Source organism: Rhodococcus koreensis, assembly GCF_900105905.1.
GTDB classification, from domain to species: domain Bacteria; phylum Actinomycetota; class Actinomycetes; order Mycobacteriales; family Mycobacteriaceae; genus Rhodococcus_F; species Rhodococcus_F koreensis.
Genome location: NZ_FNSV01000001.1, coordinates 114,646 through 227,761 on the forward strand (window position 1 = coordinate 114,646; position 113,116 = coordinate 227,761).

Below are 113,116 nucleotides of genomic sequence, written 5' to 3' on the forward strand. Positions count from 1 at the left end.
TCACGTATTCGACGCCGTCGAGTCCGTAGCTGATGCTCTCGCCGTCCTCCCCGAAGTCGGTGCCGTCGATGTCGTCGACCAGCTCCACCACGACCTTGCGTGCCACAGATTCCACTCCTTGAGGTTCTTGGTACGGACCAGCTGACAGTACTGGCAGTTATTTCGCTCTTCGTGCGGTGTCTTTGGCGGTCACGCTTGCGCTACGCGCCTCGGCGAGTTCGGTGCGCAGCTCCTCCGCACGTTCGCGGGCGGCCTCTGCGTGGGCCTGGGCAGTGGCGAGATCCGCTTTGGTGGTGGCGAGTTCGTCGCGGGCCGTGTCCGCTCGCGTGCGTTCTGTCTGGGTCGCACTCCGCGCCTCCGCCAGATCGGCCTCGAGTCGTTCGATGGTGGCCGCCGCCGCCGCGGCCGCGCGGTCGGCGCCGGCCTGGGTCTGCAGCATCTCCCGATCCAGCTCCGCGATGCGGGTGCGCTGGGATTCGATGATTCGATGTTGTTCCGCGGCCTTGTCGCGGTACTCCGCCTCCGCCGCCTGCATCCGCTCCTGCCCGCGGTCGAGGACCGCGGCGTGTTCCTCGGTGAGGGTGGACAGCTCCTCCTGGTGAGCCGCTTGCAGCGTCTGCACCTGCTCGGCGTGCTCGCGCTTGGCTTCGACCAGTGCGGCCGCCGACTCCGCGGCCGCCGACTCCGCCGCGTCGGCTGCCGCGTCGGCGTTGGCCCGGTCGTCGAGCGCGGCGTCGAGCCGGGCCTGTGACTGTTCGAGTTCGGCGGCCGCGTCGGCTCGCACCTTGTCCGCGGCCACCTGGGCGCGGCGCAGGTGAGCATCTATCACGGCGGGGTCGCCGAGTAGGTCCACCGCGCCGGTGATCCGGTCGGTGACCGCGGTCAGCTTCTCGAACGCGTTGTCGGCTTCTTGCCGCAGCAACGGCAGGAGCTGCGTCAGCGTCGCCGCAGCTTCCCCTGGGTCGGTGGGCAATTCGGCCTCCGCCGCGGCCGAGGCGGTCTCCTGCTTCTTCCGGTCCCGCCAGGCGCGGACGCGGTCGGCGTTCGACTCGTACACCCGGGGCCTACCTGGCTTGTTCTCGCCCATTGGGCGCCTCCCGTCATCGGCAACTCAGAAATCGTAACATATTTCATTTCATTACGTTTCATTACTGTGGCGAACGTAATGAAAGATATATTTGTGTAACGCGCTTGACAATGGAGGCGGTATTGGACCGGGAGGAAGGGACTGCAATGGACGCGACTTACGCCCGCTCACGTCGTCACCAGCGACGCCGTCGGCCTCGGCGGGCGCCGAGATTCATCGTGATGGCCTCGAATGATGACGAGAGCTCTGGCGGTGACCCCATTGCCAGCTACGCCCTACCCGACGGCGACTCCCCGGCCGGCGTCCTGGCCGCGAACGGGGTGCGGGCTGTAACGGCTCTTGGTTAGAGCCATAGCAAGCGGTTCCGAGCGTTAGCGAGGGAGCTTGCGTAGTTGGCGTACTAGGGAAACGGGTTAGATTTTCCATTCTTGCGACCGGTCGCAGGGACCTAAGTTCCGCGCAAAACGGGGGTCGCAAGGATGGCCTCGATTTTCTGCGCCCCATGAGCTATGTCACTGACGCAGATGACGCAAGGACGCCGGAGGCGGTTTTGCGTCGTATCGGTGGGCCCGCCGAGCGCAGCGAACGGGGTCATCGCATCGGTGTTGGCGTCAGGGTCTGTCGACCGTCACGTAATTCCCCAGGGGTGTCCGTCACGTAATTCCCCATGCTCGGGCGTGCTGAGTCGAGGGTAACCCGAGCGGACGGGGTGCGGATCAAGTTGCGCTGGCGGTGCGGTGTCCGGGTCGTTTGCGGGGTCGGTAGGACGGTCCGTCCATCAGGGTTTGATGGCTGGTGTTGATCAGCCGGTCGAGGAGGGACTCGGCGACGACCGGGTTCGGGAACAGCGGATACCAGTCCTTCGGGGCGCGGTTACTCGTCAGAATCAGGGGTTTGCCGGCGATCGCACGATCGGAAACCAGATCGTAGAGGTCATCGGACTGGGTAGTGGTGTGCTCACGCATCGCGAAATCATCGATAATCAACACCAGCGGCCGGGTGTATTCCCGCATCCGCTGACCGATGGTGCGGTCGGCATGGCCGCCGGCCAGATCGGCGAGCATGCGGGAGCACTTGACGAACCGCACGTCCCCACCACGGCGGGCGACATGATGCCCAAGAGCTTGTGCCACATGGGTTTTGCCTACTCCAACGGGTCCGTAGAGAATGACCGACTCGCCGGCGTCGAGCCAGCGCAGCGCGGCCAGATCCCGCAGCATCGCCGCCGGGAGTTTCGGATTCGCGGTGAAATCGAAGTCCTCGAACGTGGCCCGTTGCTCGAACCTCGCCCGCCGCAGCCGGCGGGCCAGCGCCGCGGTTTCCCGGCGGGCGATCTCGTCCTCACACAGCACTTGCAGGAATTCGAGGTGCCCAAGCTGCCCGTCCCGGGTCTGGGCGAGCCGGGCATCGAGCGTGTCGAGCATCCCGGTCAGCTTCAACGTTTTCAGCGCAGCCCGCAGGCTGGGGTCGTGAATGGTCATGACGATTCCTAAGGTGAAAGTAATTGGTGTGCAGCATGTGTCAGTGGCAGCGTTCAACACTTCAGGCGGTGCGTTCGGTGTCGAAGGCATCGGGTCCGCGCAGGAATGCCGGCGCCGGTGCGGGGGCTGGTGCCGGCCGTCCGTCGTGTTCGGTGCCGGCGGCGAGGATGCCCTTGACGGTGCGGTAGCTGGGGTCACCGACCTCGAGGGCGCGGGCGCAGGCCGCGTCCAGGCGGGCGTCGTCGTAGCGGTCCCGCAGCCGGATGATGCCCTGGATCGCCCGCAGCCGGTGCAGCGCGTTGACCTGCGATAACTCGGCGACGATCGCGACGGCGCCGAGACCGATCTGCTCGGCCTGCGCCCGGCACCAGGACACCGTCTGCAGCGTGTAGGCGATCTTGTGCGGAGGGTAGTGCTCGGGGTTCGTCGACCGCCCCGACAGGTGCAGCACGTGGGTGGCGACCACCTGCTCGGTGTGGAAGATCTGCACCACGTCGCCGCTGGTGCGGACCAGCACTTGCTGACCGATCAACCGCCAGGGCACCGAGTACAGGGCCTTGCCGGCCTTGACGTGACAGTCCGGGGCGACCTTGCCGACCTGGTAGCGGACCGGGTCGAATGGTCGCGGTGGAAGTGGTGTGAGACGGTGCTTTTCGACAGCATCGAACACCGCTGTCGGCTGCGCTCCGTCGAGACCACGATGGTTATGGCGACCGTAGACGTCGGTGCACCAGGCCAGAGCGGCGTCCTGCATCTGCGCCAGCGAGGTGAACTCGCGGCCCTTGAAGTACGAATCGCGGATATAAGGCATCGGGCGCTCGATCCTGGGTTTATCCTTTGGTTTTCCGGCGCGAGCGGGGTCGATCAGCAGCCCGTAGTAGGCGGCGAGTTCGGCATAGGCGCGGTTGATCTTCGGGTCGTACAGATCCGGCCGGTCCACTCCGGTTTTGAGGTTGTCGCACACGATCCGGGCCGGCGTGCCGCCGAAGAACTCGAACGCGGCCACGTGCGAGGCGCACCACGAGGACTGGTCCATCCGCAGCACCGGCTGCACGAACAGCATCCGCGAACAGGTCAGGATTATCGCGAACGCCCACACCGCCACCCGGCGGTCGGTGGCCGGATCCCGCCACATCCCGAGCTTGCCGTAGTCCACCTGAGCCTCGTTGCCGGGAGGGACCGCACCCCGGAGCACCGTCACCTTCGGCTCCGCCACCTGATCGGCGAATTGCGCTGCCACATAACGTCGTACCGTCGACTCAGACACCGCGACCTCGTGGTCGTCACGTAGGCGTTGCGCGATCGTCGCGACCGTCACCGACGCCTTCAGCTGCGCGTCGATCCAGTCGTGGTGCGCGGCGATCGCCGGCCACGTCACCGCCCGCGCCGCTGGGTCGCCGACCTCCGGAAACCACCCGGCGATCAGCTCCCGCCAGAGCGCCTCGTCGAACTTGCCGCCCTCGCCCGGCGTCAGCCCGGCCGCCAACGCGGGTGCCAGGTATTTCCGGATGGTCTTGCGGTCGATTCCCAGGGCCGTCGAGATCTGCACCTGAGACCTTCCGGCATCCCAATGCCGGAACAACTCCATCAGATCGATCATCGTCCACGTTCTCCTTGCCACCGTCAGGCCCCTTCCCGGGCCCGTGTCGGTGGCCCAGTCAGGAGCGAACCTGCAGCAGCACCCCAGCCCCGGCCGACACGCCCCAGGGTGGGGAATTACGTGACGGCCGGGTGGGGAATTACGTGACGGACAAACCCCTCAACCTGGGGAATTACATGACCGCTGACAGAGTCACACGGGCCGCAGCGGGTCGTTCCTGCAGGCCCTGCCGATGGACAGTTGTACGGCGGTAGTGCCGTTGCCGTCCGGTGACGAAAGAGAAGAACCCGCACCGGGAGGCAGAGCGCGGGTTCTTCGTGGAGCTGTGCTGCAGTTGGCCGGCGTCAGCGCAGTGCGATGCGATCGCGTTGTCGGCCCGGGCCGCGGGGAGCTCCTCGCTACGTCAGAGGTACGAAGCGCAGCGTCCACGGACCCCTCGTGTTCTCGATTTTGAGGGTCACTGGTCCGGTGGAGGGGTAGGTGGTGACACCGGACGTCTCATTGGCGTTGATGAATGCGGAACCCGTCGATCCGTCGCGATTGACCGGCTTGACGATCAGATGACCCGAGGTGTTCGTGTACTGGACGGTGTAACCACCTGGTTCAAGATTGGCTGTCAGAACAGACTCTCCTGAGCCACTGAGCTCCACCGGCACCGTGGGAGCGGGCACAGCAGTGCTTGTGGAAGCCGTTGGCGCAGTCAGCGCATTGATCGGGGCCGGCTCGTTGGCCTTGGTTGAGGCCTGGCACGCGGTTCCCGCCATGCAAACACCTACTGCCACCACGGCAGCGGTCACAACTTTTCTCACTCAATCCTCCTTGTTGCCGCAGACGCTACAGCTAAGCGAGATCGTCACTCACCGACACCTATGACCTGGGTCCACTGGTGCGACGCACTGCCGAGCTCCTCGGGCTGGGGCGCGATCAGGGTTGCGGGCTGTAACGGCCGAGGAATGGGCGGATTACCAGCTCACGACGTACGGAAGCCCAGCCGACGAAGACTCACCCCACACCGGTTTGACCTGCATATATGCCCATTTTTCCGCCTTTACTACGGGAACCTCGAACGGGTGGCGAGCGATCGGCAATGGCGAGTCCGAGGTCGAACCGGGCTACACAATTGTGTGGCGTGCCGCTCTCCCGGGCGCGATGCTCGCCGGTGGCTCTGCGACACGACTCGCGGCGGCGGCAGGAATCAGCTGAGAGAGGGTGTACCAGATCCGAGACGGTCGCCGCTGAACGAACGGTTCGCCGATGTTTCAGCAGCTCTCATAGGCATGGCAAAGGGCGGTGGAGCGACGAGCGCCGACAACCTGGCGCGTCACAAACATGTGTCGAAAATGCTCGCAAGATGGTTTTTCGACACATGTTCTCGACGCAAGTTTCCGCCAGTGGTGAGCTCGTCGCAACTGTGACTCCCGGCGCTATCTGGCACGTTTTTGCCGACGCTATTTGGCACGGTGCTGTCTGTGAGGCATCTTCAGTCGCGGCACGCTGGCGCCACGATTCATGGCGAGACGGGATCCGAGGTCGAACTGCCGGTGAAGCTTGCCTGGAACCTCCTGTCCTGTGGGTGTTGCGTAAGCGGATCGCTGACGGGGCATCCCGCATCATCGGGAGATGACTTCACGGCGAGCATCGACTTATTCAAGCCATTTCTTGCAGAATGCCAGAGTTTCAGAAACCTCTTTGCAACCAGCAGCTTCATTTGCAGGAAGCTTGTTTCGTGGCCTTCCCCATCGCGTGTGAGGCGGACCGTCTGCCGTAGGGGGTAGCTGGGAAACCGAATTGTCGAGATGTCCTGTCTCGTTGCATATGACCTGAGTTGCACCAGGTGAGCCGGGGATTACTACCGTAGAACCCGCGTCAGTCAAAGACGGGACGTACGTAGAACATGACGAAGGGCCCCGATGCGCCCGGGAAAGTTCCATCCAGGTCATACGCACCTAAGAGCGCACCGTCTTTGCCGACCATCTGCGGCATTTCGCCAAATGGAGAAAATTTGCCTCCGGAACATACGTCACTGCTAAAGCAAATCGAGGCTTGCCGAGTGTTATCGAGGATTAGCTTGAACGGTCTCTGTGCAAAGAAATGGACGGTGCTCCAAACCGAATGAGGCACTGCGTTCGCTCCGGACACTGCGCCAACGAGGCGCACATCAGTTGACGAGCACATCGGCAAGGTCACGAACGCTCGCGCGCCTGTAATGGTCATGCCAGGCCGTTCCTCGGCGCTGTTAAACGGCAAGAATCGGACGCGGTAGCTGCTTCCCTCCTGCACCGGGATTTGCAAGGCGTAGCCCCCATTAGGCGGAGGACTATCCGTATACGCGGCGTCCCGCGCAGAGACTAGTTGCGTGCGGAAGTCCACGCCTTCATTGAAAATCGAGTTATTAAAAGCTGGCACATCGCCTTGCCCATAAGGAACCAGTGGGCGATCCGGCCCCCAATCGGCGGCGAGGGCTGGCACGGGCTCTTGGCACGGCTCATCGTCCGGTTCTGGGCTGGCGACGGTACTTTCTTCGCGAAGCGATGTCACCCATCGCATGACCGGCGGTACGGCTACGACTGCTATAAGTAAGAGTACGAGCATTGTTATGACGGTTGAAGCCGTTCTGCCCTCGAAGCGAAACTCGAGAATGTGTTTTTCTAGCAATTTGAACCAGGGCACTGGGCCAATAGCGAGGAATAGCGGAAAAACGATCGCTACCCGAGGTATCAGTGGGAACTCTAAGAACGTGAGGAAATACCATACGAGCACACAAATAATTAGCGCAGCGGCGAACCATGCGATCAGCTTCCGAACTATGTCCCTGTGCGTCCCGGGACTCTCAGATCCTTCGGACGATTCACTATCCTTCACCGCGCGGCCCCCTTGCCAGGACGCCCGCTAGGTCCCGCCTGCCAAGCCGCTACCTGCTTTTTCCGATCTTTGCTGTGCGGGTCCTTCTCGTTGGATCTTCGTCCTTCCAAGTGTGGATCAACCTTATGCTTCTGAACTTTCTTCGACTCTTCTTCGGGGTCAGCAAACGGATCAAACTCGATTTCCCACGCCCTCGCCATTGCGTCCCGGAACACGATGCGATACCTGTACACGAATAGCGGGGGGCGTTCATAGTCGATCATTAAACTGTCATTTGGCTTGACCTGACCAGTCTCAAGACCTGGCACGTCCTTCATCCACGTGCTCGCGTTGTCCCATTTTTCTGCGAGCACAGGAAAGTCCTTCATCTCTACCGAGCGAAACACGCCGTCTTCCCTAATCATAGGAACCCGCGGTATTGCGTCTTCGAGTTTGATGCGGTCGGCGATCGTTTTAATGTTGTAAATCGTCTTATCAGAATAGTTGAACACCGTCACTTTCAGGCGTTCCCTATCAGTGATGACGATGCGCACGTGCTGCGCCTGCGCCCTGTCTTCCCTCCACTTGTCATAAAAGTAGTACGTCGCAGCAGCTGCGAATGACAAACCGGTCAGCAGTGCACCCGCCCACGCAGCGAATGTGCCCCATACTTCGGCGCGCATCGGCCAATGTGGCAGGTCTCCAAGTACCGGCTCCCAGTCCACTAGCGAATTATGGCAGGTCGAGCTGTTCGAACCCTGCATTTACACCGGAAGCCGAACGCCGATCGGACACGTCCCGAAGCCGGCCCATGACCGGAACGCGCTGAGCTGCACGGTCTCGATAGCCCCGTCCGGTGAAGAATCCCGAATCGGGGCGACGAACGGGACTCCGCCAACTGCTCTGGATAGTTATGCACTGTTTCGGCTTGTCTCTCATTCGATCCTTTCTCGGACACTCCCGGACTCACACGGGCAGTGTTCGGCGACCTTTCGTTATCGAATCGTTGAGTGTCGCGAAAACCCGTCCGAAAACTGTTTGTAGCTCAATACTTCCTGTCGTCGGGTTCTGCAACACTGTGCCGCTGTGAGCACACTTTTGGGGTACGCGAGGGTCTCGACCACCGACCAGGATCCGACACTGCAGACGGACGCTCTGAAGGCCGCCGGGTGTTTCAAGATCTGGACCGATGTCGCATCGGGAGCCAAGACGGACAGTGTCAGATTCAGAAGGCGGCTGCACCGTCATCTGGGGTTTTGCGACCTCGCGCAGCCGACTTCTGGCGATTCCGGTTCAGGAGTGGAGTGCACGGCTGCAGCGAGCAAGTGCGGCGGAAGGAGCAGGGCCGCCGGGAAAGGTGTGTTCCGCCGCCGAGGGGACATATGGACGGCTTACCGTGAGCGTGAGGGCTTGGACAGAACTTTCACTATTCCGCGATCGAGGTGGGACCCTCGGCCTTCTTGCTGGTCAACAATGCGCGAGCACTTTCCTTGCCGCATGATGTCGTCGCCCACCGACCCAAGGATTGCATGCGTTGATCAGCGTCGGCGATATCCTTGAGGGCACGCCATCGAAAGGTGAGTTCAAGGTTGATATTGGACTGGTCGTGCCGCCGGGACCAGTCTGCGGGGATCGGTGCCGACGGAGTGAGTAGACCGTCCGATGGGTGAAGGTGATCCGCTCGACACTCAGCGGTATCCGCCGTCCCCGGCCGCCGAACTGGGTAGATCTGGTTTCGCTGACGTTCAGGAGATCGGCCGCGGCGGTTTCGGCGTGGTCTACCGTTGCACCCAGGCGGACCTGGATCGCACTGTGGCGGTGAAGGTGCTCACCGTCGAACTCGACGAGGAGAACCGGGCCCGATTCTTCCGGGAACAGCGGGCGATGGGCCGGCTGACCGGACACCCGAACATCGTCCACATCCTGCAGGTCGGTGCCACCGACAGCGGCGGTCCGTACATCGTCATGCCGTACCACTCGCAGGATTCCCTCGACGTGCGGATCCGCCGCCACGGTCCGCTGCCGGTGGCGGAGGCGTTAAGGCTCGGGGTGAAGATCGCAGGTGCTCTGGAGTCGGCGCACCGGCTCGGCATCCTACATCGGGACGTCAAGCCCGCGAACATTCTGCTCACCGATTACGGCGAGCCGGAGTTGGCCGATTTCGGCATCGCGCACATCACCGGGGGTTTCGAGACGGCCACCGGTGCCATCACCGGGTCGCCGGCGTATACCGCGCCGGAGGTGCTCGGGGGTGAACCGCCGAGCCCGGCGGCCGACGTCTACGGCCTGGGCGCCACCCTGTTCAGTGCCCTCACCGGGCATGCCGCGTTCGAACGCCGCAGCGGTGAGCAGGTGGTCGCGCAGTTCTTGCGGATCACCACGCAAGAGGTGCCCGATCTGCGGGAGCACGGAATATCGGACGATGTGTCCGCGGTGATCGCCCGGGCAATGTCCCGCGAGCCCGGTCAGCGCCCGGCCACCGCTGCCGACCTCGGCGAGGAACTGCAGGGTCTGCAACGCGCCCACGGCTTCCTGGTCGACGAGATGCCCCTACGATCCGAACCCGACACACAGGGCAACGACCCGCGACCGGGCCCCGAAGTACGACCGAGCCGCGCAGGTGCCTCCGCTCCCATCACGACGAGGAACCTTCCCCTGGAACTGACGAGTTTCGTCGGCCGCCGACACGAGCTCACCGAGGCGAAGAATCTACTGACCAGATCCCGGCTGGTGACGTTGACCGGAATCGGCGGTGTCGGCAAGACCCGGCTGGCGATGCGGATCGCGGCCGCTGTGCAACGCGACTACGCCAACGGTGTGCGCCTCGTCGAGTTGGGTGAACTGCGTGACCAGTGGTCCCTGGACGACGCCATCGCAGGCGCACTGGGATTGCGAGACCACTCGGCGAGGCCACTGCGGGAGGTCCTGATCGAGTTCCTCACACCGCGAGAGGTGCTGTTGGTCCTCGACAACTGCGAACACATGTTGGACGCCGTTGCCGAACTAGGCGAGGCACTATTGCGAGTGTGCCCGGACCTGCAAATTCTGGCCACCAGCCGCGAACCCCTGGTCATCGGTGGGGAGGCGGTGTTGCGGGTCCCCCCGTTGGCTGTCCCGGATCCGGGGCGGCGGACCTCATTGCGGGGGTTGCCCAAATACGATGCGGTGACGTTGTTCGTCGAGCGCGCCGCTGACGCGGTTCCGGGGTTCGCGCTCACCGAGGACAACGCGGGGACGGTGGCGGGGATCTGTCACCGGCTCGATGGGTTGCCGTTGCCGATCGAGTTGGCGGCGGCTCGGTTGCGGGCGATGTCGCCCGAGCAGATCCTGGGGCGCCTGACCGACCGCTATGCCCTGCTGACCCGCGGCAGCCGGGGTGCGCCGACGCGGCAGCAGACGCTGCGGTTGTGCATCGGCTGGAGTTTCGAGTTGTGCACCGCCGGTGAACAACTGGTGTGGGGACGGGTGGCGGTGTTCGCGGGAAGCTTCGAGCTCGATGCGGCGGAGCAGGTGTGCGGCGCCGACCTCGACCCGGGCGAACTGCTGGATATGCTGACCTCGTTGGTGGAGAAGTCGATCCTGATCCGGGAGGAATCCGGGTCGGTGGTGCGGTTCCGGATGCTCGAGACCCTCCGCGAGTACGGCCACGAGAAACTCCAGCAGACCGGTGAGGCTGTGGCTTTGCGTCGCCGGCACCGGGATTGGTACGAGGCGTTAGCGCTCGACGCGGAGGCTGAGTGGATCAGCGCCCGGCAACTCGATTGGATCACCCGCCTGCAACGGGAATACCCGAATCTGCGAGAGGCCCTTGAATTCTCCACCGCTGACGACCCCGCCGCCGGCCTGCGTACCGCCGCCGCACTGTACTGGTTCTGGCTCTCCCAGGGTCTCTACAACGAGGGGCGGCGCTGGCTCGACCAGCTGCTCGCCCACCACAGCGGTCAACCCACCCTCGAACGGGTCAAGGCCTTGCATCGGGCCAGCGTGATGGCGTCTGTGCAGGGTGATCTCGAGGCCGGGACGGCACTCGTGGAGGAGGGGCGCGCGCTCACCGCACGGGCAGGCGACCCTAGAATGTGCGCCCTCATTGCCTATGCAGACGGCGTACTGGCACTCTGCGGCGGTGATCTCGCGTGCGCATGCACTCACCTCGAAACCGCGCGCGCGGAGTCCCGCGAGCGTGAGGGACGCGCATTCGAAGCCAGCGTCCTGTATTTGCTGGGGTTGGCGTATGGGTTGACGGGACTGACGGACCGGGCGATTGAATGCCACGAACGTGTTCTCGCGATTACAGAAACCCTCGACGAGAAGGTGTATCGATCGCATTCGCTGTGGGCCCTGAGCCTTGCCGTGTGGCGACAGGGCGACACCGATCGTGCGGTCCAGCTCCTCGATCAATCGTTGGAGTTGACCCGGAAAGTGCACAGCCCCCGCATCGCCGCAGCCTGCCTCGAGACACTGGCTTGGATCAGTGTCGGACAACGCGACGCGCCACGGGCTGTGGTCCTGATGGGCGCGGCAGAAGGGCTGGCGCGGTCCATAGGCAGCACAGTGGTCATTCATTCCAACTTGGCTGTCTTCCATGAGGAATGCGAACGGAGTACCCGGCACAAACTCGGCGACACGGCATTCGCGGCGGCATTCCGCAAGGGCGAGGGACTTGGCTTCGATGCCGCCATCGCCTATGCCCTTCACGAGCAACCGCCGAGCACCTCTGGACAAGCCATCGGCGAGTCGACGCGACTGACCAAGCGGGAACGCCAAGTTGCTGCCCTGATCGCCGATGGCCTGACCAATCAGGCCATCGCTGCCCGTCTGGTGATCTCCCCGCGCACCGCGCAAGGGCATGTGGAGCACATCCTGGCCAAACTGGGCTTCAACTCCCGGACGCAGGTCGCGGCCTGGGTCGTGGACCGAACGCACGACTAGAACCGACGCAACTCATACGGGCATTACTAGCTGTTGTTGCGAAACCTGTCGTTCGAGCCTTTGCTTGTGCTACTTGTTCCTACGGCTGCACGCTGTGGCGCGCATCTCCACTCTCGGTAGCCCACGAGATGAGAAAGCGCAGAGCCTGCTGGGAAGGTGATCCGGGTGGTGCCGTCATGACCATGATCGACTGATCGGGGTCGTGTGGGCAGGTGAGTATCTGCCAATCCAACGTCAGATCACCGGCCACAGCGTGGTGAAATTGTTTGGTGCCGAACGTTTTATAAGCGACGTCATGTAACGCCCACCACTGACGGAAGTCCTCGTCGAGGACGGATAGTTCGCCGACCAACGCCTGGAGTTCCGGATCTGCGGGTGAATGAGCAACGTCCATCCGGGCGAAAGCCACACAGTTTCGGGCGGCGGATTCCCAGTCGGTGTAGAGGTCACGGATTTGCGGATCGAGAAAAGTCAGCCGCAACAGGTTGCGGTCCCTGAGCGGGAGCGTCCCGAAGTCGGTGTAAAGAGCCGCGGCGAGGCAATTCCAAGCCAGGACACTCATATGGCGGCCGAGAACAAGAGCGGGCGTGTCAGTCAAGTTGTCCAGCAGACGTTGGGTCTGGGGGTGCACCTGCTGCTGCACGCGTTTGCGACGGCGGGGCGCCTCGGATTTGTGTGCGAGCTGGTGAAGGTAGCGGGTCTCGTCAAGGCTCAGGCGCAGGGCGCGAGCAATGGCGGCCAACGCGGAGGCTGACGCACCGGCCAGCCGCCCCTGCTCGATGCGGGTGTAGTAGTCCACGCTGATGGATGCAAGTTGAGCGACTTCTTCCCGGCGCAGCCCGGTGACCCTGCGCGGGTGTCCGCTGGTTGGTAGGCCAACCTCCTCGGGGGTGACTTCGGCCCGACGAGCCCTCAGGAAGTCTCCCAACTCCGTGTGTTCCCCGCGGTTGCTCATGACTGCAATTGTCCCCTGTCGGCGCGGATGTTGGGTGGGCAAGTTTGTTCCCTGGAACCGGTATTGCCAGGAAGGGATCTGCTCTGCCTCGCGTGGGAATTGCGTGTGAATGTGGATGAGGCGTTACGAGGGCCTTCACTTCACGGCTCGGTCCTGATGCCCAGATTGATCCCCCTGAACCAGGAGAGTTAGAACTATGACAACCACGTCAGAGCAGTTTGTGTCGACGCTTGCACGGACACTCGCGTATTCGATGCGGACCCCTGTGCTACGCCGCCCAGACGAGGTGGGTCTCGCCTATGAGGACGTGACTTTCCCTTCGATGGACGGGACTCCGCTGGAAGGCTGGTTCATTCCGGCCGACTCCGACAAGCTTGTTATCGCCAACCACCCCATGCCCTGTAACCGGTACGGCTATCCGGGACACATCGAAGAGTTCAGCTTCTTCGCCGACTTCGAGGTCAACTTTCTCCCCGACTACAAGAACCTCCACGACGCCGGTTACAACGTCCTGGCGTACGACCTGCGCAACCACGGGCTCAGCGGAGCAGGGAACGGCGGCGTCGTCGGCATCGGACTGCTCGAGTATCGAGACGTGATCGGATCCCTTCGCTACGGTCGGTCCCGGATGAACATCGACAACTCCCGTATCGGACTGCTCAGCCGTTGCCTTGGCGCGGACTCCACTATCGTTGCGATGTCCAAGCACCCCGAGGAGTTCGAGAACGTCCGAGCCATGGTCGCGGTCCAACCGGTGTCTCTTCGGCCCTTTGTAGAGGTTGCCTGTGAAACGAATGGCATCCCGGGTGGCGTGGAGATGTTCGCCAAGGAAATCAAGAATCTGACGAGCTTCGACCTGGACGAGCTCTCCCCTCTGTCTTACGCCCCGGATGTGCAGGCTCCGACCTTTGTGATTCAGGTGCGTGAAGACTCCAGTACCCGACCGTCCGATGTGCAGGGAATCTACGACGCCCTCGGTACGCAGGACAAGAAGCTCTTCTGGATCGAGGGCACCACGCGCCGGTTCGACGGGTACAACTTTTTCGCTCAGCAGCCCGCGCAGATGCTCGACTGGTTCGATACCCACTTCGCCTGACGGGCGACCGGTGGCGCACCTGCCGCTGTAGATGCGGTGCCGGAAGACGTTCAGGCGTCGTTCCAGCGAAGTTGGACATCCCGGTCGTGGCGCGCGCCGGACACCTGGGGCACTGGGTGGCCGGCGCGCGCACGAGGCTGTGGTGTGGAGATGAGGCGTGAGTGGGGTCGTCAGCACTGGTTCGTGCCGATCTCCTCCGAGAAGGAAGACTTCGACATCGCTGACTATTGCCGTGTTGAACTAATCGATGTGCGAATCGAACCACTCGAGCATAAGTTCGGGATGCTCACCGAAGTAGTTGTAACCCCGGAACCGTTCAGTAGTTCCCTCGATCCAGAACAGCTTCTTGTCGTTCGCAGCGATGTTGTCGTAGATGGTTTGCACGTCGGATGGCTTCGTGAGGGAGTCCTCGTGTACTTGCACCACGAGCGTGGGCAGCTGCACCGATTTGGCATGCTCGATCGGTGACAACTCGTCGATATGGAAGCCGGTCCGTTTGTGGATCGCCACATCGAACAGGTCGGGCCCATTGTCGATGCCGGCGTCCTCGGATGCGCGTTCGATGAACGGACGCGCAGAAACCGGCTGCAATGCGATCAATGACTTGACGTGACTGAACTCCTCGGGATGTTTGTCGATGGCGACGATCGTCGAGTCGCAACCGAGGCATACGCTCAGGAGGGAGGTTTTCATATTCGACGTGTCCTTGCGTGATTTCGCGTATCGCAGAGATCCGATCACGTCTCGATACTCGAGCAGGCCGATGCCGACGACGCCGCCGTTCCCTGCTCCGCTGAGCCCGTGGTTGCGCAGGTCGTACGCCAGGACGTTGTAACCGGCGTCGTGGAGGGCCTTGTACTGCGGCAGGAAACTGACCTCGAAGCCGCCGAAGTTCGTCCACGGTTCCAGGTGACCCGGATAGCCGTATCTGTTCCCCGGCATGAAGTGGTTGCAGATGACGAGGCGGTCGGAGTCGGCTGGCATGAACCAGCCCTCGAGGGGCACGCCGTCAAGGGATGGGAAAGAGACATCCTCGTAGTCCAGCCCGACCTCGTCGGGGCGCCGAAAGACCGGCGTTCGGTACGACGTAGCGAAGAAGTCGGCCAGGCCGTCGATCACTTCGTTCGATTTGTTGTCGGTCATGGGAATTCACTCCTATATCGCCGGGATCGGGTGTCGTCGCGGTAGCAACCATCCCGGCATCGCTGATTCAGATGTTCTCTATGTCTCGCGGAGCGCGAGACGCCAGGCATCGGTTGAAGGCCTGACCAGCTCCTCATTTCTCCATGGAGCCGGCATCGACCGGCAGCGCCACCCCGGTGATGTACCGCGACTCGTCCGAGGCGAGGAAAAGCAGTGCGTTCGAGACGTCGTCGAGTTCCACCCACGGCACCGGGATCAAGTTCTGCTGGGCGAACCCGGCCCGCGCATCCTCGACTGTCGGCCGTGGGAGGTCGGGTCGGAACAGTTCCAGGACGGCATCGCTCAATCCCATTCCCGTCGGGACGACGGTGGTGTGGATGGTGTTTACCCGGATGAATTCGGGAGCAAGCTCGATGGCGAGCGTGCGCATCAATCCCACGACGCCGTGCTTGGCCGCCGAATAGTGGGCCAAATTTGGGGTGCCACGGAGGCCGGAGCATGAACTGGTGAGCACGATGGATCCACCCTTGCCTGCGATGAGATGAGGGATCGCGGCGGCGCAGGTGTTGTAGACACCGACCAGATTGACGTCGAGCAGGTCCTGCCACATCTCTGAGGTCAACTCGAGCGTTTTGGCCGGTGACATCACCCCCGCGTTAGCGCTCACGATGTCGAGTGCGCCGAACAGTGCCACACCCTCGTCCACGACCGCGGTCAATCCTTCCCGATCGCGGACATCAGCGTGACGAGCCAAGATCCGCCCGCCACTTTCCTCTACCAACGCGACGGTCTCGGCGAGGTCGGCCTCGGTGCCGAGTGCATACGGGACCGTATCGATGTTCCGGCAGACGTCGAGTGCGATGATGTCCGCCCCTTCCTGCGCCAGCCGCAGGCAATGGCTTCGGCCCTGTCCCCGCGCCGCTCCGGTCACGAGCGCCACTTTGCCGGACACTCGACCCTGTGTGTGAGCCACTCGTTTCCCTTCCCTCGAAGCTCTTGTCAACGCGCGCCGTACGGGAGGGTTCGTTCCTCATTCAGGTCCCACACCACGGCCTTCGATCGCGTGTAGAGGTCGATTGCGTCGAACCCGTTCTCGCGGCCGTATCCGCTTTCCTTCATCCCACCGAATGGAATGGTCGGATGGATGGCTCGGTAGGTGTTCACCCACACGGTGCCAGCTTCCAGATTCCGGGCAAGATACTGGATGGCGCGCGCGTCATTGCCCCAGATCTGGGCCGTCAGACCCATCCTTGCTCCGTTCGCCCGGGCGAGAACCTCGTCGATGTCGGAGTACCGCAACACACTGGCGACCGGACCGAAAACCTCTGTGCTGGCGACGATGTTGTCATCGGTGACGTCTATGAGGACGGTGGGGCGATAGAAGTAGCCCTCACCCAGTGCCCCCTCGTCCGCTCGGTAACCGCCCGCCAGCCGGGTCGCGCCCTGGCCGACAGCGGACGTCACTATCGAGTCCACCCGCTCGAGTTGCCGATGGCTGATCAGGGCGCCCATCTGCGACGCCGGATCGCGCGGCGGGCCTACCCGGATCGACCGGGCGAGCAATTCGATCCGACCCACCGCCTCGTCATACAACGCGTCGGGCACGAAAATGCGCGATCCCGCAGCGCAACTCTGCCCGCTCTTGACGAAGTTCGAATGCAGGATCGACGGAATCGCCGTGTCGAGATCGGCATCCTCGAGCAGAATTACCGCACTCTTACCGCCGAGTTCGAGGCTCAGCGGCGTGATGGTCGCCGCGGACTGTGCGATCACCGCCCGGGATGCCTCCGGACTACCCGTGAATACAAGCATTCCGATCTCCGGATGCTCGGTCAATGCGCGACCGGTCACCTCCCCCCGCCCGGTGACCACATTGACCACGCCCGGCGGAATCCCTGCCTCGAGCGCGAGTTCCGCCATCCGAAATGACGACAGCGGCGCAACTTCCGGCGCTTTGAGTACGAAGCAGTTTCCTGCAATCAGCGCCGGCCCGGCCTTCCAGCCGAACATCATCGGGTTGCCGTTGAACGGGTTGACCCCGGCCACGACGCCGTACGGTTCCCGCGCCTGGTAGGCGACGCGGTCCGGATACTGCGCGAACGATCGGCCCTCGATCTTGTCGGCCATTCCCGCGTAGTACGTCAGCCAGCGGGCTCCGCCGTCGACGTCGCCGAGTGCCTCTCGTCGCAGGTGACCGACGTCGTCGGTCTCGAGGTCGGCGAGTTCGTCACGCCGTTCGGCGATCAGCTCGGCCCAGCGGCGGACGAGCCGACCTCGTTCGTCGGGGGCCATGTCTCGCCACGTCTCGCGAAAGACTTGCCCGGCGGTCGTGACGACCTCGTCGACGTGGCCGGCCGATGACTCGAACGCCTCCGCCCACACCTGACCTGTGGCCGGGTTCTCGATCGGGATGTATTCGCCCGAGTCCGGAACGACGGAGCCTCGGGCCCCGACGATTCCCACTCGCGGCATGTGCGCCACCGTGGCCATCTCTACCTTCTCTCTGTGGATGTCAATACGTATCGGCCGCGCGTTCCCGGTCTCGCGGCGGCGCGGTGTGCCTCTGCCGCGTCCTCGAACGGAATCGTGCCCGCGACGCGCAGAGCGATCTCGCCGCGCTCGGCCATCCGGACCAGCTCCACTGTCTGATCGGTGTTCGGGTGGGCGTTCAAGAACCGCCAGTCGAGCCCGCTGTTCGCCGGACGCTCCCCGACCGCGCTCACAGCCGCACCTCCTGGCTCGATACCAGCGAGAACCGACCGGTCGACCGGTGCGGTCGCGATGAGCGCGTCGGCCGGGCCGCGCAGTGCCCGCCGCAGGCAGCCGGCAACATCACGCGAGGTGCGTGAGATGAAATGCCCGCCCCGCCCCTCGATGAAATTTCTGTCGCTGTCATCGGCGATACCCGCAACGGCGATGCCGCGGTGCACCGCCAGATCCATGGCGAATCCGCCGATCCCTCCTGCGGCACCCAGGATTGCAAGTGTGTCGCCTCGCTGTAGCCCCAGCAGTTCCAGGGCTTGAAATGCGGTGTTCCCGTTGAGCGGCAGAGTCGTCAACGCGGCCGGTGATAGCGATGACGGGCAGGGCGTTGCCGATTCGATTGGAACGACGATGTAGTCCGCCTGCGTTCCCTCGCGGGTGTCGAACCAGTACCGCCAGCCGGTTACGGTAATACCGACGAGACTCGCATCGACGTGGGGTCCTACTGCATCAATGCGACCGGCATAGTCCCAGCCCAGCACCAATCGCCCACTTGGTTCGGGAAGCTCGCCGTAGCGTCCGGCCCTGGTCTCGAGATCGACCGGGTGCACACTGGCCGCCTCCACCTTGACTCGGGCCTCGCCGGGTCCTGGGTGGGGCATCGAAATCTTTACTACCTCGATGACTTCCGGCCCACCGAAACGGCTGACCGTCACCGCTCGGTTCATGACGTACCTCGCTGCGCGGCTCCGTGGTCCATGATTCCGCATAGTCCACCGGGTGTGGAGACCCAGATACTGATTCCACCACTCAATTCGGTGCAATCGCCGAGCGGACTGGTTCGTGGGCGTCGCGCTTCCCGTCGTTCTGTGACGTTCGTGTCGACACCAGCAGGATCGCCCCCATCCCGATGACCGCGAAGACGGAGAACGCGTAGAAGTTCCATTGGTAGCCAAGCGTGGACGCCGCTATCCACCCGCCAATGATCGGACCGACGACTGCGCCCGCGCGTCCGATTCCGATAGTGAGTCCGATTGCGGGAGCCCTCAGGGTTCCCCTGAATACCGTGCCCACGTATCCCATGATCAGGATCTGGGTGCCGATCGTCCCCAGGCCGGCGATTGCCACGAAGACGTACAGCATCGGCAGCGGCATCCGGAAGCTGAGCATCAAGATCGATACCGCAGCGAGCAGCAGCACCGTTGCAGTGACCTTTCGCGACCCCACCCGATCGGCGAGGGTCGAGGCGATGAGGACTCCGACCATTGCGCCTGCGTTGAGCGCGAGGAGGAACATCAGTGAGCTTCCGAGCGAGTAGCCGGCCTGCTTCATGATTTGCGGCAGCCATGTGCTGATGCCGTAGGTGATGAGCAGACCGCAGAAGGCTGCGACCGTGAACAGGGTGGCTGCACGCCGGTGCGCCGGCTTCAGGATCGCGCGCATCGACGCGGAGTCGGACCCGGATGACTCGCTCGACGCCGTGCCGGTCCGCTCCACACCGAAGTCGTGGGCGATCGCATCGGCGTCCTCGACCCGGCCACGGCTCATGAGGTACGCCGGCGACTCCGGGAGGTACCGCAGTGCCAGGGGGAACACCGTGACCAGCGGGAGGAGGCACAGTGCGTACATCCACCGGAACCCGAGGTCGGGCAGTAGGAGGATCCCCGCGACCGCGGCAGCTATCCCGCCGAGGCAGTACCCGCAGCAGGACAGCGCGTTGTTGAGTTGGCGCCGGCTAGGGGGTGAGAACTCGATGATCAGCGCGACGGACACCGGGACGAATCCTCCCAGACCGATGCCCCCGATGAATCGGAGGATCCCGAACACCTCGGGGCTGGGCGCGAGGGCGCACAATCCCATCGCAGTCGCGAACCACACCATCGATCCAAGAAAGAGCCGTCGCGGTCCGAACCGTCCTGAGGCCGCCCCCGACGCGAGCGCGCCGATGAGCATTCCCACGAGGGTGAGGCTGCCGATGGCACCAGCCTCCATTGCAGTGAGGCCCCACCGTTCGTACCCCAGCAACGATGGCACCGTGGCGCCGTAGACGACCAAGTCGTACCCGTCGCAGATCAATGCGGCGAAGCAGAGGGCCACGATGACGTTCGGACTTCGGCGGGTACTTGTAGAGCTGATTCCGAGTGCGCCGGTCGCGCCCTCGCCGTCACGCGATACCGTCATGATCTTCCTTTGTTGTGTCGATGTTTCGGTGTGAGGGGTGCGCAGGGCCGGGTGGGACGACACCGTCCCACCCGGCGGCGCAGGTCAACCGCGAGTCGCGGGAATCATGGTGGCGACGAATGTGACGGAACGGTCGGTCCGATTGCTCCAGGTGTGCTTGGTCCCGCGCTGCACGAATGTGTCCCCGGATCGCAGAAGCGTCTCGGAGTCCTCGAGCACGGCATACACCTCGCCGGACACGATGGTGACGATATCGATGGTCTCGGTGACGTGCAGTCCGCTGATGGCGTCGTCGGCGGTGTAGGCGTCCCCGGCTTGCAGGTCGCCGAGAGCGCTCTCGTAGCCCGCCGCCGCATCCCACTCGCTGTCCGGCGGGAACGTTGCGAGGCGCACGACGACGCCCTCGGCCGGAGGTGCCAGAGCGACGGTGCCGTCGAGGGTGTCCTTCGCATCTACCGACGCCGGAATTGTGTCGGCCTGCCAGACGTCGGCGACGGTGAATCCGTCGGTTACTGCACGGGTGGCGGTGTTCTCGTCGAGGACGATTGTGGACTTTCCGTCGCCGTTGACGCCGGACACGACGCGCCGGGCCTGGAATTGCTTGTGGTCGGAAGGCATGGGTGTTCCTTTTCTCGAGTTGTCGTTGTGAGGAAATCTCGGGTAGGGCACTAGCGTTCGGTTCTATTGGTCGTGAAGGATGACGCCGCGAATCAGCTTGCCGTCCTTCAGATCCCGGAATCCCTGGTTGATGTCTTCGAGGCGGTAGTTCTTGGTGGCGAGTTCGTCGAGTTTCAGGTCGCCCTTGTCGTAGAGGCGGAGCAACCGGACGATGTCGTAGTGCGGGTTACCGGAGCCGAACATGGTTCCCTTGATGGTCTTTTCGAATTTCGTCAGCACGGCACCCGACACGTGGACGGTGAGTTTTTCCGGTGCCGCCAGTCCGGTGACCACGACGACACCGCCCCTGCCGACGGCGTCGAACGCGTTCTGCACGACCTCTTCGTCGACGACCCCCACAGTGACCAGAGCCTGATCGGCGCCCTGCCCCCAGGTGATCTCGTTGATCTTCTCGGCCGCATCGGCCGCGGACGCGAATGCGTGGGTGGCGCCGAACTTCAGGGCGGTCTCGCGCTTGAACGCCACCGGGTCGACGGCGACGACGTATTTCGCGCCGGCACTGACTGCGCCCTGGACGGCATTGATGCCGATTCCGCCGATTCCGTAGATGACCGTGGTGTCCCCGGCGCGCACGCCGCCTGCGTAGACCGCAGTGCCCCAGCCGGTCGGCACACCGCATCCGACCAGGACTGCTGTCTCGAGCGGCAGCCAGTCGTCGACTTTGACGACGGAGTGCTGTGAGAGGGTCGCGCGTTCGGAGAAGGTGCCGAGCATGCAGAGGCTGCCGAAGTCGAGGCCGTCTCCGTGGTAGCGGGTTCCGCCGTCGGGGAAGGTGCCGAGGACGGCGTTGGCGCCGAGGTCACACAGGCTCTGTCGGCCGGTGGAGCAGTAGCGGCAGGTTCCGCAGGATGGGATGAAGCTACAGACGACGTGATCACCGGGGGCGACCTTGGTCACCCCGGGTCCGACCTTTTCGATGATGCCGGAGCCTTCGTGACCTGGGACGATCGGATACCTGGGCGTGAGGTCGCCGTCGAGCAGGTGCAGGTCCGAGTGGCAGAGTCCGGAGGCGACGAATTTGATCTGTACCTCGCCTACTCCGGGTTCGTCGATGTCGAGTTCGCGGATCTCGAATTCGGTGCTGTTTTCGAATAGTACTGCAGCTTTGGTCTTCATGGATGTCTCCGTATCGAAAGAGTAAGTGGAGGAAGGTTTTTCAGAGTTTCATCAGGACGGTTCGTTCTTCGGTGTGTTCGGCGACGGCTTGGAATCCGTACTTGGCGCCGTATCCGCTCTGCTTCTGTCCAGAATGTGGGAGCGAGGTGGCCCACGCGCCGTAGCAGTTGACCCACAACATTCCGGCCCGGACGCGGCGGGTAAAGCGGTGTGCGCGGCTGAGGTTCTGCGTCCAGAGACCGCCGGCGAGACCGAATTCGGTACCGTTGGCGAGCGCGAGCGCCTCCTCTTCGTCCCCGAATCGGACGACGTTCACCACGGGGCCGAATACCTCTTCGCGGGCGATGCGCATGTCGGGCGTGACGTCGGCGATGATCGTCGGCTGGTAGAAGTTCTCGTTGACGTTCCAGTCCGCGTCCGCTGACCTGCCTCCGAGGACGACGGTGGCTCCGTCCTCGACGGCTCCGTCGACGTGTCCCTGGACTCGCAGGCGTTGACTGGTCGATATCAGGGGGCCGATGTCGCTGGCCGGTTCGAATCCCGGTCCGACGGTGAACCGCCGCGCCTCCTGCTGCAACCGTTCCACGACCTCGTCGTAGCATCCGGCCTGGACGAACAACCGCGAACCGGCGACACAGACCTGACCGGCGTTCGTGAAGATGCCCGCCGCCGCACCCACGACCGCGGCCGGCAGGTCCGCGTCATCGAAGATGATGTCGGGGGACTTTCCGCCCAGTTCCAGCGTCATCCGCTTCATGTTCGTGGCCGAGGCTTCGACGATGCGGCGCCCGGTGGCGGTGGAACCGGTGAAGTTGATGCGCGCGATCCCGTGATGGTTGGCGAGATGCTCGCCGGCAACGGAGCCGACACCGGGAACGACATTGAGGACTCCGGGTGGCAAGCCGGCTTCTGCGGCCAGTTCCGCAACCCGCAGCGCGGTGAACGGGGTCAGTTCCGAGGGCTTCCCGACAACCGTGCAACCGGCGGTGAGGGCAGGCGTGATCTGGCGCAGGAAACCCGCGGCGGGCGCGTTCCATGGACAGATGGTGCCGACCACCCCCACCGGAACCCGCAGTGTGTGCGCGAAGAGGCCGGGGCCCTGATCGCTGGTCAGACCGGTGAGTTTGGTAGCCCAACCCGATGTTTCACGAATGGTGTCCGCGGCCCAGTGCACATAGGCAAGCGCTTGCCTCGCCGGCATCCCGTTCTCGAGCACGTCGAGTGCCGCGAGTTCGTACGCGTGCCGTTCGATCAGCTCGGCCCACGCCCACAGCAGGCGGGCACGTTCACGGCCAGGGGTCTCGCTCCAGGATTCGAACGCCCGTGTCGCGGCGCCCACTGCAGCATCGACGTCCTCCTCGTCCGCGAGATGGACGATGCCCAGTTCCCTGTCAGTGGCGGGATCCAACACGGGGAGTAGTTTCCGACCCGCCCGGGCGCTGATACGCCCATCAATCCAGGGCAACCATTCACCGCGGAGCAACGCGGAGTCGGCGTCACCGGGCCGAACAGGACAGGGGGTTTGTGGCGTCAAGTAGGTACCTCCGACATTGACGGCGGCTCGCGCTTCACGGGAGCCCTGCCGCATCATGGATCAAATATGATGCGGTAAAACTAACAAGGCGCCGACAGTGTGTCAACCATCACAACGAACAGGCGGCCCGGGTTTCGTGTAGCCGTTAAGCACGGCATTCAAGCCGGCCGTAAGTTGCTGCACAGCAGAATTTTCGGGCGGATATCGCGGAAGACTTCGCGCGGGCGCCGAGCGCTCTAGGCGATAGTGCCCTGCGATGCGCGGGAGATGCTCAGACCCGGCACGGGACCGAAGTCGAATCCGGCAACGAGGGTCGTACGCGCAAAAGGGTGGGACGATCGCCGGATAACTCCCACAGTGGGATAAACCGCGCTCGCTGAACGCAGGGCCGGGGATCGACCGTCATCTCTGCGGTGGCCCCATCAGGGCGTTGGGGTGACGAACGTGCGGAGATTCCCGGTTATTCTTCGGTATCCATGGAAGCGGCGTGTGTCTCCTCGCCCGTCGCCCGTCGGCCGTCGGCGATCGCGACACCGACCAGCACGGCTAGGGCGGCGCATCCCGCCAGATAGGGCGGTGCAGGTAGGGTCGCCACTGCCAGCACGACCAGTGCGACCAGGGCTATCGGCCGCGATATCGGCACCTCGCGCATCACCGACCGCATGTACCAGGTCTGCGCGGCGAAGAAGAGGAACGGGCCGCCGAAGAGAAACACATTGGTCACGGCATCGGTGCGACCAGTCGGATGCGCGATCACCAATTCATCCCCGACCGCGATCGCGAGCAGTCCGGCGACCATCACCAAGAGCGTGTTAATCGCGTAGCGGCTGGTCCTCACTGGGTCCCGGCCGGCAATGACCTGACTCACCGCGCGAGATTCGGAACGGCGAAAGTACACCCACCACACCGCGATGGTGCCGATCACTGCGACCGCACCGGCAAAAAGAGTCATCGGTTCCAGAGGTGCACTGGCAATGGCGGATCCGGTCGTCAGCACCGTCTCCCCCAGCGCGATGATGAAGAAGAGCCGGGCCCGCTCGAATTGATGTTCGGCCGCGAAGTCGATGCGTTCGGAGTGGAATCGCTTTCCCGGCAGCGGGTGTGCGGACAGGAGGCCGAGGAGGTCGATCACCGTCGCGATACCCCACAGAATCAATCGTGCGGGACCGTCGACCACCGCACCTGTGATCCACAGCGGTGCGGTGGCCACGAGCCACACCAGTGCACGCTGGAAGTGCCGGCACATCACGTCGTCGAGCCCGGTGGTCAGCAGCCAGAGCGTTCGTCCGAGCTGGATCGTGAGGTACGTCGCAACGAACAACCACCCCGCCTCGCCGAATGCCTCCGGCGCCGCGACGTTCATGAACAATCCGAGCACCATGATCACCAACAGCATCATGCGAACCGGGGACTGATCGGGGTTGGTCAGGGAACCGGCCCACGACGTGTAGGACCACGCGAGGAACACTGCAACGTACAGCACCAGCGTCTGCGCCAGCCCCGTCCAGCTGAGATGTTCGACCAGATGGTGCACCAGCTGCCCGATCCCGAAAACGTAGACGAGGTCGAAGAACAGCTCGAGGGGACTGACGCGCGGGTCGTGTGGATCACGCTGCAGGGGTCGCGGCCCCGATGTTCTCATCGTCTGCACCCTCCCTGAATCCGGTCGCACGCGTCAGGTCTTAAGGGATTATCCTCGCCTGCAAAATGTCCACCGAGGCGATCAACCAGATCGGTTGGTGCCGAGAAGGTGATTGTCACCGCATAGCCGGCACGTCTGACCCCGCCGACTGGCCCCGCGGCGCATCCCGTCGGTGGAGATGCGGTCGCGTCCCAACACGTGTTTTTCACCAACCGCCGAAGGACAGTCCCCCGTTCACCGACAGTGTCTGCCCGGTGATCTGGCCGGCCTCCTCGGAAGCGAGGAATGTGACTGCGTCGGCTACTTCCTCGACCGCCGGCGGTCGACCTGCCGGGAATCGCTTCAATGCCTTGTCGAAGAGCTTCTGCTGGAAGCTCTCGGTAGCGAAGATCCGGTCCCAGGACGGGGTACCCGAGGTGATGGTCATGGCAACACCGTTGACCCGAATCTGCCACCGCGAGAGTTCCTTCGCGAGTGTTTTCGTCAGCAGGATCACCCCAGCGCCCGCGGCCCCCATGATGGATTCGCCGGAGGTCGGGGTCCGGGCCGCATCTGTCGTCAACATGACCACGGCGCCACCGCGTACGCGCAGGCCTGGCACCGCGGCATGCACGGGGTAGATCCGGGGGAAGAAGCGCGATACGAAGGCACGCTGGAGCTGTTCGCCGGTCATCTCCGCGAAGGGTGTGGGTCCGAACTCCCCCTGTGCGCCGGCGCTGACCACGATGTCGATGGCCCCGAAGTCACGCACCACTCGGCCGGCTACCTCGGCGATGCTGTCGTAGTCACCACAGTCACCCGCCTCGAACCGCACCTGATCGGAGACCTCGCGCAACCGATCCATCGCGTCCTTGCCACGCTCAGCTGACCGACCGTTCACCACTACCGTCGCACCGCGCTTGGCCAGCCGCACGGCGGTCTCGAGCCCCACGCCGCTGGTGGCTCCGGTGATCAGTGCAACCTTTCCATCCAAGTCGGTCTCTGAACCGGCAACCATCTCACTACCTCCAGTGCTCTTGTCGTGGATTGCGAACCCTATTACCGTAACATGGATGATATATGATGCGTATTCTGCGTGAGTTTCCGCGCTACTTCATGCGCCGTCGATTTCGGCCTATCGTGAGCAACTATCCAGACAAGGACAACCCCACTCATGCCCGACTTTTCAATCACCGAGTTCCTCCGTCCCGGTGATCTCGTCGCCATCGGAGAGGCCACTGCCGAGCCGCGCACTCTCGTCGCACGCTTCCTCGATGCCGCCCGCGACATCGACGACCTCACGGCGCTGTGCGGATATGCTCTCGATGACATCTGGCACAGCGTGCCTGACGGGCACCCCACGGTGATGTCCTACGCCGCGCACGGGTCCCTGCGGAAGCTGGCGGCCACCGGCCAACTCCAGATCCTGCCGTGCCATCTCTCGAGTGTGGTCCGGTTCATTCGCAACGGCACCCTTCCGGTCGACGTGGTCCTCATCCAGTTGCCGCCTGCGGACGCGGACGGCTTCCACAGCCTGGGAGCGACTGTGGGCTATCTCGTCGACGCACTCGACTCGGCACGCGTGGTTCTCGCCGAGATCAACCCCAACATGCCCCGAACCAACAGTTCCCGACGCATCCACCAGTCCCGGATCACCGCGACCGTCACGTCCGACATCCCGCTCCCCGGTTCCCCGACCAGACCGGCCACCGAGGTCGACCGGACCATCGCGGCCAATGTGGCAACCCTGATTCCCGACGGTGCCAGTCTGCAGCTGGGCGTCGGTGCGATACCCGCCGAGATCACCAAGGTGATTCGAGAACGATCAGGATTGCGGATCCGGTCCAACCTGATCGGCGACTGGATTTTCGATCTCGTGGACTCCGGTGCCGTCGACATCAGCGTGGCCGGGTCGTGCACCACTGGCATGGCACTCGGGAGCCGGCGACTATATGACTTCGTCGACGGCAACACCGGCATCGACTTCGTGCACCTGGACGAACTTCTGGCGCCCGCCACACTCGCAACCTGCGACCCGTTCATCGTCGTCAACTCCGCTCTGCAAGTCGACCTGCTCGGGCAGGTGAACGCGGAATCGCTCGGTGGACTCTATGTCGGCGCAGTCGGCGGGCAGGTCGACTCCTTCCGCGCCACCCGGATGGCGAAATCCGGTCTGTCGGTCATCGCGCTACCGGCCACCAATCCGGCCGGTGACAAGAGCTCCATCGTCGCGCAGCTCACTGGGCCGACGACGTCACTGCAAAGCGACGTCGACATCATCGCCACGGAGTACGGGGTCGCGGACCTGCGCGCGACCACGGCAGCCCAGCGCGCGGAGCGACTCATCGCCGTCGCAGCACCGGCGCACCGCGACAAGCTGCGTACCGAACTGACCGGCGGACACCGAACCGAGCGGTGACCCCGACACGAAACGAACCACAGACGCAGGAGCGGTCGCGTCGGCGGCGAGTCCTTACCGCGTTGATGCTCGGCAATGCTCTCGTCGCCTTGGACACGACGGTCATCGCGACCGCGGTCTCCGCGATAGTCGAGGACCTCGGAGGTTTCGAGCAGTTTCCCTGGTTGTTCTCCGCGTACCTGCTGTCCCACGCCGTCACGACACCGATCTTCGGCAAACTGTCCGACACCGTGGGCCGCAAGCCTGTCATGTTGCTCGGGATCGGTGTCTTCTTCCTCGGTTCGATGCTGTGCGGGTTCGCGCAGTCCATGACCGGGCTGATCGCGTTCCGTGCCCTGCAGGGCCTCGGTGCGGGGGCAGTCCAGCCCACGGTCCTGACGATCGCCGGCGACATCTACACCCTGCGTGAGCGGCCACGAGCGCAGGGATACATCGCCAGTGTGTGGGCCGCCGCCTCCGTCCTTGGTCCCGCCGTCGGGGGATTGTTCGCCGAGTACGGCTCCTGGCGTGGGATCTTCGTCGTCAACGTTCCGATCTGCGCGGTGGCGGCGCTACTGCTCATCCGGAACTTCCACGAGGACGGTACGGACCCACGGAAGCGGCACAGGCGACCCGACGTGCTGGGTGCAGCGCTGCTGCCCCTCGGTGCCGGGCTTCTGGTGCTGGGGCTCCTGGAGGGCGGCCGGAGCTGGGCGTGGGGGTCTACGACGTGGATCGCGATCGTCACGATCGGAGCGGTCTGCCTTCTGCTGTTCGGGGTCGTCGAGTGGCGGGTACGCGACCCGATCATGCCGCCCTGGATTCTCAGCCGGCGGACCCTTCTGGGCACGGTTCTCACCTCGGCGATCATCGGTGCGGTCGTCACAGGGCTCACTTCCTACGTCCCGCTGTTTTCACAGAGTGTCCTCGCAACGACCGCCCTCACCGGCGGCTTCCTCCTCACCCCGCTGACGTTGGCGTGGCCGCTGGCCTCGAGCCAGTCCGGGCGGCTCTATCTGCGAATCGGATTCCGCCGCACAGCGTTGGCGGGAACGGCGATCACAATCGTCGGCGCCGGTCTGACGGTCCTGTTCGGTGAGAGCACGGCTGAATGGCAGATCGCCGCAGCGTGCTTCGTCATCGGCGCCGGACTCGGATTCATCACCAGCCCCACCATCATCGCCGCGCAGGCGAGCGTCGAATGGCACGAACGTGGAGTTGTCACGTCCTGCACCACTTTCGCCCGCTCGATCGGTGGAGCTGTCGGCGCAGCCGGGTTCGGCGCCCTCGTCGCAGCACACGGCGGTAACCCGCAATCACCGGCCCAGCTGGACGCCGCCCTACACCCGGTGTTCGTCTGCATCGCACTCGCCGCATCAGGGTTGATCGTCACCGTATCGATACTGCCGCGGCACGTGCAGCTCACAACTCGACCGCACGAGGCCGCCGACGGCATATACGAGCGCACCCGGGCGACAAATGCCAGGCAACTAGATCGTTCGTAGCGCCCGGGCCGCCCGAGGTCCGATGTCGAGGACGCAGCTCGGCGCCGACGGCGAAACCACGGATCGGACGGTGTAAGCCGAGACGCGGACAATCACCCGTGATTCACTTGCGACAGCCCGACCTCGCACCAAGCAAGCTCCCACCAATCTCGAGAACCGAATGCCGGGTGCCACGTGGCCATCTACGGACGCTGACACCTGTTCGATTGCGATCGCCGCTGTCCCGGCCGGACGAGATTCATACACCGTGCTCGACACCTTCGTGCGCGGCTGCATGCCCGCTGCGGACCCGGTCGGGTCCGCAGCGGGCAATGGGGAGCGTTGCGCCCGGTTTGCTTGTTACGGGGTGGTTGCGTGCTGTCGTTGCTGTGGATCGTCGATGCGGTCGCCGTTCGCGACATTGCGGTACTGGTCGCCGAGAGCAGAGCCGGCAATGAAGACGGCGCCCGCGACGAAGATGATGGAAACTCCCCACGTGGAGTGGGTAGGCGAGAGGGTGACCATTGTCAGTGCCGCAAGCGGAGCGAGGCCGCCGGCGAAGGCGCCGCTGACTTCTCGCCCGGCGCCTAGACCGGACGTGCGTACATCAGCCGGGAACTGCTGGGCAAGAAAGGAACCGGACGCTGCCAGCAGTGTGGGTTGGACGATGCCGACAGTCAAGATCAGCGCCGCCCAGATGTAGATCGGGCGATCGGTGTCGAGGAGCCAGAAGAACGGGAACGCGAGGACGGCGATGCCACCGGCGCCGATCAGCATGACCCGGCGGGCACCGGCGGCGTCACAGAACCGTCCAGCCAACGGGACGATGACGATCGCGACGGCGCTGGCCAGGCTGATGCCGAACGCTCCGACATTGGCGGCGACATCGCGGAACTCGGCGAGATACGACAGTGAGAACGTCTTGAAGATGTAGCTGATGCTGTTGAGCCCGATGGTGGAAACCGCGACGACGGTCAGTCCGCGCCAATGATTCTTGAGCAGGTTGCGGAGTGGTTGCACCTTCTTCCGCGTCTGGGCGTCGGCTGCAAGCTGTTCGAATTCGGGTGTTTCGGGCAGGTTTCGGCGCATCCAGTAGCCCAGGCCGACCAGGATGAAGCTGAACAGGAACGGTACTCGCCACCCCCAACTGTGCAGAGCCTCGTCGCTGAGGCTCGTCACGGCCGTCACCGCCAGGGAGGAAGCCAACAGACCGATGTTGACCCCCAGCGCCGGCCATGCTCCCTGCCGACCGCGCGACTTGCTGTCGGCGTGCTCGTAGGACATGGCGACTGCACTACCGAACTCAGCACCTGCACCGAATCCCTGAAGGAGACGGAACACGATCAGCAGGATCGGTGCAGCGATTCCGATCGTCTCGTAAGACGGGATCAACCCAATGAGGCCAGTCGCCACGCCCATGAGCAGGAGGGTGAACGTCAGCACCGCCTTCCGCCCGATCTTGTCGCCCAGGATTCCGAACACGATGCCGCCGAGGGGGCGAACCAGGAATCCCACCGCGAACGTGGAGAACGCGGCGAGCGTGCTCACCGCTGAACTCTCCGACGGGAAGAAGATCGGGCCGAACACCAATGCGGCCATCGAGGCGTAGAGGTAGAAGTCGAAAAATTCGAGAGCGGTGCCGACCACCACGGCGGGGCCGACGGACTTCGGCTTCGGACCTGGCGGAGTACCGGCAGCGGTGGGTGGTGTTGGTGACTGGGTCACGTCGAGCCTCTTCTCTTCCATGCAACGTGTGACTGACAGCACTATGCGTTATATATGATGCGGTGTCAACGTTGATGAGCTTCTCTTCGCTTTCATCGACCACACCTGCAATGGAATCGAAACAGGTTGACCTGCATTGCTTTTGCAAAAGTCGGTCAAGGCGATGAATCGGCGCAATACCGACCTCCCGGAATGGAAATAGAGGGAGTCTCAGCCTCCGAGGTGCGAGATCTCGCTGCCGATGCCCGCGGAGCTCCTGGCCTGACGCACATCAGGGCGACGACTTCCAGGGCCCCCGCAGCATGCGGAGGCCCTCGAAAGCAGAAGTCTCGGATAACGGCCGCGATTGCTCCAAGATCGAGATTCGTCGAATCTGGCTGGCAAGGCCGAGCCGGATATCAGCACCACCCGGCTCGGATATCACGTCGGGTCAGTCGGTCACTCGGCTCAGGCTGTGTGCGTAGGCGAGGATCTCGCGGGCCGTTTTGATGTGGGCGTAGTCGACGTGCATGTCTTCGTACCGGACGGCGGCCAGCCCTTGGGCTTCGGCGTCATCGAAGGCTTCGATCATGCCCGAGTAGAAGGCGATTTCGGCGTCGGACGGGCTGAACACCTCGTTGGCGAGGGCGATGTGCGAGGGATGGATCAACACCTGACCGCGGAATCCGAGTTCGCGGTTGCGTTCGGAGAAGTTGCGTGCGCCGTCGTGGTCGGTGAGGTCCTGCCAGACACCGACCAACGGGAACTCGAGACCGTTGGCGCGGGCGGCGAGCAGGGCGCGGCTGCGCAGATACAGGGTCTCCTGACCGGATGGGGTGAACTGGAACCCGACGGATCTGGACACGTCCGCGTCGCGCGCGGTCCCGGCGAACAGGGTCGCCACCCGAGGGGAGGCGACGGCGATCTTCTCGCAGTTCGCATACGCCTCCGCGGTCTCGAGGCAGCAGATGAACTCCAGTTTCCCGGCGTCCACGCCGTTGGCCCGCTCGAAATGGGTGACCAGCGCGTCGAACCGGACGATGTCATCGGGACCGAAGGTTTTCGGCAACACGAAACCGTCGAGTCCCGGCAGTGCCACGGCGGCGATGTCGTCGCCGGTGATCCCGGTGTCCAGTGCGTTCAGCCGCACATACAGTCCGACATCCGCGCCGGCCTCCCGCAACCGCACGATGGTCCGAGCGGCCGTGGCGCGTCCCTGATCCTTCAGGTGCTCGGGCACGGAGTCCTCGAGGTCGATAATCAGGCCGTCGGCACCGGCGGCGATGGCCTTCTCGGCCCACCCCTCCCGATGCCCGGGCACGAACAACAACGAACGAAGCGGTCTCATGGTTTTCTCCCAACGTGTGTGAAATCGTGTGTCGAACCTTGCGATTACGGCCGCACACCGATGTCCGCGGCGTTCGGTGCAGTACTCGCGAACTCCGTCCGGATGGCGTCGGTGTCTGCGCCCAACGCCGGGACCCGGCCGGCTGCCACCGTCCACCCCTGTGCGAGGCCGGGCGGCAACAGGGCGGGCACCGGGCCGACCGGGGTGTCGATATCGCGCCACCGGCCGCGGGCGGCCAGTTGCGGGTGCTCGACGAGGCCCTGGACCCCGTTGAGCCGGGCGTTGCCGATCCCGGCCGCATCGGCGGCCTGCTGGATCTCGGCCAGGGTGCGCTGCGCGCACCAGACGCCGACGATCTCGTCGAGTGCGGTGCGCTCCCGGACCCGGTCCGCGTTGTGCGCGTACCGCGGGTCGGCGGCGAGGTCCGGACGGTGCAGGAGGTCGGTTGCCAGGCGACGCCATTCCCGGTCGCTGGTGGTGCCGAGCACCACCGTGAGGCCGTCGGCGGTCGGGTACGCCCCGTACGGGGCGACCATCGGTGAGCCCATCCCGACCGGTTCGGGTTCGACGCCGCCGTGGATCACCTGGTTGAGGGCGAAACCCATCATCTCCGCGACCACGTCGAGCATCGCGATCGGGATGACCGCCCCGCGTCCGGTCCGCTCCCGCTCGTACAGTGCGGCCAGGATGGCCGAGTACGCATACAGTGCGGTTCCGATGTCGGCGATCGGGATCCCCGGTTTCGCCGGCTGCCCGGGTAGCCCGGTGATGGTGCAGGACCCGGCCTCGGCCTGAATGAGCAGGTCGTAGGCCCGCTTGTGATCGAGCGGTCCACCGCGCCCGTACCCGGAGATGTCGACGATGATCAGGCGGGGATACCGCTGGGCCAGGTCGTCCACGCCGAGACCGAGCCGGTCCAATGCGCCCGGAGCGAGGTTGCTGACGATCACATCCGCCCGTTCGAGCAGGTCGTGCAGCAGGTCGTGGTCGGCGGGCGCCGTAAGGTCGAGTGCCGCCGACTGTTTGCCGTGGTTGAGCCAGACGAAGTGGGCGGCCAGCCCGCGTACGGTTCGGTCGTAGTGGCGGGTCGAGTCCCCGGTACCGGGTTGCTCGACCTTGATCACCCGGGCACCCAAGTCGGCCAGGTGCCGGGTGCACAGCGGTGCGGCGATGGCCTGCTCGAGCGCGAGGACGGTGATCCCGTCCAGCGGCCCGCTCACGTGAACCTCGGCTCACGCTTGTCGCGGTGCGAGGCGATACCCTCGGCCACATCCGGACCACCGAACCCGTAGAACTCAAAACCGAGGGAGGCGTCGAAGATCGGCATCGCCTGCCGGTACCAGTTGTTCAGGGCGTGCTTGGTGAACCGCAACGCGCTGCGCGATCCGCGCGCGAGGTTCTCGGCGATCTGTAGGGCGCGGTCCTGCACCTTCTCGTCGTCCACACAGACCGAGACCATCCCGATCCGTTCGGCCTCCTCGCCGGTGAGGACCTCGTTGGTGAGCAGGTGATACTTGGCCTTGGCCATCCCACACAGCAGCGGCCAGCAGATCGCAGCGTGATCGCCGGCTGCCACCCCGATCCGCACGTGCCCGTCGACGATCTTCGCGCGCCGACCGGCCACCGACACATCCGCCAACAGGGCGGCGACCAGTCCGGCCCCGACCGCGGGGCCGTTGATGGCGGAGACGATCGGGGCCGGGCATTCGATGATGTTGCGGACCAGATCGCGGGCCTCGGCCATGACGCGGGTGCGGGTGTCGAAGTCCTTGACCATCGCATCGATGAGGTCGAAGCTGCCGCCGGCGGAGAAGGCGCGGTCGCCGGCGCCGCGGATCAGCACCGCCCGCACCGACTCGTCCCGGGCGATCGCTGCCCACACATCCGCCAACTCACGGTGCATGTCCGCACCGACCGCGTGCAGGTCAGGTCCGTCGAGCACGATCCGCAGCAATCCGTCCGAGGGCCGGTCGATCGCCAGGGTCGGGAACTCGTCGTACGTCTTCATTGCTGTACCTCTAATTCCTCGAGGAGATTGTTCGATTGGAGGTCGGGAGCCGCCCAGGCGTCGAGCAGATCGGCGGCCGCGACCTGGTCGGTTCGCGGCACCGATGGTCGGCGAGCGGGCGTACGGGCCAATCGGGGTGCCGGCGCCGGTTGCAGTACCCCACCGACCCGCTGGTACAGCCCGCGTTCGGCGTTGTGCGGGGCCGCGGCGGCCTCGTCGAAGCTCAGGACCGCGCTCACGCACGCGTCGGTGCCGGCATAGACGGACTCCCACTCGTCGCGGGTCCGCCCGACGATCGTCGCCGCGATGAGTTCCCGCAAGTGTGGCCACCGAGCGCGGTCATTCTGGTCGGGCCAGCGGGTGGTATCCGCCCCGAGGCCGGCGAGGAACTCGCGGTAGAAGTCAGGTTCGAGTGCACCAACCGCGAGGTAGCGGCCGTCCGCGCACCGGTAGGTGTCGTAGAACGGTGCTCCCGAGTCGATCCAGTTGGTGCCCGGCTCATCGGAGAACAGTCCGGCCGCCCGCAGTCCCTGCAGCTTCGCGGTCAGCAGGGCAACACCATCGACCATGGCGACATCCACGACCTGTCCCCGTCCCGACTTCGTTGCTTCCAGTAGGGCGCATACGATTCCGAACGCCCCGATGGCTCCGCCACCCGCGTAGTCACCGAGCAGGTTGATTGGCGGACGAGGGCGTTCCCCACTCCGCGCCAACGCATGTAACGCGCCCGATTGGGCGACATAGTTGATGTCGTGCCCCGCTTCCTGAGCACGGGGGCCGCACTGCCCGTAGCCAGTCAACCGCGCGTAGACGATCGCCGGATTGTGGCCGAGCACCACCGCGGGCCCCAAACCCAGCCTCTCGACGACGCCCGGGCGGTAGCCCTCGATAAAGACATCTGCGGCCGCGGCCAACCGCTGGGCTGTCTCCACACCGCGCGGGTCCTTGAGGTCCAGAGCTGTCGTCTCGACGCCGCGGTTAGCCACGTCGTACTCGTCGCGCAGACCATCGGTCTGCGCTAACGCTCGCGCCATCCGGTGAGCAGGCCGCACCACACGCACCACCTGCGCACCCATGTCAGCCAACAACATCGACACATATGGCACCGGGCCCATACCGGACAACACCAGAACCCGGACGCCGCCGAGTGGTCCGCTCATATCGCAACTCTTTCGCTCAATGGGTACCGCCCAATCACATCGCTGTCACGCTGCGGCCATCGGCCGAGGCCAGTGGGGTTCCCCAGAATTTGACCGTGCTTTTACGCATATTACACAATATATTGTGCGGCAGGAAGATAGTCTCAAAACATCCGGGCGGAGTCCACGGAGGGAGTGGTCGAAAATGCGCCGAAAGGGCAGCCGTGAATGCGGTCACGTCACAAGAAGGCGTTGACTGACGATCCGCGGCTAACCGGTGACGGGCGCCGGCAATCCGGAGAACTCAGGGCCGTCGCGGTTCTGCTGGCCCGGTGCGGGCGCCGAGCCCCTGGGCGGGCGAATGTATATTATGTCGAGTCTTATAATCCGGGAAAGGTGCGAAGGTACGATGCCCCTGAGTGACAGGTCAAGACGACAGCAACTTCCCGACGAAGTGGCCTCGTACGTTCGTGAGATGATCATCTCCGGCGAGGTGCGGGCGGGTGATTTCCTCCGGATCGAGCGCATTGCCGAAGCCGTCGGGGTCAGCACTACGCCCGTCCGCGAGGGTCTGCTTGCGCTCCGAAGCGAGGGATTCGTCGAGATGGTCCCTCGACGCGGCTTCATGGTGGCCCCGTTCACCAAGCAAGACGTACAGGACCTGTTTTGGGCACAGGCCCAGCTCGCCGGTGAACTCGCCACCCGGGCGGCCAAGAACATCACCCCCCAGCAGATCGCCGAGCTCGAGGCAATCCTCGAAGCCCACCAGGCCGCGATCGCTCAGGGCGACAAAGACGGTATTGCCTCATGGGGTCATGCGTTCCACCGCAAGATCAACTTGGCTGCGGGCTCTCCGCGCCTCGCCCGCCTCCTCGGCTCGATCGTCACGAACCTTCCGAACCGTTTCTATGCCACCATTGAGGGCCACCTCACCACAACGCAGGAGGAGCACCCGCTCCTACTCGAGGCCTTACGGAAGCACAGCGGCAAAAAGGCCAAGACCCTCATGGAATCGCACATATTGGACGGCGCGGATCACCTGATCGAGGAACTCGAGCAGCGCGGGCTTTGGGAAACGGACTCCGAGGCGAACGCGGGCTGAGAGACCGGTGCGGATCAGGCAGTCGATCCGTCCCGGAACATCGCGACATGAAGAAAGCGAACCGGGTCCCGCTACTGAGCCTCGAGGCGGCTGGCCCATTGCCCTGTCGCACCATGTGGACGCACGGTCGGCACATCAGCATCGCCACTGACGCACGACACGCTCAGCCCCAGCACGTCCGCGCGTCTCGCTCTCGCTCTCGCCGTGAGCTTTGTCGTGGATGCCCCCGGCCGCGGCTTTCACTCGCCGCGGCCGGCGGCCTGGCCCGCGGTCCCCTGTTGGTTCAGTAGGACCGTGGGAGTCGGATATCAGTAGGAGCGGGGAAGCCCCAGCACCTGCTGTGAGATGTAGTTGCGGACCATTTCTTGCGAGAACGGGGCGTTGCGCAGCAGCCGCACCTCCCGCCACAGCCGCTCGATGTGGTACTCCTTCGCGTACGCGTAGCCACCGAAGGTGGAGAAGGCCCGATCGCACGCGTCGAACCCCGCCTCGGCGCCGAGGTACTTGGCCGCGGCCGCTTCGGCGCCGCAGGGCTGCTGGGCGTCGAACAGGTCGGCCGCCTTCATGGCCATGCCTTCGGCGGCCTCGAGCCGGATCCACGAATCTGCCAGGGGATGTGCGACGGCCTGGTTCTTGCCGATCGGGCGGTCGAAAACGATGCGTTCGTTGGCGTAGTTCGTCGCCAGGTCGAGGGCGGCGCGGCCGAGGCCGATGCCCTCCATCGCGACGCAGATGCGTTCCGGATTCAAGCCGTCGAGCAGGTAGTAGAAGCCCTTGTCGACCTCTCCGACAACCTCGTGGTCGGCGACCTCGAGGTTGTCGATGAACAGCTCGTTGGTGTCGATCGCGGCGCGGCCGAGCTTGTCGATCTCGCGGATGGTGATCCGCTCGGGATCCATTTCCGCGAAGAACAGGGTCATGCCGTGCAGTGGCTTGTCGTCGCGTCGCGGTGAGGTGCGTGCGAGCAGGAGGATGCGCTGCGCGTTCTTGGCGTTGGTGATGAATACCTTCTGGCCGTTGATCACCCAGCCGCCGTTGATCTTGGTGGCCTTGGTCTTGATGCGGGAGGTGTCGACGCCGGCGGTGGGCTCGGTGACACCGAAGGCCATGAGCATTTCGCCGCTGGCGAGCTTCGGCAGGTACTCGCGCTTCATCTCTTCCGAGCCGTAGCGCACGATCGGTGCCGGCGGGAAGACGTAGAAGTGGACCGCCGAACCGCCGCTCATGCCGGCGCCCGATGCGGAGATCTCGCCCATCATCACGGCGGCCTCCTTGAGGCCCAGGCCGATGCCGCCGTACTCTTCCGGGATCATCGCGCCCAGCCAGCCGCCGGCGGCGAAGGCCTTCACGAATTCCCAGGGGTACTCGTGCTTGTTGTCCTTGTCGAGCCAGTAGTTGTTGTCGAACTTCCGTGCCAGCGCGCGGGTTGCCTCGCGAACGACTTCGACGTTGCTCTGGTCGGTCTCACTCATCGGTTGTCCTTTTCTATGAACCCGTGGATACGGGGATGTCTTCGAGTGGTGTCGCCGGGTCGAGTGACGACATGTCCCCGACCGGGTCCCCGAGGAACCGCGCCCGGATGGCGCGGCGCATGATCTTGCCGTTCTTCGTCTTCGGCAGGGTCGCGACCGTGTGGACGGTCGGGGCGAAGGATTTGCCGGCGTTGGCCAGGGCGGTTGCCTGTAGATCGTCGAGATCGGCAACCGCGTGAGGGCGGAGAACGGCGAACGCGACGGCCCGCTGACCTCGCAGCTCGTCCGGTACCCCGATGACCGCGACCTCGCCGATCCGCGGATCCCGCAGCAGCGCCGCCTCGATCTCCGCCGGCCCCACTCGACGACCCGACAGTTTGATCGTGTCATCCGAGCGGCCGTGGATCCGCCACACCCCCTTCTCGTCGATGCTGGCGAGGTCACCATGCACCCACACCTCGTCCCACCGCTTCCAATACGTTTCGAGGTACCGGTCACGGTCGCGCCAGAACGCATGAGTCATGCCCGGGAACGTGTTCCGCACGGCCAGCTCCCCCACCTCGCCGACAAGCGGCGCACCGTCCTCCCCGAGCACGGCGGCGGCGACGCCGGGCAGCGCCCCGTTGAACGCCGCGGCCGCAGTGGGCAGGAACGGGTACCCGATGACGATGCCGCCGCCGACCTCGGTGCCGCCGCTGTAGTTGATGATCGGTCGGCGGGACCGCCCGACCTGCTGGAACAGCCACCACCAGGTGGGCTCGTCCCACGCCTCGCCGGTGGAGACGAAGGAGCGCAGCGTCGGCATCTCCCGCGCCGCCCCGTCCCCGCCCGCCATCAGCGCGCGGGCCGCCGTCGGGGCGATGCCCTGAATGGTGACACCGTTGCGTTCGACGATCTCCCACATCCGGTCGATGGTCGGGTAGGTGGGCAGGCCCTCGATCATCACGATGGTGGCACCGAGCTGCAGTGGGCCGGTCATCAACAGTGGACCGACCAGCCAGCCGAGGTCGGTGATCCAGGAGACCACGTCGTCGGCGTGGACATCGAAGCCATAGGCGAAGTCCACCGCCGCCTTCACCCCGAAACCGCCGTGCGAGTGCACGATGCCCTTCGGGCGACCCGTGGTGCCGGAGGTGTAGACGATGGTGAGCGGGTCGTTCGCCTCGGTCGCCGCCGTCTCCACCGGTGCTGGATTCGGGTCCAGGTCGTCGAAGTAGACGTCGCGGCCCGCGTGCATTGCGACATCGGTGCCGAGGTGGCGGAGGACGACGACGGTGCGGACCGACGGCGCCGATTCGAGCGCCTGATCCGCGGTCTCCTTCATCGGCACCGCCTTGCCGCGGCGGGTCGTGCCGTCCGCGGTGATCAACATGACCGCCTCGGAGTCCTGCAGCCGGGTGGCCAGCGCATCCGGTGCGTACCCGGTGAATGTCGGCACCGAGATCGCGCCGATCATCGCGATCGCCAGGAACGCAACCACGGCCTCGGGGACCGCGGGGACGAACAGCACCACCCGATCCCCGCGCACCACACCGAGCTGGGTCAGGTTCGCCGCGAACCTGCGCACCGCACGATCGAGCTCGGCGTAGGTCAATTTCCGCCGTTGCCCACTGTCCCCCTCGTAGATCACCGCCGTCTTGTCCACGAGTTGGCCGACAGCGTGCCGGTGTGCGCACAGGTTCGCGACATTGAGGTGCCCGCCGGTGAACCACCGCGGGAAGGGTTTGCCGTCGGACTCGTCACGGACCTTCTCGAACGGTGCGTCGAAGGTGATCTCCAGATCGTCGACGACGGCGCGCCAGAAGCGCTCCGGGTCGGCAACCGCCGACCGGTTCAACTCCTCGATGCTCTCGTACCCCCAGCGCCGCATCGCCGTCAGCAACCGGCTGCGCTCGACGACCGACTCACTCGGCACCCACGCGTACTGCGCGGTGTCATCCTGCTGACTCTTCGTCATACCCGCTCCTTCTCGAAACGCCTGCAACCGGTTAGGCGTTGACCGATTCGGTCGCGGTGCGCTTGAGCATCAACCCGGCGCGGCGGCACTCACACACGACCTCGTCGCGCTGGTTGATGCCATAATGACGGAACTGAACGACGCCGGAGTCGTTGCGGCTCTTCGATTCCCGCTTGTCGAGGATCTCGGTGCGGACACGGATGGTGTCACCGTGAAAAACGGGCTTGGGGAACTTGACGTCCTCATAGCCGAGGTTGCCCAACGTGGTGCCCTGGGTGGTCTCGGGCACCGAGATACCCGACACCAGACCGAGGATGAACAGGCTGTTGACCAGGCGCTGCCCGTAGATCGAGTCCTTGCTGTACTCGGCGTCCAGATGCAGCGGTGCCAGATTCAACGTCATCGTGCTGAACAGAATGTTGTCCGTCTCCGTCACGGTGCGCCGCGTCGGGTGATCGATGATCGCACCCGGCTCGAATTCTTCAAAGTACAAACCAGGCATGGGGGTCCTTTCGATTCGGCGGGATTCCCGCCAGAACAAGTTCACGTGATATCGCATGTTACACAATATATGATGTGTGTCAATGAGACGCCGGACCTGCAGTCAGCGAGAAATCTTGATGCGGGTAGGCCCGCCCTGCCTGTTCAGCTGATGATGGTCGTCTTCAACAACCGACGATCCGGTCCGCGGATGCGCGATGGATTCGATCCAATCGGATCTAGCCAGCTTCACCCCAAGGCCTGCACCCACGGAGAACAGAACTGGCGCATGGGGAATCCCCGCTGAACACGCGTCAGCAGGGAGCCTGCGTGAGCTCCGGTACCGTGAGCCTCACCGGCACTGTCGGCACGTCGACTCGCCAAAATAGCCGACATCACAGAGCCCACACAGCGGGTGCAACGTAAGCGCTAGGGCCCCCAAGAGCTCGTCGAAACCAGCGACTCTGCCGCTGGCAACGCAACAGATGTAGCCGCTATCAGAAAAACGGCAAGACGTAGAGAAATAAGCGCGCCGAGTTACACCGAGTCCGGCCTTGGGAGGTACGTCAAGTGCGCAAATTCGGCGCTGTCGAACTATTTCGCCGCTACTTAGCGGTGTCGTCGCTCCACATGCCTTGTTCTTCGAGCTTCGCGATCAAATGATCAGCGGTGGTGGCGATGTGCTTCTTCATCATCGATCTGGCCGCGCGGGTATTCCGGGTCCGCAAGGCCTCCACCAGCTGCGGATGTTCGTTCACCGTGGCGTCTACCTGCTGCTCGATCGTCGCGTAGAAACGGTTCGGAAGGTGCTTGACCACCGACCCCAGCAACAGCGCCAGTCGGTGCGAATCGGCGGCATGGTTGATCTGACGATGGAACTCATGACCCAAATCGGTGACCCGCTGGCTGTCACCAGCTGCGACGGCCTCCTTGTTCTCCGCCATGATCTGGTCGAGCCTTGCCAACTGCTCCGAGCTGATGTTCGAGGCCGCCCGTGCCGCAAGCTCACCAGCGAGCTGGGCCTGCGCCCAGAACAGGTCGCGGATGTCTCGCCTGGTAAACGAGGCGACGATGAACCCACGCCGAGGCACCATCTGCACAAAGCCCTCGCTTCGCAACAGCTGCATACCCTCCCGAACGGGGGTGTTGCTGACTCCGACCGCTTCACAGATCGGCTCCATGCGCAGAAACTCACCCGGCTTGACCTCGCCCGAGAAGATCCGTTCACGCACGTAGCTGGCCACCTGCTCAGGCAAACCCTGCTGTCGATTGGCGTTGCGCGCACCGTGCGCCCGTGCGTCCACCATCATCTTGAGCTCCCAACCAGGTCGTTTCGTCCACCCGCACCTTACTCCACTTCCCGCATGATATGCGATATCGACACACCCGCTTGTGGACACCGGCACCACGAGAATCTTCGCCCCGTTCGGGCGACATTCAGCTCTCAACGCACGCTCCTATTGGAACAGCCGGCGCTTAGACCTAGCCAACAAACACTATGATGCGTAATATATGAACCAGATTCCACTTCCGCCGGCGAGCCGATACAGCGGGCCCAGGATGGCGCATCCTTTCCAGAACGAGGTACTCGATGAGTCCGAAACCTTTGCAACACGTACGAATCCTTGAGATCGGTGGTTACATCTCCGCCCCCTACAGCACTTCGATCCTGTGTGCACTGGGAGCTGAGGTCGTGAAGGTCGAGAAGCCGCAGGGCGGTGACGACTTCCGGCGGGACCTCGATCATCGCAGCCCCTACTTCGTTCAGTACAACGCCGGGAAGAAGAGCATCGCGGTGGACGTCAAACGACCTGAGGGCGTGGACCTGGTTCGAGCCCTCCTGCCGAAGTTCGATGTCCTGATCGAAAACATCCGGCCCGGCAAACTCGCTGCACTTGGCTTGGGCCCCGGCCCGTGCCGTGAGGCCAACCCCGACCTCGTGTACACCTCCGTCACGGGATTCGGCAACGGTGGCCCCCTGATTGATCGCGCCGCCTACGACACGATCGGACAAGCCCTGGGAGGGATGTACACCGTGATGGGCGACGCCGGTGAACCCCAACTCTCGGGCACGTGTATCGCCGATCTCATCACCGGATTTGTCGGCGCAACCGGCGTCCTCGCCGCGCTCGTCGCACGATCGAAGACCGGGTCGGCGCCGCGAATCGAAACCTCGATGCTCGAGGCGGTCAGTGCACTGACCGTCGACGCCCTGACCCAGATGTACGACGACGGGGCCGACCCACACCGGCAATCCCGCCATCCCCAGGCCCAGAACTTCTGCCTCCACACCGGCTCCGAGGGTGTGATCGCCATCCACCTGTCATCTTCACAGAAATTCTGGCGTTCACTCACCGACGCCATAGGACGTCCGGACTTACTCGACGATCCCCGTTTCTCGAACTACCCATCCCGGGTCCAGCACTATTCGGAACTGGTATCTGTCGTGAAGGCCGAGTTCCTCACCCGGACAGCGGACCAGTGGGAAAAAATCCTTACCGATGCCGATGTCCCGTTCGCGCCCGTGCTCGGCATGTCCGAGTTCGCCACGCACCCGCAAACTGAGTTCCTCGAACTTCTCGAACCGCAGGACGAGGGGCCGGCGCTGCTCCGCGCTCCATGGCGATTTGACGGTGCACGCCCGAGCCGCGCCGGCTCCACGCCTCGCGTGGGCGAACACACGCGCGCGGTTGCCGCTGAGGTGTATGACGAACCAACGATCGACAAGTTGCTTCGCGACGGTGTGCTGTTCGCACCCTAAGGCCGTCCCGCGATGCCCAATGGTCCAAGACTCCGGAAGGTGCGTGCGACAATGCTGCAGACCCCCAACTCCACAAAACAACAACTTCCCGAGGAAGTCGCCACACAGGTACGCGAAATGATTATTTCCGGGCAAGTACGAGCCGGTGAATTCCTCCGAATAGAACCACTGGCCGCCGCCTTCGGCGTAAGCGCCACGCCCGTCCGAGAAGGACTCCTCACACTCCGCAGCGAAGGATTCGTGGAAACGGTCCCTCGACGTGGGTTCCTCGTGCTTCCCGTCACCCGGCAAGACGTCCGCGATCTCTTCTGGGCACAGGCCCAGCTGGCCGGCGAGCTTGCATCGCGAGCCGCCACGCGCATCACCCGTGACCAGATTGAAGAGCTGAGAATGAGTCTCGATGAACATCAGGACGCAATAGCACGGCGCGACGGTGGTGAAATCGCCTCACGGGGCCACTCCTTTCACCGCAAGATCAACATCGCCGCGGACTCACCGCGGCTCGCCCGACTGTTGGACTCGGTTGTCACGAACCTGCCAAACCGCTTATATGCCACCGTCGACGGCCACATTTCGACCACACAGGTCGACCATCCTCTCATACTCGACGCCTTGAGTAAACGCGCCTCCAAGAAAGCGAGAGCTCTCATGGAAGCCCATATCCTCGACGGAGCCGATCACTTGATCTCAGAACTCGAGCTGCGTGGCTTGTGGGCTGACACCCGCTAGTGCGGCGTGGCATGAGTATTTTGACAGTCGAGAGCGAATGGCACTACGCGCATTTCCGTCGCTGCGGCGAGGGCCTCAAACCTCGGAGGCTTCGGCTGTCCCGACTATCGGATGTGTGAATTCCCATGAACTCTCGTGAGTATCGCCAGTGGCGCCAAAGGCGTCGCGCCTGGATCGAAGCCAACCGCAAACGCAACCATCCTGACACCGAGGCGGAGCTCCTCATTGAGTTCGCCAGCAAATGGGCACCGTTCGGGGGCGCCACCGAGGAGGAAATCCTTGTGCACTTCGGAATGACAATGCGCCGGTTCATCGAGCGATTGTGGCAGGTCATCCCTGAATCGAACTGTGCCCAAGACGAGATACGCATTTTAGCGAGCGTATACCCGCACCCCCGCCGAGTCGGCGACCCGCACGTCATTGGGTGTGACCGGATCGTCTAGTGTCTCGCGACAACTTGTTCGTCAAACAACTTGCCCCACGCCGCACTAGCCGCCGGAACGGTCAAGGATCGCCAGTAGGTCGGGTAGGACGGCCGTCGGCGACCTCTTCCAGGTACCGGTGGGCGGCGATGCCTCGGTCGTGGTGGGCCCCGGTCCAATTCACGGCGATGTCCGAGACCGGCGCAGCTTGATCGATGGAGTCGCGGCCCGCCGGGTCGGGGCCGCTTGTACAAAGGGGCGCCTTCCCGATCAGATGCGCACAGACTAGGACTAGGACTAGGACTAGGGCGAGTAAATCTAGGAAGAACTGTCCCCTGGATGCGACTGCCCGGGCGGGACACAATAGTTGTGGCTACCAATGCATATGACTGCGACTGGTTACCCCTGCGCAGCCGCCAAATTGCACTCACAGTCACACACAGCTTGCAAATTGAACTGTGGAACACGATAAAGGGATTTGAGGACATGACTTCTGAGAACATTGAGCACGTCAGCGTGAAGGCTCTGAGCTGGGACATCGCGGCGGATATCTACTTCCCGCCCGGGTTCGACAAGTCGGCAAAGTACCCCGCCATCATTAGCGCGCACCCCATCGGCAGCTGCAAGGAACAGACCGCTGGCAACGTTTACGGCACCGCGCTGGCCGACGCAGGTTTCGTGGTGATCGCGTTCGACGCAAGTTTCCAGGGTGCCAGCGGTGGGGAACCACGCTTCATCGAGGATCCAACTTTCCGGGTCCAGGACTTCAGCTACGTCGTCGACTACCTTGTCACACTGCCTTACGTTGATGAGAATCGCATTGGTGTGCTCGGCATCTGCGGGGGTGGCGGCTACGCCATCAATGCCACCATGACCGAGCGCCGCCTCAAAGCCGTCGGCACTGTCACCGGTGTGAACTACGGATGGTTGATGAATGAAGCGTTCAGCGACTACGCGCCGATCGCCGCCTTGGAAGCCATGGCCGCCCAGCGAACTGCTGAGGCACGTGGCGCCGATCTACGTGTCGACGACGTGCTTCCCTCCTCACCTCAGGACGCCACCGAACGTGGCTTGACGGAGATCGATCTCTTCGAGGCAACTGAGTACTACCGCACGCCGCGCGGGCAAAAACCGAACGGTCTCAACCGCTCCCTGTTCTCCCACCAGGCGACCGCCGTCGGCTGGGACGCTTTCAACCGGGCCGAGGTCCTGCTCACCCAACCTTTGATGGTTGTGGTCGGCGACAAGCCCGGAGCCTTCGGTGCCTACCGCACCGGTCACGAAATCATCCGCCGCGCAGCCTCGGATAACAAGGAACTCGTCGTCGTCCACGGATGGTCGCACTACGACTTGTACGACAAGCCAGAGCCGGTATCCAAGGCACTTGACAAGCTCATCCCCTTTTTCAACAAGAACCTCTGAACATCAGTAGCGGCAGGCTTTTGTCGCTACTGCGGGGTCCCGCATCGCGGGAAGGAGCGCTGACCTGGTCCCATCGGTTACCTGGAGATACTCAGCGCTCCGCCCGATGCACAATGCTCGCTGGTAGTGAGCTACGGCCAATTTCGCTGACCCGCTTCGATAGCCCTGCTTCGAAACGCTGGAGCAAGATCGCCGACCGCGAACGCCGGTGCCGGCGGTGGCCAGGGCGACGATGAGGGCGGCGCGGCGGCCGAACAACCCTCTTGCCCACCCTGCTATCGGGATTCGCTGCACGGCAATAGCCGACACCCTCGGGAGGCGTTCCGACCGGGCGTCGTTGAGCAGCACACCGTCGAGATCATCGCCGCGTCATCGTCGTGACTGTCGGACCGACTTCGGCGCGCCCGGCGACTGATGCCTGTAGGCCGCACGGATGGTGTTGGCCGTGGCAATCAGGCGCCGCAGGGTCGTGGTGGCCGCGGCGCGGTTGGCGAGGCGCGAGGACCGACAGGTGCGCGGGCAACCCACGATGGTCGCAGGCGTCGCACCAGTCGACAACCATCCGGCGCACATCAGTCCCACCATCGTGTCGCGTGATTCGACATACCGATCCCACTGCTGACATCCACTGTCGACCGATACAGAAGCGGCCCCGGAAACTGAGCATCCCGGGGCCGCCTCTTCCTGTCACATGGAACGACACGGCCACATCAGTTGTACGAACGCAGCAGCCCGCGGCTGATGATCTGTTTCTGAATGTCGCTGGTGCCCTCACCGATGAGGAGGAACGGTGCCTCCCTCATGAGGCGTTCGATCTCGTATTCCTTGGAATAGCCGTAGCCGCCGTGGATCCGGAAGCTGTCCTGCGTCACCTCCGAGCAGAACTCGCTCGCCAGGTACTTGGCCATCCCGGCCGCGACGTCGTTGCGTTCTCCGGAGTCCTTGAGCCGCGCCGCATTCACCATCATCAGGTGTGCCGCCTCGACCTTGGTCGCCATCTCCGCGATCCGGAAGGCGATCGCCTGGTGTTCGGCGATCGGCGAACCGAACGTCTCCCGAGTCTTCGCATATTTCACGCCGAGTTCGAACGCGCGCTGTGCGATCCCGCACGCGCGGGCGGCGACGTTGACGCGGCCGACCTCGACGCCGTCCATCATCTGCCGGAAGCCGCGGCCCGGGTCGCCGCCGAGGATCGTCTCTGCCGCGGCCTGGTAGCCGCTGAACACCATCTCGGTGGTGTCGATGCCCTTGTAGCCCATCTTGTCGATCTTCCCGGGGATCGTGAGCCCGGGCAGCACCTCGCCGAACCCGGCGGGCTTCTCGATGAGGAACGCGGTGAGGTTGTCGTGGGGCTTCGCCGCACCCTCCTCGGTGCGGACCAGCACCGCCACCAGCGTCGACGACCCGCCGTTGGTCAGCCACATCTTCTGGCCGTCGATCACGTAGTTGCCGTCCGCTGCCCGGGCCGCCTTGGTCCGGATGGCGGCGACGTCGGAACCCAGTTCGGGCTCGGACATCGAGAACGCGCCGCGCACTTCACCTGTCGCCATGCGCGGCAGGTAGTGGGCCTTCTGTTCGGGTGTGCCGTGATTGGCGATCATGTGTGCCACGATGAAATGGGTGTTGATGACCCCGGACACGCTCATCCAGCCCCGCGCGATCTCCTCGACGCACAGTGCATAGGTGAGGAGGGATTCCCCGATTCCGCCGTACTCCTCGGGGATGGTGAGCCCGAACAGGCCCATCTCCTTCATCTGCTCGACGATCGCCGTCGGGTACGAGTCGGAATGTTCGAGCTCCTGCGCCTGCGGAATGATCGCCTTGTCCACGAACTCTCGAACCGCCGAGACGATCTCGCCCTGGGTGTCCGTGAGCCCGGCGGTCTGCGCCAGTCGTGTCATTGTTCCACCTGTCCCGTATTCATCATTTCTCCGTACGCTGCTCGGCGTGCACGTCGTTCAGACGGTCGCGCAACGCGGACCGCAGGACCGCACCCCGTGGGGACGGGGGCAACTCGTCGACGAAGACCACCTCGCGCACCTTCTTGTACGGCGGCACCGTGGCCGCCACGAACTCGATCAGTTCCTCGGCGGTGATGCGAGCCGTGGCTTCCGCCACCACGAATGCGACAGGCATCTCCCCGACCCCGGGAACGGAACGGCCGACCACCACGACATCGAGAATGCCTCGTCGCGACAGCAACAGCTGTTCCAATTCGTGCGGATCGACGGTGTAGCCCTTGTAGAGGAGTGCGTCCTCGGGTCTGCCAACCATGTCGAATATCGAGTTCCACCTCGCCGGGAAACTTCATTGTTCGCGAATATGCCCCGGACAATTCCTCCGGACGCTGACACCTATTGAAGTCCCTCGGACCAACGTGGTCAAAGACGCTGAAGGAAACCGACGGTTGCCCTCTCCCTATGAATCGTAACCAACTTCAGGCCAACGTATTTCGCTAATACGCGTGCACTTGACACGGACGTCCGGTTGCCGGATATTCCACGTCATGGCTGGACGTGAAGTGAGTGCCTAGAACTTCAAGAAACATCCAGCGACTGATCATCGGCGGCGGCCTCGGCCGCGAAGCGAAGAAAGCACTCTGAGCCCATGTACGAAGCAGTGATCTGTGAACCCGTCCGCACCCCCGTCGGGGGATTCGGCGGCATGTACCGTGACATCCCCGTCACCACCCTCGCATCGACGGTGTTGAAGGGCCTGATCGAGAGGACGTCGATCACGTCCGACGACATCGACGACGTCATCTTCGGTCAGGGCTACGCCAACGGCGAGGCTGCGGCCATCGGCCGGATCGCTGCGCTCGACGCCGGCCTCGACGTCACCGTGCCCGGCATCCAACTCGACCGCCGCTGCGGCTCCGGGCTGCAGGCGGTCATTTACGCGGCCATGCAGGTACAGACCGGGATGAGCGATCTGGTGATCGCGGGTGGTGCCGAGTCGATGAGCCAGACCGAGTTCTACAGCACCGGAATGCGCTGGGGCGTCAAGGGTGCGTCGGTGGAATTCCGCGACCGGTTGGCCAAGCCCCGCACCAACTCCGGCGGCGTCAACTTTCCCGTCGAGGGCGGCATGATCGAAACCGCGGAGAACCTCCGGCGCGAGTACTCGATCAGCCGCGAGGAGCAGGACGCGTACGCCGCCGAATCCCACGCGCGTGCGATCCGCGCCCAGGACGGCGGCCTGTTCGACGCCGAGACGATCCCGGTGACGGTGCCGGGCAAGCGCGGGAAGTCCGACGTCGTCGTCACCACCGACGAGCACCCGCGCCGTGATGTCACGGCGGAGTCGTTGTCGGCGTTGCGGCCGATCCGGTCCCGCATCGACCCGGAGGCGACGGTGACCGCAGGCAACGCGTGCGGTCAGAACGACGCCGCCGCCGCCGCGATCGTGACCACCCCCGAGAACGCCGAACGACTGGGCCTGCGCCCGTTCGCCCGGCTCGTCAGCTGGGGCGTCGCCGGAGTGGAGCCGAACCGCATGGGCATCGGCCCGGTCCCCGCCGTCGACAAGGCCCTCACCCGGGCGAAACTCACCCTGAACGACATCGATCTCCTCGAGATCAACGAGGCGTTCGCAGCACAGGTGCTGGCGTGCGCGCGGGAGTGGAAGTTCGACGAGTCCGACATGCGAGACCGGTTCAACGTCAACGGATCCGGAATCTCCCTCGGTCACCCCGTCGGCGCCACCGGCGGTCGCATCCTGGCCAATCTGCTCCGTGAACTGGACCGCCGCCAGGCCCGCTACGGCATCGAGACGATGTGCATCGGCGGTGGGCAGGGCATCGCGGCCGTGTTCGAGAACGTCAACAGCTAACCCTTCCCGGCCAGCGGTAATCGTGGTACGGCTCCAGCCTGACAGCGACAGGTACTGACTCGGTGCAGGTCGGTGGGATGCACCCCCGGACCTGCACCGCCGTACTCACGCTGTCCCGCCCCACCTACAGGCAGTTCCGGACCCCCGCACTTCCACTCGATCGGCGCCGTTTCTCGAAGACAACCATCACACGGTGGATCCGAATAGTCCGTGCTCAATCCGCGCTGTGACCAGCGAAAACGTGTCTGGTTAGGTTTCCTGCCGACATTGGACACTCGACACCCCACCGACACGAAATCTGGAAACCCGACAGGGAGACGTGGAAGCTACAACTGCTGCGCTACCTAAACGGTGTTTCTGCCCCGATGTCCTGACTCAGTGAATCTGATGCCGCCGACCTGCGGTGCGTCAGATTGTCTGAGCCGCAATGATCGACTTCGCCTCACTGAATCTGATGCGCGTGGAAGTTGTTGGCGTGCCGCCCGACCGATTGCACGTGGCCTAAGTCCCGACGAACGAGGACGTCGACCGCGACCAGGGGACCAAACAGACCAGGTAGTTGTCCACCGCGTTGCTGCTGGAGTGCCGGGTCGGTGTGCCAAATAACCTGTCCAACGATCGAAAATCGTCGGTCCCCGTGCGCGTCACGTCAGTGACGTTGTCCAAACGTGGATGACCGGCCGGAACCGTCCTCGCGTGGGGATGAGGGTCCGGACCTGCGGCGATGACAGGGCAGCGAGCGCGGTCGGGGCTTTTCATGAGGGCGGTCTTCAGTGGCTGGACAAGCCCATAGGCACGATTGAACAGAAAGGTTGTCAATTGGACAACCCGCCTGTCACTTCACATCAGATCTGCTGAGTCGGCATCAGATGCGCGGAGCCGGGACACCCGACTCCGAGTCACTCATGGTTTGTGCGCACTTGGCGATGATAATTTCAGTTATCGCAGCTATCTCCGGGAACTGCGACGTCAGCGTGTTTTTGCTCTGCGGAGTGTCGGTGCGCTCGGATACCCTGCGCCGGTGACGATCGAACCGGTGAATGAGGGCCCGAGCGGCTCGGTAACAGCTTCTTCCAGCACGGAGCCGGTGGTCCCGGAGGACGTGGCGGCGCGGATCGCCGGTGCCGTGCAGCGGTCGCGGGCGGAGAACACCCGCCGCGCCTATGCCTCGGACTGGGATCGTTTCGTCACGTGGTGTTTCTCGCACGGGCGCAACGCGTTGCCGGCGCATCCGATGGTGGTGGCCGCGTATCTGATCGACGCGGCCGACACGCTCACCGAGGACGGCGAGCGCGCCTACGCCCCGGCGACGCTTTCGCGGTGGGTCGCAGCCCTCGGGCATCACCACCGCCGCGCCGGTCACTCCGCTCCTGGCAGTCACGAGGTCGTCGCGGCCACCCTGTCCGGAATCCGCCGCGACTACGCCGCCAACGGGGACCGGCCGCGGCGGCAGGCTGCGCCGCTACTGGTCGACGACCTCGTCACCATCGTCACCGCCGCCCGGCAGGCTGTTACCGGGTGGGCGTCGGAGGTCCTCGAGCGCCGCGACACCGCCCTACTGCTGATGGGATTCGCCGGGGCGTTCCGCCGTGGTGATCTCGCCGACCTGGTCTGCGGGGACGTGAGCATGCACCGACTCGACGGGGTGCATGTTCGGTTGCGGCGGTCCAAGACGGACCAGGAGGGCGAGGGTGCCACACGGGCGTTGCCGTTCACCGTCTCCCACACCAGTTGCCCGCCCTGTGCCTGGTTGCGGTGGGTACAGGTGCTCGCGGCCCACGACACCTACGGCCGGCCCGGGGTGATCCGGCTGCTGCGCAACGCCCCGCCGTTCGACGGGCACGTCTGCAAGGGCGCGGTGCCGCGCACCGCTGTTCGGGCACCGTTATTCCGGTCGATCCGCAAGAACGGCAACCTCTCCGAGACCGGACTCTCGGGTTCGGCGGTGCCCTGGGTGATCCGTCGCCGCGCCGAACAGGCCGGATACGACGAGAACGTCGTCGCTCAGCTCGGTGGGCACTCACTGCGCGCCGGGTTTGTCACCCAGGCGGTCCGCAACGGCCGGAATGCACAGGCGATCATGCGCCAAACCGGGCACTCGACCGCTGCGATGATCGAGGTCTATACCCGCGAGAACGCCCCACTGATCGCCAACGCCGTCACCGACATCGGCCTCTGACACCGGAACTGAGCGGAGTTGCATCTGCTAAACGCAGTCGTATCCGAGCGTCAGCCCTCCGGTGCGTGCGGTTCCTGACCCTCACCATTCGTGTCGGATAGCGGCCTTACCCTCCTGGTAACAACACCCAGGAGGACGCGGAGGGCGAGCACTGTGGCAGTCGTAGACGACGTACTTTCGCTTCCCGGACTGCCCGCACACCCGGCGGTAGCGGGGGCCGAGCAACTCGCCCTGCTCGGCCAGCCGCAGCCGATCCGAATCCCCGAACGGCTATGGCGGTCCTGGCTCGACGATCCCTCGGTCGTCGCCCGGTTCGTCGCCAAATGCTATCGGCGAGAAGCAGACCGATGCACCGCCTGGCTGGGCAGTGTCTCCTCCACCGGGCACGGATCTTTTCGGGCCGCGAGTCTGCCCGGCACATCTCGCCGTGGCACCGTGCCCGCGCACCTGTTCGCGTACCAGCTCGAATACGGGGTCATCCCGCGGCTGGGGTGGTCCGGCGCCGACGACGCCGTGCTGTGCCATCAGTGCGACTTCGCCGGCTGCGTCAACCCCCAGCACATGCGCCTGGGCACCAACGCCGTCAACCGCACCGAGTACTACCTGCGGCGGCGCAACCTCGCCAGTCCCCTCGCCGACGTCCGCGGCCAGGCCGGGCGCACCCGTGCCATCGCCACCGCGATCCGGAATGGCCTGGCCAGCGGCGACAATGCGGACAGCATCGAACAGCGGATCAGAGGCGCCGAAGCGGCGGGATTGCCCCTCACCCTCTGGTGACTGGCCGAACCTGAGGCAGCCTCGCTCCGGATCCCCAGCCCGGCTAATGGCCCGTCGGCTATCCGGCGAATGGTCGTGGATCTGGGTACTGAGGCAGGCGAGGCGTGGGGTGCAGTCAGCACCAAGACGGCAAGTTACCTTGCAGACCGCCGAGCGGCAAGGTAACTTGGAATAATGCAATCGGAGCCGGTCATCGCCGAGAGCGCCTACAAGCACGGGATCGACTCCGCAGACATGGTGCATGCGTTCAACAACGCGATCACCGCGTTCGATCTCGGCGAGGGGTTCATCATGCTCGTCGGACCAGCGCTCGACGCGACGTTGCTGGAGATCGGTTACGTCACCAGCACCGACGCCCACGTGATCGTCCACGCCATGAAGGCCCGACCAAACTACCTGAGGTGATGACAATGCCACGCACAACGAAGGACATCCTCGCGCACGCCGACGAACTCGCGAAGCGGTTCGAGGACTACGAACCCCGAGAGGGGGACCGCCGGGACCCGGCCGCGCTTGCCGAGCTTCGCGCCGCGGTGGTCGCCCGCGCCGAAGCCGAGCGTCAGCTCGTCGACCACATCGTCGCGGCCCGCAAGCACGGCCTGCCCTGGTCGACGATCGGCGCCGAGGTCGGCACGTCCGGGGAGGCAGCCCGTCAGAAGTATGGTCCGCTGCTCGCCTCCTGAACGGGCACTTCGATCCCCGGGTTGGGGACGGTGGTCAGCCACCACTCGCGCCGCGGCGGCAGCTTGTGCGCGGGCGATGGCGCCCCTGATTGCGCCGGACCGGTCTGAACCACGAGAACCCTCAGCGCCGAAGGGCCTTCGTCGTATGTGGGCACGCAAGGCTGGAAACCGCTGGGTGGGGCTGCCTACAGGGGTGCTTACCCCCCGGAGACCTCCTACACGAACCACTTCCCTCGGCTACTGCGTCGGGCACCCGGATTATGTCGGTGCCGGATCCGTCGATGCAACCGCGACCGTGGGCCGGCCGAAGACGGAGCCCCACCTGGGCGATCTGAGCCGGACGCGACGCGAGCCACAGGCCTCGTCGTCCGGCGAGTAATCCTGCAGCTCACTTCCAATCCCACCGCAATGAGATTGCTACACCAGGACCATAGCAACCCGGCGGGAATCGGCTACGCCGACACCGCAAGCACTGAAGGTACGAACGCATTCCACGACCGCAGACGAGTCACAGAAGAGACGGCGCTCCATCACGGGTTGCGGTCGCACCGTGCTGTGTCCGACAGGTTCGGCATGATTCCAGAATGCATCTCGCCCCCGCCCGGACCCTTCGCCGCCCGATCCCGCACGGCCTACGGGGTCGGAGACCGACGGGCGGACGGCACGGACAGAGCGTGGCGAGAGGCCCGAACACCGCATGGACCGGGCGTCTCAGCACGTGTGGGGATTGTTCACCGACTGGTGCACGGCCGTCGGCCTCGCATCGCTGCCGGCCGACCCGGTGACCGTGGCGATGTTCCTCGGCGAGCACCCCACTGCCCCGGGAACGCAACGGCGCCGGGTCGGCGTGATCAACGCCGTGCACCGCCGAGCCGGCCTGCCGCAACCGGGGCGCAGTGAACTCGTCCGCGACCTGCTCGATGCCGGGCGCACGGCAAGGCGTGAGCGCGCTGCGGCGGCAATCGCCAATCGAATAGTGCAGCTGCCGCTCACCGGATCGCCGGCCGGTCTCTTCGGGCGCCGCGACGCCCTCCTCCTCGCCCTCGCCGCCACATTGCGCTTCGAGCAGATCGCCCGACTGCGCCGAAACCAGGTCAGCGTCCACGTCGATACGTTGTTGATCCACCTCGACGAGGATGGCCCCCGCCGACTCGATCTGCCGACCACAGATGTGGTCGCGGTTTACCACGGGTGGCTCGAGGTCCTGGGTTTCCTCGACCGCTACCCCAGCACCTCATTGCTGGCGCAGTCCCTGGGCCGGGGTGCGGACCTGACCGCGCACGCGGCGACGGCTCGCCGGGACGATCGACCGCTGTTGACCCCGATCGATCGATGGGGCCACACGCCGTACGTCGCGACCGCACTGACCGGGCAGTCCGTCGCCACCGTCGTCCGGGCCCACTTGACCGGCCATGCGCCCACCCATGAACGGGTGCACCGACAACCTGCTACGACCCAGGAGACGCCTGCGCCGACCAAGGTGCACGACATCATCCTCGACAGCGACTACTACGAGCGCGGCATTCGCGCTCGCGCGAATGCGCACACCACGATGAGCGGTGTCACCGACGTTCTCGGTGACATCGAGGACCGCGCCGACCAACTCCTGGCCGACCTGCTCTCCATCCTCGAAGCGGACTGAATTCCGCATGTCCGTTTTGTCTGTTGTTTACCGCGGTAAACATGTAGGTTCTCGTCGCACTTTTCGGTGGATGGTTCCGCCACCAGGGAATGTGCTGAGGTTTCTCACCGATTTTGCGGCTGGGATTCTCACCGATTTTTCGCTTTCTTCGGTCATTGAAGCTGCTGCCCGGTTGAGCCAAGCCGCGACGCGTCCGGCCGCAGGCCGTTGACCTGGAGATTCCTCCTGCCCGCCCAGAGCCGGCGCAGAGCGTCCGAAAAGTCGATGAGAAGGACGAAAAGAAGAATGAGAACCTACAAAACAACAGACAAAACGGACATGCGAGCGGCGAATTGGCGCTGTCCTGACTCAGTGAAGGTGGCGACGACTCAGTGAATCTGGCGAGCGCGGTCGATCATCTGACGGACGGCTCAGCGAACCTGGCGAATCCGAGGTGCTCACCCGCGATCCGGGAATGAATCGAGGCACCGAGTTCCGCGCTCGCCAGATTCACTGATTCCGAAGTCGCCGTGGTGGCTCAATAGACCTGGCGAACAGCAGATGCGGCGTCTGGGTTCTCGCCAGATCCACTGAGTCGGGACAGGCGCCCGGCTCGGTACATCCGATGCCGCCTCGGTCGACCTGACGCGGCCGAGGGTCTATCTGATGCCTGGCTCAGTGAATCTGATGCCGGGCCGGTGGCCACGGTCGGTCAGCGCCCGGGGGTCTTGTGCCGGGCAAGCACGGCGAGAGCGCCGTCGGCAGTGAACAGCATTCGCATCTCGAGGCCGGTCGGGTACGCCCTGATCGCGGTCGGGTGCAGCGTCAGGTCGGGAGGAGCAGCCCGGGGACTCGGGGCAGAACTCGGGGGCGTGGGCTTGCGGACCCCGGTGGTCGGGGCCGACACCGCCGGCCACCCGCTGCGGCATACCCCGGATCCATAGATTGCGGGTCCCCCGCCGCCATCCACACGCCACGCCCGGAGCGCCACCAACCACTATCTCCGGCCGATCCGTGATTTGAGTGTGCCAATCTGAAGTGGCCCCATCTGGAGCCGTAGTGCTGGCTTGAAGTGGCCCCACCCTCGACCGACCAGACCCTACCGTTCGTGTCGTCTGCCAAGGCGATCACGAGAGGGCGAGGGGTTGAAGGAGAGATCGAGAGTGGAGCAGTTCGAACGTATCCGACGCGATGCCCGGGATGAAGGGATGTCGATCCGGGCGCTCGCCGACAAGCACCGGGTGCACCGGCGCACTGTGCGTCAGGCGCTCGCCGACGCGACGCCGCCGACGCGGAAGACCCCGGTGCGTGAGGCGCCGGTGCTGGGCCGGTACGAGGCCACGATCCGGCGCTGGCTGGTCGAGGACCTGGACGCACCGAGGAAGCAGCGACATACCGCGCGCCGGGTCTGGCAGCGGCTGATCGACGAGGAGGGGGCCAGCGTGGCCGAGTCCAGTGTCCGTGCCCTGGTGGCCCGGTTGCGCACCGAGATCAGTCCCGGGCAGTCGGTGATGGTGCCGCAGACCCATCCGCCGGCTCAGGAGGCGGAGGTCGACTTCGGGGAGTTCACCGCGGTGATCGCCGGGGTGGTGATGAAGCTGTTCATGTTCTGCCTGCGGCTGTCGCACTCGGGCAAGGCGGTCCACGTCGCCTATGCCAACCAGTCCCAGGAATCGTTCCTGGACGGCCACGTCCGGGCGTTCGAGGCGCTCGGCGGGGTGCCGGTCGGGATGATCCGCTACGACAACCTCAAGCCCGCGGTGATCCGGGTCGCCCTCGGCCGGGAACGGTTCGAGCATCCCCGGTTCATCGCGCTGCGCTCGCACTACGGCTACGACTCGTTCTTCTGCGCTCCCGGAATCGAGGGGGCGCACGAAAAGGGTGGGGTCGAGGGCGAGATCGGCCGGTTCCGCCGCCGGCACCTGACCCCGGTCCCGCACGTGGGATCGCTGGCGGCGCTCAACGAGGCGCTGGCCGCCGCGGACGCGCGCGACGACGCCCGCCGGATCGGGGCTCGCGCCGAGACCGTGGGCGCGGCCGCGGCACGGGAGATGCCGCTGCTGCGGCCACTGCCGGACGAGCGTTTCGACGTCTCCGCCGCACTGTCGTGCCGGGTCGATGCCAAGGCAAGGGTCTGTGTCCGGCAGTCCTACTACTCGGTGCCGGCCCGGTTCGCCGGCCGCCGTCTCGAGGTTCGCTTGGGCGCCACCACCATCCGCATCCTGGCCCCGGGCAGCACCGGACACGTGGTCGCGACCCACACCCGCTCCCTGCGCAAGGGCTCCGAGGACCTGGTGTTGGATCACTACCTGGAGGTCCTCACCCGCAAACCGGGGGCCCTGGCCGGGGCGACCGCACTGGCCTCGGCCCGCGCCAGCGGTGCATTCACCGCTGTCCATCAACGATTCTGGGAGGCCGCTCGCACCGGACTCGGGGACGCGGCCGGAACCCGGTCGCTGGTCGGGGTGCTGCTGCTGCACCGCACCCTGCCCGCCGACGCCGTCACCGCCGGCATGCTCGCCTCGCTCGGGATCGGCAACTTCGATCCCGATCTGGTCGCGGTCGAGGCCCGACGCTCGATGTTCACCCACACCGTCCCGACACCGGTTCCCTTGCCCGATAACGCCGCCCACGAGCGCTCCGCCCCCTCGCTGGCCGGCTACGACCAACTCCTGAACGGAGCAACCGCATGAGCGCCACACCCACGGCGGTGACCGCGCTGACCGATCACGCCGCCGAGGCCGCCATCCACGCCGCCTGCCGGGCCCTGGCCCTGCCGACCGTGCGGGCCCAAGCCCTCCCGATCGCCGAGGCCGCGGTCAAACAACGCCTGTCCCACCAGGCGTTCCTCGCCGAAATCCTCACTGCCGAATGCGACGAACGCGACGCCCGCCGCCGAATCCGCCGGGTCAACGAAGCCAAGTTCCCACGCACCAAGAGACTCACCGACTTCGACGTCTCCCGGGTGCCGGACCTCCCCCCGGCCACCCTCGCCCATCTGGCCGGCGGCAACTGGATCGACGCCGGCGAACCCCTCGTCCTCCTCGGCGACTCCGGCACCGGAAAGACGCACCTGCTCATCGCACTGGGCACCGCCGCCGCCGAACAAGGCCGCCGAGTCCGCTACGTCACCACCGCGGCCCTGGTCAACGAGCTGGTCGAGGCCGCCGACGACAAACACCTCTCCCGAGTCCTGGGCCGCTACGCACGCCTGGACCTGCTCTGCCTCGACGAGGTCGGCTACGTCACCCTCGACCCCCGCGGCGCCGAACTGCTGTTCCAGATCATCACCGCCCGCGAGGAACGCGCCTCCATCGCCTGCGCCTCCAACGCGCCCTTCAGCGAGTGGGGAGCCACCTTCACCGACCCACGCCTGGCCGCCGCCGTCGTGGACCGACTCACCTTCAACGCCCACATCATCCAGACCGGAACCACCTCCTACCGCCTGAGCACCAGCCGAAAGAAGGGAGCCAACACCTGACCCCCACCGGGCCCACCACCCGGTGACCGAACACCAGCAGGGTGGGGCCAAATCAGAGCAGCACAGTGGGGCCAAATGGGGTTGTCATTTGATTTGCCGATAGCGCTGCCGATCGCCGGTCTCGGCCACTAGCGTCGAGCAGTGGCACCAGATGAGGTGGGATGTGCGGTGACTGCGGGACCTGCGGTCCCCGAGACCGGTGTGCTGACTGCCACGGACCCTGAATGGGATTGCGCGTGTGCGCGGTTCGCGGTGATCGCCCCGTTGGCCGCGCTGGAGGTGATCGGCCACGCCGCGGCCGATGAGGCAGCAGCGAAGCTGGGATTGTCACGCCGGCAGGTATATGCGCTGGTGCATCGACTCCGGACGGGAGCGGGCACGGTCACCGATCTGCTCCCTGGCCGCTCGTCCGGCGGCCGCGGAGCGCGCCGCCTGCCCGAGACGGTGGACGAGGTGATCGCCGACCACCTGACGAGGATGTACCTCAAACGCCAGAAGCCTTCCGTGGCAGTCGTCTATCGGGCCATCGTAGGTGCCTGCGTGCGGCAGCAGTTGCCGGTGCCGGCCCGCAACACGGTGGCGGCGCGCATCGCTGCATTGCATCCGGGTGAGGTCGCCCGAAAGCGGGAGGGTACCGACTCCCCCGCCGCGCGCAGCCGGAGGTCCGCTGGCGGCACCGTCCCGAGTATCGGTACGCCGCTCGAGCAGGTGCAGATCGATCACACCGTGGTTGATGTGATGGTCGTCGACGAACGCGATCGACAACCCATCGGGCGGCCCTACCTCACGGCTGCGATCGACGTGTTCAGCCGGTGTGTGCTGGGCTTGGTCCTCACCCTCGAGCCGCCGTCCGCGGTATCGGTGGGACTGTGTCTCGGGCAGGTGTGTTGCGACAAACGGCCCTGGCTCGACAGCCTCGGCGTCGGCGAGCAGATGACCTGGCCCATGAGCGGAAAACCGCGTCACCTGTACCTCGACAACGCGGCCGAGTTCCACAGCGAAGCACTGCACCGCGGCTGCCAACAGCACGGCATCGACCCCAACTACCGGCCACTCGGCCGCCCGCACTACGGCGGCATCATCGAACGCCTCATCGGCACCGCCATGACCCGGGTACACGAGCTGCCCGGCACCACCTTCTCCAATCCCACCGACCGCGGCAGCTACGACTCCGAGAACACCGCGGCACTGACCCTGACGGAGCTCGAACGCTGGCTGACCCTGGCAGTCGCGTCGTATCACGGCACCGTCCACACCGGACTTGGTCAAACCCCCGCCGGGCGGTGGGCGGACGGCATCGCGGCCCTGCCCGCTCCCCCACCGGTGTCGGCGAACCGGGCGGTGTTCCTGCTCGACTTCCTGCCGGTGCTGCGGCGCCGACTGACCCGCACCGGATTCGTCGTCGACCACATCCACTACTTCTCCGCCGCCCTCAAGCCGTGGATCGCGCGCCGAGAACAGTGCGGCAAGTTCGTCCTCCGCCGCGACCCCCGCGATCTCAGCCGCATCTGGGTGCTCGACCCGGACGGCACCACCTATCTTGAGGTGCCCTACCGCACCCTGTCCCGACCGCCGATCACCCTGTGGGAACACCGTGCCGCGATCACCCGCCTGCGCGAGCGAGGCCGCACCGAAGTCGACGAAGCGGCGCTGTTCCAGATGCTCGACACGATGCGTGAGATCACCGCCACCGCACGCAAAGCCACCCGCACAGCCCGCCGCAACACCGAACGCCGCCGCCACCTGCGCCCACCCGTACCCGCTGCCCGGATGCCACCACCACCAGACCCTGATCCCACCTCCGGAGCGGGCGTCCCGGTGGCCGTGTTCGACGACATCGAGGAATGGTGAGAGATGGTCGACACCGCGGCACCGGAAGATTTCGACCACCTGCACGCACCGGTCCGTCCGGTCGCTGCCCTACCGGCCGAGGAGCGGATCCGGCACATCCGCGCCGAACGGTGGATCGGCTATCCCCGCGCCCGCGCAGCCGTGGAGCAACTCGACATCCTGTTGCACTGGCCGGCCCGGCAACGAATGCCGAACCTGCTCATCATCGGGCCGACCAACAACGGCAAGTCGATGATCGTCGAGAAATTCCGCCGCCGGCATCCGCCGGTCAGCGGCGACGACGCCGAACAGATCCCCGTCCTGTGTGTGCAGATGCCCTCGGACCCCTCGATCAGCCGGTTCTACGTCGCGGTGCTCACCGCCCTCGGAGCCCCGCTGCGCCCGCACCGGCGGATCGCCGAACTCGAACAGCTCACCCTCACATTGCTGCGCCGCACCGGAGTGCAGCTGCTGGTGATCGACGAGATCCACAACATCCTCGCCGGCCGTGACAACGTCCGCCGCGAATTCCTGAACCTGCTCCGCTATCTCGGCAACGAACTGAAAATCCCCCTCGCCGGCGTCGGCACCCGGGACGCGTATCTGGCGATCCGCACCGATGACCAACTCGAGAACCGGTTCCTGCCGATCTCCCTGCCACCGTGGGGTGATGACCCGGACACCCGGTCCCTGCTGGCCAGCTTCGCCGCCAGCTATCCGTTGCGCGGCCGCTCGCATCTGAGCAGCGACGAGATGACCGGGTACCTCCTTTCCCGTTGCGAGGGCACCATCGGTGAGCTCGCGATGCTGTTGACCGCGGCCGCCGTCGCCGCCGTGGAAACCGGGGAGGAAGCGATCAACCACCGCACCCTGACCGTTGCCGACTACACCGGTCCGAGCGACCGCCGCCGCCAGTTCGAACGCGAACTGCTGTGACCCGCACGGGGAAATGGCCGCTGCACCCGCCACCCCAGCCGGGGGAAGCGCTCTCCTCCTGGCTGTACCGAATCGCGCAGTTGCATTCCCTGAGCCTCGACGAACTCCTCGAACACGACCTCAGTCACCGCGGGCTGACCGCGCGAGAACTCGATGACGACCCACCACCGGCCTTGCTCGACACCATCGCCGACCGCAGCGGCGTCCCCCTGGATCGGCTGCGCCCGATGAGCCTGGCCGGATGGGCGCCGTGGCTGCTCGACAATCCCGACCCGGACCGTTGTTCGTTTCCCACCTACGTCCATCAACTCTCGGTCCTGCTCCCCACCGATCGGCGCGATCCAGCCGTCCGCGCCCCCACCTCTGCTCGGTGGCGGCCCTGGGTGAACGTGAACCGTAGTTATCGCGCATGCCCGGACTGCGTCGCGCCGTCTGGGCCGTGGTCGATCCCCCTGGTCGGGCAGCTGCCGCTGACACTCGGCTGCCCCGCTCACCACCGCCGGCTCGAATCCTGTAACACCATCCCGCACCCGCTGGCGCGCTGGGAAACTGCCTCACTGGTCACCCGGGCGACCACCGCACCCGAAGCCGCCCTGGACGCACTCATCGCCCAGGCGCTGGGCGCGGGCACCGTCACCCTGTCGCGGCGGGCGGTGCACGCCGCGGTGTGGTTCCGCATGCTGCGAACGTTGCTCGACGAACTGTGCACCCCGTTTCGCGCCGCCGGACCCGGCGGCGATGACCTGCGCCGCATCTGGACCAGCGTCGGCCGCAGACCCCATCGGGTATTGACCACCACCTTCGAAGAACTGGACTGGGCGACGCAGGCACACCTGCTCGCCGCGGCCGCCGTCGCGATCGACCTGCTCGCCGCCGGAACGATCACCGCGCGAGGCACCCACGGGCACCTGCTGTGCCCCTGGCCGTCGACGACCGTCTTCGGCGGCCGGCCCACCCGCCACCCGTCACCATCCCGATCGGTGCACCCGGTGACCGGCGACGAGACCGCGGCACTGTGGGCGCGCGTGCGCTCGAGCATGGAAGCAGCGATCGCGGCGGCCCGGCAGGACCCCGCGGCCGCGCAGGCACTGTTCACGCTCGCCCGCAACGGATGTCGCACCGAGGCCGCGGTGCTGCGGTTGCGCACGGCGTTCGCCCAGCACGGCATTTCCCTCCCTGTTCCCGACACCACCCCCACCCAGCCGGAAAACGCCCACTCACCGGGTTAGATTGGCGCCATGAAATCCGCGTCCGCGCACGCCCGCCGCAGTCCCTGCCGCACCGCGCACGACGTGCACACCCGGTTGGCGACCGGGGCGAAAACGGTGGTCCTCGACAGCCCGCCCGAGACCACCGTCGAACTGCGCGACCTCCCCGACGGCCTCACCCTGCGCGTCGAAGGCTCCTCCCGAGTGCAGATCACCGACACCACCGACCGGGCCGAGCAACACGCCCCGGCGATCGTGATCACCGGCGCCGCCCACGCCCAACTCTTCGGCCACACCCGCGCCCACGCGTACACCACCGCCACCGTCGACGCCTTCGATCACACCCGGGTCACCGCACACAACCGCGCCGCCATCTCCGCCGTCGACCACGCCCACGTTTCCGCCGGCGAAAACACCACCGTCTACGCCTACGACCACGCCGCCGTCCACGCGCACGGCGACGCGCAGGTACACGCCACCGACAGCACCCGCATCGTGCTGCACGGCAACGCACACGCCGCGGCCGCACGTGGTGTCACCATCTTCGGCCCCGCCCGGGGCAACGTCACGGTCGCCGCCAGATAGCGCGACACACCGACCACCTCACCACTCCGGCCAATGTCCGTTTTGTCCGTTGTTTACCGCGGTAAACAAACCAAACCGATTGGTCTTGTTTGTTCACCGCGGTAAACAAGCGACGCACAGCACTCTGCAAGTCGCCCCCGACAATGGCATTGGCGGTGCGGCCCGGGGCTCGAACGGCATTTCGAGTGTCGCGTCGGCTGCGTCAGGCGCGTGTCGAGCCGGCGAGACCTTGTCGAAGTGATACCGCGCAAACCGGCATCCGCGACGCTGGCGCGCGGCCAACGACGGTCGGCCCGATACCTCGCGCTCAGCCTGCATGACACCCCGCGTGTCGGCACCGTTCCACCGCCGCGGTGCCGTACCGTGCATACCCGTCCGAAGTAGCCCACACCAGGTGGGTGAAGCAAACGGAAAGGGTCCCATGACCATTCATGTCCTTCTCAATCAGAAGGGTGGCGTCGGCAAAAGCACCCTCGCCGTCAATCTCGCCGCCGTCACCGCCGACGTTCTCAACCAGGACGACGACCCCGACGCCACCTCCCCTGTTGCCGCGGTCTCCGTCGACCCGCAGGGCTCTGCGATCTGGTGGGCCGACCGTCTCGACAACCTGCCGTTCCACGTCGTCCAGGCGCACGACGACCTCAACGGACTACGCCAGTTGGGTCAGCTGCCCGGCATCCGCCATGTCTACGTCGACACCCCCGGCTGGATCGACCTCAACGCCGCCGACGACACCTCCGACCCGCTCGGCCGCGGGCCGGCCGCCGACGCCCTGCGGACGGTCCTCGAGGTCGCCGATCACGTCATCGTGCCGATCGAAACCGAACCACTCTCGTTCGACCCGACCGCCCGCACGATCCGAAAGATCCTCGAGCCCCGCGGCATTCCCTACAGCGTGGTGATCAACAACTGGGATCCTCGCGACGGCAAACTCGACCTGGAGGAGACTAAGGACTTCGTCCGAGCGAACAAGTGGCCGCTCGCCAAGACGGTCATCCGGCATTACAAACTGCACACTCGGGCCAGCGCCGACGGTCTGGTCGTAACGGAGTACCCGGCCAACCGGGTAGCGCTCCAGGCCCGCGAGGACTTCTACCGGCTCGCCCTCGAGCTGCGGATCGACGGTGGTCGGTGATGGCACGCGGCACTCGTACCAACCTGGCAACCCTCGCCGGTGCCGTTGGTGACAACTCTCCCGTCGACCGGCCCACCCCGCCCATGACACCGACCAGTGCTCCGTTGAGCGAGCTGGCGCCCAACCCGCGAAACCCGCGCGATGACCTCGGCGACCTCAACGATCTGGCCTCCATTACCGGCACCCAACTCCAACCCGCCCTGGTGGTCACCCGGGACGCCTACCTGCGGCTGTATCCGGAGGACGAAACCGAGATCGGGCTGGCGCGGTGGGTGGTGATCAACGGCTGTCGGCGCCTCGCCGCAGCCGCTAACTTCGGCCGCCCCAACCTCGACATCGTCGTCAAGGACGAGGTCGCCAAGGACCGTGTCACCCTGCTCGCCGCGGCGGTCATCGAAAACGTCGGCCGCCGCGACTTCGACGTCATCGAAGAGGCCAAGGCCGTCGAGCTCCTCATCAGCGAGTGTGGGACCGTCGACAAGGCAGCGATGAAGCTCGCCAAGTCCAAGGGGTGGATCTCCCAACGGCGGTCTCTGCTCCAACTCAACCCCGAACTCCAAACCGCCTTGCGCAATGGCGAACTCGCGATACGCACCGCCCGCTCACTCGCGCAGGTCCCGCCGGAGGAACAAGTTGAGGCCTGGAACACCGAACGGCAGCGTCAAAGCCAAGGCGCTGAGTCGGATTCCGCTTCCACTGACGACGGTCGCGGGCCAGCGGAACGGGCGCCGGTGACCGCAGCGAAGGTCACCCGCACCTTCCGACGCCTGGATGCCGACCCCGCAATTCTCGCGGAAGCGCTGGTCGAGTACCTCGACGGCGATGGCCTTCGCGCCCTTCTCGCCGCGCTTACCCAACGAACCTGACCAAGCCTGCAAGCGCACTCACCCCGGGAAATGTCGGTTTTGTCTGTTGTTTACCGCGGTAAACAACAGACAAAACGGACATTCGCTGCTCAGTACCTATTGTCCGACTAGGGAACACACAACGGGGGGACGCGTCAATCCACCACCCCTTCAACGCCGAGGTGGTGGTCAAATCACAGGTCGGTGATCCCGCATCGAACAACCCTGACCGGACGCACCGGAAGAGCGCATTCCGGGACGATCCGGCGTGCAGCCGTCAGCGAGCGTAACGATATGAAATGAATTACCCGATACGATTTCGCCATGGGCGAGCGTAAGCCGGGTAGACCCCGGGAGTATCCGTCGGACGCCGACCGGGTTCGGGCCTGGCGCGCCAGGCAGAAGGAGAAGACTACCCAGGCCGCGCCGGACACCCCGGAGACACCGCCGGATCCGGCCGAGGCTGCGGCCACGCTCACTCAGGCCCTGCCGCTACTACGGCAGGAAGCCGGTGACGCCGTAGCGAAGCTGTCCGCGGTCGCCGACCGGATTACCAGCGCCGTCGACCGTCTCGGAGATCCCGCCGCCATCGATGCGCACCTGCGCCGCGCCCAGGTAACCGCGGACAAAGTGCGGGCCGACGCCGCCGCCGAACTCGAGCAGCTCCGCGACCAACTCGACACAGCGCTCGACGACCGAACCAACGCCGACGCCGCCGCCCAGGCCGCCGAGCGGACGGCAGAGGAATCCGCCGCCGAATTGGCCGACGCCCGGCGTCAGCACACCGAGCAGGTGCGCGCGCTGACGGCCGCCCACGAGGAGGAGATTGCCGAGCAGCATCGCCTCGTCGAATCCCTGCGTACCCGGGCGACCGAGCGCGAGAACGAGATTGCCCTGGTCCGCAAGGAAGCGGACCGCGCCTCCGCGGCCGCCGCGGCGACGATCGACCGCCTCGAATCGGACCTCCACGACGCTCGATCCGCGGCGCAGGCCGAACGCGCCCGCGTGGACGAAGTCCGCGACGAACTCGCCACCACCAAAGCCGATCTCGCGACCGCCCTGGCGCAAGCAGCTGCCGCCCGTGAACGAGCCGAAGAGCTACGTGCCGATCTCGCCGACGCTCGCAGCCGCGCATAGACGAGAACGTCCCGCGGCGAGCGCCGGGTCCGGTGGCGGGGCCCCGGGCCGTGCTGTCCGGTGGCAGTGTTCGACGAGATCGACGCACAAGTGGCTACCCCGCCCGTCCCCGTGCAGTCGAGTATTGATGCAGTGCAGCCGACTTCTGAGACTGACAGACAGGCCGGAGCTCGCCGCCGTCATCGACCACCTGCGCCCCGGCGACACCCTGACCGTGTGGCGGCTCGACCGCCTCGGCCGCTCGCTTCCGCACCTCCTCGAGATCGTCGCCCAGCTCGAATCCGGCGGCATCGGATTCAGATCGCTCACCGAGGAAATCAACACCACCACCCCGGGAGGAAGGCTGGTTTTCACCATCTTTGCCGCGCTCGCCGAGTTCGAAAGAAACCTACTGCGGGAAAGAACATTTGCGGGATTGGAAGCTGCTAGGAAGCAAGGACGCAGCGGTGGCCGACCGCCCGCGCTCGACGGACAGCAGAAGGCGATCGCCCGCACGATGAAAGGCGCAGGCGTCTCGATGACCGCGATCGCACAAACCCTTGGAGTGGCCAGATCGACGCTGTATCGCACCCTTGACAAGAGCTAGTGCGCTGGCCATAAACGTTCACCGGTCAGGCCGCGGCTGCGCTGGCCCGTGGTCGGCCCCAGCGTTGTTGGCGTTCGCTGCGGACGGGGGCACGTTCTTGGCGTTGTGCTGCCAGGACATCAGGGTGGCGGGCGTTGACGTTGCGGCCAGCGCAGGTAGTAGTCCCGCAGGCGTCGGGCCAGAACGGTGTGGTTGGGGTCGTTCGAATCGCCCATCACGAAGGTACACAACGGCCCGAACTGGGCCCTCGATCGCCCAGGACGCGTTGGTCGGCGTGAAACATAGTTCGACGTTGTTTCCGCGCCCAGGAACGGATCTGGGCGTCTTGTTCGCAGAAAGGGGACATACCGCCGGATTCTCAGCGGTGTGTCACCCACCCCGGCTATGTTCGTGGTCAACGCACTAGATTTGGACGATGCGGTCTGTTCAACGGATTAACGACGGGAAGCTATCGCGCCGGCCGCCCGTTTGCCCAGAATCTTGTCGGTGGCGTGACGGTCGATTTGATCGAACGTGAGGCTCGTTTCGGGACGTGTCAGGCGAGTCATGTCCTCTGGCGAAGGCTGCGGCACTTCGAGGGCCACCTGCCGGGCGTCCTCGATGTCGATATTCTCGAATGCCCACACACTCGTGGTGTCTTCTCGCCAGTAGTCCTCGGTCAGATACCAGTTGGCGATGAACCACAAGCCGTTCGGCATCAATGTCCAGACCTTGCGGGCGTCGATCCCACGCGCGCCAGGCCGTGTGATGGCCAACCATTCCAAGCTATCGTCGGCAACCCGAGTTACTCGCCAGTATTCCCAGCCGCTACTCGCCATCATTTCTCCTCATATTTGGAATACAGCCCGTGGGTCTCGGGTTCATTGGCGCGTCGACGCCCGACGGGGCCGATCATGCCCAGCTCAGTCGCATGGACCTGGGTTACGCTTCGACGCCTCTCGTGCTTCTGCAACTCTGGTGAAACGTTTCCCGAGGAACCCGAGGCCGGCCGCCCCCGCATCGAGACCACGGCTTCCCAGTTCGAGTGCGGTCTCACCCACAGACTTGAAGCGTGTACCGAGTTCCGTGAGCGCGTCGCCGACGGTGGGATCTTCATGGTCCTGCCAACCTTGCACTTGGCTTCGGCGGGCCTTCGCAAACGAGTCGAGATCTTGGCGCAGCTGAAGGACATCTCGTTTGAGCTGTGCATTCGACATCCATCGCACGATCTCGAGCGGCTTGATCGCGGCGTACCGCGCGAGTTCAGCCCGCCCGCGCAGGAGTAGCTCACCATCGGCGGCAAGATGGTCGGCGAGCATCTTGCGGGCGGACGCTACGACGAGTTCGAGGTGTTCTGGCTCAGTGTGCTTCACGCGCTCGATTCGGAGGCGCTGCCACAGGTACAGGGAGTCTTCCGCGATCACCAAGAGTTCGAGACTCTCGCCGAGTCGGTTGTCCTCCACCGCCTTCTGAAGATAACTGGCGCGCTCCTGGACCGGTCTACTCGCATCGAATCCGTCGATCGACTTGCGGATATGTGCCCTCAAACGCTCGACGACAACTTCGAGACCGGGGCCGAGCGGTGCGAGGGAATCCCAGTCGGCCGTCGGCAGCTGCCCTGACTCGTCGAGCATCAGCACAGTCCGGCGCAGCGCCTGGTGGTGCCCGATCACGTCGCCGATCATCGAGGCCTGGGCAAGGTTGAGGATTTGGTCGACCTTGCCTTCGACCCGCTCGACGGCAGTCGTCGTCTCCGCGATCGCAGTTTGGAGAGCGAGAGTCGCCATGGCGAGTTGGATGGACAGCGCGCGCGTGCCCACTAGTGATGCGCTCTGCCATTGCATCTGCCCGCGGAACTTACCGGCGGCGTCGACGACGGTCATCCTGTTGAATCCCGGCTGACCGGGAAGGACATGGAACTTCCTCAGTTTTTCGACACTGTCGGGCGCAAGCCGAACGAAGGTACCGTGCTGGGCGCCGACAGCGGCGAGACCGGAAGCCAACGCAGCAGTGCCGGCGGTAGTTTGGGCGTCGATCCCGGCGACCTCGACCGCATTGGCGGCGTTGAAGCGCAGTTTGTTGAGGTATCCCTCGACTGCGGTGGGATCTCCGGCCACGAGGACGCCCTCGGGTTCGACGACTACCGTCAATTCCGATTGCCCCTCGGCGTGGATACCTCCTGCCGGCGTCTGTTCATCCATGGGGGATGCCTCTCGTTCTCTTCGAGTGTTCCTTCGGTACTCGAGTGATGCGCAGCGTACAGCCGCCGTCGGACTCCCCGTGCTGTCCGGCTGTCGCGGGTGGATGGTCAAGGTCCACATCGCCTTGTCGTGACTATCACCTTGACCACCGCGCGAAAACCGAACGTGGCGGTGGGCGTCTTATGCGGGCCTGCCCGAAACGGCCTGTGGCAACAGGTCGCTGGGGTCGCCTGCGTAGACCACCACCAGTTCGTCTCGCGCGCGTGTCGCGGCGACATACAGCAGCGACCGTTCTCGCTGTAGCGCGTCGGCACGGTCACCCTCGGGCAGTGCGTCGATGAAGTAGGTGCGCGGCATGTTCTTGGCGCCGACACCGACGAGGACAACCTTCGCGAACTCCATGCCTTTCGCGCGGTGCATGGTCATCACCTGGGGGGTCCCTGTCGGTCCTGCGGTGTCCCGGTCGACGAAGGCGACCGGGACCCCGCGGTCGCCGAGGGCGCGTGGTAGTGATTCGCCTTCCTTGCGGGTGGGTACCAGCAGACCGATCGATTCGGGGGCCACCTTCGCATCGAGCCACTCACGGACGGTGTGTGCGACGATGTCGTATTCGTCGGTGAGTGAACTCGCCTCGACGGGGCGCGGCTGCGGGCCGCGCCGGGCCGACCGGTAGGCGTCCGTGCTCTCGGGTTCGTCGACGAGGTCGGTGTACTCGGCGCCGGACAGGATGCCCAATGCGTAGCGCAGGTTCTGCTCAGTGGTGCGGTAGTTCAGTGTGAGTCGGCGTGCGCGGCCGACGATGTTGATGCTGTAGCGGCCCAGCACGATCGGCTGGCCGTAGATGCGCTGATGCGAATCCTCCGCGATGAACAGGTCGTCCTTGCCCGGCGCGGCGAGTGCCCGTAGGAGCATCAGTCGTGACGGGCTGAGGTCCTGTGCCTCGTCGACCAGCACGTGATCGGCCAGTCCCCGGCCGTTGATGTTGCGCAGGACCTGCGCGGCGATCGCGGATTTTTCCTCGAAGTCCGTGGTGCCGTCGGCGGCGGCCGCGGCCCGGTATGCCTCGATCACGTCCCACACCGCGTTGCGGCGGGCACGATTGAGCGAGACACCGCGCCCGGTGCGGCGGGCCTTGAGGTACTCCTCCCGGGTGGTCACCAGGTTCGGCAGGACGATGGTGGCGTACTCGGACTCGAGGAACGAGGGGGTGCACAATTCGGGTCCGAGTCCGGCGCCGTGTTCGTCCGCGGCGATCGCCCACGCCTGGGAGTGGGTGTGTTTGCTCACCTGCGCGGTGCGGGGTCCGAGCACCTGCGCGACGGCACCCGGCTTACCGTCCGAGCCGCCGAGTTCGGTCGCGTACGAGGTGAGCACTCGGTGTGCGATTGCGTCGACACCGGCTATGTAGATCCCCGGTTCCCCCAGCTCCGCCGCGGGCACGATACTCGGATCGAGGACGCTCAGCTGCTCTTTGAGTGCATCGGCGAGGGTCCGGTTGAACGTGGTGAGCACGATCCGCGCCTCGGGATTGCGGCGGTGCAACTCGCGGGCACGATGCAACAACACCACCGTCTTCCCGGTCCCTGCGCCGCCGGAGATCCGGAACGGGCCGTTGTAGCTGCGCGTCGTGTACGCCCGCTGTTCGGGATGCAGGAAGATGCGCCATGCCGAGAAGTCGGGGTTCTCGATGGCGGCCCGCAGCGCGATGTCGTCCTCGATGAACGCGAACTCCATCTGCGCTGCCGGGTGTTTGAGCGCGGCGAGCAGGTCGTCGTCATTGGTGGCATCGGCGGCGGCTGGCTGGTCGAGCTGGTACTTCTCCCGGATCGCGGTCAACGATTCGCCGGTGTAGACGTCGAGCAATGCGCTGGCCTGCCATGTGGCGGGCGCCTGCTCGGCGTAGTCGAGAACGGCGTCGCTGCCGAGGAGGTCGAGTGCGCCTTCCGCGAACGCGGCGTCGATGCCGAGGTCGGTGAAATCGTCGACCGTGAACTCGCGGTCCCGCAGGCTGGTCTCGACGTCGTCGGCAGCGGCCGGCGGTTCCGTCGCCGGAGGCGGGGTGGCCGGCAGAGTGGTGGCTACTGGCTGCTCGTCCACCGGAATCAGCTCGGCGACACCGTTGCGCGGATTGATGTTCACCCGCGATTTCTGCGCGATGGAGATGGCCTCGTCGTGCTGGAAGGTGCCGATGAAGACGTAGGACGCGTCTTGCTGGCTGCCCTGCAGTTTGAACAGCACCGCCCGGTTGGAGATGTCCACCCGTCCGGTACGGGCCCGCGGGTCGGCGGAGTTGTTGATCGGCTCGATGTGCAGGCCCGGTGCGGTGTCGTCGGCAGCAAGTTTCGCCAGAAACCGGTAGGTGGCCTGGTGCAGGCTCCCGTCCATCCCGGACAGTCCCGGACCGAGAATGATCTGTGCCATTTTACGCACCTGCCTCCTGCAATGCGGCCTTAACGGCGTCGGGGTCGGCCGGACACAGTACCCAGCCGGCGGCGGACAACTCCTCGCGCTCCGTGTCGTCGATGCCGGTGTCGACGACGACCTTGCGGTCCGGCCACGAGATCTCGAGCGGGATGCCGCGGAACTCCTCGCCGACCTCGGGCACCGGCACGGCGGCCGCGGCGGCGAGCAGGGTGACGAGTTCGCGGTCGCTCGCTGCGACTTCGTTGTACACGTCGAGCCACGGACCGGTGAGCCCGGCTGGGGCCTGCGGCTCCGGCGCCGGGACCGGCGTGGGTGCGGGGACGGGCACCGGCAGTGCTTCCGACAGTGCGGTCCTGCTCGTGATCTCGGTCGGCAGCGATCGGAAGTTGAGCAGATTCGCCCAGCGTAGCCACTCCCGCCACGCGCTTTTGGCATCCTCGGTTAGCGCCGTGTCCGAGTCGTCGAGCACCACCGCGACCTCGGTGGAGGACTGCGATCCGGGGGAGAGTCTGATGGCGGCGGCGAATCCGCCGTAGCGCCAGACCAGCGTGTCCCCGGAGGGCGACTCGTCGAGTCCGTCGTCGAGTGCCGCCAGCGCGAGTGCGCTGGGCGATCCGTGAGCGCGGCGCCCCACTTCCCGCAGGCTGGCAAGGCCGAGAATCGGCAACCAATGCGCAAGCTGGCCTCGGGCGTGGCGTGACGGCTGCTGAATCCAGGCCAGCAGCAGGTCGATCGCGTTGCCGAAGACGAGGTCGAGCGCGCTCTTGGACAGTTGGTCTCCGGCCAGGCCCAACACGACCGGGGTGACGTTGGCGCGGAATCCGGAGGTGTCGAGCACCGCACCGTCGACGTCGTCACGCGTGACGGCAATGACCTGATAGCCGCCGTCGCGCAGGTTTCGGCGTTTCTCGGCGTCGTCGGCGATGCGGTTGTGTGCCGGGGTCGCGTGGTAGGCCCGCCCGTCGGTGAAGATCGCAGTCGGCGGGACGCCGCCGCGCGCCGAGGTCAGCACGAAGTCGGGTTTGCTGCCGAGCACGTTCTCCTGCGGTCGCAGCGTCCACCGGTTGCTCGAACCGAGCGCGATGTCCCACATAATTCCGCGGTCGGTGGGCTTCTCGGTGATGGTCGCGCCGAGTGCCTCGAGCCGTTTAGCGAACTCGACCCGGAATCGCTTCTCGAGATCGGATTCGCTCTCGGTGACCTCGGGTTCGGTCTCGGTGACCGACCACGGCATCATCTCGGGCACCTCCGGCTCGTCGGCTGGACCGAATTCCCTGCCCGCCAACAGGTTAGCCAGGTGACGTTCAGCGGCGGACCGCGAGGTCCGGGGTACGTCGGGCAGGGCCGCGAACGGCAGCAGGCAGTTCTCACACGCGAGTTTGCCGTCGTCGCGACACCTGCAGTCCTTCACCACCTCCCACGCGCGGTGCAGCATGTCCCATACCGTGTCCGGTTTGGTGAAGTCGGCGAGGTAACCGGTGCCGCCCGGCACCACATCGTGCAGCAGCAGAGCTGCATGGTCGGCGCCGTGCGGGGAGGGGTCAACGGTGGGCGTGATCTCGAGGTGGTCGGGGTCGCCGCCGATGTATTCCCGCACGCCGAGCAGGATCGCGGCCGCGAGCGAGGGCATCGCGAACGTGTCGCCCAGCGTCACCGACGGCGGCAGGCGCAGCACCAGACCCTCGGTGGTGAGCCGGCGGGCCAGTGCCAGCGAGGTGGTCGACTCCTCCATCGCGGTGCGCAGCGAGCACCACGGTCGGTGTTCGCTCGCACGATTGGCGCCGGTGGCCGCATCGAGCTTGCCGCACTCCGAGCACACCCGGAACAGCGCGGCATCGGCCTCCTGCCCGGCGAGCAGGCGGCTTCCGCCCCCGGTTGCTGCCGCGCCCAGGTTCAACCAGCGGATCTGCATCTGCCGCAGGTGTTTGGCGCCGAATCCCACACCCTCGACGAACCAGCGCTTCCCGACGTGCACAGGGTCGATGTCGGCGGCCGTGAGCACGGTGAACCGTTCCCGGTTGCGTTCGTCGCGGGAGTCGTCGATCGTCGCTTCCTCGCGCCGGATGATCGCCGACACCGTCCTGAGTTCGGCGACCGGCAGGCGCTGGCTGGTGTCGGCGATGGCGGCCGAGCCGCAGCGCGGGCATCGTGTGGGCGCGTCCGCCCCGGCCAGGTCGGGGGACAGTTCCTTGACGTATCCGCATGCCGGGCAGCACGCCCACTGGGTGACGGCATCACCGTCGGCGCCGAGGTCCACCGCGTCGATCGCGATGGCGAAACCGTTGGCGTAGAAGGTGGATCCGGGGGCGAAGTCGCGCAACGCCTGCGCCGAGCCGCGGCGCAGTTCGAACTCGGAGTGTTCGTACTCCTGGCTTTCCGGGTTGAGCCAGTTCACCGATACCGACAGGGTCACGGTGTCGTCGAGCAGGGTGTAGTTCGGCAGCAGCCCGAACGATTCGAGTGCGCTCACCCAGTACTCGGACCGCAACTCGGCGAGTTGCCTGTTGATCAGGCGCTTCGCGGCCTCCGCTGCCCGCAGGTCGCGACGGTTCTCCTCGGTCGCAGCCGGAGAGGTGGCCCGGTCCTGCAGGTCGGGAAGTGCCTTGTCCACGGCGGCCTTGCGGTGCGTGAGCATCTCGATGCGGCGGTTCCACTCCACCGACGCACGGTGACACCGGGCCGCGAGTTCGCTGGTGCCGGGACCGGTCAACGGTTGCGGGAAGGCACGCAGACGGGCCGCGACATCGGCATCGAGTGCGGGGAATCCGGCGAGGAACTCCCCTACGAGGTCGGTGGCTCGGCCTTCGGCCTCGGCGATCAGCGCACCCAGATACGTTCGGCTTCCGGTTGAGCGCAACGCATCCGCTGTGGTTCGTGGATGCGGCGCGCCTGAGCGGCGGGCGAGGACGTCCGCGACCGACGCGGTGAACTGGCGGCGCAGGATCTCCTCGGCGTCGAGGTAGGTGGCCGGCGGGCGGACCGCACCGTTGATGGTGGCCTCAGGCCGGGTGAAACGCGGCAGCTGGTCACCGCGGGCGGTGACGTACGCCAGCGCGAGCGCATTGCCGGTGAGTCGGCCGGCACGCCCGACGCGTTGCAGGTAGGACGCGACCGAGCGCGGCAGCGACGACAGCAACACGGCGGACAGGTCGCCGATGTCGATGCCCATCTCCAGCGTCGGGGTGGCGACCAGCACGTTCGGCGCGTTGGGCGGCGGGGTGGGCTGCTTGAACTGGGTTTCGTACTCGAGGCGCACGTCGTCGGGCAGCAGGCTGGTGTGCTCGCGGGCCACCACGCGGCGGATGTCGGTGGCCGCGTACATCTGCCGGTAGAAGTTGTCCTCGAGCTGGTGCGGCCGCAGGGTGCCGTCGCACCGGTCGACCAGGCACGGAGCATCGCGCAGGTCGCGAAGGGCCTCCGGGGCGCCGTGCAGGACGTCGCGGCAGATCGTGCAGGCCAGGGCGATGGCGCCCGACGCGAGTTCCGTGTCGGCGACCGGGCGCACCACGATGGCACTCGCCGGCAGGTGGAAGGTCTGCGCACCGCTGGTGGAGGTGGTGTCGCCGATGACGTCGCGGCGGCGCAGCCGGGTGAACAGCAGCCGCGCCAGCACCGCGCCCTCCTGGCGGCCCACACCGAGCGCCTTCGCGGTCCACTGGGCGTACCAGCCGCGCGTCGACGCAATGGGTTCGAGGTCGGTGTCGCGTGCCGACCCGCCGAGCACGGGATAGCCGGGTGCCGAGTTCCCCCTGCCGAAACCCGGCATGCCCTGGCCACGACGCCGTCCGCCGGTGATCCACCACCGGTTGCCGTCCTCCTGGCGGAACGTCGCGAACCACTCGTGCTCGATCGCGCCCCGACTGCGCATGCGTTCGAGCACGCCGCGGACCCACGCGAGGAGGCGGGCATCGTCAACGGGGCCGAACAGGCCCTGCTGCACATCGGGCGAGTCGACCGCCTCGCGGGCGCAGGCGAGCAGCACGGTCGGCGCGATATCGAGGCGGGTGACCGCGGTGCCGGTGCGTTCGAGGGTGCGGCCGACGCCGGACCGCAGTCCGAGTTCGAGCTGAATGTCCAGCAGCAGCCGGCGTCGCACATTGGTGCGTACCTTCGACGGCACCCGCGCCAGCGACGGCCGTTTCCAGAACTCGCGGAACGCGTCCCGGTCGGCCAGTTCGGGTGGCAGCACCCGGTAGCGGGCACCCGGATCGTCGCCAGCGAGGTCGATGACGCGGTGCACGAGCGAGTCGAGGTCGGACTCGCCGTCGGCGAGGGCCTGGCGCAGCAACGTGCGCAGGGTCAGGGCGTGCGAGCGGGCCTGCACGAAGCCGGCGCGGTGCGCGGCGTCCTGCACGCTGTCGGTGAACACCAGCGCCCGCTTCTCCCGCGCGTCGAGATCGGGGCTGCCGAACAGGGTGGACAACGACACCGACAGCATGGTCGCGATCGCGGAGCCGAGGAAGCGGATGCCTTCGGGCTGCCGGCATGCGGGGCAGACGTCTTTCACCGAATCCGATCCGGCCGAGTCGGAACGGTGCACCAGCACCGGGAGCGCGCGGCCCTCGGCCAAGATCGCCTCGCCAGGGGGTTTGTAGGTGAGCCGGCGTTCGTCGACGAGCAGCCACGCCAAGCCCGACGGTTCATCCTCGGACCGGTCGGTCGCGCCCTCGGCCAGTTTCGCCTCGAGTTCGGCGGCTTCGCCGGGGGCGTGCATGAGCGCACGGAATCGGTCGTCGTTGCGCAGTGCCCGGCGCCGGATGGTGGTGTCGTCGGCGTCGAGGTCGGACCCAGTGGGCGCCAGGGCGATGCCCCATCCGGAGCGGTTGCAGTGCCGGCAATACACGGCGGGCAGGAACGGCTCGGTCGGCAGGTCGGGGTCCACCCCGTCGACGCGCAGGCCGTCGTCGCCCCACACGAACAAAGGCGCGCCCGACGCGGCCCGGTCGAGGCGGGTGAGTTCCCGCGTCCACAGGTGCACGTCGACCGACGCGGCCGCGCGACCGTGCCGGGCCCGCACATGGCTGAGCACGCCCACCAGGGCGGAGGTGACGGTGCGCAGCACCGCCGCACGCACCTCGCGCGCGGTGTCGCCCGGGAACAGTGCTGGCGCGAGGTCGTCGAGGTGGACGGCATCGCGAGTGAGGGCGACCAGCCGGTGGAACACCGGGTGGGTCTTGACGAGATCAAGCACGAGCGGACCGTCGCCGGCGACAGCGGCGGCGAGCGCCGCGGCGTCACCGCCGTCGTAGAGTCCGCGCAACACCGCGAGCGTGAGCGCCCGAGGGTCGTCCTGCCCGGTCGTCGCAGCGGCGAGGTCAGTGATCCGCGCGGGGTCTAGGCTGGCGGCCCGCCACCCAGCGACCGATTCGCTCGTGGGCGCCTCGCCAACCCAGTCGTCAATGGACAGGCGCGACTCGGTGACGACCGAATCGGTCGGGAACTCCTCACCGAAAACGGTGCGCGCGAACGTGAGCATTGCGGCCGGGTCCCCGCCGTCGCCCAGGGTGGCGGACGTCGCGACGGGGGTGATGCGCCCGAGCGGGCGCCCCCGATCCTCGGCCGTGATCGCCGGATCGTCAGCGGCCCAATGGCTTTTCAGGGTGAGGCCGAGGCGACGCAACAGCATGGAAACGTCGGTGCCCTGCGCTCCGTCATAGGTATGGAACTCGTCGAGCACCAGGTACTGCAGGCTGTGCGCGCTCTGCCGCCACAGGTCGGCATCGGCGGTCCGCAGCAGCAGCTGATCGAGCATCTTGTAGTTGGTAAGCAGGATGTCCGGGGCGAGGTCACGGATCACGTCGCGATCAGTGATCAACCCGTCCGCAGTCACCCGGGTGCGTTTCTCCCCCACCTCACCGGTGTACAGGGCCGCAGTGATGCCAGCGAGTGCGGCGCGCTCCGTGAGTAGGGCGGTGAGCCGGGACGCCTGATCGTTGGCGAGCGCATTCATCGGGTAGAGAATGATCGCCTTCGTCCCGGTCACGCCGCAACGCTTGGCGCGCTGCACGTGATCGAGGATCGGGTACAGAAACGCCTCCGTCTTGCCGGACCCGGTACCGGTGGTGACCAGCGTGGGCAGCGGCCGGGGCCGCTCGTCGGACAAACGGTAGCTCGAGAGCCGCTCGAACGCCACCGCCTGATGCCCGTACGGGGTGAAGCCCTCGTACCATTCGAGGCTATCGCGCCAGCCCTCTCCGGCGGGGCGGAACGGCAGCCGCAGCCGCACATACGGACCGCGGAACATCCCCGTGTTGGGATGCTGCAGGAACTCGTCGAGCACCCGCCGCGCATCGGGGTCGGCGAGCGCGAACGTCGTGCCGAGGTAGTCGAGCAGACTGTGCTTGATCGACTCGGCCTGCGCGAGCGGCAGCAGCTCCGACATGCGCTACTGCTCCGCGCCGAGGCGCCGCTCGAACTCCGCGTACGCCTCACGCATATCAGCCTCTCGGTCGAGGAACCGGAACGGCAGCTCGTAGGTGTAGGTGTTCCCGGCCGGGTTGGTGGCGATGCGTTCGTCCTCGGAAAGCCTGTCGCCCTTGGTGCGCCACTTGGTGAGTACTTCATTCGGGACGAGGCGACCGGAGCTGTCGTACAGGTAGGTCTTGCGGTCGTAGCCGTACAGCACCGGAAATTGGGTGCGGTACACCGTGCACAACTCGTCCGCAGTCAGGCCGAGGCCGAGGGCAACGAGGGCGTCGATCTCCACCAACGCCTGACGGCGATCGGCGGCGATGCGGAGTGGAGTTTCGCGGGTCCATTTCGGTCCGACTTCGCCGAAGGGGCGGCGGCGGGTGTGGGCAAATCCGCCGGTCCAGGAGTCGGATTGCATTGCGGGGTCGAAGCATTCGCGCCAGAGGTCGGCGTAGGCGGTGGTCATGCAGTTCAGGCGGAGTGCACGGAGCACCAGCTCGCCTTTCATGCGTGACTCGTCAACGCTCGGAAGGCGTGAAATTGCGTGCGAACGGATGTGCTTCTTGGGCGCGGCGCGCACCAAGAAATCGATGATAAGAGAACTGAGGACGGCTTCTAGCGCTGCCGTTTCTGATAACTCATGCGACGGAAGGGCGAGGCTCATCAACCCATCCACGTGCGCAGCACCGCGAGGAATGAGCGCCGGAATAAGTGTTCGTTCACCGGTATTGGCGGCCATTGCTCGCCATGCAATGCGGAAATGGTCGCGGGCATATTCCCTCGTCGCGCCAGCGCCGGGGTTTTCGACAAGCCACGAGTCGTAAGCGTGGTCGTAGCGTTGGAGAGGGGCAGAGCGTTTAAACGAGGTTGCTGGGATCAAGTCATCGCTGATCGCTTCGATATCAATTGCGGACCAGTCCAAATTGTGACGCATGGTCTCATTGGGTGATTTGTAGAATGGTGTCGAAACGTGCACATGCGGACCTTGAAGAATAACCTGATCCCAGGCGCGTGACGCGCCCCATTCGCGTGCGAAATATCCCTTTTTGAAGTCCGCTCCTTCGTCCCAGCCGAGCGAGAATTGAGGGTTCATTGCGCCGACTCGACTAAGATCCGAAATTTTAGCAAAAACAATCGCGGCTGAACGATTAACGGTATAGACCATTCGAGTCCGCCGTACCGGGAGATCAGCGCTCTCAAGCGCGTCCTTCCATGACTCAAGAACCTCGTCTGTGACATTGACAATTCGTGCCGCGTGAGGGCGTAGATCCCAGGCTCCTGCATCGTCTTTCAGTCCTGGCTCTGCTCCTGAACCGTCGTGCAGGAGTGAACGCACGACCGTGTCGGGGTGGTACAGCGAAGCAGCGCTCATGAATTGAGGTTCACGCGGTGCTCCGTACACGTGAATACCGTAGGCCACCAGATGGTGAACTTCGAAAAACTGTAGTTCGTTGATGAACTGCCAGTGCCGCCGAAGTCTGGTGTAGGTTGCCTCCCGCAGAACGCCGGCCTTCTCGTCGGTGAAATGCGTTTCGGGATGGATGAGCGATACAACTCCTTGTGGAGATAGGTGTCGCCAGGTCTGCTCCATGAAGCAGCGGTAGAGGTCGGGACGAAGACCTTCCAGGTGAGGGTAAGTCGGCGGTGAGGAGACGAAGGCGCGAATCGCCACGGTCGAGCCGAGCTCCTCCAGGTAAAAGTGCCGCGCGAAAGACAAGCTCAATGTCCGTAGCTTATCTTCTCTTGCCTGTGCCGTTGTGATCTTCGTTTCGAGCGCAAAAGCGACGTTGAACTCAGCAAGGACTGCGTTCTCATCGAAATCCGGCCGCACCCACGGCGGATTCCCCACCTGCAGGTCAAACCCACCGCGCGCAAACACCGGCGCGAAGTCGAGTTCCCAATGGAAGAACCCGTACCGCCCCGCCAACCGTTCACACACCACCAGCCACGGATGCGCGGAGAGAATCACCTCGGGGTCCTTCGCCTGCGCGAACGAGAGGTCGATGTCCTCGGCCTTGCCAAGCTCGCCCCACTCAGAAATATCGGCGAGGCTGTGCTGCTGCTGGTCCTTCCGGCTCACCTTGAGGTCGAGTCCGAGCAACTGCTGCAGCGCGTCGATCCACTCGTCGATGCTCGGCGGCTTCACGAGTTCGCCTTCCACGGTGGCGGTTTCGTCGGTGAGCGGCCAGAACCACAGCGCGCACCAGGCGTCCATCACCCGCCGCAACCGTTGGTAGGCACCGCGCGGATCGGCGAGCTTGCTCTGAATCTCCTCCCGGCTGACCTTCCCGCCGACAGGTAGACCGTCGGCGCCCCACACCCGAATGTCGCGCCGGATTTCCGATTCGGCGATCTCGAGCCTCCGCAGCGCGAATTCCCACAGGCGGTCGGCGCGCCGCGCCAATTCGGACAGCGCGGTTACCTGCTTCGCGGTGAGCTTGGACCGCAGCGTCTTTCGCCATTCCTTAAGCAGCGCCAGCGCTTCCGGAGCGAGTTCCTTGGCTTCCTTGGCATCGACAGTCGCGCCCCAGCCGTCGGCGGGGAGCAGGAAGTGATGCACCGCCCCTTTCAAGTCCTCGCCCAGCCCGGAGATCGGCTTGTCGACCGGTGTCGCGGTGATCCAGCCCGCGGTTTTCACGGACGCCGAGGGCAGCACCGCGCGCCGCGCGCCGACTAGGGAGTTGCCGCGCTTCAGATGGAGTCCGAACCACGGCGCGGACAGGCCCTTGCCCATTGTGGCCAACCAGAGCGAGATTTCGGCGAACTCGACTGCGGTGGCGTTGAGGTCCACGCCGTACACCTGGTGCAGCGCGATGTACGCCTTCACCCGCTGTAGTTCGGCCGCGTAGTTGTCCGGCTTAATCCGCTCGCCACGTTCCTGCTGCGCACGAGTGAGGTACTGCTCGGCGAGTTGCTGGACCGCCTCGATCGCGAACGCCCCCGAACCGAGCGCCGGCTCGCATACCGTCAGGTCGAGGATGTCGCGGGCGGGGGTACGGGTGCCGTCCTGATCGAGCAGCTCCTCCATCGCCTGCCCCACCACGAACCGTGTGAGCACCTCCGGCGAGTAGTACGACGCTGACTGCTGGCGTTCACGGCCGGCGAGCCGGAACACGAAGGTGCCGCGTCGGTGGATGACCGGCTTGGATTCACCGGTGATCTCATCGGGCTCACGGACGAGGTCGGTCTTCGCGATACCCTCGATGCGGTCGTGCGGCACCACCCAGGAGCCCTTCGACGAGTCACCGTTCTTGGCGACCTCGTACAGGTCGTCCTCGGCGAAGAAGCCGGTGTAGCTCATCAGGCCCTCGTACACCGCGCCGAGCTGGTTAATACCGAGCTGCGCGTAGGAGATGAACCCGCGGTCGCGGCCCTTGGCCTCCTTGCTCAGCAGCAGATACCGCAGTACCTGCTGCAACGCGGCGTTGCCCAGCTTCACCTCGTCGATCAGGGCGGTCGCAGCGGGCAGGAACAGGTCGGCTCTCAGCGACCGGAACGTGAGTCCGGCGAGCCCAACCTGCTCGTTCTCGTCGTCCGGGTCGAACTCGGCGGTGGGGTCGGTGTCATCGGTGTCGTCCAGGTCGCCGCCGTCGTGCCCGCGGTCGACGAGTTCGAACAGCGCGGCGAGCGAACCGAACAGGTGAGTACCGGATCGTGCTTTCGGGCTGGCCAGTTCGACGAGCGTCAGCTCACGCAGGCGGTCGAGGCTGTAGCCGCGCTCGTAGGCGTCGACGCCGACCGGGACCACGGCGAGCTCCGGGGAGGCCTCGGCGTAGAGCAGGAACAGGATGCGGTACAGGAACCGCAGTGACTGGCGGGCCAACGGCTGTGCCTGCCCGGCCGGCAGTGGATCGAGGCCGAGTTCGCGTCGGCGGGTGACCACCTCGTTGGCGATGATCTCGATGGACAGCCGCACACCCTCGCGCAGATCCTGCGAGACCCCGACGGTGTGTTTGATCGACTCGTCGATCACCTGGCTCCACCAGATGGTGCCCTCGGCGTCGGGGGCCAGCGACTCGGCCGCGAGACAGGTCAGGGCGCGGTCGATCTCGGCGCCGCGTTTGTCGTCGTTGCGTTCGCCGACCAGTTGCAGGTCGACGGCGAGGTAGCGGCCTTCGAGCCAACGCTCGCGTTCGGTGAGGAGTGCGAGACCGCCGGCGAGGACCAGCGCGAATTGGGGCCCGTCCTCGGCGACGAACAGTCGCGACAGCAACGACGCGGTCGAGTTGATCGTCTCGTCGTCGGTGTTAAATTCGCGGAGCAGCGTCTTCTCGGTCTTGCCGAGGAGGTCGTCGATCGTCAGGTTGGCGCGCGCCTCGATGATCACCAGCGGAGCCGGACCGGTAAGTCCGCGGCTGCGGAACGCGAGCACCGGGCCGGGTTCGGTGTCTGAGCCGCCCAGACGTTCGGACTCCCACCGCAGTGACGAGTCGAAACCGAGGATCGCCCGCAGCTGTAGGTAGAGCTCGCCGAGCAGAGTCTCGTCGGCCGCCTCGGAAAGGCCGTTGAAGGTGCGGGTCAACGCGTTTCGGTGCTCGGTGTAGCGGGTGCGTGGCGTCGCGCCCCCGTCGTCCTTGGCGGTGTCCCACTGCTTGCGGCGTTCGAGCACCTTCGCCTGGAACGACTGCGATTTCGCGTCGGTACCGAAGTAGTGCTCGCTGATGAAATCCTCGCCGAGAACGAGGGCATCCGACGTGGTCATCGTGTCTCCTGTGCCGTCGGCGTAAAGTCCTGCGGAACCACCACGATCAGTGGCCGAGTCAGGCGCCGGTCGGGATTCATCGCCTGCGCGAGGGTCTCTTCCTCCGAGATCCGGGCGGTGCGCCGCTTGAGGTCGGCGCGTTGAACGAGCGCGTCCGCCTCCTGCTTCCATTTTCGCGACCGCCCGATCCAGTCGTCCACTCGCTGCGCGGTTTCCTGGCGGATCGCGGTCGCCTGCTGGTCGGCCGCCGAATCGGCAGCGCGCACGGCCGCGGCGGCCAGCGGCTGCAGCGACTCGGCACCGGTCAGGTCACCGGCGTTGACTACCGATAAGGCCAACGCTGCCACGGCATCCGGTGCACTCGCGTGCGGCCGGGCAAGCCCGGACGGTGCGGTGGGGTCGGGGAAGGCGACGGTGTAGTAGGACGCGGCAACCACCTGGCCGCGCACGTTGGTGTGCGTGACCTGCACCAGCACGGTCGGGAAGGCGATGTCCCCGCGGACCGCGAAGATCTGGTCGCGGCCCAGTTCGGCGAGTGATCGGTCGGCCGCCCAGTCGATGATCGGGTGCAGCGGCGCCAGATAGTGCGCTTCCGGCCAGGTGGAGGTCGACTCCCCGGCCCGGGCCTGCCGCAGCTCCTCCTCACCGCGCAGGGTGGTGTAGGCGAGCTTGAACGTCTCGATGACCTTGCGGTCGCGCAGGTACGACTGCGGCAGTACCTCGAGCCGCTGCGCCAAATCGCGCGGCGGGGTGAGGGCGGCGATCGACTGCCGCTTGTGCACCGTCCAACTCACGCCGTTCGGCGGTGCCTTCTCGGGTGTCTTGATGAACTCGGTGAGCGCGTCGGAGAGGAAGGCGAATTCGGTTGAATACACGCCGGTTCCGGACTGGTCCGGGGTGCTGCCCACGGGTTCGGGGACGTCCTGGGTGATCTGGCCGGTGGCGAGGTCGGCGAACAGCGCGTCGAGGCCGCCGCCGGTACCGACCTGTTCGACGGTCTTGACGACGTTGTCCAGTTGCTTGTTGCCGGCGAGGACCTCGCGGATGGCCTCCTCCTCGGCTTTCACGTCGTAGGTGCCGATCAGCGAGGCCGAGTCGCCGAGCGCGGTGTGCGCCTCGTGCTCACGTTCGACGAGTTTGGTGAGCACCCGGATGTCGCCGCCGAACCGCTCGGTGGACGGGGTGAGCAGCAGTGTGGTGATCTCGGGCCGGTGACGCTGGCCGTAGCGGTCGATGCGGCCGTTGCGCTGCTCGATGCGGATGAGGCTCCAGGGGATGTCGTAATGCACCAGATGGTGGCACTGCGAGTGCAGGTTCACGCCCTCGGAGGCGACATCGCCGGTGACGAGTACCCGGATCGGTGACGACTCGAGCTTGAACGATTCCACGATGTTCTGCTGCTCGGTGTCGGACAGGCCGCCGTGCAGGACCGTTACCTGGCCGAGTTCTTTGCCGCGCGTGGTGGTGAGCTTCAGGTCCTTCGCGAGGGCGTCGGCGAGCCAGTTCAGAGTGGCGACCCGCTCGGCGAAGATCACCACGCGGCGGGTGCCGGTACGGGAGACGCCGATCTCGGCGAGGTGCTCGCGCAGGGCATCGTATTTGGCCGAGCCGGCGTCGCGGGCCCGGACGGCGAGGTCGTCGAGTCGGTCGAGCGCGTCGCGCTCGATTGTGGTGGCCGGGTTGTCCTCGTCCAGGCGCCGGCGGCGTTCACGGACCGATTCGGCCAGCGCCGCCGGGGAGGAGAGGTAGGCCTTCGCGAGCACCCACGGGAACAGCGAGGCGTTCTTCCCGGAAAAAGGCGAGGTGCCCGACTCCGGCCACAACCACACCTGCTCGAGTTCGCGGGCGACCTCGTCCTCGAGCGGCGACGCCGGGACGGTGATGTTGCGGGGCGGCTGCCGCTCGGCCCAGTCCGATCCCACCTCGCCGGCGACGTCCGGGTGGTGGCGGTGGCGGCGGATGACCAGCTTGGCGACCTCGTCGAGGTCCAGCTCGCCGGTGGGACTCACCGCGCTCGGATCGAGCATGCGGACCAACTCGGCGAACGATTCCGCGCGGCCGTTGTGCGGGGTGGCGGAGGCAAGGATCAGCGCATCCGTCTTCGCCGCCAGCAACCGGGCAAGCCGACTGTTCTGCGATGCGGGGTTGGTGACGTTGTGCGACTCGTCGATCACCACCGCATCCCAGGTGTGTTTGCGCAGGCTGGCGACGTAGCGGTCACTCTTGAGCGTGTCGATCGAGATGATGACCCGCTTGTAGTAGGTGAACGGATTGCGGTTGCCGGGCAGCACCTGCCGGATCCGCTGGATACCGGTCGAATCGAGGCGGACGAACGGCAGTGCGAACCGCGTCCACAGTTCCATCTGCATCTGTTCGAGCACGTGCTTCGGCGTCACGATCAGGATGCGTTCGCCCCTGCCCCGACGCACCAGCTCGGACAGGATCATGCCGATCTCAAGGGTCTTGCCGAGGCCGACGGCGTCGGCGAGCAGGATTCGAGGGCGAAGCTTGTCGGGGTCGAGGGCCATGCGGACGGCCTTCAACTGGTACTCGAGGTGGTTCGCGAGGCCACGATGCGCGGTGGTCAGACCCGGGTCGGCGACCGCGACCGGCGTCTTGCGGAGCATCGACTCAAGCCACATCCGGGACCGCCGGAACTGATCAGAGGTGTCGGCGACCACCGACACCTTCGTCGGATCGGACTCGACGACCTCGTCGATCGCGGTCGAGAACACCGCCTCGGTGTCACGGACCAGCTCCGACAGGCCCGTGACATGCACGAAGAAGCCGTCCAGCGTCGCCTCAACCTTGGTGACCAACCAGTCCTCGTCGCGGACGATCACGATCGAGCCGGGAGCGGCAGTGAATGTCCTTGCGGGCGAGGGATTCCGTGTACCGGTAGAACACAATTCGGAGGTCATCGTCGCCGCACGCGCTTCCTGTCAGGAGCCGGAAACCCACTAACGGCCACACACTGCGCCTGGTTCGCCCCGGGCCGACTGCGTTCCACCAATTTGTCCACCACACCGCCCTGTACGCGTAACCATTCGCTGAGCCGTGAGGTTATCACCGCGCTACTCGGGCGACATCAGCCAACCTGCGCATGTCCATGCGCTGCAACCGGCTAGCAAATAATAGCGAAACAGCCAAGCTATAAAAGCGGTCGGGTTCAGATATCAACCCCACGTCTATTCGTGCCGTCGAAGAGCACCGGCACAAGGAAGCCGAGCATTGCCGTCGGGGTGAGCAGATAGGCAAGTCGTCGGGGTGCGAGCGCCTCCGCGCCGTCGAGCTCACCCCCGGCGGTCGCATCACCGCGAACCCCTCACCCGCCACGTGCTGGTCATTCAGTCAGCGGCCATGGCGACGAAATCGGATATCGAATAGACGACACCCGAGCCAAGAGAACCGGGCCGTAACGCGGAGCGCTCTCGGGCTCTGGATCCTCACCAGGTCAACTCCTCCCTTGGCATCGAACCAGAAGTGCGCCCAGGAAAGCCAACCAGGGAGGTAGTGAACTCTCGCAACCTGCTCTGGCCGCGGCTACTTTTCGCCGGTCAAGTCGTCGGTACAGAGTTCGTCGACCGCGGTGAGGATCAACAGTTCCGCTTCTGTGGGTGTGATCGGTAAGGATTGTGTGAGCAGTTCGGCGATCTGGGACGGGGTTACGTTCCGATCGAGCGCGTCGCACGTCGCCAGCCCTACCTCGACTGCCGATGAATGATCTTCGAACCGCAGACCAAACGTAGCCAGAGCGGCGGTGAAGTGCTGGTGCGGCCCAGGGGTCGTCGTCGGAGTGGCAGCGGCGGGAGGGGCCGGCTGTTCGGTGTCCGGTCGCGTGGTGCTCGCTGCGGCGCACAGCGCCATGGCCGCACACACGAGCAGGGTGATACGGGGCATCGGTACTCATTTCGAATGTCGTCTCGCCCGAGGATCGGGGCTGTATTGGCGACAGCCGGCAGACGTTAGGCCATGGCACCGACACGCGTGAGTCGAGGAAGCCTGATGGTGAACGAACTTCGTCCTGAAGTTCGATCAACTTGTTCTCGTGGTCACCGCTGGCCGGAACTTGTCAGTGGGTTCTGTCATGCTGTGCGGCTCCTCATTGGGGCGACGAACGGGCCGTCAGGCTCGCAGTCTCGACAGAGCACTGAGGATGAACGATGAATGACATGAACCTGCCGGTTCCGGAGCAGGACCCGACCGCCTCCCCTGCTACACCGAAGAGGTGGCGGTGGATCACCGCCGTGGTGGTGGCGGTAGTCGTCGGCGCCGCGCTCGGTACCGCAGTGGCCAAGGCCACCGAGCGAGACGTCCTTGCCGAGCGGACGGCGGCACTCGAGCAGCGTGAGGCCGAGGTGGCGCAGCGCGACACCGATACCGCGCAGAAGGAGGACTCCCTGTCGCTGCGATCCGACGGGCTCGATACCCGGCAGGCCGAACTCGACAAAATCTCCGCCGATCTGGGACGGCGTGAGCAGGCTCTGCTGCCCAAGGAGCAGGCAGCGGCACGGTCGAAGATCACCAAGGACGGGATCTACCTGGTGGGTAAGGACATCGAGCCGGGCACCTATCAGACATCGGGCGGGAGCGGGTGCTACTGGCAACGCTCCAGTGGCACATCCGGCGACTTCGACGACATTCTCGCGAACGGAAACGAAAGCGGTCAGGCGATCGTCACGATCGCGGCCTCCGACGTCGCGTTCACCACCAAACGCTGCGGCAGCTGGCAGCGGATGAGCTGACCAGGATCGATCCGAGCATCTTTGTCGGACCCTTCTGTCATTCTGTCCGGCTCACCTGCGAGCACGGACTTTCCGGACGGGAAGACCCGTCAACACTTGAACTCCAGGAGTAATGAATGCGGAACCTCGTGAACACCACTGTTGCGGCGCTCGCTGTTGGCGGCCTCCTCCTTGCCGGGGCCAATGCTGCCTGGGCAGCGCCGGCCGCCGTGATCGACGGGGACGGCGTCTACCGTGTCGGCATCGACATCGAACCGGGGACGTATTACACCGGCGGCGGTGGGGACTACTGCTATTGGGAGCGGCAGTCCGGACTCAGCGGCGATTTCGACGAACTCATCGCGAATGACTTCATCGAGGACGGACCGGCCGCCGTGACGATCAAGTCCAGTGACGTCGGCTTCAGCACCGACGGGTGCGGCACCTGGGTGCGGCAGTCAGCTCCGGCTCCGGCTGCTCCGGCTCCGGCTCCGGCGTCTGTGCCCTGGTCACCGTTCGGCTCGTGACCACCACCCGCCGCCCCGACCTTCCGGTGCCGGGGCGGCGGCGTTCCGTCTTTCCTCCAGAGAAGAGAGCGTCATGGGGAACATGTACTTCGGCCCGAACCACGGGCAGATCAACATCATTCAGAACAACATCCACCAGGGGTATCGGCGGTCGCCGCGCCGCACCAGTCATCCGATCCTGACCGGCATCGCCGTCCTGTTCGCGATCGGATTGCTGATCAAGTTCTGGTGGGTGGTGCTGATGGTGCTCGCCATCTGGATCGGAGTGAAGGCGTTCCGGAAATGGCAGCACCGGCAAGCGCTGGCCGAGCAGGAACGGGCGCGGATCGCGGCCCGCGCCGACATGCAGAACCAGGCATTCCTCGCCGGTGATCCCTATGGAATCTACGGATATCCGCAGAACCCGCAGGGCCCCCTGTGACCGGTTGCTGTCGAGGCGCGACGACCGCCGGCAAACGCGACTCCACGAGCGGGGTCGCGGAGACCAGTGGTCTTACCGTCCACGCCAGGTAATTTCGACCGTACGCAGGAGCGCCGCTCCCCCGCCGGCACACGGAACGCTGGCCTCGAGCTGACAAGACCCCTCTACCCCTACTCCCTCAGGAGAGCCACATGGCCCTATCCGGACATACCGCCGCGGTTCGCGAGAACTATCTCCCCCTGCCCACCCGAGATGACGGCTATCGGCAGATCCTGCTGCTCGGGACCACCGGCGCCGGCAAGACCACCGTCGTTCGCCAACTGCTCGGCACCGATCCGGACAACGACCGATTCCCGTCCACTTCCACCGCGAAGACCACCGTGTCGGACACCGAGATCGTGCTCGCTCCCGGCCCCTTCCAGGCCGTCATCACGTTCTTTTCCCGCGACGAAGTCGTCCGCCACCTCGAAGAATGTGCGAGCCGTGCGGCAGTGTCGATCCTCAACGGGCTCGACCGCTCTCGGGTCCGCGAGCACCTCCTCGATCACGAGCAGCAACGGTTCCGCTTCAGCTATGTTCTGGGCCGGCGCCAGGAGCCCGCTTCCGATCAGGAGGAGGATGTGGTCGAGAACGACCCCTTCGATATCTTCGACGAGCCCGGCCCAGCATTGACCGATGCCGGATCCGAGACCTTCGGCGCCGACCCGCAAGCACTCCCCACGATCGACCTCGCCGAAACGGAGGCTGTCGTCGATCAAGCCATCGACACGCTGCAGACGCTTGTCGCAACACACAGCGATACTGCACGACGCGAACTCGGCGTTGACGGCGTCGACGAGGAAAAGGAACTGAAGGACCTGCTCGAGGAGGAGTTGGATCGTCTGCTCAGGGCAGATCCACGATTCGATCAGATCACCGATGCGCTGCTCCTCGAGATCGACAAGCGGTTTCGTGCGCTGTCGATCGGTCAGGTCGACCGGGGCGACAACGGCTGGCCGCTGAGCTGGACCTGGAAGAGCGACGACCGAACCGCGTTCCTGCGGGCCGTCAACCGCTTCTCCTCAAACTATGCGCCCCTGTTCGGGCACCTGCTCTCCCCTCTGGTGGACGGCATCCGCGTGGCCGGACCGTTCGCGCCCGCCTGGAACGATGGTGCAGTCCCCCCGCTGGTCCTCATCGACGGGGAAGGCCTCGGTCACACCCCGACGTCAGCGGCGGCCCTGTCGATGGCGGTGTCGGAACGCATCAACACCGTCGACGTGGTACTGCTGGTCGACAACGCCGCCCAACCGATGCAGGCCGCTCCCGCCGCCGCGATCCGGTCGATTCTCATCTCCGGCAACGTCGACAAGCTCGTGTTCTGCTTCACCCACTTCGACGAGGTCACCGGCGACAACCTCGCCACCCCGAGAGACCGGGCCGATCACGTGCGCGGCAGCGCCAACAACCTGCTGGCCGCCATCCGTACCGATCTCCATCAGCGGGACGAGCAGGCACTTCGCCGGCGACTCGACAACGCCACGGTCTACCTCTCACGCATCGACAAACCGCTCGACCCCAGCGACCGTGAAGGCCTCTTCACGATCAAGTCCTTCCGCAAGCTCCTCGACGTGATCGAGAAGACCGGCGAACGACCCGACCTGGGCCCGGCCCGGCCGATCTACCGTAAGGACGAGCTTCATCAGGCCGTCGTTGCTGCCGTCGAGAAGTTCCACCACCGCTGGGACGCGATCCTCGGACTGAAAACATCGCGTGCTGTCGCCCGGGAACATTGGACACGGATCAAGGCGCTCAACAAACGCTTCGCCGAGGCCAGTGACGATCAATACGACACCCTCCGGCCGTCGGCGGAGCTGCGGGAGTTCGTCAAGGAGGAGCTCTACCGTCAGCTCGAATCGCCGCGGGGCTGGAACGGCCACCGCCCGGACGACGCCGAACACACCGCCATCGTCAACCAACTCGCGCAGGGCGTGGCCCGCGGGCTGAACGCTCCGATCAGCGGACGGTTATCTACCGCGGCTCAGCCGGAGTGGGAACGCAGCTACGACCTGTACGGGTCCGGTTCCACCCGCCAGCGGGCGAACCATATCGCCCACGACATCTTCGATCGCTTCGTACCGGAAGCATCGAACGACAACAGCTTCGTATCCGACCTGCTCACGGTCGTCGAGGCAGCCGCCGCCGAAGTCGACGCCTCGCTCGAGTAGCCACAGTCGGCTCAGACCACGTCGAGGCCCGCACTGTCATCACGGCACAGCGGGCCTCGACAGGGCTCCCGCAGGCACACGCCGAAGGAAACACCATGCACGATGACGACGATCATTGGGAACGGCTTATTTTCGGAGCCGAGAAGTTCCAGCGGGACCTCGAAGTTCACGCCTTGAATTTGAAGTTCCATCACTCCGAGAGCGGGCACTGGCAGGACAAGGCCCACAAGATCCTGAGGTGGATCCTGTTATTCGCGATCCTCACCGTCAGCTTAATGATCCTTACGCTGCTCGAGCTCTTCATCGGGCATCAATCGAACTGGTGGTTGGTGGGGGGAGGTTACTTCTGCTGTCTCATCTCCTGCGTTCTCGCATACGTGCACGGCCGCTGCATCAAGCGATCGAGGGCCGCGAGCGAGAGATTTCGGTCCCTCGAACCACCCGCGAGCCTTCGCCCTCTGATGGCGTCCATCGACGCCGAGATCGAAGCGGACGAGCGGGCCGCCGCCGCTGCGAAGAAGCGAGGTTGGCGATATGGACGTCGTCTATCTCAGTACGGCGAACGTCGTCAGCCTGGAAGGCTGGGACATGACTGACGTCCGGCGTACCTGAAAGATGCCCCCGAATGGCCGAAGCCGAAGCACGGCCTCGCACGCATGTAGACCGACTGAATGTCGGCTGCTCGAAGGACGTGTGGAGAACTCATACACTCAATTACTCTTCGGCTCAGTGTCATTCACGCGATATACATGCGCCTGATCATTCCTCTACATGCTGAGGGCCTCGTCTAAGTTATAGCGATGACCACGCGCAAGCGGATTGACCGCAAAAGACTGGATCAGCTGGCCGAAATCGGGGCCCGCCGGCGCGAGTTGCGAGCCGAACTTGCCAAAGTGGAGGCCGACATCGACCCGCTCCTGAAGGGAGTCTACCTCGAAGGGTGGTCGTGGGATCAGATTGCGGACGCTTCCGGACTGTCGTTACAGACGGTCTCCAACCGGCTCCGCAAGCAGGGTGTGATCAACGGCGAGCGCGACGACTCGGGCCCGTTCGACCAGTTCACCAAAGCCGACTTGCGGACCGAACGAGCGCAGAAGATTGCTTCCGAGCGGCGGAAGAAATGAGGCGGCCTTCGACATTGACGTCTCTACTGTCCCGCCAGCCGGCTCACACTCCTGCCGCAGGGCGCGCTGCGTCCAGGCCACCATCAGACCTGTCTGCCGATGACCTCTCAGCCGATTGGGCGGGTGACGAGTGTGTGGCACAGTGGGCGATCGGTCGTGGTTTCGGCGTCGCCGCGTTTCCCTTCGACCGCGATGGGTTGAAGCTGTTCAAGAGCGAGTATCCCGCCGATCGGTGCGGTCTCTATGTGTTCGAGTGCGTTAACCATGACGTGTATATCGGAATCGGCAAAGATGTGGCCGAACGACTGCCCCAACACCGCAAGAAGCACCCTGACGCCCTGACCTTCCGCTTCCTACCGCATCCCGGGAATGAAGCGGAACGTCGGACCATGGAGCGGCGGCTCGTCCGCGATGCCCAAACCGCCGGCCTGACCGTCCGCAACCGGGAACACGCCAGCGGGCATGTGGGGCCCTCGACGCTCGATGTCTTGATCAGCGAGCAGGAGCAGCAAGCATGGCTGCATGATCCAGCTGGGATCAATGCGCTCGACGAGTCCGCCCTGGTCGAACTCGGTCACAGTCAACTCGCCGCCCACGAAGGCGACTTCCAACGGCTCCGCCGGCACCCGCGCTACGCCGAGATCATCGAGGTCCTCAGCACATACGCCGCTTCCTGCATTCCGTTCCCACGCCGCACCGAGGCCACCTTTTGGACCGTGAGCTGTTTCCCCAGCTCCAACCGCACCCGAATCTTCTGCATCTCCATGGCTACGCTGGAGACCTTCTTCATCGCCGTCTCCGACAACGACCACAGTGAGATTCACGCCCGAATGTTCGTGGACAAACGTCACCTGCCCTCCGGCAAGTGGGGCCGTGTTCTCCTCGCCGCCCGCGGAACGATGTTCGACGACGACCATGGTCACAAGTCGGGCGGCGCCTTCGAGCAATGCCTGGCCGTCAACGACATCCGCGATCTGCGGTCGGTCCTGAAGTCGAAGCATGTCCGGGCAGCGGCGGCAGCATTCAATCTCGACCTGATGCGCAAACGACAGTCCGCCTACAAGCCGTCACACTGCCGCCAACTCGCTCAGGCCGCGCTCGACATCTCAAGCCCAGAGGCCACCTCCAGGCCGGGTACCACTCACCTCACGTGAAAAGTGCCCGTACGGAATGCGTCAGGCTCCCCAGTGCACTGAGGAGCCTGACGCGGAATCCCTCTGGAAGGAAGTGATTCACCTCGAAAAATACAAGCGGCCCCGTCGTCGCGTCAAATCGCGCGGAACCTCCCAGAAGGGCCCGAAAAGACAGGCCCCGCATGTAGATCGAACTGTGCATATCAGCTGAACCCGGACCGCGTGGTGAACGCGTGAGCGTTGGTCATTCCAACGAGACGAACACTTCGTCGTCACCGCTGAACGACGCTTCGACGATCCAATTGGCACCGGGGAGCTGCTCCGCGGGCACGGAGACACAGACGTTTCCGCGTGATGTTCCGCGCGGATACAACTCGCCGGTGTCGCGGAGGGCGTTCGGAATAACGCCGCAGGAATCGGCCGATGCGCTACCGAAGACGTTGTTCGATGAACCAAGGATCCGGAAGTTCAGATCAATCCACGGAGTGCCGGTCTCGGCACCGGTGTAGGTGGCCGACACATCCGCCATGACGAACTGACGGCCGGCGACCGGGGGGTCGTTGAACTGGTTCTCTGCGAGGACCGCGTCCGTCGCGTCCCGGGTGGTGGAATGGATCGTGATGTCCCATCCCGGCAGGGTCAGTGCCTGGCCCGGGTGCAGCGGGTTCTCCCGGCTACCGGGAGCCGCTTCGGCGTCGGGTGCGGGTGCTTCCCCGGTGACAGTGGATGCCGAATCCCCGAGGTTGTCCAGCTTCTGATCCAACTCGTCGACGGCACCGAAAAAGATCGTCATCCCCCAGATTCCGAGTGCCACTGCCACGACTCCGAGTCCTGTGCCTGCGAGGGTCATGATCTTATTCGTCGCGAGCCTCTTCCGGACTCGACCAAATCCCAGCAGCCCGAACAGAACAGACAACAGCCCCAGGATGAGCGCGATGAACCCGGTCAGGGGAACCAGTCCGAAAACCACTCCGACGATGGCCAGAACGAGGGCGGTGACCCCGAAACCGTTGCGAACTGACGTGGAGGACGCATCGCGGGCGAGATCGGGGTACGACCGCGCCGAGAAGGTGGGGTTGCTGCTCTCGTTGGTCCTCGGGTCGAACCCACTCGGTGGCGGGGTAACCGTCCCCGGATGCGCAGGAAGCGGCTGGGTTGCTGCAGTCCATTGCTGCCCGTCCCACCAGCGAAGCTGGGGTTTGCCCTCCGGATCGGGATGCCAGCCCGGCTGGGGCGTCGGTGTCGTCATGCCGGTATCAAACCAGACGGCCCGAGCATGCCCTGCATCAGCATTTCGGGTAGCCGCACTTGACCTCACGAACCCGCGCAGCTGACCAGATGCCGCGTCAACGAACCCACCCGGCGCCCTATATCACTATTCAATTTCGACCGTTAGAGTCTTCTGGATGCAAAACCCAACCCACATACATCGAGCACGCCAGAGCCGGAAGCCTTCGCGTGGACGCTGACAGCGCCGACGCCGTCTCCGGTGGCGTCCAGACCGACGATCTCCTCACCCGAGCGGTGATCGAGGCCCTCAAGGCGGGCACGTCGTGGGCGCACATCGCCACGCAACTCGGGGTTCCGCCTCCAGTTGCCCGCGATCACCTCGCCGTGACCGATCGGGAGTGGCAGGAGGCAATCGTCGCTCACGAGAATGCCCGAGCAGCACGACTTCATGATCAGATCGGGACCCCGCGGTCGTAGACGAGGCACCGGCAGAGCCGTCGAATACCGCCCAATCGCCGGATTCCGGTTGAAACAGCAGATGATCTGGGCGTCAGAGCTCGTCGAGCGACACCAGCCCGTCCTGCAGCGCCCGGACCAGCAATCCGGACTTGTCGGCAACGGGACGCCCGACGGCGGCGTACTTCGCCCGGATCCTGGCCAGGTGGGTTTGGATCGTGCCCAAACTGATTCCCAGTTCGGAGGCGGCCACGTTCTTCGATTCGCTGCGCAGCCACAGACGAAGAATTTCCACCTCGCGCGGCGACAGTGCGGGCCGCCGCTGCGGCCCCATGACGGAGTCAGGCAGGGCCCCGGGACCGGAACTCATAGCGATCTCACCTTCTCGAGCTGCAATGACTACACCCGGTCGAGCTCTGCTCGTCCGGAGCCAGCACCCCGTAATACGATCGGTCCGCGACAACGAGCTCGTTGTTTCCGCGGTGAACAAACCGTATCTGAAGCCTGTTTTATCGGACCCTGTGGTTGCGGACGCACCTGACGGAGCTTGGTTCCGTCGGAAGCCTGCCAGAACCAGGAGTGGTTCTTCGGTGTGATGGTCCATCCGACCGAGGTTGAGGGTCAACGCATCAGTGCCGCCAGTGCCAGGAGCCGCCCCCGACTCGATGAGCCGTTAGACGTGGAATCCTGATCGCTTCCGGCTTGAGGTACCGCCTCCAACCCCAGACGGTCACGGCGTAGTGAGCGAACGAGACCGGCAGAAAGCAATCGTTGCCCACCAGAACATGCGCGGTACAAGTGCGTTTCAGTGCCCCGCGAGTCGGCTGTCGATCGACAGCCACGAAAATGTCAAGTCATTCAGACGAATGAATTTTCGATGCCGCTTCTCGATACCTGCTTCCCCACTGAGGAATTCGGCGATTGATGCCGTACATTGCATCGCGTGATCTCTCATTACTTGGCAGCGGCGAGCACACTTTGAGCACCTTGATGTCTTTGTCCTGCTCGTCGACCGTCAATGCCAGGCCGATGTTCTCGACGGTTGGTGCCAACTATCACATTTTCGGATTGCCGAATGTGCCGGACGGATGTACGCGCGAATCGTTTGCGGATGGCGAGGCCGCGTGCCAGCGCTAATCGCCGCAATCCTCGTCGGCGCGATCGTCTTACTCGCGATCTCGGTCGTTCTTCACATCTTGTTTTGGCCATTTATCTTCGCTCAGAACTACATCCTGCTTGAGCACGGCATTGACCGCTACTCGACCCCGGCGATCATTGTCGGCGTGGTCGCGCAGCTCATCTACATCGCTGCCGCTATCGGTGGAGTGTGGATCTCGACCAGTTGGAAGCCACCTACCGATCGAACAACGGGCAAGGTCGTTGGAGGAGGCGTGTTCCTTGTGGTGTGCGCCTTGATGTACGCATTCTTCTTCCCCTCTAACATGTCGCCACAACAACGCCTGGACATGTTCACGGAAAAGTGCACCGAGGAGGTCGAAGCCCAGCATCCGTCAGGGGACGGCCAGCCCCTCCGAGCCGATCTGATTGATCGGTGTGTAGGACGCAAAGTCGACGACATGTGACCTTCGCGAATGCCCCGTGCCACTGTGCAAACCCGCGATCGCCCGTTCGCCTCATGGTTGCGGGTCCTTCCCTCCGTCGACGAGGTCGCCGAAACCACGACGGCGAAGACTCCGGACAAGACCGGCCGACGGCGTGTGATCTCGAAGCCACTCAGCGATGGCTGCGGATTGCGTCTTGCGGTCGACTCTTCCCAGTTTCAGCTGGTTGAGTAGTACACCGGTAGTGCTGGGGGGTGGCATGGGCGATCCGATCGGCAGAAAGTTGCTGTCGTCGTAGAACCGCTCATTGATGTCCATGCGGATCGTCCGTTCGAGTCAGGGCTTCCGTCGGCCATTCAGGAGCCATCGTCAAGGATTCCGGCCAGTTCGGCCAGCAACTGGTCGGCGCGGTCTTCGGATGTCATCGAGCGTCCGATCGACCGTTCTTTCCGTCGGATCGCTGAATCCACATCAGGCTCGGTGAGTCCGACACGAGCGAAAACGCGTTGAGGCGCGGTTTCCCGGGAGACGGTGCGGGAAGAGGAATTCTCGTCACCAACCGCGCACAAACCGGAAGTAAGCCGCCATGGGGCGGGTGAGCGTGCCTATGGGCTCGTCGAGGCACCTAAGATGATTGCCGTTTTCCATAAGTTCCGACACCTCTTCCATTGATCCACGCAGATCAGACCGTTGAAAGTTGGGCATCTGAAGGGCCGCGGCCAGAGCCGAGATGAGAGTGGCAGCACTCACGGCGCTGTCATCGCCGCAGGTCCCGCCCTCGCCAACCCACCCAAAGAAGGGCGCCGACCGGACCTCCGCCGGTGAACAACTCCAATGACACGCCACGCGCCGAGAACGACGATCCTCGATCAAATGGCCAGGATAAGTGGCACACCGATCCGGCATTCCAGCAGCAACGGGTGGACAACTACCTGGTCCGATTGGACATCGGAGGTGTCACTTCACATGTCGGGGGGCAGCAAGTCGTCGATGATAGGTTCCCGTGGCTCAGGCCAGTCGCCGACCGACCTAGTCTAGATTGCTGCGGGACCAGGGTTTTCACAGGAAGGGCCGAGCCGGTGCAGTGGTGTGCAGACGAGTCATATGCCAGAGATCTGCTGGGCCGGCGATACGATCCGCACGTCGCGCCCATCAACCATTTCGTCGACATGTTGAGGCGAGTACACCCTGACCGGTTCATTCCGTACGTAGCCCCAACTTTCGGTGGCACAAACGCTCGTATGCTCGCCCTCTTCCAGGATCCGGGGCCGATGACGAACCCCCGGAATCCTCGCGGATCCGGAATGCTGTGCGTCGAGAACGCCGATGAGACCGCCGCGCGTCACAAGTCATTCCTCGCCGAATACAAGATCGACACGTGCGACATTCTCAGCTGGAACGCTTACCCCTGGTACGGGTCCAACTTGTACGGAAACAAGAAGGACCGCACTCGCGCGGATGAGCTGGCGGCAACACGAGCCCTATCTCAACTTCTGTCAATGCTGCCCAACCTTGAGGTTGTCATGCTGCACGGTGTCATCGCGAAGAAGGCATGGGCGCGACTCGACGAGTACACACCAGTCGAGGTCGGCGGGGCGCCTGAGGTCGAACCAGGATGGGTTCACACATCCAAAGTTCATCTAGTTCACTCATGGCATTTGAGCCCCCGAGTTGTCGATCCAGAGACCAAGACACCCGAACAGGTCGAACGGTTCACCCGCGAACTGCACGAGTCCTTCGCCGATGCCGCAGCCCATCTCCGTCGAGACCGCGACCCATGGGACCCATGGAGCCTGTCTCCTGACCAGCCACCTTTCTGAGCTGTTCACCAGCAACGCATTGCACAGACCGGATTGAACTCTGCACGACTCCGCAAAATAGGCGGCGCCCGGCCATCAACCGATTCCCGGTCTCGCTGAACGGGGCCGCCCTGCAACGGCGCCAGCTGCTCGCCGGGACCTCCCAGCAGATCGAACGGCGGGCCGATGCTTACTGGGGTCGAAGTTCTAGTTGGTTCGGGTGACGTCGAGCATCAGCGCATTCAGCTTCGGTACCGTCGTCTCCCCGCCCAGCGTCGTCGAGTACGTGTGCGAGCCAGAAACCTCGACATACATGGTCACGAAGTCCCCGGACACCACATTCACCAACAGCGGAACCGTCCCGGTGACCACGGTGTTGTGGTCGTACAGGAAGCTGTAATCCTGAGGCGCAGCCATCGTGTCAGCCCTGAACCGGTCCGGGCCCGTCACCGAGTCGAACTGGGTCACATACCCGTACACCACCAGCTTCCTGCCCTTGTTCGCATCTGGGTTCTTCATCACCAGGGCGAAATCCCGGTCGCCCAGCGTCTCGTACGTGGTCCGATCCCACTTCGCAGCCTCGATCGCCGCCAGCCGGGCCTTCTCTGCGTCAATTGCCGCCTGCCGCTTGGCCTGCTGCTCCTGCTGCTGCCGCCGAATCTCCTCCTGCTGCGCGTTGTTCGCCGCGATTTCCTCCGGGGTCATGGTCCGGGTGGCTATCGGGGTGAGGCGAGCCGTCGTCGAGTTCCGGGCGGCGTCCGCGGCCGAAGGCGAATCGTAGTCGTTCATCGTCGCGGCGACACCCAAGGTGACGATCAGCACGGCGAAGATGCCACCGACGATCCACGGCCAGTTCCGCTTTGGAGCATCAGGTTCACGAGGCGCCCACGGCGGCGTGAACGGCTTCTTCGGCGGCTTAGGTGGCTGACCTGCCGTGGGCTGCCCCAACTGGCCCGGTTGCGGCCCCTGAGGGCGCCGCTTCGGCTGCTGGGGGTAGTACGGATTCGACATGTGGGGCGTCTTTCTCGCGAGAAGGGTTAGTCCGGCTGCCTAGTACTCCACCGGGTCGGGCTGCCCTATCGCTGGTCAGCACGTCCGCAACGCGGCTGTCAATGATAATCCGGCAGGTCACCGACTCTCCCCTCGGTGACGACCAAGGTGGGTGTTGGTCACCGACACCGACCAGGGGCAGACGTCGAGTACTCCTTGCTGGTCATTCATGACATCGAACCAGGTCACGCAGCCGAATGGCCGACAAATACTGGGATCATCTCGAAGGAGATTTTCCTCTCAGGCTTGGGTGCAGGTCAGTGCGCCAGAGGGCAGATGGGCCGCTGTGAACGAGCAGAGGGTGCGCAGCGGTGGTAGTGGGTGAGCAGGACTGGACTAAGGGGTGTAGAGCTTAGCCACATCGGTGAAGTGCTGGCCGGCGTAGCCCACGCCGAGCCGGAGAGCCGTTCCAACCAATATCGGTGTCCGCACAAGACAACTTCACGGTCACCCGTTGTGCCGCCACCCAACCGGAAGAGCCAGCAGGAATCGGAACTCCACGGCGCTCACGAGGGACATTACTGTCCCAGAAACGTCCTACACCCGCAATCGAGCAGTTCAGCCTGAGACGGGTTTCTGAGACACATCACTGTTTGATAACTTTCAGCGCTGGATCCACCTCGTGAACCTCCTGCGCGTGCCGATTTACTCGATGCGACGCAGTCGCGCGATACCGGCCCCCGCCCGTGTCTCGCGGGTGGGGCGTTTTGTCGCCTTCGAACGCGTCGTCGCATAAGACGAAGTTCATTCATGCAGCGTATTGACAATGGGATCTAGTTGCGACCCAGTGGGTTTGCTCCATCCCGCCGCCTGCCATGTCGGATTCGTCTGATTCTATTCAGCGATGAGGAAGATGTTCGCCGCTGGCGCCGTATTGGGACTCCTGCCGTTGACTGGGTGCAACTCGAGCACGACCGCGGACACTGAAGCGGTGCCCGTGACATCAGCGACTGACGACGGGACGGCGCTCAACAAGCGGGGAGCCGTCGAGGTTGCTCTCGGTGAACCGGCAACGGTCCGCGGCCCGTCCGGTGCCCTCATTCTTGAGGTCACTGGTACCGCTCTATCGGCGAAGGGATGTCCTAACAACACCACCGACCGGACGCAGATCACCAAGCAAAAGCTGACGGCCACTGTCAGCATCGGGAACCAAACGTCCACAGAATGGCTGTGGCCCTCCGACTTTTACTACGTCGACGCCAGCGGGAAGGTCACCCGCAATCTGACCACATCAGACGCGACCCCGTGTCCAGGCGCGGGCAAGAACGCTTTCATCGACCTCCCCGCGAACTCGAGTGCAGACGGATTTGCGACCCTGGATATTCCGAATACCGCGACCGTAATCGGGTACCAGTCAGACCTGAGCGGAAGCGACGTGCAAATCGAGTGGAAGCTCCCTACTAGCTAGCGGCCAGCCACGGACCATTCGACCGGGTTCCTGTCCGCGGAGTGCTGGCGATTGGCGAGTTGGCTCCCCGCGGATTCTTGAGCGTGCCATTCCGCTTCTTGGGACCGGCACGAGACCGACATCTGCAATGCAAGCAATGCCATCATTGATTGCATTCGAATCGCCCTCACTGGGCACCCACCCACCACCGCGGTTGATGTGTCTCACGGGATCTGTGCTCAGAAACGGACAGTTCCGATACGTCCCACAGTGGGACAACTATCAGGCCCGTGTCCTACAGTGGGACACATGAATTCGGTAGAGCGCGCAGAGGCAGATTTGGCAGCATACGAATTGGCGGCGCGAGAGGCCGCTGCATGGGCGGAAGTTCGCGATCGACTATTAGTAGTAGCCGCGCATGCTTGCCGGGACGAGTTGGGCATGTCGGTTCGCGACGCGGCTGACGAGCTCCAGATATCGAAGAGCACGCTGGCGCGGACGGTTTGGAAGGACAACCGTGCGATCAGCAACGAGTTCGGCATGTCTGATCTCGCGCGTGAGCATCAGGATCAGGTGTGGATCAAGGTCGGGCTGGGCGGATGCGCGTCACCGGAGGCACAGTGCGCCGCGGGGCTGATTACCGAGTACGAGCGTGACACGATGCTCGATCAGATGCAGCGGGCGCGGATTTCGATCCCGACACAGATCCGCGAGGCGGTGTCGAAGTACCCGGGAATCAGCAACATCGAGTTGCCTCGGATGATCGTGATGGCGTACGCGCAGGGTCGCACTCCGGACCTTCGTCATCACGCGGAAGCTGCGGAATGCACGGTCGACGTAGACGGTCGGTGGTGGCCGGCCACCGGGCCCGAGGGAGCCTAGCAGGCGATCAGCCTACAGTCGAGCCCCCGACACCGGACCCCAAGGTGATCCACTCGCCGTTCCCCTCCGGTGTCTCACCGTCCGGTGCCCCAGTAACGGCCATTACTGAGGCACCGCCCCAGTGGAAACACCCACCATCGACTAAAAGCTTGCTTGAGACATCTGGCCCTGCCACGTCGAGATGATCGGCCCCGCGCCGCCCAATAGACCGGCATCTGCAGTGCAAGCAATACCAGCATTGATTGCATTCGAATCGCTTCCGCTTGCAGCTCCACCGCCGCGTCGATTGATGTGTTTCACGGAATCAGTGCGTCGAAACGAACGAATGAAAGAAGACACTGCCGCATAACTATGCAACGCCGTCGACGGGCGCGACGTCGACGGCGCGTGCTTCAACACCGGCGATGGCGTACCGGACGGCGGCGCTACGTCGAAAACGGGGCCTACATACTCGGGCGTGCTTGTCGGACTTGGTCCAGTCCCCGGACAAGCCTCGCATTGGGATCTTCTGTGGCCGCGGGATCCGCACACCACCGAGACACGGCGGATCTCACTTGATTGGGCGTTCTCGCATCTTCCGCATACGTAATGTGACCGGTGCGTGTGGAGTGATCGGTGTTCCCGCCTGAGGTATGAGTTCGGCGACCCGTGTGTCCGGCCCCGTTGGCCCCTCCACGGATGGGTGGCCTTGGACGCCGGAATCCAGAAGCCGACACATTGCCTCGGCTAGACCATGACCGACCACATCCGGCAGCACAACCGAGAGTCCTGACGAAATAGATAGCGCGACTTGGGTTCCCGGCTCCACTGCGTCTCCGGCCTCCGGGTCCTGCGCGACGACCATGCCGGCGGCCAGGGAGTTGTCCTGCTCCGTGATGGCGCCGACATCGAGATCCAGGTCGGTCAACGTCGCCCGTGCGGCGTCCAGATGGCGGCCCGTCAGCCGCGGAACCTTGATCGGCGTGGGCACCGGCAGCGGCCGCGGGCCCTCCGGCGCGGGCAGGTCCACCAGAGCCCGGCGCAACGAGATCGCTTCGTCGAACGTGAGTCCGAATCGCTCCACCTGCTCCGGCAGCGGTATCTCAAGCAGCGCCGCGCGCGTCGTCCGCGGCGCGTATCGCGACACCCGGCGGGCAAGATCCGCGGCGTCCCCGGACCAGTCGGCGACACGCGGATTGAGCTTCTTGTCAGTCCTACGAAGTGCCGTTCCGAGCACGTCGGCGATCAGCTGGGTATCGAGCAGGTCGACGGTGTTTCGCGGATAACGGTCAGGACTGTTGATCGACTGCACCATCTCCTGGTGGATGCTCGCCGACAAACGGTTGGCATCACGGATCGACAGCTCCGGCCGCACCCTACCGCCCTCCGAGAATCTTTCGACCAGCTTCTTCTCGTAAACAAGGCGGCCTTTGCTGGAAATGACAGTGCCTAGTGGTGGTTCCTGTTCACAGCTACATACCGAGCGGCCAGTGAGAAAGAGATGATCGGTGTACCTTTCGGCGTCCGGCGCTTTCTCTATCAGATGGATGGTTGCTGCGAGATCGACCGAAGCGGGCGACTCGGAGTCTCGGGTAACACCGGCTTGGGTTCTCGACGTGATCTCGGCGTTGAGGGTCACCTGTTCCGGTTGCACATCCCACTCCAGGTACACCTCGCCCTGTTCGTTGTAGCTTTCTATCTTGTAGCCCTTCCCGTCGAAGGTCGTGTCGACCTCGTAGCCGGGAACCGACTCCGGGGGAAACTTCACAGTCGCCTTTTGGACTGTGGTGTATTCAAAGTTAAGGCCGTCAATCCTGGTGCGCTCGGTGACCCCCGGGCCGAAGTCGTCGGCTCCCAAGGTCAGCGTGCCGGGTCGCCGGTCGGGGGTCCGGGTCGGGATCCGGCTCAGGTGAGCCGTTTCGAGGTACGCCTCGACGCAGAACCGCTTTTGATCGGCGGGCCGCGCGACGATGAGCATGAAGTCCTGAATGCCTTCGATCTGGCGTGGACCGTTGACGAAGGTGTTCACCGATTGGTTCATGTGCGGCCGGGGCTGGATGAAGAACGCTGCCCGGTTCGTGCCGACGTGGTAGCTGTTGAGCAGCTGATACATGTGGCTCATCTGTGTCGTGTGCGACAGCGTCTCGCGGCTCTCCCGCGCTGCATCGGTTGTTCGAACATTTTCCGTCCTGCGCTCGGAGAGGTCCGTCGTCGTCGATTCCACACCGCCCGATAGCCCGACGCCCAAGACCTCCGCAGTGGCGCCGACTGATACCTCGTCCCTCACCTCGTGGGACTGCAGCGTCGTCTGGCCTCTTCTGACGTTCACATCGTCGAGTGACCTGGACATGACTTCACCGGTGTCGGTCACCTGCTCGTACATCTCGCGCTTCTTCGGATCGAAATCGACGAAGTATGGATAGTCTTTGAACTCGATGTCACCGGGTTCCGGCGGTGCAACAACAACTTCGAGCATCGCCCCGTAACACGGGTAGGACAAGGTCAAAGCGGCTCCAAGAAACTGACCGAAGTCTGTACCCAAGTTCGCCTCCACCCAGCCGGACCGAGAGACCCGATCCCGAATCTGGATCTCGTCCCCATACGGCTGGTAGCCGGTGACCGAGCAGGACACCTTCAGGTAGCTGATGATGACGCCGTCGATCCCCTGGTCATCGGCTGGGGGTTCGTATTCGAACACCGTGACCGACGACCGCCATCGGAGCGGATGGGTCCGGTCGCAGGCGACCCGGTCCATCATGTCCGGGCTGAACGCGATGCGTCGCCACGGTATGTCTATTGGGATTGAAGAGCTTGCGATCGCCATTAGTGCCCCCTACCCGTTAATCATTGCGAGGCTCGGTCCCTGGTCCACGCTGCTTGCCGTCTAGGCGTAGATCACCCTTCTAGACTCCCACCTCGGCCTGATCGAATGGAGGTTTATGTGCAGAATCGAATGCGTTCGGTGTCTGCCCTGCGCGGTCGGAGTGCTGTTCGTCGTCGCTGGCCGCTTTGACGGCCTTGCGTCACGCGAACGCTAGGGTTTGGCACCTTTTGGTGAGTGGACAGTGACGGCTGGAGCGTTAGGGGTGGCGAGCGAGTTCGGGTCGCGTGGACTTGCCCAGGGGTGGACACCGGATCCTTCCGTGCCCCAGTTCTGTACCTCGCGCGTCAGCGCGGCCGCGGTGAGGCCGGTCGCGGTGAGGGTGCCGAGGACGGCGTGCCGGAAGGCCTCCTCGCGGTACATGTAGCGGCCGAGCCAACGATTGAGATCCTTCGGCATTTCCAGCAGGTTGAACCCCGCGTTGCGGAACGGCTCGGCCCACTCCGGTAACGGCTGGCGATTTGCACTGTGGGCGATGAATATGTGGCTCAGGTCCTTGCCCGCGGCACCGCCCTGCAGTTTCCAATATTCCCTACTTTTGCTCTTGAACAGTCGATTCTCCCGAAACCACCGTTTGACCGCCAGCGTCTGCCTCCCCGTCTGAGCCCTGAGGACGAGGGGCACCTCGGAGCCGAATGCTTGCCAGCTTCCCCGGAGGGCGAGGCGCATGCCTTCGGCAGTCTCGCGCACCGCGACCTCGGCGCTGTTCCACACAGTCACCGGAATGATCCGCTTGATGGCTGGGCCTGCTACGCGGAGGACGCCGCCGGTGGCCATGTCGGTCCCAAGCGTGCGCAGGCTCGGTGCGTCCTCCAGTTCAGGGAACAACCAATGAAACCCGGTCCGCGAGATTGTCCAATAGGCTCCTGATTCGGCTGATGCTATGGCGAAGCCCTGCCAACTCAGCCAGCCGAATCCGCCTGCCGCGGAACCGCCCGCGGAGGTGCCCCCGAACCCCAATGTGACCGCGGCACCTGCCGCGATCCCACCGAGGGCACTGAGCCACCCGATCCCGGCACCAACGACGGTGTAGCCGAAAGGCTTCAGTATCCCCGCACCCTCGTAGTCCTCGGGGTGTTCCACGGCGTCGTAGGCCGAGTAGCCCGCACCGAACACGGCGCCGAGAATGATCGGCACCGCGATGACGGCCGGGATCAACTCACCGGTGGGGTCGAGAAGGTCGACCGGGTCTCCGCCGGCGACCGCATACGGGTCCGCCGAGTTGATGGCGCCCCGCGGATCCCGTTGCAGAAACCGCGCTGTTACCGGGTCGTAGACGCGCCCGCGCATGTCGTACAGGACCGAACCTGTGATCAGGGTGTGACCCGCCCACGTCGGTGGCACATTGGGAGAAGGTTGGGGTGTGGTCCCGTCCGGGCCGAGCACGCGGGTGGCACCGAAGGCGCCGTAGTCGTATCGGGTCTGTACCGCGCCAGCGGCATCGGTGACACAAATGAGGCAGGAGTGGGCGTCGGCATGTCCGAAATGGTCGGTGCCGTCGCTGACCAGCACGATCGGATCACCGGATGGTCCAAAGACGGTTTGCCGCCGTGGGATGCCGGCCCGATCACTTTCGGCGACGGCTACACCACCGAAATACGCTGTCCGACGAACTGTGGGGCCACTTGTGCGCTCCACAACTCGTCCGAGCGGGTCGTATGCCTGCCGGAAGATGACCGACCCACCGGCGCTGACCTGTACGAGACGGCCCGCGGCGTCGTAGCGGTAGTCGAATCTCGGGTCGCGGGTGCGACGCCCGTCTGCGTCGTGCACCACCGGGGCGACCACGATGCCGGCCGGTGTGGTGCGCTCGATCGAACTGGGTGCGTGGTCGGCGTCCAGGGTAAAACGTTCGATGATCAGGCCTGCGGCGGCAGGGGTGCGGGTTTCGTCGATCGCGCCGGCGGCGTTGGCCGTCCAGTTCGTCTCTTCGCCCGGCTGCCCCACAAGGTCCGCGATCCGTGCGAGCTGCTCTGCTGGGCTGGGAGTCGGGCCTGTCGCCACTCCGGCAATCCCGCGGCGTTCCATGGATACCTGGCCGGTTACGTCGTGGTCGTAGACCCGATTGCCGTGTGACACGTCGTCGGTGAGCCGCGCGCGCCGGCGGCCGGTGGCGTCGTGGAGGTAGTGCACGTCGGCGAGAGCGGTTCCATCGGCAGCCAAGTGCCGAACGTCGGTGGTGCGCAGCACGGTGTCGTGGTGCAGCGAAGTTGCGGTTCCGTTGGCCAACTCCCGTCGGTTCAGCTGTTCGCCGCGCGCGAAGCCGTACCGTGCCAGGACCGCACCTGGCGGGTACGTCGTCAATGCGGCGTCTCCGGTCCTCTCCCGCCGGATCTCGGTCACGCGACCGAGCGGGTCCAACAGGTGCCGGTCCACACGCCCGTCGGGGTACCGGAGATCAACATGCCCTGCGGCGTCGTCGTGTTGTGCGTGGGTCCTCCCGCCGGGACCGTCCTCTTCGACCAGCCGGCCCTGCTCGTCCCACCCGAGACCGAGGACCGTGGCCCCTTGCGTCATTCGGACTGGGCGCCCGCACCGTCCCGGTGGATGGTCAGGTCGTCCAGGCTGTCGAAGCCGGGTGCGGCGGTCCACCGCGCTCTTGTGATCAGACCGTCCGCTCCTCGATCGAAGGACACCGAGCATCCGCTGGGCGCGGTCTCGGCCTTCACCTCGCCGACCTCGTCGAAATCTCGCACGTCCACACGGCCACTCGGCCGGATCCGACGTGACCACCGGTCGTCTATCGTCCAATCCCACCGCGTCACGGCACCGGCCGGATCCGTGTACGAGGTGACCCGTCCACCGCTGTCGCGTGTCCACCGGTGCGCAATCGGATCGTCTGCGCCAGCGCGGTCCCGATGAGGTCACCGACTGCGTCGTACTGCAGCGAACACGATGACCCGGAGGGATCCACCGAGCCGGTCAGCAGATCCCTGTCGTCGTAGGCGAACGTGGTCGTTCCCGCATCGTCGGCTTGCTAGCGAGGCGGCGCCGAGGATCCCAGGTTTCCTCCACCCGGTGCGTGCCGGCCGTGTCTGCCGCCACCAAGCAGGTAGCCCGCGCACGCGTACTCGCATGTCACGGTCCCGACGCGTCGATCGTCTCACGCAGCCGGCGCGGAGTCGTAGTTGTACCGGTGGACGCGCCCGTTCGTCGATGGTCTGCACGGCTCGTCGCTGTCGTGTCGGAAGCGTCACCGCGTTCGACTTCTCGGCGGACAGGCCCCTCTTTGTCCCTGATTGTCGAACATCGAGCAGGCTGGCGCTGTCCGGAACCGTGTCTCGGTGATCGTGATGGAGTCCGCTCGTCCGGCGTCATCGTGTTCGCGCCCGGAACGCGGCGGCGTGCCGGGTGTCGACCCAGAGTCCGACCCCGCGCTCCGCCGCAGATCGACTCCGCTCGCCCACGCGGTGGACACCGACGCGGCCGACCGCCGGTCGAACCCTCACGTGAACGGTTCCGCGTGTGGCCGGTCAGACGATCCGGCTGGGGATTGCCGGGGTGACGTATGTACGTACGACCGGTTGGTCACGTCGCGGGATCCGGGCCGGAGTGGCCGGTGTGGACGTGCGAGATTTCGACGAGGTCGGCGAGGTGAAGGCCGAGACCGCGCCCAGCGGATGCTCGGTGTCCTTCGATCGAGGAGCGGACGGTCTGATCACAAGAGCGCGGTGGACCGCCGCACCCGGCTTCGACAGCCTGGACGACCTGACCATCCACCGGGACGGTGCCGGGGCGCCCAGTCCGAATGACGCAAGGGGCCACGGTCCTCGGTCTCGGGTGGGACGAGCAGGGCCGGCTGGTCGAAGAGGACGGTCCCGGCGGGAGGACCCACGCACAACACGACGACGCCGCAGGGCATGTTGATCTCCGGTACCCCGACGGGCGTGTGGACCGGCACCTGTTGGACCCGCTCGGTCGCGTGACCGAGATCCGGCGGGAGAGGACCGGAGACGCCGCATTGACGACGTACCCGCCAGGTGCGGTCCTGGCACGGTACGGCTTCGCGCGCGGCGAACAGCTGAACCGACGGGAGTTGGCCAACGGAACCGCAACTTCGCTGCACCACGACACCGTGCTGCGCACCACCGACGTTCGGCACTTGGCTGCCGATGGAACCGCTCTCGCCGACGTGCACTACCTCCACGACGCCACCGGCCGCCGGCGCGCGCGGCTCACCGACGACGTGTCACACGGCAATCGGGTCTACGACCACGACGTAACCGGCCAGGTATCCATGGAACGCCGCGGGATTGCCGGAGTGGCGACAGGCCCGACTCCCAGCCCAGCAGAGCAGCTCGCACGGATCGCGGACCTTGTGGGGCAGCCGGGCGAAGAGACGAACTGGACGGCCAACGCCGCCGGCGCGATCGACGAAACCCGCACCCTGCCGCCGCAGGCCTGATCATCGAACGTTTTACCCTGGACGCCGACACGCACCCAGTTCGATCGAGCGCACCACACCGGCCGGCATCGTGGTCGCCCCGGTGGTGCACGACGCAGACGGGCGTCGCACCCGCGACCCGAGATTCGACTACCGCTACGACGCCGCGGGCCGTCTCGTACAGGTCAGCGCCGGTGGGTCGGTCATCTTCCGGCAGGCATACGACCCGCTCGGACGAGTTGTGGAGCGCACAAGTGGCCCCACAGTTCGTCGGACAGCGTATTTCGGTGGTGTAGCCGTCGCCGAAAGTGATCGGGCCGGCATCCCACGGCGGCAAACCGTCTTTGGACCATCCGGTGATCCGATCGTGCTGGTCAGCGACGGCACCGACCATTTCGGACATGCCGACGCCCACTCCTGCCTCATTTGTGTCACCGATGCCGCTGGCGCGGTACAGACCCGATACGACTACGGCGCCTTCGGTGCCACCCGCGTGCTCGGCCCGGACGGGACCACACCCAACCTTCTCCCAATGTGCCACCGACGTGGGCGGGTCACACCCTGATCACAGGTTCGGTCCTGTACGACATGCGCGGGCGCGTCTACGACCCGGTAACAGCGCGGTTTCTGCAACGGGATCCGCGGGGCGCCATCAACTCGGCGGACCCGTATGCGGTCGCCGGCGGAGACCCGGTCGACCTTCTCGACCCCACCGGTGAGTTGATCCCGGCCGTCATCGCGGTGCCGATCATTCTCGGCGCCGTGTTCGGTGCGGGCTACTCGGCCTACGACGCCGTGGAACACCCCGAGGACTACGAGGGTGCGGGGATACTGAAGCCTTTCGGCTACACCGTCGTTGGTGCCGGGATCGGGTGGCTCAGTGCCCTCGGTGGGATCGCGGCAGGTGCCGCGGTCACATTGGGGTTCGGGGGCACCTCCGCGGGCGGTTCCGCGGCAGGCGGATTCGGCTGGCTGAGTTGGCAGGGCTTCGCCATAGCATCAGCCGAATCAGGAGCCTATTGGACAATCTCGCGGACCGGGTTTCATTGGTTGTTCCCTGAACTGGAGGACGCACCGAGCCTGCGCACGCTTGGGACCGACATGGCCACCGGCGGCGTCCTCCGCGTAGCAGGCCCAGCCATCAAGCGGATCATTCCGGTGACTGTGTGGAACAGCGCCGAGGTCGCGGTGCGCGAGACTGCCGAAGGCATGCGCCTCGCCCTCCGGGGAAGCTGGCAAGCATTCGGCTCCGAGGTGCCCTCGTCCTCAGGGCTCAGACGGGAGGCAGACGCTGGCGGTCAAACGGTGGTTTCGGGAGAATCGACTGTTCAAGAGCAAAAGTAGGGAATATTGGAAACTGCAGGGCGGTGCCGCGGGCAAGGACCTGAGCCACATATTCATCGCCCACAGTGCAAATCGCCAGCCGTTACCGGAGTGGGCCGAGCCGTTCCGCAACGCGGGGTTCAACCTGCTGGAAATGCCGAAGGATCTCAATCGTTGGCTCGGCCGCTACATGTACCGCGAGGAGGCCTTCCGGCACGCCGTCCTCGGCACCCTCACCGCGACCGGCCTCACCGCGGCCGCGCTGACGCGCGAGGTACAGAACTGGGGCACGGAAGGATCCGGTGTCCACCCCTGGGCAAGTCCACGCGACCCGAACTCGCTCGCCACCCCTAACGCTCCAGCCGTCACTGTCCACTCACCAAAAGGTGCCAAACCCTAGCGTTCGCGTGACGCAAGGCCGTCAAAGCGGCCAGCGACGACGAACAGCACTCCGACCGCGCAGGGCAGACACCGAACGCATTCGATTCTGCACATAAACCTCCATTCGATCAGGCCGAGGTGGGAGTCTAGAAGGGTGATCTACGCCTAGACGGCAAGCAGCGTGGACCAGGGACCGAGCCTCGCAATGATTAACGGGTAGGGGGCACTAATGGCGATCGCAAGCTCTTCAATCCCAATAGACATACCGTGGCGACGCATCGCGTTCAGCCCGGACATGATGGACCGGGTCGCCTGCGACCGGACCCATCCGCTCCGATGGCGGTCGTCGGTCACGGTGTTCGAATACGAACCCCAGCCGATGACCAGGGGATCGACGGCGTCATCATCAGCTACCTGAAGGTGTCCTGCTCGGTCACCGGCTACCAGCCGTATGGGGACGAGATCCAGATTCGGGATCGGGTCTCTCGGTCCGGCTGGGTGGAGGCGAACTTGGGTACAGACTTCGGTCAGTTTCTTGGAGCCGCTTTGACCTTGTCCTACCCGTGTTACGGGCGATGCTCGAAGTTGTTGTTGCACCGCCGGAACCCGGTGACATCGAGTTCAAAGACTATCCATACTTCGTCGATTTCGATCCGAAGAAGCGCGAGATGTACGAGCAGGTGACCGACACCGGTGAAGTCATGTCCAGGTCACTCGACGATGTGAACGTCAGAAGAGGCCAGACGACGCTGCAGTCCCACGAGGTGAGGGACGAGGTATCAGTCGGCGCCACTGCGGAGGTCTTGGGCGTCGGGCTATCGGCGGTGTGGAATCGACGACGACGGACCTCTCCGAGCGCAGGACGGAAAATGTTCGAACAACCGATGCAGCGCGGGAGAGCCGCGAGACGCTGTCGCACACGACACAGATGAGCCACATGTATCAGCTGCTCAACAGCTACCACGTCGGCACGAACCGGGCAGCGTTCTTCATCCAGCCCGGCCGCACATGAACCAATCGGTGAACACCTTCGTCAACGGTCCACGCCAGATCGAAGGCATTCAGGACTTCATGCTCATCGTCGCGCGGCCCGCCGATCAAAAGCGGTTCTGCGTCGAGGCGTACCTCGAAACGGCTCACCTGAGCCGGATCCCGACCCGGACCCCGACGGCGACCCGGCACGCTGACCTTGGGAGCCGACGACTTCGGCCCGGGGGTCACCGAGCGCACCAGGATTGACGGCCTTAACTTTGAATACACCACAGTCCAAAAGGCGACTGTGAAGTTTCCCCGGAGTCGGTTCCCGGCTACGAGGTCGACACGACCTTCGACGGGAAGGGCTACAAGATAGAAAGCTACAACGAACAGGGCGAGGTGTACCTGGAGTGGGATGTGCAACCGGAACAGGTGACCTCAACGCCGAGATCACGTCGAGAACCCAAGCCGGTGTTACCCGAGACTCCGAGTCGCCCGCTTCGGTCGATCTCGCAGCAACCATCCATCTGATAGAGAAAGCGCCGGACGCCGAAAGGTACACCGATCATCTCTTTCTCACTGGCCGCTCGGTATGTAGCTGTGAACAGGAACCACCACTAGGCACTGTCATTTCCAGCAAAGGCCGCCTTGTTTACGAGAAGAAGCTGGTCGAAAGATTCTCGGAGGGCGGTAGGGTGCGGCCGGAGCTGTCGATCCGTGATGCCAACCGTTTGTCGGCGAGCATCCACCAGGAGATGGTGCAGTCGATCAACAGTCCTGACCGTTATCCGCGAAACACCGTCGACCTGCTCGATACCCAGCTGATCGCCGACGTGCTCGGAACGGCACTTCGTAGGACTGACAAGAAGCTCAATCCGCGTGTCGCCGACTGGTCCGGGGACGCCGCGGATCTTGCCCGCCGGGTGTCGCGATACGCGCCGCGGACGACGCGCGCGGCGCTGCTTGAGATACCGCTGCCGGAGCAGGTGGAGCGATTCGGACTCACGTTCGACGAAGCGATCTCGTTGCGCCGGGCTCTGGTGGACCTGCCCGCGCCGGAGGGCCCGCGGCCGCTGCCGGTGCCCACGCCGATCAAGGTTCCGCGGCTGACGGGCCGCCATCTGGACGCCGCACGGGCGACGTTGACCGACCTGGATCTCGATGTCGGCGCCATCACGGAGCAGGACAACTCCCTGGCCGCCGGCATGGTCGTCGCGCAGGACCCGGAGGCCGGAGACGCAGTGGAGCCGGGAACCCAAGTCGCGCTATCTATTTCGTCAGGACTCTCGGTTGTGCTGCCGGATGTGGTCGGTCATGGTCTAGCCGAGGCAATGTGTCGGCTTCTGGATTCCGGCGTCCAAGGCCACCCATCCGTGGAGGGGCCAACGGGCCGGACACACGGGTCGCCGAACTCATACCTCAGGCGGGAACACCGATCACTCCACACGCACCGGTCACATTACGTATGCGGAAGATGCGAGAACGCCCAATCAAGTGAGATCCGCCGTGTCTCGGTGGTGTGCGGATCCCGCGGCCACAGAAGATCCCAATGCGAGGCTTGTCCGGGGACTGGACCAAGTCCGACAAGCACGCCCGAGTATGTAGGCCCCGTTTTCGACGTAGCGCCGCCGTCCGGTACGCCATCGCCGGTGTTGAAGCACGCGCCGTCGACGTCGCGCCCGTCGACGGCGTTGCATAGTTATGCGGCAGTGTCTTCTTTCATTCGTTCGTTTCGACGCACTGATTCCGTGAAACACATCAATCGACGCGGCGGTGGAGCTGCAAGCGGAAGCGATTCGAATGCAATCAATGCTGGTATTGCTTGCACTGCAGATGCCGGTCTATTGGGCGGCGCGGGGCCGATCATCTCGACGTGGCAGGGCCAGATGTCTCAAGCAAGCTTTTAGTCGATGGTGGGTGTTTCCACTGGGGCGGTGCCTCAGTAATGGCCGTTACTGGGGCACCGGACGGTGAGACACCGGAGGGGAACGGCGAGTGGATCACCTTGGGGTCCGGTGTCGGGGGCTCGACTGTAGGCTGATCGCCTGCTAGGCTCCCTCGGGCCCGGTGGCCGGCCACCACCGACCGTCTACGTCGACCGTGCATTCCGCAGCTTCCGCGTGATGACGAAGGTCCGGAGTGCGACCCTGCGCGTACGCCATCACGATCATCCGAGGCAATCCGATGTTTGCTGATTCCCGGGTACTTCGACACCGCCTCGCGGATCTGTGTCGGATCGAAATCCGCGCCCGCTGCATCTGATCGAGCATCGTGTCACGCTCGTACTCGGTAATCAGCCCCGCGGCGCACTGTGCCTCCGGTGACGCGCATCCGCCCAGCCCGACCTTGATCCACACTGATCCTGATGCTCACGCGCGAGATCAGACATGCCGAACTCGTTGCTGATCGCACGGTTGTCCTTCCAAACCGTCCGCGCCAGCGTGCTCTTCGATATCTGGAGCTCGTCAGCCGCGTCGCGAACCGACATGCCCCAACTCGTCCCGGCAAGCAATGCGCGGCTACTACTAATAGTCGATCGCGAACTTCCGCCCATGCAGCGGCCTCTCGCGCCGCCAATTCGTATGCTGCCAAATCTGCCTCTGGCGCGCTCTACCGAATTCATGTGTCCCACTGTAGGACACGGGCCTGATAGTTGTCCCACTGTGGGACGTATCGGAACTGTCCGTTTCTGAGCACAGATCCGTGAGACACATCAACCGCGGTGGTGGGTGGGTGCCCAGTGAGGGCG

At 64.9% G+C, this 113,116-nt stretch carries 89 protein-coding genes and 1 pseudogene (1 of these 90 cut by a window edge); 45 read left to right on the forward strand and 45 right to left on the reverse strand.

Going from position 1 to position 113,116, the window contains the following annotated elements; all coding sequences use genetic code 11:
• The 7 genes from BLV94_RS00515 to BLV94_RS00540 all read right to left on the reverse strand — a co-directional run.
• On the reverse strand, positions 1–106 hold the start of the coding sequence (locus BLV94_RS00515; protein WP_072951626.1) for a histone-like nucleoid-structuring protein Lsr2. The gene continues 242 nt to the left of window position 1, outside the view; only the first 106 of its 348 coding nucleotides appear in the window; the start codon lies at positions 104–106; its stop codon lies off the left edge, out of view.
• Between the two features lie 51 nt (positions 107–157).
• Positions 158–1,087, reverse strand: a complete 930-nt coding sequence (locus BLV94_RS00520) for a coiled-coil domain-containing protein (RefSeq protein WP_072951628.1) — start codon at positions 1,085–1,087, stop codon at positions 158–160.
• Positions 1,088–1,803: 716 nt separating this feature from the next.
• A complete protein-coding gene (gene istB, locus BLV94_RS00525) occupies positions 1,804–2,568 on the reverse strand; it encodes an IS21-like element helper ATPase IstB (protein ID WP_074933444.1) in 765 nt (254 codons plus the stop codon).
• 61 nt (positions 2,569–2,629) lie between these two features.
• A complete protein-coding gene (gene istA, locus BLV94_RS00530; RefSeq protein WP_072951755.1) occupies positions 2,630–4,168 on the reverse strand; it encodes an IS21 family transposase in 1,539 nt (512 codons plus the stop codon).
• A gap of 398 nt (positions 4,169–4,566) precedes the next feature.
• The gene (locus BLV94_RS00535) at positions 4,567–4,977 is read right to left on the reverse strand and encodes a hypothetical protein (RefSeq protein WP_143051281.1); all 411 of its coding nucleotides are present in this window, start codon (positions 4,975–4,977) and stop codon (positions 4,567–4,569) included.
• 1,057 nt (positions 4,978–6,034) lie between these two features.
• Positions 6,035–6,382, reverse strand: coding sequence for a hypothetical protein (locus BLV94_RS48245; RefSeq protein WP_143051282.1), 348 nt, complete (start codon positions 6,380–6,382; stop codon positions 6,035–6,037).
• 644 nt (positions 6,383–7,026) lie between these two features.
• Positions 7,027–7,734 carry a hypothetical protein gene (locus tag BLV94_RS00540; RefSeq protein WP_143051283.1) on the reverse strand — a complete coding sequence of 236 codons (708 nt, stop codon included), beginning with the start codon at positions 7,732–7,734 and terminating at the stop codon, positions 7,027–7,029.
• Positions 7,735–8,095: 361 nt separating this feature from the next.
• Here BLV94_RS00540 and BLV94_RS51400 point away from each other — a divergent pair, with 361 nt between their 5' ends.
• Together BLV94_RS51400 and BLV94_RS00550 are read left to right on the forward strand one after the other, a co-directional pair.
• On the forward strand, positions 8,096–8,569 hold the full coding sequence (locus BLV94_RS51400; protein ID WP_083395398.1) for a recombinase family protein: 474 nt from the start codon (positions 8,096–8,098) through the stop codon (positions 8,567–8,569).
• A gap of 102 nt (positions 8,570–8,671) precedes the next feature.
• Positions 8,672–11,938: a protein kinase domain-containing protein gene (locus BLV94_RS00550; RefSeq protein ID WP_072950141.1), complete on the forward strand. Its 3,267-nt coding sequence runs from the start codon at positions 8,672–8,674 to the stop codon at positions 11,936–11,938.
• Between the two features lie 79 nt (positions 11,939–12,017).
• Here the strand turns inward: BLV94_RS00550 and BLV94_RS00555 are convergent, their stop codons facing one another.
• Positions 12,018–12,893: a helix-turn-helix transcriptional regulator gene (locus tag BLV94_RS00555; protein ID WP_072950138.1), complete on the reverse strand. Its 876-nt coding sequence runs from the start codon at positions 12,891–12,893 to the stop codon at positions 12,018–12,020.
• A 196-nt stretch (positions 12,894–13,089) separates the two neighbouring features.
• Between BLV94_RS00555 and BLV94_RS00560 the strand changes: the two genes are divergently transcribed.
• A complete protein-coding gene (locus tag BLV94_RS00560) occupies positions 13,090–13,989 on the forward strand; it encodes an alpha/beta hydrolase (RefSeq protein ID WP_072950136.1) in 900 nt (299 codons plus the stop codon).
• Between the two features lie 240 nt (positions 13,990–14,229).
• Here the strand turns inward: BLV94_RS00560 and BLV94_RS00565 are convergent, their stop codons facing one another.
• The 10 genes from BLV94_RS00565 to BLV94_RS00610 all read right to left on the reverse strand — a co-directional run bounded on the left by BLV94_RS00565 (position 14,230) and on the right by BLV94_RS00610 (position 25,983).
• Complete coding sequence (locus BLV94_RS00565; protein WP_072950133.1) at positions 14,230–15,132, reverse strand: alpha/beta hydrolase family protein; 903 nt, start codon at positions 15,130–15,132, stop codon at positions 14,230–14,232.
• Positions 15,133–15,265: 133 nt separating this feature from the next.
• Positions 15,266–16,084 carry a mycofactocin-coupled SDR family oxidoreductase gene (locus tag BLV94_RS00570; RefSeq protein ID WP_279635320.1) on the reverse strand — a complete coding sequence of 273 codons (819 nt, stop codon included), beginning with the start codon at positions 16,082–16,084 and terminating at the stop codon, positions 15,266–15,268.
• 47 nt (positions 16,085–16,131) lie between these two features.
• Positions 16,132–17,622, reverse strand: a complete 1,491-nt coding sequence (locus BLV94_RS00575) for an aldehyde dehydrogenase family protein (protein WP_072950128.1) — start codon at positions 17,620–17,622, stop codon at positions 16,132–16,134.
• A 2-nt stretch (positions 17,623–17,624) separates the two neighbouring features.
• Positions 17,625–18,497 (reverse strand): alcohol dehydrogenase catalytic domain-containing protein, encoded by an 873-nt coding sequence (locus tag BLV94_RS00580; protein WP_244163398.1) that lies wholly within the window; start codon positions 18,495–18,497, stop codon positions 17,625–17,627.
• Positions 18,498–18,645: 148 nt separating this feature from the next.
• Positions 18,646–20,016 carry an MFS transporter gene (locus tag BLV94_RS00585; protein WP_072950123.1) on the reverse strand — a complete coding sequence of 457 codons (1,371 nt, stop codon included), beginning with the start codon at positions 20,014–20,016 and terminating at the stop codon, positions 18,646–18,648.
• Positions 20,017–20,100: 84 nt separating this feature from the next.
• Entirely contained in the window at positions 20,101–20,634 is a 534-nt protein-coding gene (locus tag BLV94_RS00590) for a cupin domain-containing protein (RefSeq protein ID WP_072950120.1), read from the reverse strand.
• 63 nt (positions 20,635–20,697) lie between these two features.
• Positions 20,698–21,810, reverse strand: coding sequence for an NDMA-dependent alcohol dehydrogenase (locus tag BLV94_RS00595; RefSeq protein ID WP_072950117.1), 1,113 nt, complete (start codon positions 21,808–21,810; stop codon positions 20,698–20,700).
• A 40-nt stretch (positions 21,811–21,850) separates the two neighbouring features.
• Positions 21,851–23,344, reverse strand: a complete 1,494-nt coding sequence (locus tag BLV94_RS00600; protein WP_072950153.1) for an aldehyde dehydrogenase family protein — start codon at positions 23,342–23,344, stop codon at positions 21,851–21,853.
• Between the two features lie 460 nt (positions 23,345–23,804).
• The gene (locus BLV94_RS00605; RefSeq protein WP_072950151.1) at positions 23,805–24,986 is read right to left on the reverse strand and encodes a low temperature requirement protein A; all 1,182 of its coding nucleotides are present in this window, start codon (positions 24,984–24,986) and stop codon (positions 23,805–23,807) included.
• Positions 24,987–25,191: 205 nt separating this feature from the next.
• The gene (locus BLV94_RS00610) at positions 25,192–25,983 is read right to left on the reverse strand and encodes an SDR family NAD(P)-dependent oxidoreductase (protein ID WP_072950115.1); all 792 of its coding nucleotides are present in this window, start codon (positions 25,981–25,983) and stop codon (positions 25,192–25,194) included.
• Between the two features lie 156 nt (positions 25,984–26,139).
• On the opposite strand from BLV94_RS00610, the gene BLV94_RS00615 reads away from it, so the two are divergent.
• Together BLV94_RS00615 and BLV94_RS00620 are read left to right on the forward strand one after the other, a co-directional pair.
• Positions 26,140–27,384 carry an acetyl-CoA hydrolase/transferase family protein gene (locus BLV94_RS00615; protein WP_072950112.1) on the forward strand — a complete coding sequence of 415 codons (1,245 nt, stop codon included), beginning with the start codon at positions 26,140–26,142 and terminating at the stop codon, positions 27,382–27,384.
• Positions 27,381–28,868 carry an MDR family MFS transporter gene (locus BLV94_RS00620; protein WP_244163399.1) on the forward strand — a complete coding sequence of 496 codons (1,488 nt, stop codon included), beginning with the start codon at positions 27,381–27,383 and terminating at the stop codon, positions 28,866–28,868. The genes BLV94_RS00615 and BLV94_RS00620 overlap by 4 nt, the downstream gene beginning before the upstream one ends.
• A gap of 339 nt (positions 28,869–29,207) precedes the next feature.
• On the opposite strand, the gene BLV94_RS00625 is transcribed toward BLV94_RS00620, so the two are convergent.
• The 5 genes from BLV94_RS00625 to BLV94_RS00645 form a co-directional block, all read right to left on the reverse strand.
• Positions 29,208–30,593 (reverse strand): MFS transporter, encoded by a 1,386-nt coding sequence (locus BLV94_RS00625; protein WP_072950106.1) that lies wholly within the window; start codon positions 30,591–30,593, stop codon positions 29,208–29,210.
• 409 nt (positions 30,594–31,002) lie between these two features.
• The gene (locus BLV94_RS00630) at positions 31,003–31,899 is read right to left on the reverse strand and encodes an HpcH/HpaI aldolase/citrate lyase family protein (RefSeq protein ID WP_072950104.1); all 897 of its coding nucleotides are present in this window, start codon (positions 31,897–31,899) and stop codon (positions 31,003–31,005) included.
• Positions 31,900–31,943: 44 nt separating this feature from the next.
• Positions 31,944–33,119: a CaiB/BaiF CoA transferase family protein gene (locus BLV94_RS00635; protein ID WP_072950102.1), complete on the reverse strand. Its 1,176-nt coding sequence runs from the start codon at positions 33,117–33,119 to the stop codon at positions 31,944–31,946.
• The gene (locus BLV94_RS00640) at positions 33,116–33,907 is read right to left on the reverse strand and encodes an enoyl-CoA hydratase/isomerase family protein (RefSeq protein WP_072950100.1); all 792 of its coding nucleotides are present in this window, start codon (positions 33,905–33,907) and stop codon (positions 33,116–33,118) included. Before BLV94_RS00640 ends, BLV94_RS00635 begins: the two co-directional genes overlap by 4 nt.
• Positions 33,904–35,067, reverse strand: coding sequence for a CaiB/BaiF CoA transferase family protein (locus tag BLV94_RS00645; protein ID WP_072950097.1), 1,164 nt, complete (start codon positions 35,065–35,067; stop codon positions 33,904–33,906). Before BLV94_RS00645 ends, BLV94_RS00640 begins: the two co-directional genes overlap by 4 nt.
• A 349-nt stretch (positions 35,068–35,416) precedes the next feature.
• Here BLV94_RS00645 and BLV94_RS00650 point away from each other — a divergent pair, with 349 nt between their 5' ends.
• Entirely contained in the window at positions 35,417–36,148 is a 732-nt protein-coding gene (locus tag BLV94_RS00650; protein ID WP_072950149.1) for a GntR family transcriptional regulator, read from the forward strand.
• 308 nt (positions 36,149–36,456) lie between these two features.
• Here the strand turns inward: BLV94_RS00650 and BLV94_RS00655 are convergent, their stop codons facing one another.
• From BLV94_RS00655 to BLV94_RS00670, 4 genes are all read right to left on the reverse strand, one after another.
• Positions 36,457–37,620, reverse strand: a complete 1,164-nt coding sequence (locus tag BLV94_RS00655; RefSeq protein WP_072950095.1) for an acyl-CoA dehydrogenase family protein — start codon at positions 37,618–37,620, stop codon at positions 36,457–36,459.
• A 13-nt stretch (positions 37,621–37,633) separates the two neighbouring features.
• Positions 37,634–39,577: an AMP-binding protein gene (locus BLV94_RS00660; RefSeq protein ID WP_072950093.1), complete on the reverse strand. Its 1,944-nt coding sequence runs from the start codon at positions 39,575–39,577 to the stop codon at positions 37,634–37,636.
• A 31-nt stretch (positions 39,578–39,608) separates the two neighbouring features.
• A complete protein-coding gene (locus BLV94_RS00665; RefSeq protein ID WP_072950091.1) occupies positions 39,609–40,079 on the reverse strand; it encodes a MaoC family dehydratase in 471 nt (156 codons plus the stop codon).
• Between the two features lie 583 nt (positions 40,080–40,662).
• On the reverse strand, positions 40,663–41,367 hold the full coding sequence (locus BLV94_RS00670) for a GntR family transcriptional regulator (RefSeq protein ID WP_074933449.1): 705 nt from the start codon (positions 41,365–41,367) through the stop codon (positions 40,663–40,665).
• A gap of 281 nt (positions 41,368–41,648) precedes the next feature.
• On the opposite strand from BLV94_RS00670, the gene BLV94_RS00675 reads away from it, so the two are divergent.
• The 4 genes from BLV94_RS00675 (at position 41,649) to BLV94_RS00690 (ending at position 45,391) form a co-directional block, all read left to right on the forward strand.
• Positions 41,649–42,818, forward strand: a complete 1,170-nt coding sequence (locus tag BLV94_RS00675; protein ID WP_072948761.1) for a CaiB/BaiF CoA transferase family protein — start codon at positions 41,649–41,651, stop codon at positions 42,816–42,818.
• Positions 42,819–42,869: 51 nt separating this feature from the next.
• A complete protein-coding gene (locus BLV94_RS00680) occupies positions 42,870–43,547 on the forward strand; it encodes a GntR family transcriptional regulator (protein WP_072948762.1) in 678 nt (225 codons plus the stop codon).
• Between the two features lie 125 nt (positions 43,548–43,672).
• Entirely contained in the window at positions 43,673–43,990 is a 318-nt protein-coding gene (locus tag BLV94_RS00685; RefSeq protein WP_072948764.1) for a hypothetical protein, read from the forward strand.
• 348 nt (positions 43,991–44,338) lie between these two features.
• Positions 44,339–45,391 (forward strand): alpha/beta hydrolase, encoded by a 1,053-nt coding sequence (locus BLV94_RS00690; protein ID WP_371851608.1) that lies wholly within the window; start codon positions 44,339–44,341, stop codon positions 45,389–45,391.
• 710 nt (positions 45,392–46,101) lie between these two features.
• Here BLV94_RS00690 and BLV94_RS00695 read toward each other — a convergent pair.
• Together BLV94_RS00695 and BLV94_RS00700 are read right to left on the reverse strand one after the other, a co-directional pair.
• A complete protein-coding gene (locus BLV94_RS00695; protein ID WP_072948766.1) occupies positions 46,102–47,292 on the reverse strand; it encodes an acyl-CoA dehydrogenase family protein in 1,191 nt (396 codons plus the stop codon).
• 22 nt (positions 47,293–47,314) lie between these two features.
• On the reverse strand, positions 47,315–47,665 hold the full coding sequence (locus BLV94_RS00700) for an AMP-binding enzyme (RefSeq protein ID WP_072948768.1): 351 nt from the start codon (positions 47,663–47,665) through the stop codon (positions 47,315–47,317).
• 333 nt (positions 47,666–47,998) lie between these two features.
• Between BLV94_RS00700 and BLV94_RS00705 the strand changes: the two genes are divergently transcribed.
• The 16 genes from BLV94_RS00705 to BLV94_RS00780 all read left to right on the forward strand — a co-directional run bounded on the left by BLV94_RS00705 (position 47,999) and on the right by BLV94_RS00780 (position 66,225).
• Entirely contained in the window at positions 47,999–49,222 is a 1,224-nt protein-coding gene (locus BLV94_RS00705; RefSeq protein WP_072948769.1) for an acetyl-CoA C-acetyltransferase, read from the forward strand.
• Between the two features lie 1,021 nt (positions 49,223–50,243).
• A complete protein-coding gene (locus tag BLV94_RS00710; RefSeq protein WP_072948771.1) occupies positions 50,244–51,401 on the forward strand; it encodes a site-specific integrase in 1,158 nt (385 codons plus the stop codon).
• 153 nt (positions 51,402–51,554) lie between these two features.
• Complete coding sequence (locus BLV94_RS00715; RefSeq protein WP_072948773.1) at positions 51,555–52,178, forward strand: hypothetical protein; 624 nt, start codon at positions 51,555–51,557, stop codon at positions 52,176–52,178.
• Between the two features lie 174 nt (positions 52,179–52,352).
• Positions 52,353–52,583, forward strand: coding sequence for a hypothetical protein (locus tag BLV94_RS00720; RefSeq protein ID WP_072948775.1), 231 nt, complete (start codon positions 52,353–52,355; stop codon positions 52,581–52,583).
• A gap of 5 nt (positions 52,584–52,588) precedes the next feature.
• Complete coding sequence (locus tag BLV94_RS00725) at positions 52,589–52,861, forward strand: hypothetical protein (protein ID WP_083395401.1); 273 nt, start codon at positions 52,589–52,591, stop codon at positions 52,859–52,861.
• Between the two features lie 697 nt (positions 52,862–53,558).
• Positions 53,559–54,503 (forward strand): hypothetical protein, encoded by a 945-nt coding sequence (locus BLV94_RS00730; protein WP_072948779.1) that lies wholly within the window; start codon positions 53,559–53,561, stop codon positions 54,501–54,503.
• Positions 54,504–55,690: 1,187 nt separating this feature from the next.
• Positions 55,691–57,175, forward strand: coding sequence for an IS21 family transposase (gene istA / locus BLV94_RS00735; RefSeq protein ID WP_072948785.1), 1,485 nt, complete (start codon positions 55,691–55,693; stop codon positions 57,173–57,175).
• Positions 57,172–57,963, forward strand: a complete 792-nt coding sequence (gene istB, locus BLV94_RS00740; protein ID WP_072948787.1) for an IS21-like element helper ATPase IstB — start codon at positions 57,172–57,174, stop codon at positions 57,961–57,963. Before istA (BLV94_RS00735) ends, istB (BLV94_RS00740) begins: the two co-directional genes overlap by 4 nt.
• Positions 57,964–58,131: 168 nt before the next feature.
• Positions 58,132–59,814: a Mu transposase C-terminal domain-containing protein gene (locus BLV94_RS00745; RefSeq protein WP_072948789.1), complete on the forward strand. Its 1,683-nt coding sequence runs from the start codon at positions 58,132–58,134 to the stop codon at positions 59,812–59,814.
• 3 nt (positions 59,815–59,817) lie between these two features.
• Positions 59,818–60,729 carry a TniB family NTP-binding protein gene (locus tag BLV94_RS00750; RefSeq protein ID WP_072948790.1) on the forward strand — a complete coding sequence of 304 codons (912 nt, stop codon included), beginning with the start codon at positions 59,818–59,820 and terminating at the stop codon, positions 60,727–60,729.
• The gene (locus tag BLV94_RS00755; RefSeq protein WP_072948792.1) at positions 60,726–61,958 is read left to right on the forward strand and encodes a TniQ family protein; all 1,233 of its coding nucleotides are present in this window, start codon (positions 60,726–60,728) and stop codon (positions 61,956–61,958) included. Before BLV94_RS00750 ends, BLV94_RS00755 begins: the two co-directional genes overlap by 4 nt.
• 9 nt (positions 61,959–61,967) lie before the next feature.
• Entirely contained in the window at positions 61,968–62,522 is a 555-nt protein-coding gene (locus tag BLV94_RS00760; RefSeq protein WP_072948793.1) for a hypothetical protein, read from the forward strand.
• Between the two features lie 421 nt (positions 62,523–62,943).
• Positions 62,944–63,657: a ParA family protein gene (locus tag BLV94_RS00765; protein ID WP_072948795.1), complete on the forward strand. Its 714-nt coding sequence runs from the start codon at positions 62,944–62,946 to the stop codon at positions 63,655–63,657.
• Positions 63,657–64,523, forward strand: a complete 867-nt coding sequence (locus tag BLV94_RS00770; protein ID WP_072948797.1) for a ParB/RepB/Spo0J family partition protein — start codon at positions 63,657–63,659, stop codon at positions 64,521–64,523. Before BLV94_RS00765 ends, BLV94_RS00770 begins: the two co-directional genes overlap by 1 nt.
• A 303-nt stretch (positions 64,524–64,826) precedes the next feature.
• On the forward strand, positions 64,827–65,639 hold the full coding sequence (locus BLV94_RS00775; protein WP_072948798.1) for a coiled-coil domain-containing protein: 813 nt from the start codon (positions 64,827–64,829) through the stop codon (positions 65,637–65,639).
• Positions 65,640–65,853: 214 nt separating this feature from the next.
• The gene (locus tag BLV94_RS00780) at positions 65,854–66,225 is read left to right on the forward strand and encodes a recombinase family protein (protein ID WP_371851609.1); all 372 of its coding nucleotides are present in this window, start codon (positions 65,854–65,856) and stop codon (positions 66,223–66,225) included.
• 434 nt (positions 66,226–66,659) lie between these two features.
• Here the strand turns inward: BLV94_RS00780 and BLV94_RS00790 are convergent, their stop codons facing one another.
• A complete protein-coding gene (locus BLV94_RS00790) occupies positions 66,660–67,043 on the reverse strand; it encodes a hypothetical protein (RefSeq protein WP_072948848.1) in 384 nt (127 codons plus the stop codon).
• A gap of 84 nt (positions 67,044–67,127) precedes the next feature.
• Entirely contained in the window at positions 67,128–68,087 is a 960-nt protein-coding gene (locus BLV94_RS00795; RefSeq protein ID WP_244163400.1) for a hypothetical protein, read from the reverse strand.
• A gap of 30 nt (positions 68,088–68,117) precedes the next feature.
• Here BLV94_RS00795 and BLV94_RS50165 point away from each other — a divergent pair, with 30 nt between their 5' ends.
• Positions 68,118–68,453, forward strand: a complete 336-nt coding sequence (locus tag BLV94_RS50165) for a hypothetical protein (protein WP_244163401.1) — start codon at positions 68,118–68,120, stop codon at positions 68,451–68,453.
• Between the two features lie 132 nt (positions 68,454–68,585).
• On the opposite strand, the gene BLV94_RS00800 is transcribed toward BLV94_RS50165, so the two are convergent.
• The 5 genes from BLV94_RS00800 to BLV94_RS00820 form a co-directional block, all read right to left on the reverse strand.
• Complete coding sequence (locus tag BLV94_RS00800; protein WP_072948804.1) at positions 68,586–70,826, reverse strand: 3'-5' exonuclease; 2,241 nt, start codon at positions 70,824–70,826, stop codon at positions 68,586–68,588.
• A 1-nt stretch (position 70,827) separates the two neighbouring features.
• Complete coding sequence (locus tag BLV94_RS00805; RefSeq protein WP_072948805.1) at positions 70,828–77,211, reverse strand: DEAD/DEAH box helicase; 6,384 nt, start codon at positions 77,209–77,211, stop codon at positions 70,828–70,830.
• Positions 77,212–77,214: 3 nt separating this feature from the next.
• A complete protein-coding gene (locus BLV94_RS00810) occupies positions 77,215–81,942 on the reverse strand; it encodes a DNA methyltransferase (protein ID WP_072948807.1) in 4,728 nt (1,575 codons plus the stop codon).
• The gene (locus BLV94_RS00815) at positions 81,939–84,761 is read right to left on the reverse strand and encodes a helicase-related protein (protein WP_341866445.1); all 2,823 of its coding nucleotides are present in this window, start codon (positions 84,759–84,761) and stop codon (positions 81,939–81,941) included. The genes BLV94_RS00810 and BLV94_RS00815 overlap by 4 nt, the downstream gene beginning before the upstream one ends.
• A 724-nt stretch (positions 84,762–85,485) precedes the next feature.
• Positions 85,486–85,842: a DUF732 domain-containing protein gene (locus BLV94_RS00820; protein ID WP_072948808.1), complete on the reverse strand. Its 357-nt coding sequence runs from the start codon at positions 85,840–85,842 to the stop codon at positions 85,486–85,488.
• Between the two features lie 263 nt (positions 85,843–86,105).
• Here BLV94_RS00820 and BLV94_RS00825 point away from each other — a divergent pair, with 263 nt between their 5' ends.
• The 7 genes from BLV94_RS00825 to BLV94_RS00855 all read left to right on the forward strand — a co-directional run bounded on the left by BLV94_RS00825 (position 86,106) and on the right by BLV94_RS00855 (position 92,099).
• On the forward strand, positions 86,106–86,687 hold the full coding sequence (locus BLV94_RS00825) for an Rv1352/Rv1906c domain-containing protein (RefSeq protein ID WP_143051286.1): 582 nt from the start codon (positions 86,106–86,108) through the stop codon (positions 86,685–86,687).
• 116 nt (positions 86,688–86,803) lie between these two features.
• Positions 86,804–87,193, forward strand: coding sequence for an Rv1352/Rv1906c domain-containing protein (locus BLV94_RS00830; protein WP_072948812.1), 390 nt, complete (start codon positions 86,804–86,806; stop codon positions 87,191–87,193).
• A 73-nt stretch (positions 87,194–87,266) separates the two neighbouring features.
• Positions 87,267–87,614, forward strand: coding sequence for a hypothetical protein (locus BLV94_RS00835; protein WP_072948814.1), 348 nt, complete (start codon positions 87,267–87,269; stop codon positions 87,612–87,614).
• 191 nt (positions 87,615–87,805) lie between these two features.
• The gene (locus BLV94_RS00840) at positions 87,806–89,821 is read left to right on the forward strand and encodes a hypothetical protein (RefSeq protein ID WP_072948816.1); all 2,016 of its coding nucleotides are present in this window, start codon (positions 87,806–87,808) and stop codon (positions 89,819–89,821) included.
• 95 nt (positions 89,822–89,916) lie between these two features.
• The gene (locus BLV94_RS00845) at positions 89,917–90,417 is read left to right on the forward strand and encodes a hypothetical protein (protein ID WP_072948818.1); all 501 of its coding nucleotides are present in this window, start codon (positions 89,917–89,919) and stop codon (positions 90,415–90,417) included.
• 204 nt (positions 90,418–90,621) lie between these two features.
• A complete protein-coding gene (locus BLV94_RS00850; protein ID WP_072948819.1) occupies positions 90,622–90,945 on the forward strand; it encodes a hypothetical protein in 324 nt (107 codons plus the stop codon).
• Positions 90,942–92,099 (forward strand): hypothetical protein, encoded by a 1,158-nt coding sequence (locus BLV94_RS00855; RefSeq protein ID WP_167372083.1) that lies wholly within the window; start codon positions 90,942–90,944, stop codon positions 92,097–92,099. The genes BLV94_RS00850 and BLV94_RS00855 overlap by 4 nt, the downstream gene beginning before the upstream one ends.
• Positions 92,100–92,322: 223 nt before the next feature.
• Here BLV94_RS00855 and BLV94_RS00860 read toward each other — a convergent pair whose 3' ends face one another.
• Complete coding sequence (locus BLV94_RS00860; RefSeq protein WP_072948823.1) at positions 92,323–93,327, reverse strand: DUF2510 domain-containing protein; 1,005 nt, start codon at positions 93,325–93,327, stop codon at positions 92,323–92,325.
• A 209-nt stretch (positions 93,328–93,536) separates the two neighbouring features.
• Between BLV94_RS00860 and BLV94_RS00865 the strand changes: the two genes are divergently transcribed.
• On the forward strand, positions 93,537–93,785 hold the full coding sequence (locus BLV94_RS00865) for a hypothetical protein (RefSeq protein WP_072948825.1): 249 nt from the start codon (positions 93,537–93,539) through the stop codon (positions 93,783–93,785).
• A gap of 73 nt (positions 93,786–93,858) precedes the next feature.
• On the opposite strand, the gene BLV94_RS00870 is transcribed toward BLV94_RS00865, so the two are convergent.
• Together BLV94_RS00870 and BLV94_RS48260 are read right to left on the reverse strand one after the other, a co-directional pair.
• The gene (locus BLV94_RS00870; RefSeq protein ID WP_072948827.1) at positions 93,859–94,134 is read right to left on the reverse strand and encodes a response regulator transcription factor; all 276 of its coding nucleotides are present in this window, start codon (positions 94,132–94,134) and stop codon (positions 93,859–93,861) included.
• A gap of 484 nt (positions 94,135–94,618) precedes the next feature.
• Positions 94,619–94,816 (reverse strand): hypothetical protein, encoded by a 198-nt coding sequence (locus tag BLV94_RS48260; protein WP_143051273.1) that lies wholly within the window; start codon positions 94,814–94,816, stop codon positions 94,619–94,621.
• A gap of 72 nt (positions 94,817–94,888) precedes the next feature.
• On the opposite strand from BLV94_RS48260, the gene BLV94_RS00875 reads away from it, so the two are divergent.
• Complete coding sequence (locus tag BLV94_RS00875) at positions 94,889–95,347, forward strand: hypothetical protein (RefSeq protein WP_072948829.1); 459 nt, start codon at positions 94,889–94,891, stop codon at positions 95,345–95,347.
• 51 nt (positions 95,348–95,398) lie between these two features.
• On the opposite strand, the gene BLV94_RS00880 is transcribed toward BLV94_RS00875, so the two are convergent.
• The gene (locus tag BLV94_RS00880) at positions 95,399–95,644 is read right to left on the reverse strand and encodes a hypothetical protein (protein WP_072948830.1); all 246 of its coding nucleotides are present in this window, start codon (positions 95,642–95,644) and stop codon (positions 95,399–95,401) included.
• A 923-nt stretch (positions 95,645–96,567) separates the two neighbouring features.
• Between BLV94_RS00880 and BLV94_RS00885 the strand changes: the two genes are divergently transcribed.
• The gene (locus tag BLV94_RS00885) at positions 96,568–97,146 is read left to right on the forward strand and encodes a uracil-DNA glycosylase (protein WP_072948832.1); all 579 of its coding nucleotides are present in this window, start codon (positions 96,568–96,570) and stop codon (positions 97,144–97,146) included.
• A 186-nt stretch (positions 97,147–97,332) separates the two neighbouring features.
• Here BLV94_RS00885 and BLV94_RS00890 read toward each other — a convergent pair whose 3' ends face one another.
• Positions 97,333–98,136 (reverse strand): hypothetical protein, encoded by an 804-nt coding sequence (locus BLV94_RS00890; protein ID WP_143051274.1) that lies wholly within the window; start codon positions 98,134–98,136, stop codon positions 97,333–97,335.
• A gap of 883 nt (positions 98,137–99,019) precedes the next feature.
• Here BLV94_RS00890 and BLV94_RS00895 point away from each other — a divergent pair.
• The 3 genes and pseudogenes from BLV94_RS00895 (at position 99,020) to BLV94_RS50170 (ending at position 100,444) form a co-directional block, all read left to right on the forward strand.
• Positions 99,020–99,583, forward strand: coding sequence for a hypothetical protein (locus BLV94_RS00895; protein ID WP_072948836.1), 564 nt, complete (start codon positions 99,020–99,022; stop codon positions 99,581–99,583).
• Positions 99,584–99,871: 288 nt separating this feature from the next.
• Positions 99,872–100,051 (forward strand): annotated as a pseudogene (locus tag BLV94_RS51935) (hypothetical protein); the annotation flags it as partial.
• 51 nt (positions 100,052–100,102) lie between these two features.
• The gene (locus tag BLV94_RS50170) at positions 100,103–100,444 is read left to right on the forward strand and encodes a hypothetical protein (RefSeq protein WP_244163387.1); all 342 of its coding nucleotides are present in this window, start codon (positions 100,103–100,105) and stop codon (positions 100,442–100,444) included.
• Between the two features lie 550 nt (positions 100,445–100,994).
• On the opposite strand, the gene BLV94_RS00905 is transcribed toward BLV94_RS50170, so the two are convergent.
• The 3 genes from BLV94_RS00905 to BLV94_RS47590 form a co-directional block, all read right to left on the reverse strand.
• A complete protein-coding gene (locus tag BLV94_RS00905; RefSeq protein WP_083395389.1) occupies positions 100,995–103,247 on the reverse strand; it encodes a PASTA domain-containing protein in 2,253 nt (750 codons plus the stop codon).
• A gap of 210 nt (positions 103,248–103,457) precedes the next feature.
• Positions 103,458–105,821, reverse strand: a complete 2,364-nt coding sequence (locus BLV94_RS00915; protein ID WP_074933452.1) for an RHS repeat domain-containing protein — start codon at positions 105,819–105,821, stop codon at positions 103,458–103,460.
• The gene (locus BLV94_RS47590; protein ID WP_074933455.1) at positions 105,818–106,006 is read right to left on the reverse strand and encodes a hypothetical protein; all 189 of its coding nucleotides are present in this window, start codon (positions 106,004–106,006) and stop codon (positions 105,818–105,820) included. Before BLV94_RS47590 ends, BLV94_RS00915 begins: the two co-directional genes overlap by 4 nt.
• 1,046 nt (positions 106,007–107,052) lie before the next feature.
• Between BLV94_RS47590 and BLV94_RS49185 the strand changes: the two genes are divergently transcribed.
• The 4 genes from BLV94_RS49185 (at position 107,053) to BLV94_RS00955 (ending at position 110,324) form a co-directional block, all read left to right on the forward strand.
• Positions 107,053–107,709 (forward strand): hypothetical protein, encoded by a 657-nt coding sequence (locus BLV94_RS49185; RefSeq protein WP_074933458.1) that lies wholly within the window; start codon positions 107,053–107,055, stop codon positions 107,707–107,709.
• Between the two features lie 513 nt (positions 107,710–108,222).
• Positions 108,223–109,032, forward strand: a complete 810-nt coding sequence (locus tag BLV94_RS00940) for an RHS repeat-associated core domain-containing protein (RefSeq protein WP_074933463.1) — start codon at positions 108,223–108,225, stop codon at positions 109,030–109,032.
• A 133-nt stretch (positions 109,033–109,165) separates the two neighbouring features.
• A complete protein-coding gene (locus tag BLV94_RS00945) occupies positions 109,166–109,411 on the forward strand; it encodes a hypothetical protein (RefSeq protein WP_074933467.1) in 246 nt (81 codons plus the stop codon).
• Between the two features lie 556 nt (positions 109,412–109,967).
• Positions 109,968–110,324, forward strand: a complete 357-nt coding sequence (locus tag BLV94_RS00955; protein ID WP_074933470.1) for a hypothetical protein — start codon at positions 109,968–109,970, stop codon at positions 110,322–110,324.
• A 25-nt stretch (positions 110,325–110,349) separates the two neighbouring features.
• On the opposite strand, the gene BLV94_RS48265 is transcribed toward BLV94_RS00955, so the two are convergent.
• A complete protein-coding gene (locus BLV94_RS48265) occupies positions 110,350–110,532 on the reverse strand; it encodes a hypothetical protein (RefSeq protein ID WP_143051288.1) in 183 nt (60 codons plus the stop codon).
• A gap of 245 nt (positions 110,533–110,777) precedes the next feature.
• On the opposite strand from BLV94_RS48265, the gene BLV94_RS00965 reads away from it, so the two are divergent.
• Entirely contained in the window at positions 110,778–112,274 is a 1,497-nt protein-coding gene (locus BLV94_RS00965) for a PASTA domain-containing protein (protein WP_143051289.1), read from the forward strand.
• The last annotated feature ends 842 nt before the right edge of the window (positions 112,275–113,116 follow it).

Coding starts and splice junctions, on each gene's coding strand:
- BLV94_RS00765 (WP_072948795.1), top strand. CDS start 62,944: ATGACCATTCATGTCCTTCTCAATCAGAAGGGTGGCGTCGGCAAAAGC.
- BLV94_RS00945 (WP_074933467.1), top strand. CDS start 109,166: ATGCCGAAGGATCTCAATCGTTGGCTCGGCCGCTACATGTACCGCGAG.
- BLV94_RS00850 (WP_072948819.1), top strand. CDS start 90,622: ATGACCACGCGCAAGCGGATTGACCGCAAAAGACTGGATCAGCTGGCC.
- BLV94_RS00605 (WP_072950151.1), bottom strand. CDS start 24,986: ATGAGAACATCGGGGCCGCGACCCCTGCAGCGTGATCCACACGACCCG.
- BLV94_RS00835 (WP_072948814.1), top strand. CDS start 87,267: ATGGGGAACATGTACTTCGGCCCGAACCACGGGCAGATCAACATCATT.
- BLV94_RS00750 (WP_072948790.1), top strand. CDS start 59,818: ATGGTCGACACCGCGGCACCGGAAGATTTCGACCACCTGCACGCACCG.
- BLV94_RS00905 (WP_083395389.1), bottom strand. CDS start 103,247: ATGGCGATCGCAAGCTCTTCAATCCCAATAGACATACCGTGGCGACGC.
- BLV94_RS00845 (WP_072948818.1), top strand. CDS start 89,917: ATGCACGATGACGACGATCATTGGGAACGGCTTATTTTCGGAGCCGAG.
- BLV94_RS00685 (WP_072948764.1), top strand. CDS start 43,673: ATGAACTCTCGTGAGTATCGCCAGTGGCGCCAAAGGCGTCGCGCCTGG.
- BLV94_RS00575 (WP_072950128.1), bottom strand. CDS start 17,622: ATGGCCACGGTGGCGCACATGCCGCGAGTGGGAATCGTCGGGGCCCGA.
- BLV94_RS00665 (WP_072950091.1), bottom strand. CDS start 40,079: ATGCCTGGTTTGTACTTTGAAGAATTCGAGCCGGGTGCGATCATCGAT.
- BLV94_RS00595 (WP_072950117.1), bottom strand. CDS start 21,810: ATGAAGACCAAAGCTGCAGTACTATTCGAAAACAGCACCGAATTCGAG.
- BLV94_RS00625 (WP_072950106.1), bottom strand. CDS start 30,593: ATGGAAGAGAAGAGGCTCGACGTGACCCAGTCACCAACACCACCCACC.
- BLV94_RS00655 (WP_072950095.1), bottom strand. CDS start 37,620: ATGAGTGAGACCGACCAGAGCAACGTCGAAGTCGTTCGCGAGGCAACC.
- BLV94_RS00590 (WP_072950120.1), bottom strand. CDS start 20,634: ATGCCTTCCGACCACAAGCAATTCCAGGCCCGGCGCGTCGTGTCCGGC.
- BLV94_RS00915 (WP_074933452.1), bottom strand. CDS start 105,821: ATGACGCAAGGGGCCACGGTCCTCGGTCTCGGGTGGGACGAGCAGGGC.
- BLV94_RS00820 (WP_072948808.1), bottom strand. CDS start 85,842: ATGCCCCGTATCACCCTGCTCGTGTGTGCGGCCATGGCGCTGTGCGCC.
- BLV94_RS00725 (WP_083395401.1), top strand. CDS start 52,589: ATGCCACGCACAACGAAGGACATCCTCGCGCACGCCGACGAACTCGCG.
- BLV94_RS00795 (WP_244163400.1), bottom strand. CDS start 68,087: ATGACCGTCGTCGACGCCGCCGGTAAGTTCCGCGGGCAGATGCAATGG.
- istB (WP_074933444.1), bottom strand. CDS start 2,568: ATGACCATTCACGACCCCAGCCTGCGGGCTGCGCTGAAAACGTTGAAG.
- BLV94_RS00640 (WP_072950100.1), bottom strand. CDS start 33,907: ATGAAGACGTACGACGAGTTCCCGACCCTGGCGATCGACCGGCCCTCG.
- BLV94_RS00730 (WP_072948779.1), top strand. CDS start 53,559: ATGGACCGGGCGTCTCAGCACGTGTGGGGATTGTTCACCGACTGGTGC.
- istB (WP_072948787.1), top strand. CDS start 57,172: ATGAGCGCCACACCCACGGCGGTGACCGCGCTGACCGATCACGCCGCC.
- BLV94_RS00720 (WP_072948775.1), top strand. CDS start 52,353: ATGCAATCGGAGCCGGTCATCGCCGAGAGCGCCTACAAGCACGGGATC.
- BLV94_RS00885 (WP_072948832.1), top strand. CDS start 96,568: ATGCTCGCCCTCTTCCAGGATCCGGGGCCGATGACGAACCCCCGGAAT.
- BLV94_RS00760 (WP_072948793.1), top strand. CDS start 61,968: ATGAAATCCGCGTCCGCGCACGCCCGCCGCAGTCCCTGCCGCACCGCG.
- BLV94_RS00560 (WP_072950136.1), top strand. CDS start 13,090: ATGACAACCACGTCAGAGCAGTTTGTGTCGACGCTTGCACGGACACTC.
- BLV94_RS00870 (WP_072948827.1), bottom strand. CDS start 94,134: ATGAGTTCCGGTCCCGGGGCCCTGCCTGACTCCGTCATGGGGCCGCAG.
- BLV94_RS00805 (WP_072948805.1), bottom strand. CDS start 77,211: ATGTCGGAGCTGCTGCCGCTCGCGCAGGCCGAGTCGATCAAGCACAGT.
- BLV94_RS00890 (WP_143051274.1), bottom strand. CDS start 98,136: ATGTCGAATCCGTACTACCCCCAGCAGCCGAAGCGGCGCCCTCAGGGG.
- istA (WP_072951755.1), bottom strand. CDS start 4,168: ATGATCGATCTGATGGAGTTGTTCCGGCATTGGGATGCCGGAAGGTCT.
- BLV94_RS00955 (WP_074933470.1), top strand. CDS start 109,968: ATGCTCGAAGTTGTTGTTGCACCGCCGGAACCCGGTGACATCGAGTTC.
- BLV94_RS00610 (WP_072950115.1), bottom strand. CDS start 25,983: ATGGTTGCCGGTTCAGAGACCGACTTGGATGGAAAGGTTGCACTGATC.
- BLV94_RS00895 (WP_072948836.1), top strand. CDS start 99,020: ATGAGGAAGATGTTCGCCGCTGGCGCCGTATTGGGACTCCTGCCGTTG.
- istA (WP_072948785.1), top strand. CDS start 55,691: ATGTCGATCCGGGCGCTCGCCGACAAGCACCGGGTGCACCGGCGCACT.
- BLV94_RS00680 (WP_072948762.1), top strand. CDS start 42,870: ATGCTGCAGACCCCCAACTCCACAAAACAACAACTTCCCGAGGAAGTC.
- BLV94_RS00855 (WP_167372083.1), top strand. CDS start 90,942: ATGAGGCGGCCTTCGACATTGACGTCTCTACTGTCCCGCCAGCCGGCT.
- BLV94_RS00660 (WP_072950093.1), bottom strand. CDS start 39,577: ATGACGAAGAGTCAGCAGGATGACACCGCGCAGTACGCGTGGGTGCCG.
- BLV94_RS50170 (WP_244163387.1), top strand. CDS start 100,103: ATGTCTGATCTCGCGCGTGAGCATCAGGATCAGGTGTGGATCAAGGTC.
- BLV94_RS00550 (WP_072950141.1), top strand. CDS start 8,672: ATGGGTGAAGGTGATCCGCTCGACACTCAGCGGTATCCGCCGTCCCCG.
- BLV94_RS00775 (WP_072948798.1), top strand. CDS start 64,827: ATGGGCGAGCGTAAGCCGGGTAGACCCCGGGAGTATCCGTCGGACGCC.
- BLV94_RS00840 (WP_072948816.1), top strand. CDS start 87,806: ATGGCCCTATCCGGACATACCGCCGCGGTTCGCGAGAACTATCTCCCC.
- BLV94_RS00770 (WP_072948797.1), top strand. CDS start 63,657: ATGGCACGCGGCACTCGTACCAACCTGGCAACCCTCGCCGGTGCCGTT.
- BLV94_RS49185 (WP_074933458.1), top strand. CDS start 107,053: ATGACGCAAGGGGCCACGGTCCTCGGTCTCGGGTGGGACGAGCAGGGC.
- BLV94_RS00520 (WP_072951628.1), bottom strand. CDS start 1,087: ATGGGCGAGAACAAGCCAGGTAGGCCCCGGGTGTACGAGTCGAACGCC.
- BLV94_RS00700 (WP_072948768.1), bottom strand. CDS start 47,665: ATGGTTGGCAGACCCGAGGACGCACTCCTCTACAAGGGCTACACCGTC.
- BLV94_RS00705 (WP_072948769.1), top strand. CDS start 47,999: ATGTACGAAGCAGTGATCTGTGAACCCGTCCGCACCCCCGTCGGGGGA.
- BLV94_RS00860 (WP_072948823.1), bottom strand. CDS start 93,327: ATGACGACACCGACGCCCCAGCCGGGCTGGCATCCCGATCCGGAGGGC.
- BLV94_RS48245 (WP_143051282.1), bottom strand. CDS start 6,382: ATGACCATTACAGGCGCGCGAGCGTTCGTGACCTTGCCGATGTGCTCG.
- BLV94_RS00800 (WP_072948804.1), bottom strand. CDS start 70,826: ATGGCACAGATCATTCTCGGTCCGGGACTGTCCGGGATGGACGGGAGC.
- BLV94_RS00645 (WP_072950097.1), bottom strand. CDS start 35,067: ATGAGCGGACCACTCGGCGGCGTCCGGGTTCTGGTGTTGTCCGGTATG.
- BLV94_RS00565 (WP_072950133.1), bottom strand. CDS start 15,132: ATGACCGACAACAAATCGAACGAAGTGATCGACGGCCTGGCCGACTTC.
- BLV94_RS50165 (WP_244163401.1), top strand. CDS start 68,118: ATGGAACTTCCTCAGTTTTTCGACACTGTCGGGCGCAAGCCGAACGAA.
- BLV94_RS00825 (WP_143051286.1), top strand. CDS start 86,106: ATGAATGACATGAACCTGCCGGTTCCGGAGCAGGACCCGACCGCCTCC.
- BLV94_RS00880 (WP_072948830.1), bottom strand. CDS start 95,644: ATGGACATCAATGAGCGGTTCTACGACGACAGCAACTTTCTGCCGATC.
- BLV94_RS00650 (WP_072950149.1), top strand. CDS start 35,417: ATGTCGAGTCTTATAATCCGGGAAAGGTGCGAAGGTACGATGCCCCTG.
- BLV94_RS00790 (WP_072948848.1), bottom strand. CDS start 67,043: ATGGCGAGTAGCGGCTGGGAATACTGGCGAGTAACTCGGGTTGCCGAC.
- BLV94_RS00695 (WP_072948766.1), bottom strand. CDS start 47,292: ATGACACGACTGGCGCAGACCGCCGGGCTCACGGACACCCAGGGCGAG.
- BLV94_RS00555 (WP_072950138.1), bottom strand. CDS start 12,893: ATGAGCAACCGCGGGGAACACACGGAGTTGGGAGACTTCCTGAGGGCT.
- BLV94_RS00810 (WP_072948807.1), bottom strand. CDS start 81,942: ATGACCACGTCGGATGCCCTCGTTCTCGGCGAGGATTTCATCAGCGAG.
- BLV94_RS00675 (WP_072948761.1), top strand. CDS start 41,649: ATGAGTCCGAAACCTTTGCAACACGTACGAATCCTTGAGATCGGTGGT.
- BLV94_RS00580 (WP_244163398.1), bottom strand. CDS start 18,497: ATGCCCCACCCAGGACCCGGCGAGGCCCGAGTCAAGGTGGAGGCGGCC.
- BLV94_RS00615 (WP_072950112.1), top strand. CDS start 26,140: ATGCCCGACTTTTCAATCACCGAGTTCCTCCGTCCCGGTGATCTCGTC.
- BLV94_RS00830 (WP_072948812.1), top strand. CDS start 86,804: ATGCGGAACCTCGTGAACACCACTGTTGCGGCGCTCGCTGTTGGCGGC.
- BLV94_RS00585 (WP_072950123.1), bottom strand. CDS start 20,016: ATGACGGTATCGCGTGACGGCGAGGGCGCGACCGGCGCACTCGGAATC.
- BLV94_RS00670 (WP_074933449.1), bottom strand. CDS start 41,367: ATGATGGTGGACGCACGGGCGCACGGTGCGCGCAACGCCAATCGACAG.
- BLV94_RS00630 (WP_072950104.1), bottom strand. CDS start 31,899: ATGAGACCGCTTCGTTCGTTGTTGTTCGTGCCCGGGCATCGGGAGGGG.